Genomic DNA, 114760 nt, shown 5'->3' on the forward strand with positions numbered 1-114760 from the left:
TGTTTGTACTACGTGCTGCCAGTTCCAAAGCGTTGAGTCAGAAGGCAAATTAAATATCGCAGCTGTTTCTAAGATAGACGTCCCATGTTCATTCATATAGTCAAGTACGTCTAGTTTATATTGGACTGGATAATTTGTATATGACTTTAAGAACGCTTTTTCACCGTGATATTGATATTTTCTCACCCAATATTGGAGTACCCTTTTATGCACTCCAATATGATTTGCGATCCCAAGCAAACTCTCGTTGCCGTTTATATAGCGTAAGACCGCGTTGATTTTTTCTTCGTTTTTAAATTTAGCCAAAAGAAAAAGCACCTCCAAATTTTAGACTGTGTCTAAAATTTGGGGTGCACTTCACTATGGAGAGGTTTTATCGATTCATCGCATGGTATTTATAAAAATGCTTTTTCATTTCAGCAAATAGCTCATCAAGCTGAATAAAGCAATGGTATTGGGTCGGCTTTTGAAGAATAAATTCTACTCGTTCCGCCCAATTGATCGGCTTTGCAGGGAATGGTTTCTCCGTCAGTTCTGCCCAATCAAGCGATTTCACCCGCTCACCTGCTGTCCAATGAAGCGAAGCCAGCAAACACACAATGCCCCTCAGCATATCGTTTTGGTCGCATCTCGATTTTCGTGTTTGAAAGACTGGGAGGAGTAATTCTTTAATGTCATCCCACACATTAAATAAAAGCGGAACATACTTGCCACTGTCCTTCCACGGCAAAACGCCTTGAGATTCCGTGCAGAAATCAAAATACACAGGATTGTCCCGTAAGACTTCTTTCATATCCGAGGAGCTCAATTGGCCAAGACTGCGCAAGTATTGCTCATAGGAAGCCAACACTTCTTTCGCTTGCGTCATCGTTTCACCAGTCCTTTTTTATCTCTCTTCTGCCCTTCTCTGCAAAGAGATAGCAACGGGCACTCCGCACAGCGCGGTGACTGGGCCTTACAGTGATATCTGCCGAAGAAAATAAGCCGGTGATGCGTAACGGACCAGTCTTCTTTCGGAACCTTGCGCATCAATGTCTTTTCCACTTCCAGCACCGAGTCCTTCCAACGGCAGATTCCCAAACGCTTGCTGACTCTCTCCACATGGGTATCTACGGCGATGGCCGGCACGCCAAAGGCAACGGATACCACGACGTTGGCAGTCTTTCTTCCGACACCTGGCAGTTTGACAAGCTCATCACGGTCACGCGGCACTTCTCCGCCGTAATCTTCAATAATCATTTTGCTCAGTTTTTGAATGTTTTTCGCTTTATTACGATACAAACCGATTGATTTAATATCCTGCTGAAGCTCTTCCAGCGAAACAGCCAAATAGTCTTCCGGCCGTTTATATTTTTGAAATAATGTTTTGGTCACTCTGTTTACAAGTGCATCTGTACATTGCGCAGATAAAGCGACTGCCACCACTAATTCAAAAGGATTGGAATGAACCAGTTCACACTCTGCGTGGGGAAACATGTCGCCTATCTTGTCTAGACAGAATTCAATTTGTTTTAGATTTAACACGATTGTCACCTTTTCACTTTATTGTTCAAGCCAATTGTAAAAAGGAACCTGCCTTTTATACTCTTTTTGCGGTTCATTCTGTTTTGCTTGTACCTTCCGGAATTTTTGGCTGTGAATTTTAGCCTGCTCTACAGTTTTCAGCCCGTTTTTCTTCCACTCAAACAAAATCCGGTCAATGTAACGGAAGCTGAGTTTTCCTGAGAGTACAGCCTCTTTTAACGCGTGTTTAATCAGCTGTGCGTCGTGCTGATCTTGGTCCTGCCAAATGGCCAGTGTTTCACACTCCAAAGGTGATAAGGGTCTGGCGAACTCTTCCTCAAAAATGGTATAAAGGCTTTTTTGTTCCCCTTCTGCTTTTTTTTCCTGTGTTTGAGTCTGTGCAAGCTGTATATACTCGTACAGCTTGCCCCACAAAGGCTGAAGAGAGTACTTTTCAAATTTGATGCCGTTTTGGTCTTCGCATTCTTCAATAAACAGAAAACCTTTTTGGATGAACATCCGTAATCTGTTTGTGCATTCCTCAACAGAAATTGACATACCTTCCTGCAGCTGATTCGGTGTAGGAAAATAAGAGCCTTTTTCTAAATGCATTTTGATTTTTAACAGCAGGATAAGTTCTGTTTCATTAAGCCCGAGCTGTTTAAAATGCGTGAGCAGAAGATTAGGGATTGTTGACGTTCCCTGCTCCTGCATGTCAATAAATTGATGTTTTTTCATTGTCACACCTCTTACTGTAAAGGATCACGATTTCCCCTTTACTGTAAAAAGTCTCCCTTGCAGGAGACTCTTTTTCTTGTTTCATTTGAATGTATTACGGATACAGACGGTTTAATAGTCTTGGGAACGGAATGGTTTCACGAACGTGAGGCGCTCCGCTGATCCAAGCTACTGTCCGCTCTAATCCAAGGCCGAAGCCGGAATGAGGAACTGATCCATATTTTCTAAGTTCAGCATACCATTTATATGCGTCAGAATCCAGTCCATGTTCTTTAAGACGAGCTTCCAAAAGTTCCATATCGTGAATCCGTTCAGATCCGCCGATAATTTCTCCATAGCCTTCCGGCGCAATCAGATCGGCGCAAAGCACGACATCATCACGGTCAGAAGCAGGCTGCATATAAAACGGTTTTAAGGAAGTCGGGTAGCGGGTGATGAAAACAGGTTTGTCATAGTGTTCGGCTATCGCTGTTTCATGAGGCGCTCCGAAGTCATCTCCCCATTCGATATCATCAAAGCCTTTTTCTTTCAGAAAATCAATCGCTTCGTCATACGTGATTCTTGGGAACGGAGCTTTGATTTGCTCAAGTTTTGACGTGTCTCTTCCTAGTGTGTTTAATTCGATTTTGCAATTCTTAAGAACGGATTGCACGATGAATGAAACGTAATTTTCCTGTACTTGAAGGTTTTCTTCAAATTCTACAAACGCCATTTCCGGTTCGATCATCCAGAATTCGATCAAGTGGCGCTTTGTTTTGGACTTTTCCGCTCTGAATGTCGGTCCGAAGGAGAATACTTTTCCTAAAGCCATTGCCGCAGCTTCCATGTAAAGCTGACCGCTTTGAGACAGGTAAGCATCTTCATCAAAGTACTTTGTCGCAAAGAGCTCTGTTGTTCCTTCAGGCGCGCTTCCAGTCAGAATCGGAGGATCCACTTTTACGAAGCCTTCGTTATTAAAGAATTCATAAGTCGCGCGAATGATTTCATTACGGATTTTCATGATCGCATGCTGGCGTTTTGAACGCAGCCATAAATGTCTGTGATCCATCAAAAATTCCGTGCCGTGTTCTTTTGGCGTAATTGGGTAATCAGTCGCTTCGTGAATGACTTCAATACCTGTCACAGCTAGTTCATAACCAAGCGGGGAACGCTCGTCCTCTTTGATAATCCCTTTTATATAGAGTGACGTTTCCTGCGTCACTGATTTAGCTGTTTGGAAAATGCTTTCTTCCACTTCCGCTTTGACTACGACACCTTGAATAAATCCAGTACCGTCCCGCAGTTGTAAAAACGCGATTTTCCCGCTTGAACGCTTATTAGCGACCCAAGCTCCGATCATTACTTCCTCACCTACGTGCTTGTACACTTGGTTGATTGTTGTTTTCAACATATTTCCCTCCAAAACAAGAAAGACATTCGGAAGCCCAGTGCCCCGAACTCTATTATCATCACTTTATTATACCCGCTCTTAACTAACCGGGTCAATGCAGATAAAAAGCGGCTTTTCTCTCAGCCGCTTTTTAATCTGTTAGCTATGTTTTTCGACAAAACGCTTGATTCTTTCAACCGCTTTTTCAAGAAGCTCTAACGATGTTGCGTAAGACAGACGGACATTATCAGGAGAGCCAAAGCCAGATCCAGGAACAATCGCAACTTTTTCCTCCTCAAGAAGCGCTTTAACAAATTCATCAACATCTTTGAAACCGCAAGATTGGGCTGCTTCTTTTGCATTCGGGAACAAGTAAAAAGCACCTTCTGGCTTCACACAGCTGAACCCAGGGATTTCTACAAGCTGTGCATAGATTGTATTTAATCTATGTTCAAATGCTTCTCTCATTTCCTCCAATGGCTCAGAAGGCCCGTTATAGGCAGCAATCGCTCCGTACTGTGCGATTGATGTCGGATTTGACGTACTGTGGCTTGCAAGGTTCGTCATCGCTTTAATAATGTCTTCAGAACCAGCTGCATAACCGATTCTCCAGCCCGTCATGCTATGTGACTTCGACACGCCATTAATAATAATCGTCTGCTCTTTCAGACTGTCAGACAGCTGTGCAATGGAAACGTGTTTCTTTCCGCCGTATGTAAGTTTTTCATAAATTTCATCAGACACAATCAGGATGTCATGTTCAAGGCACACTTCACCAAGCGCTGCCAATTCTTCTTCCGTATACATGACACCAGTCGGGTTGCTTGGAGAGTTAATGACGATCGCTTTTGTTTTATCTGTGATCGTATTTTTCAGCTGTGCAGGAGAAATCTTGAAATGATTTTCCTCAAGGCCTTCTACATAAACAGGCTTTCCGCCAGCGAGTTTCACCTGCTCCGGATAGCTTACCCAGTAAGGCGTTGGAATAATGACTTCATCTCCTTCATCCAAAATCACTTGGAAAAGGGTATACAGAGCATGTTTGGCACCAGTGCAGACAATAATTTGAGACGGTTTGTATTCAATATTCTGGTCACGTTTAAATTTCTCTGCAATGCTGTTTTTCAGTTCAGCCAGACCACCTGAAGGCGTGTATTTCGTATGGCCTTCGTTCATTGAACGTACAGCGGCATCAATAATGTGCTGCGGTGTATTGAAGTCCGGTTCGCCTGCTCCTAAGCCGATGACATCATGGCCTGCCGCTTTCAGTTCTTTTGCTTTCGCAGTGATTGCCAGTGTGGTAGATGGTGTTAATGCGGATACTCTTTTTGCCAGTTTCAACTTGAACTCCCCCTAATTCGTCTTAAGGCGTGATATTTTTGAGAATCTTTCCAGTTGTAAAGTCCACATAACTTAAACTGTATTGACCTTCTTTGTCTAAGTACGTCACTTCCCAAAGCAGGACATTTCCTTCTCTTGCCGGGTGAACCTCTTTTTGCTTTGAAACCAGCCCTTCATCCTGTATGATTTTTGCCGCTTTGTCTTCCGAGATACCCTCTTTTGCTTCTTTTGAGAGAATTTTTGCTTTTTTATCAGCAGGAACCCAGACATATAATGTGGTGCCTTTTTTGTCCGTTCCCTTTACAACATAATATTTTTCTTTTCCGACAAATGTTTCGACTTGATCAACGTTGGCGAGATCGGTTTCTTTTTTAGCTTCAGCAGCTGCTGCTTCGTGCCCCTCTTCCTTTTGTGCCATGGCTGTTTTATAAATACTTGCCGAGACAAGAAGTACTGCTAAAAAAATAATACCAAAAATGGCGGTAAATATTAACGCTTTTTTTCTCATCTTCTCACCTACGTACGATAAATGGTAAAAACGGCTTGGTTTTTGTTTTCTTCATCCAGCGCAAGGCCGAACATCAGGTTGTCTCTTTTCAGTGTCCGATTCAGTGTGTCTACAATTTTATACAGGTCATCAGAATGCTCTACATTAATTGTTGAAAGTATTTCGATTTTGCTTTCCATATTTTCATCCTCCAGTTTGAACAAATATTGTTAGTCATACTCCATTCCAGGACACGCCATACTAGTATCACAGAGCGGCAAAACCGCTTTTAAATAAAACACCATCCTACTCCCACACCGGAAAGCCGCTTTATGCGGCTTTTATTCATTTTTCCTTGCAACGTAAGCCTTAAGCTCGCTGTCAGTCATTTCTGATACAGAGGTTGTCGGCAGGGCATCAAGAAACAGCCGGCCGTAACCAGCCGTTTTAATCCGTCTATCCAATATGACAATCGTCCCTTTGTCACCGGATGTCCGCAGCAAGCGGCCGATTCCTTGTCTGAAGGTCAGCACAGCTTCCGGAAGTGATACTGTTTGAAACGGATTCCGCCCTTTTTTGCGGGCAAGCTCACATTTGGCAGCATGAAGCGGATGGTCAGGGGACCGGAATGGAAGCCTCACGATCATTACCGTTGTCAGCTCATCTCCAGGGAAATCAACGCCTTCCCAAAAGTGATTCGTACCAAGCAGGATCGCCTGATTGGATGTTTTAAAAGTCTTCATCAGTTTCCCGGGACTTCCGCCTGTAATTCCTTGCGCCAAGAGCTGAATGCCGGAAGCGCTCATCACGTGCTTCAGTTCCTGATGAACCTTTTTCAGCATATCATGGGAAGTTAACAGCACAAGAATTTTAGGCTGTTTTTCCTTTGCCATCAGTTCGATATAACGGGCGGTATCCTGTATAAATTCAGCTTGCCCCGTATCTTGGATTGATTTCATTTCTTTTGGGATCATCACCCGCATGCGCTCATCGTAAGAAAAAGGCGACTCGATTCTCATTGTCCGCGGGAAAAAGTCACCCAGCCCCAGTCGTTCAATCATAAATTGAAAAGAATCTTCGACTGTAAGGGTTGCAGATGTAAGCACCACACTGTGTTTGCGCGCGAAAAACTGATCAGCCAAAAGTTCACCGGGTTCAAGCGGCTGTGCGTAAATGGCCACCGCATTTTTCGCTCCCTTTGCGTCTATTTCAATCCAAACTGCTTCATCATCTTCAGACTCAAAGAACAGCTTCTGCAAATTCTGACAGTACTGCTGCAGGCCTTTCATGCTTCTTTGATATTCATCTGCTAAAAAGACAGATTTGCTCTTCATACTCACCAGATGTTTTTCCATCAGGGCCGACTGTGCCTCGAAAAGCTGCTGTAAATGTGTCAGCATGGAACAAAGCCTCTCCGCTCCATCCGTTAAAATCGGCCAGCTTTTATCTTGGCTTTCTTTGTTCACCCTCAAAACTAGACGGTTTAAGTCTTCTTTAGGTTTTCTTCGTTTGACAAAAGAATGCACTGAGCTGAAGAAAGCATCACTTTCTGCTTGAATGTGCTGAATCCACTCTTCCAATTCGAAGAAGGAATCAACCGGCAGGCTGTTTCGCTGGAATAGCTGTCTCATCTTTTTTAGAAGTCCCTGCTCCTTCAAAGTGCCGATTCTGCTCAATTTAGTATGCAATTCTATGTACGTGGCTCTTTTTCCTAAATGTTCGCTTGCCGCACGTTCAAAATGATGTGCTTCATCGATAATAAATGTGCCGCTTTCAGGGAGCCTTTTTTTCTGGCTGCCTTCATCGGTCAGCAAAAGAGAATGGTTGGTGATCACCAAATCGGAATGGATAGCCATCTGTTTGGCACGCTCATAAAAGCCGGTCACATTCTCATTGCGACTTCTTTTATAGGATTCATCGTCATAAGCCAATCTGTCCCACAGCAATTTTCCGCCTGAAGGCAAATTCAGTTCAGCTACATCTCCTGTGTTAGTCTCTGTCAGCCAAACGAGGAGCTGTGCCTTTGTCAGTACGGCATCATAATTATCATCGTCTTCATGAAGCACCTGCTCGAATTTATACAAGCACAAATAATGCGATTGCCCTTTTAAAATCGCCGCTGTTACCGGAAATGGAAACAGATCTTGGACAATCGGCAAATCCTTTGAGAGAATCTGCTGCTGCAAAAGCGTTGAATACGTACTGATAATGACCGGCTTCTTTGATTTCTTGGCAAAAAGCGCAGCCGGAATAAGATAGCCAATCGTTTTTCCGATTCCAGGAGGAGCTTCAATCAGCGCATGCTCACGATTGGCAAACACTTCAGCTACTTCTTTCATCATCATCATTTGGCCTTCTCTTTTTTCATACCCAGGCATTAACTCTGACAGTGCTTTTTCATTTCCCGCTTCCCAATTTTCGATCTCAAATGAGAAGTTCCCTTCTTCATTGACACGTTCATCGACTGACTGGGGTTCTCTGACAGAAAAAGAGGAAAAGCGCGCAAAGCCCGGTATTTCGGTATGTCTGTTTTCATAAATGAACATATCCAACAAATGCGTCAGATCACTGATAAAATGCTGCGAAAGCCTTCTTAACTGCTTTAATGTCGGATAAGGAAGCTTCCGGAGCTTTTCAAGGATTTCCAAAAGAATAAGCCCTGTCACTTCAGCGTCGCTGTCCGCCCGATGCGGCTGATCATGCCGCAGTTGAAGCTCCTCGCTTAATTCGGTCAGCTTATATCCCTCAAATCCCGGAAAAACAATACGGGAGAGCTCGACAGTATCCAGCACTTCACAATCTGGGAGATGGAAGCCCGCCTTATGTAACTCATACTTGACAAATCCAAGGTCAAAATGGATATTGTGGGCGACAAAATAAGCGCCGTCAAGCAAATGGAACACTTTTTCAGCGACAGCCTCAAACGGCTGTTCATGCTCTACCATTTGATTAGAGATTCCAGTAAGCTGTTCAATAAAAGCAGGAATGGATTTATTTGGATTAATGTATTTTGAAAACCGCTCAGTAATTTGTCCATTTTCGATTACAACCGCTGCGATTTGTATGATTTTATCGCCTTTCTTCGGCGAATTCCCTGTTGTTTCCACATCTATTACAACGAACCGTTGCTTATTCATTAAAATGGACACCTCAATTCTTGCATACGACAAAAGTGTAACACGTTTTGTACAGAAATGGAGCGGAAAAACCGTTTCACTCCCAAAATCTTAAAAGAAAACCCCCGATAAAGGGGGCTTTTCTTCTACAAAATTGTACGAGCTGGTTCATTCCCCAGCATTTGTTCAATTTTGTTTTGATCATTCAAAACAGCCACTTTCGGCTCGTGGCTTGCCGCTTCTTGATCAGACATCATTTTGTAGGAAATAATAATGACCTTATCTCCTTCCTGTACAAGGCGTGCGGCTGCACCGTTTAAGCAGACGACGCCGCTTCCGCGTTTACCAGGAATAATATACGTTTCCAGACGTGCTCCATTATTATTATTCACAATTTGCACTTTTTCATTAGGAAGCATTCCCACCGCTTCAATGAGATCTTCATCAATTGTAATGCTTCCCACATAATTCAGATTTGCTTCCGTAACAGTTGCTCTATGAAGCTTGCCGCTCATCATTGTGCGATACATATTATATTCTCTCCATTTCTCGAATATCAATAATGATATTATCTATTAAACGCGCTTTTGAAAAAGCAACTGCAACAGCCAGAATGATCTTTCCTTCAATTTTGCTCACAGGCTCGAGTTCCGGATAGGAATAAAGCTCCACATAGTCAATGGTGCCGCTTGTCGTATCAATGATTTCTTTCGCAGCTTTTATCACAGCTTCAGGGTCTCTTTCGCCGGCTCTAATCAGCTCCGCACTTGTTTGAAGGGCCCGATACAGCTTAGGCGCTTCTTTTCTTTCTTCAGCTGTTAAATATACATTACGGGAGCTTTTGGCTAAGCCGTCTTCCTCTCTGACCGTATCGACAGCAACCAATTCAATATCCATGAAGAAATCGCTGATTAAGCCATCAACAACTGCTACCTGCTGTGCATCCTTTAAACCGAAATAAGCGCGGGTAGGCTGCACAAGATTGAACAGCTTCGTCAGTACAATTGCAACACCGTCAAAATGTCCTTCTCTTGAGCGTCCGCATAAAACGCCTGTGCGTCTTTTGACCTGAATCGCGACATTCTTTTTACCGGGATACATATCATGGGCATCAGGCGTAAAAAGAATATCGATTCCGGCGTTTTCTGCAAGAGCCGCATCCCGCTCGATATCGCGAGGATATGCCTCAAAATCTTCATTAGGACCAAACTGCGCAGGATTCACAAAAATACTCATAACGACGGCGTCATTTTCTTGTCTTGCTTTGTCTGCCAAGGTTAAATGTCCCTCATGCAGAAATCCCATCGTCGGAACAAATCCAATTGACTTCCCCTCTGACTGATATTGTCTTATGGCTTCTTTCAGCTGTGAAATATCTGTAATCTGTCTCATCTTATTTTCCTCCGTACAAGCCGTCCAGCACTGTCTGATTCATTTTAAAGGAATGCTTTTGTTCAGGGAAAGCACGATGTCTTACATCCTGGACATATCCGCTGATTGCTGTTTCAATTGTTTCGTCAATTCGCGTATATTGTTTTACAAATTTAGGTGTTCTCTCAACACCATGGCCGATAATATCATGATAAACGAGAACTTGCCCGTCTGCTTTCACACCAGCCCCGATCCCGATGACCGGTATGCTCAGCATCCCGGCAATTTTGGCTGTGAGTTCTGCAGGCACACATTCCAGCACAAGCATCATAGCTCCTGCTTCTTCGCATTTTATACTGTCTTCTATTAATTTTTTGGCGCTTTGTTCGTCTTTGCCCTGTACTTTATACCCGCCTAATACGCCGACTGACTGCGGTGTCAGGCCTAAGTGACTGACTACCGGAATGCCCCCAAGCGTCAATGCGCGAATGGATTCAAACACGCCTTCTCCGCCCTCAAGCTTCAGTGCGTCAGCTCCACTTTCCTGAACGATAGCCGCTGCATTTTTTAGCGTATCCTCCTTGGACAGGTGATAGGACATAAACGGCATGTCTGTCACAATAAAAGTATTCGGCGCGCCCCTTTTAACAGCTTTTGTATGATGGATCATGTCCGCAACTGTCACACCGACAGTTGAATCAAGGCCGAGGACGACCATTCCCAGTGAATCACCGACTAAAATCATGTCGACTCCCGCTTGTTCAGCAAGCTTAGCTGCCGGATAATCATAAGCGGTCAGCATCACAATCGGTTCTTCATTCTCCTTCATTTTAAGAAAATCTAGTTTTGTTTTCATGTTTTCTCCTCCTCATGTTTAGAGGAGATGAGCTGCCGTTTTTAATACAAGCCAAAAAACCTTCCGCTTAACGAGAAGGATTCTTCACTTTCTAAAGTTCGGCGAGTTTCATCCCTCTGTCCCAGTCCTTTTTTGGATCAAGGCAGACTGCTGCAATGTCTATCTATTTTTATAATAGGTGCAGTTCGCAGGCGATACTGCCCAATGGAAGTATACCAAAATCAACGGGCTTGTACCAACACATTAACCCAATTCAATATCGGCAGAATAGATTTTTTTAATGCCTTCCTGCGTTTCTAAAAGAAGAACGCCTTCATCATCTATACCTAACGCCTTCCCGTAAAAGGTTCCGTTTAACGTTCTGGCTCTCATATTAGTGCCGATTCCCAGCGCATAGCTTTCCCATAAAAGCTTAATCGGCGTAAAACCGTGTGTCATATAATCCCGGTACCGTTTTTCAAAGCAAAGTAAAATATGCTGGATGACGCCGGCCCGGTCAATTTTTTCTCCGGCGGCTTGGCTGAGGCTTGTCGCGATGTCCTTCAGTTCATCTGGAAAATCACCAGACTGCTGGTTTACGTTAATACCGATCCCGATGATAACTGACCGCACGCGGTCTTCCTCGGCCTGCATTTCGGTTAAGATCCCGACTGTTTTTTTTCCGTTAATCAAAATATCATTAGGCCATTTAATATCCGTTTGGATGCCTGCTGCCGCTTCTATTCCCTGCACAACAGCTACAGCAGCAAGTAATGTGAGCTGCGGTGTTTTTTGGAGCGGAATGTCAGGCCGCAAAATCAGGCTCATCCAAATGCCGTTTCCTTCTTGTGAATGCCAGACCCTAGACATTCGTCCCCTGCCAGCTGTTTGTTTGTCAGCCACCACAAGAGTGCCTTCCGGTGCATTATTATTCGCAAGCTCATGCGCCGTTTTTTGCGTGCTTGAAATAACGTCTTGATAGATAAGATGCTGGCCCATCACTTCCGTTTTCAATCCGAAGCGAATTTCACTTTCACTGAGTTTCCCGGGCTTTTTGATAAGCCGATATCCTTTTCTTCTAACGGCTTCTACTTCATAGCCCTCTTTCCGAAGCTCTTCTATATGCTTCCACACAGCTGTTCTCGAACACCCGAGGGCATCACTGATTTTTTGGCCGGAAATAAATTCACTTCCGGCCTGAGAAAATAATTCAATAAGGTCTTTTCTTAATGTTGACCGCATGTCTTCAGCCACTCCTCTATGTGTTTCTTTTGATTGGAGAGCTTTCCTGTCACAACAGCCTGCTCGATCTGCTGTAATTCCTCCGACACCCATTTACCGGCAGGCCGGTTACGAAGCGCAAGCAAATCCTTACCTGTGAAATCAAGATCCTTAAGGCTTTTGATCGGCAGGCTTTGATACGTGTTTTGAATGTCCTTTAGTTTTTCATCATCCAATTTTTTGTTTTGCCGAAGCTGCGATATTTTGGCCGCTGCAACAATTGATTTTTCCCCAGCTTTGTACATTGACATAGCGTCAAGGCTCTGGCCAAACGTATGGGCTATGTGAATCGCTTCCTTCATCACTTTTCCCGGGAGCTTCCATGCTTTCAGAAAAAGCGGCGCATCTTTCAAATCTATTTCAAGATCAATTAAAAGCGCACCCCAAAGCTCTTCACGGGATGTTAAAGAGTAAAACGGAAACTCACTCGCCACAAGCAGGTTCTCTCGTTGATGATAAAAACCAGGCAGTTCCTCATACAGCCCCGTATGAATGAGCGTTTGAAGCGCCTGGCGGGACGCTCTTCCCTGCAGTAGCTTCTCGAACTCTACTGTTTTTCGTTCGACTGAAACATGGGACAGCAGTGTTTTTTCCTTCGTGATCGCTTCCTCTGTATCCGGTGAAAGTGTGAAGCCAAGCTGGCTCATAAAGCGTACAGCTCTCAGCATACGAAGTGCATCCTCTTGAAATCTGTCCACAGGCTTTCCGACGGTTCGAATCAGTTTCTGATCAATATCTTTCTTGCCGCCGAAATAATCAAGCACCTTCCCATCCGCTGTCATGGCCATTGCATTAATCGTCAAATCTCTGCGTTTTAAATCCTCTTCCAATGACGTGATAAATTGCACGTCTGACGGTCTTCTATAATCTTCATATTCTGATTCAGTCCGGAATGTAGTGACTTCATATGTTTCATCTTCCCAGAGCACAATAATCGTCCCATGCTCTTTGCCTACATCAACCGTCCGCTGAAACAGCCTTTGTACTTGATCCGGTGCCGCATCAGTCGCAATATCGACATCTCCGATCGTTCGTTTCATATAGCTGTCACGAACTGCGCCTCCGACAAAATAAGCCTGGTGGCCTGCTTCGATTAAGGTGCGGAGCACGGGAAGTGCTTTGATAAAAACTTGTTCCATATTATCACTCCGGTTCTGCTAAATCGGCATAGATCTGTTCATATTGGCTGACAATTTTTTGTGAAGAAAACTCATTTTTGAGCATCTCCATTGCAGCCTCTGTAAAACGCTTGCTTAGCTGTTCATCTTCTAAAATACTCATGGCGCGGGCTGTTGCGGCTGCGACATCGCCGACATCCACCAGAAATCCGCTCACATTGTTCTTAATAACCTCCGGAATACCGCCAATGTTTGTTCCGATACAAGGCACTCCACAAGCCATCGCCTCAAGCAGGACAAGGCCGAAGCTTTCTTTTTCAGACAGCAGCAGCTTTAAATCGCTAATGGAATAAAGTTCCTCAACACGGTCTTGATTACCAAGCATTAAAACTTGGTTTTCCAATCCATATTTTCTGACAAGCTCACAGGCTGTTGATTTCTCTGGACCGTCTCCAACTAAAAGCAGCTTTGCTTTCGTTTTGCCCGCGATATTGCGGAACACACGGATGACGTCCTGCACACGTTTGACCTTTCTAAAGTTGGACACATGGATGACAACTTTTTCGTCTGGTAGAATACCATGTTTCTCTTTAATTGCCACAGTGTTTTTCTTCAGATACACGCGCTCGTCTATAAAGTTATAAATTGTTTCAATTTTTTTCTCCGGTTTAATTAAATCGTACGTTTCAGCTGCAAGCGCTGAGGAGACAGCTGTCACCCTGTCTGACGCCTCAATGGCAAAACGGATAAGATCTTTTAGAGACGGGTCATAGCCTAACACCGTGATATCCGTGCCATGCAAAGTTGTCACAATGCCGATTTGGCGTTTCAGCATCTGCTTCGCAAGATAGGCGCAAACCGCATGCGGGAGAGCGTAGTGAGCATGGATAATATCTAAATTTTCCCGTTCTGCCACCTCAGCGATTTTGCTTGCCAATGTCAAATCATACGGAGGATACTTGAAAACAGCGTATTGATTAACCTCAACTTCATGAAAATGAATATTGGGGTGATATGTATTTAGTCTAAACGGAATGCTTGACGTGATAAAATGGATTTCATGTCCCTTTTCAGCAAGCTGCTTCCCCAGTTCTGTCGCAATGATACCTGAGCCTCCGACGCTCGGATAGCATGTGATCCCTATTTTTAGTTTTTTCATTGTTCTCCCCCAAGCACATCATGATCGAGCATCAGCATCCGTTTGGAAAAGAAACCTTCGGCATACTCCACACCCGCTTCTTTACCGTAAAGCTTTTCTCTCGCTTCAACGATTTCGATATAGCCATTCGTCAGAGGAGTTGAAACTGAATCCTTTGACGGTATAAACTGGCTTTTGTAGGCATTGAGGCTTTGTTTTTTGGCCTCTATTGTATCCGAGATATCAATGACAAAATCAGGCTGGTGAAAGCCATTGATCATATAGTAGTAGACCTTGTTTACTTTATGCGCGGGAAGGCTTTTTTCGTCTTTAAATTTGTGAATTCCTGCGGAAAAGATCGCTTCTTCCACCAGTGCGGCTGCATTGCCGTGATCCGGATGGCGATCCTTTTTATACGGCATAAAAACTGCTTTAGGCCGGCAGGTTCTGATGACACTGACAATTGCCCGAATTGCCGAATCACTCTTTATCAGACCGCGGTCTGGAAGTGTCAGCTGAATTCTTTTTTCTGCACCTAACACACGTGCTGCTTCAGCTGCTTCTTCTTTACGTAAACTAACCGTTCCGTTTGAAGAGAGCTCCGCTTGAGTCAAATCGCATATCATTATTTTTTTTCCCTGTTTGACAAGCTTCGCAATTGTGCCGCCCATTCCGATCTCGACATCATCACTGTGGGCGCCAAACGCAAGAACGTCAGCATTATACATTCGGCTCTTCTCCCCGAAGAAGGTCGCGGAATTCGAAAACACCATCATCAAGTGTGCGGACCAAAATCTCCGCAGTACCCATATTTGTAGCGAGCGGAATGGAATACACATCACATAACCGGATTAATGCCGAGACATCCGGTTCATGCGGCTGCGCGGTCAGCGGGTCGCGCAAAAAGATGACAAGATCGAGTGCATTGGCCGCGATCAGTGCACCGATTTGCTGGTCCCCCCCTAAAGGGCCGGATTGAAAACGTTCAATTTGAAGACCTGTCGCCTCTTGAATTTTCAACCCTGTTGTGCCGGTAGCGTATAGATCATGTTGCCTCAAAATATCTCGATAGGCAGTTGTAAATTGAACCATATCCTGTTTTTTCTTGTCATGCGCGATCAAAGCTATTTTCATCATTTATCCCCCTGTCTAATCAATGATATTTTCTAATCCGTACACAAGCTGATCAATCTTCATGACTTGTTCGACTGACAGTTTAACACCTGACATGAAGGAAGCGCGGTTATAGGAATCGTGGCGGATCTGAAGCGTTTGGCCATCCATGCCGAACATGACTTCCTGATGTGCGATCAATCCCGGAAGACGGACACTGTGCAAGCGGATACCGTTTTGCTCCGCTCCTCTTGCTCCAGGGAGAATTTCTTTTTCATCCGGGTGTCCTTGCTGTTTTTCTTGACGGACTTCTGAAATCATTTCCGCTGTTTTCAGCGCCGTTCCGCTTGGTGCGTCAAGCTTCCGGTCATGGTGAAGCTCAATAATCTCAACATCCTCAAAGTAGTTGGCAGCCATTTTCGAAAATTTCATCATCAGCACCGCACCAAGCGCAAAGTTTGGAGCGATGATGGCTCCGATTCCCTTCTCTTCTGTTAAAGACGTAAGCTCTTTTAAATCAGCTTCTGAGAAACCAGTTGTTCCAACAACAGGACGAACGCCGTGCTCTAATGCAATTTTTGTATGTACTTTCCCGATTTCAGGCGTTGTTAAATCAATTAAGACATCCGGCTGTGTCTCCGTAAAGCATGTACGGATATCTGTGTAAATGAGAGCATCTGACTCAACAGACATCACATCAGATAATTTTTGCTGGTCGTATGTATGGTCTATGGCCCCGACAAGGTCAAAATGAGGTGTTCGTTCTGTCAATTTAACAGCTTCCTGCCCCATTCTTCCACGCGGACCTGCAATGACTACTCTAATTGTTTCGTTTGACATCCTGATCTCCTCTACTTTCCTTCTTCTTTTCTGGTCCAGCGATCTTTATCTCTAGTATTAAATTTATGCATGACTCGGTCGTGGGCTTCCTCTAAAGAGATATCAAGGGAGTTGGCTAAACAAACCAATACAAACAGCACATCGCCCATTTCCTCTTCCATGCTTTTATCATCCTCAGACGCTTTTTTTGGTTTTTCTCCATAGCGGTGATTCACTTCTCTGGCAAGCTCGCCAAGTTCTTCGGTCAGCCTCGCCATCATGGCAAGCGGGCTGAAATATCCTTCTTTAAATTGGCCGATGTAACGGTCTACTTCAGCCTGTATGTCTTTCATTGTTTTATCACTCACTAAACGAAACCTCCTATCATCCTCTTACATGTTAGCTAATTCAGATACGTTTGACAAATGTTTAAGCACGTTTGCTGTTTTCTTTTTCATCCACTATAATATAAACGCTATCTAATGGAAGGAAAAGGGGTTTTGTGTGATGCTTGGAGAAATTAGATTAAAAAACATATTTTTTATTTTAATCGGAGCGGCAATTTTTTCATTTGGCTTGGTTCACTTCAATATGCAGAACAATCTGGCTGAGGGCGGTTTTACAGGTATTACACTTTTGCTTTATGCCCTTTTTCACATCAGCCCCTCTATCTCGAACCTGGTTTTGAACATCCCGATCTTTTTTATCGGCTGGCGTTTACTTGGCAGAACAATGTTTGTTTATACCCTTGTCGGCACTGTAGCCTTGTCTTTGTTCCTCAGCATTTTTCAGCGATATGAAATACATATGCCCCTTCAGCACGACTTAGCGCTCGCTTCTTTATTTGCCGGCGTGTTTATCGGAGTCGGATTAGGCATTATTTTCAAGTTTGGCGGTACGACAGGCGGAGTTGATATCATCGCCCGTTTGATTAATAAGTATTTTGGGATTCCAATGGGCAGAACGATGTTTGCTTTCGATGCATGCGTCATCATTTTATCTTTGCTTACGTATCTCTCCTACAAAGAAGCAATGTATACCCTGGTGGCGGTATTTGTCGCTGCAAGATTAATTGATTTTATTCAGGAAGGCGGATACGCTGCTAAAGGGGCTACGATTATCTCTTCGAAAAACGATCTGATCCAGAAAAAGATTCTTGAAGAAATGGAACGAGGCGTCACCATTTTGAAAGGACAGGGTTCCTTTACAAAAGAAGATATAGACGTTCTTTATTGTGTCGTGCCGAAAAACGAATTGGTGATGCTGAAAAGTGTGATTAACTCAGTTGATCCTCATGCCTTTGTGGCGGTAAGCGATGTCCACGACGTGCTCGGAGAAGGATTTACGCTTGACGAAAATAAAAATCCGCTACCGCGCTGACATTTGATAGAAAAAAGGCGGCAACAGCCGCCCTCCATGCTTATTTAGGGTAGTCCCGTTTTTTCAGCTTGTTTTTCTCCGCTTTGTACTTTCTGTAGCCGACATAGGTCAGGGCTGTAATAATGATGCTGCCGGTTGTGATGATCACCCAGAGTAAAGACGGATCGGCATCATCCTCCTCCACCCTGTCAAAAACATTTTTCAGATCATGCTGAAGAAGAGAAAGCCGTTCAAGCTTTGTGCTCTCAGTCATTTGCTGAAATCCCTCTTGCTCAATGACGTCTATATGTTTGCCAACTGTTTCAAGCTGACCCTCTGATACATCGATTGTAAGACTAGGGTAAATCAAATCATATAGACTGATAAATTCATTCCATTTTTCATGAAAGCTCGTACTTTCATTCTTTTGGACATCCTGCTTCAGTTCAGCAAAGGCTTCCATTATCGGTCTTTCCAGTGAGCCCCAAAGCGGATTAGATCGATTGTCAACTGCGTCCATCAGCATTCTGAACTGCGCAGCGGCTCTGAGTTTTTGTGTATCTGAAGTATCAGCCTGCTTTAAACTCCGTACCATATCGTTATAGCCCAGTGTGATTTGACGGATTTGGGCTCCAGTTAGCATGGTGTCTTGCTTTTTTTTCTCAGCGGACTTTAATGCTTTTTCAAAATAAGCAAGGACTTGCAGTGCCTCTTCATATTTTGACTGGCGGGTCATTTGAAAGACCGTATCGGATAAATCGTTCAACTCTTCGAGACTTCCCCGCTCTGCAGCCTTGGCATTTCCATTATAAAAAATAAGAGCAATCAACAAACAGATCGTCAGCTTTCGTTTCATGCAGGTCCCTCCCACTCTCTCTCCTTACAGAATATGAAGAAAGGGACAAGGATAGACCAACATTGTCTTTACATCAGCTCAAGCTTTGTTTGCTTTTTCGAGACCACGAGAAAGTAAGCAAGCCCAATTGAAAAGATGCTCAGCCAAAATGTTCCGTACCCTATATCAGTCATATAATCAGAAAGCATAGAGTATTGCGGCATCATGTCAAACAAGTAATCAATAACATCGTTGTGCAGCGTCCAGACTGCAGCAACTGCAAGATGCCAAAAAGAAAAACGAAAGTACGGACTGTACAACACGCCTTGGACTGCCATGGCAAAGTGCGAGGCAATCAACATATAGCCCTCCCACGGCAAGTCACCTTCTACAGCCAGCACAAGAAAATTCATAGCGACCGCCCATAGACCATACTTTACGAGGGTGACTAGCGCAAGCGCCTCAAAGAGCGGAGCGTTCCGTTTCATGATAAAGGCGAGCAGCACAAACAGAAAGAAAAACGTTGCTGTCGGACTGTCCGGAACAAAAATCAGGAAACGGGCCGGTGTCTCCAGAAGCTGCGGCAAGTACCAATAGTATCCGTAAACCGTTCCCAGAAAATTGATGGCTAAGACAAGAATAAGCATCGGCCGCCGTCCTAATACATATTGAAACCATTTCACATCAAATCAACTCTCAGTCTGTAAAAATAATATGTCCATATAAAAAAGCTGACGCCGGGTCAGCTTTTGATAATAAAAGTATATCCTTCCATTTCACAATTCACAATTCAGAACACGTTATTTTGCGGTTGTTTCAGAAATAAATTTCGCAAGTTCTTCGAGCTGCTTATCATTCCCTTTGAATACGCCCGCCGGCATTTCGCCTTTCCCTTCAACAGCAATTTTTTTGATTTCATCCGGCTTCAGCCCGCTGTCAACCAACGAAGGCCCGGCTGCCCCTCCTTGAAGGTTATCCCCATGGCAAGAAATACAGCCCTGCTCCTTAAAAATCTTATATCCTTCTGCATTGGTGTCAATGTCGGCTTCTTTTGTGATTTTCCCTTGTTCTTCTGCCTTGGCCCAGTCGTGAGTCGCAACTGACTGCCACGTCAAAAATACAGCAGCGGAAATCGCCAAAAGCATCATACCGACAGCAACAGGACGCTTCCATGGCCTTCTCTCTATTCCTCTGTCAAGGAATGGCGCCAAAAGCAGGGCGCCAAAAGCGAGTCCCGGCATAATTATGGCGCCGACCACTGTAAAGCTTCCGGCGGCGTATTCATACTTCAACAGCTGGTATAAGAAAAGAAAATACCAATCCGGCAGCGGAATATAACCTGTATCAGTCGGGTCTGCCATCCGCTCCAACGGCGGCTGATGCACAATCGTCAAAACAAGAAAACCGATCAGAAAGACAGCTCCAACCATCCATTCCTTCAACAAGAAATTCGGCCAGAAAGCCTCTGTTTTACCGGGATACTCCGAATAATCCTTCGGTATATTCGGCTTTTTTTCAGCCGGTATCCTTGAGTCGCCTACAAATTTCATCCCTTTGCCCCGGTGCATGTCATCCCCTCCCTTTTATTCGCAGATCAAGAGTTTTAAAGCGGTCCTGAAATCCCCTGCTTCCGGATCATAATAAAATGTGCAGCCATCAGCCCGAACAATGCGGCAGGAAGAAAGAATACATGGATCGCAAAAAACCTAGTCAGCGTTTGGGCGCCTACAATATCAGGGTGCCCCGCAAGGAGTGTTTTGACTTGCGTCCCGATCAAAGGCGTGGCTTCAGCGATCTGCAGCCCGACTTTTGTTGCAAACAGAGCCTTCATGTCCCAAGGAAGCAAGTAGCCTGTAAAGCCAAGCCCGAGCATGACAAAAAAGATCAGAACACCGACAATCCAGTTCAGCTCGCGCGGCTTTTTATACGCCCCCTGGAAAAAGACCCTTAGCGTATGTAAAAACATCATTACAATGACCAGGCTCGCACCCCAATGGTGCATTCCCCTAACAATTTGGCCAAATGCCACTTCATTTTGCAAATAATATACCGATTCCCAGGCATTTTTGATATCAGGCACATAGTACATCGTTAAAAACATTCCAGATAACACTTGGATAACGGTTACAAAAAACGTCAGTCCCCCAAAGCAATACACGAACGCAGAGAAATGATGGGCGGGATTAACATGTTCCGGCACTTCGTGATCGGCAATATCCCTCCACATCGGTGTAATATCAAGCCGCTCATCTACCCAGTCATAAATTTTGTTCAGCATGTCACCCTTCCCCCTTAGGCTTAGCTTTTCCAAGATACAGGAAGCCGTCTTTTACTTCTTGCTCATAATGATCAAGAGGCGAAAGCGGCGGCGTGCCCGGGACATTGGTGCCGTCCTTTTCATAGAGTCCGTAATGGCATGGACAAAAGAATTTATTCGGATTTTTAGGATCGCTATTCCAGTTCACCGTACACCCTAAATGCTTACAAATTGGCGAAAGCGCTACAATTTCATCCCCGCTTTTGAAGACCCAGGCTGATCTTGACTCTTCTGACTCATACCAGGCATCGACTTGGTTAATTTTGAAATCAAAACGCTGCGGCTCTTTTGTCAGCTCATCTACGCTGACAACCTGAACCATGTCCTGCTTCCCTGTCGATTTTAATACCGGGTCGAGTGCAAAGCGAACCATAGGCATGAGCATACTAGCCGCCATAAAACCCCCTACGCCTGTGAGCGTATAATTCAAAAATTGACGTCTGGATATATCATGTTTTCCGCCCATAACTTCTCCCCCCTCTAGGTCACCCCTGCAAACTGACTAATATAGAAAATATTGCAATAACTCTAGACACCCTCATAATATATGAATCTCTCAGCAAGGTCAATATAGCCAAAATATTGTTTATAAGGAAATGTAAGTGTTTTTATTGGGTGCTCCACAACTGTAACAAAACGTTCAAAATTTCAGCAGTACGTTCATCTAACATTTTTCTTTTTAAGGAGTCATTTAAATGCTCTAACGGAACAGAAGGTGTAATAATGATTTTGCCTAACACTTCCTCACTTTTCCAATTTTCGTCAGACGTGAGCAGCACAACATGCGGAAATTCTGAGATAAGCTCTTCCCGCAAATCCTTAAGTCCTTGAACCGTTATTTCATTTCTATCAACATATGTATATGGGGGCAGTAAATATACCCGTCCCTTTAACTGCCTTTCCAGTTCTTCCGACAGAAGCTGCGTAAATTCTCCTTTCTCCGCCGCCATTTTGAAATGGCCCCCTACCTTTATGTTAATTAATGGAATGACAGCGGTATCAATGTAATCCTTAGCTTGCAGATACTCCTTGGCATCAGTCATTCTCCACCTCATCGTTGGTCCCCCTTTACAACAACAAGCCTTGCAATACAATGCAAGGCTGGTCAAATTATGTGAGCTGTTTCAATTGGCGCGATAATTGTTCAAATGCTTCTTTATCATGACGATCTAGTGCATCGTCAATGTCTTTTAATAATTTCTCTCTTTGGAATGTGGAAATAGCGTGCTCCAAAATTTGTTCAGCCAACCCCTGATCTTTTTTGTTCTCAAACAGATCCTTCGGAATATGAGGGTTGGATTCCAATACTGCAGCATACTCAGGTGAGCTGTAAGCTGAACGGAAATTAAGCTGGATAAACAAATCCTGCTGTTTATTTAATCTAATATCATGAAAAGATTTTTCCGCGTCGGTTGTCATGACATTCTCTTTATAGAACCGAAACGGAACTTCTTCAACACAATGTGTTGACATGATAATGCCTCTCGGGCAAAATTCTGCCTGCTCTACAAAATGAACCTTTTCCATGAGAGAATCATGGCTCATTAAGTAGTTCAAGATCCAAACGCACTCTCGGCGCTTTAACTGATAATGGTTTAAAAACCAACGGATAAAGTCTTTTTTCTCATTGACAGAAACAGGGGTCTGCATGTAATTCCCTCCTCTATCGCTCGTATAATCTATATACTTATATGTTCCACATGAATGGTGAACATTCCTGCTTATCTAGAAAATTCATCCTCGATTCGCAAAATCGTTTCTTCCAGCTCTTCATTGGCCCCGTCAATTTCAAGAACCTTTTTCAAAAGCGGCAACGCTTCTTTTTGCAGGCCTTCTTCTAATAGGAAGCTTGCGTATTCGTATAAGAAATCTCTGTCCTCCCGGTAGTGAAGAAAGGCAGCCTCAAAGGATTGTTTTGCTTTCTCGTACTGCTCTAATTCGGTATATGCGCTTGCAAGGTACCAATTGTATTTCGGATCTTCTTCCCCATAGCCGCGCACCTCTTGAATAAGATCAATGATCTGTTCATAATCCTCTTCTTTATGATATACGGCAAGAAGTGTATGAAGTGCCTCGACGAAGCCCGGATCAAGTGCAAGCGCCTCCTGAAGCAGCTGTTTCCCATCTTCTGACTTCCCGATTTTTAAAGCCATTTTTGCGGCATAGAGGAAAAGCTCTTTGTTGTATTCATCATATCTGATACCCTCTTTTGCCGTTTTTAATGCCTCTTCATACATCCCTTCAGCTTCATAGCTTTTCGAAAGCGGCATATAAAGTGAAGAATAAGATGGATCAAGCTCTTTTAAATCAGACAGCTGCTTAATAGCTGTTTTAACAAACCCCGCCTGCAAGGCTGTAAACCCATAGCCGAAAATCGTATTTGGATCAGGATTCTCATCAACAGCTTTCTCGTACCACGGAATGGCATCCTCAAATTCACCTGAGGCACTTAACGATTCGGCCAGTCTTTGATGGACATTAACGCCTCCGATCTCACTCTGCTCCTCAGCCGTTGTTTTAAAATATTGAACCGCTTTTGCATAAGCTCCCTGAGTAAAGTAAAGTTCACCCAGTGCAAAATCAATAATGGGTTCATTGTCCAGAATGGACTTAGCCTGTAAAAGCTTTTGTTCACTGACTTCGAATAACCCCTGCATCTGGTAAAGATCCGCCATAAGCAGCAAGCTTTCCGGATATGATGGATCTGTTTCCGGAATGGTTTCCAGCACAGCGAGGGCTTTTTCTTCTTCGTCAATATCTATTAAAAGTTCAGCGTAAAAATTCGTCAGTTCTGTTTCATTTGGATATAAATCATGTAAATCACTGATCAGTGAAATCGCTTTTTCTACATTGCCCCACTCGTAATAAAGCTGGGCTGCAATGGCTTTGTCTCCATCATGGAGCTCGTTTTCAGCTTTCGAGAGAGTGTTGAGGCCTTTTTCTGTTTCACCTGCTTCAACTAATTTTATGGCTTCTTGAATCAATGTATTCAAATCGGACCGGTCCTTTCTTTTCCTATAGAACATCAACCATACAAAAAAGCTTTATTGTTCGGGTTAATCTTATCATAATTCAGTCGAAAGCCCCCGGCAAATAAGATGCTTGCTGTACGGCAGGGAATTATTAAGTCTTATTAGTTTACCAAAAGTTTTTGAGATAGAAAATGAAAAAAGGAAGATCGCCCTCTGTACAGTAAAGCAGCCCTCTGACCTGCCGTTTTGTATAAAGCGCATCCCCCCTCTTCGTTTTTTCTTTTCTCTCTATAAGACAAGCTATGTTTTTTTGCCTCGGATTATGACTCACAGACAATTTGCACAAAAAATCCTGAAGGAAAATCTTCAGGATTTGTTTGAAAGCTTATTTAAATGCTCGAAAAAGGTTGGATAAGAAACGTGAATGGCATCTGTCTGCTCAATTTCAATTGGCTCTTCAGTTATACAAGAAGCGATACCAAGCATCATTCCGATTCGATGATCTCCATGGCTGGACACTGTTGCGCCGCCTTTCAGTGTTTGCTTGCCATAAACCTTCATTCCATCTGCTGTCGGTTCAATCTCAGCACCTAGCTTACGAAGCTCAGAAACCACGGTGTCAATGCGGTTTGTTTCTTTTACTTTAAGCTCTGCCGCGTCCTTTATAACGGTAGTTCCTTCCGCCTGGGTCGCAAGAAGCGCAATGATAGGTATTTCATCAATTAAACGCGGAATGATATCCCCACCGATTTCAACCGCTTTTAGAGATGACGTTTCTATGACCAAATCACCATAAGGCTCTGCACTGCTGTCAGCAGATGGTATGATTTCAAGTTTTGCCCCCATGTTTTGAAGGACATCAATGATACCTGTCCGAGTCGGATTTAAACCTACGTTTTTTAATACAATCTTGCTGTTTGGAACCATTGCACCCGCAACAAGGAAAAACGCCGCTGAAGAAATGTCTCCAGGAACAAAAATATCAGCAGCTGTCAACTTCTGGCCACCTGTAATGGAAACGCTCGTTTGATCTTCAGAAAGCATCCGCTCAGTATGGTCCCGAGATTTATGAGGCTCTGTGACGGTAGTTGTGCCCTCAGCCTGTAATCCAGCCAGCAAAACAGCAGATTTAATTTGTGCGCTTGCAACAGGTGATACATAATCAATGCCTTTTAATGAAGCGCCGCTCACTGACAGCGGTGTAAATTCTCCGCCGGCTCTGCCGTCGATTTTAGCCCCCATTTGCTTCAAAGGCTCTGTTACACGTTTCATTGGGCGCTTCGCAATGCTCTCATCTCCGGCTACCGCGCTGTAAAAAGGACGGCCCGCCAAAATACCGAGCATAAGACGGATCGTTGTGCCTGAATTACCGACATCTAAAAGGCTTTCTGGCTCACTCAAGGAATCGATTCCTTTTCCGTGAATCACTACATCGCTGCCGTTTTGCTCAATTTGAACACCCATTTTTCTAAAGCAATCAATCGTGCTCAAACAATCCGCTCCCGGCAGAAAGTTTTTCACAGTTGTTGTGCCCTTCGCCAGCGCACCAAACATGACGGAACGGTGAGAAATGGATTTATCACCAGGAATATGTATTTCTCCGTTTAAGGCCTGCACCTTTTCTCTTTTCATTATTTTCCACCTCAATCAGCATAAAAAGTTTCATATTCCGCCCGGGCTTCAATGCATTGTTCTGCCCGTTTGCGGTCGTCATCAGACTGAAAACTGATCCTTAAAATTCCGTTAATATCTTCTCGTGTTTCAATAATCCGGATATTCGTGATACTGATGCGCTCCGCAGCTAAGATAGCCGTTATCTCGGAAATCACACCGGGATGATCGGGAACATCCACATATAAATCGTAAAATGCAGGTATCGCGCCCTTCTGCCGAAGCGGCAGTCCGTCGCGATAATCCTTGGCCGTTTTAAAATAACAAAATAAATTTTCGGCATCTTCTTGTTCTACGTATGTCCGGATTGTCTCAATTTCACGAATCCACTCATCAAAACGGTCCAAGATTTTATCTTTATTATGTAATAGAATATCCCGCCACATTGCCGGGCTGCTCGATGCTATCCTTGTAATATCCCTGAACCCGCCGGCAGCAAAACGCTTAACAAGCGGATAAAGTTCTTCTGAATGATGAGTTTGATGAACGAGGCTTGCTGCGACAATATGCGGAAAATGGCTGATCACGCTTGTAACGCCATCATGCTCTTCTGGTGACATTTCCACAAAATGGGCATTCGTCCCCTTCAGCAGGTGTTTCAATTGTTCTACTGCTTGTCTGTCCGTTTTCTGGCCTGGCGTTAAAATATAAAATGCATTTTCAAACAGGAATTCCTTCGCAGCGGCCACTCCTGATTTATGTGAACCCGCCATCGGATGCCCTCCGACAAATTGGTAGCGGCCAGGCAGCACTTGCTCAGCGTAATGAACTACTTTTTGCTTTGTGCTTCCTACATCGGTAATCAAAAGCTGATGTTCAATTCCTGAATGAGCCAGTTCATCAAGCATAAGCAGGGTTTGCGCAACAGGTGTGGCAATGATTATTGTAGCTGCCTTTTCTGCACCGCTAATAAACGAATCAGCACGCTCATCTATCACACCTAATTTTAATGCGGCTACTACCTGTTCATCACAGATGTCGACTCCGATAATCCGTTTGCCCGGATGCTCTTTTTTGATCGCTAACGCAATCGAACCGCCTATCAATCCGAGACCGATGAGCAATATTGTATCTCTCAATTGATTCATACGTCATCACCTGGTTTATAGACTAAAGAGGTGATATTTGATCACCTCTTATAAAATTTCAGCTAAGATTGCAAGGATTTCTTCATTTTGCTCTTTTGTTCCGATCGTAATCCGGAGTGATGTCGGGAAACCTAATGCATTTCCTGACCGGACAATATAGCCTTTTTCCAGCAGAGCCTGAAACAGTTCATCGGAAGGGCGGTTAAAATCAATTAACACAAAGTTTGTCTGTGAAGGGTAGCACTTTAAACCATGAGTCTTCGCAAAATCATAATATTGCTGAAGGCCTGATTTATTTTGCTCGACACAGGAAGCAATAAACGCTTGATCATCAAGTGCTGCGATTGCCGCAGCCTGGCCTAGACGGCTCGTGTTAAATGGCTCTCTCGCCGGCTCAATCTGGCGAATTAAGCCCTCGTCAGCAATTCCGTATCCGACTCTGAGCGCAGCCAGACCGTAAGCCTTTGAAAATGTCCGCAATATGATCAGATTGGAATACTTGTTTAATAACGGCACAGTTTCCGGGTAATCCTCAGCTGTTACATATTCATAATATGCTTCGTCAAGAACAACGAGGACATGAGAAGGAACGCGCTCCAGAAATGCGAGTAATTCCCCTTCTGAAGTATAAGTGCCAGTCGGGTTATTCGGACTGCATATCCAAACGACTTGTGTCTGTTCATCAATCGCTTCTAACATGGCATCTAAATCATGAGAGCCGTCAGGACGAAGTGCAATTTCACGAACTTCAGCGCCTTCAATGACTGCATTATGTTTATATTGCGGAAAAGTCGGGGCAGCAGTTATCGTGTTGGTTTTATCGTTTAAAAATGCCCGGCAGATGATTTGAATGATTTCATCTGAGCCGTTTCCGAAAATAAGTGATGTTTCACTGACATTGAGGTGCTCACTGAGCCTTGCCCGCAAAGCCGCGCTATACCCGTCCGGATAAAGCGCAAGCTGTTGAATCTCATGTTGAAGCGCCTCTTTTGCAGCTTCTGAACAGCCGTACGGATTCTCATTTGAAGCAAGCTTCACAACTTTATCCAAGCCATATTCTGATTTCACTGCTTCAATCGGCTTACCTGGCTGATAAGGCTTCAGCTGTTTTAAATGTTCTTTGATACGCAAATCCAGTCACCTCATTTTAAACTATATAAGCCGCCAAACGCCGTTGCGTAATCTTCAAACTCCTGCAGCGCCTGATCTCTCGTTTCAGCGCCGATGAGCCGGTTCTTTAGCTCTTCTATTTTTCTGACGAGCGCACTTCCCACTACGACACCGTCACAAATTTCATTCATCTTCAGGACCTGTTCGCGGTTTGATACACCGAAACCGACAGCAACCGGCACAGTGCTAAGATCCTTCACTGTCCGGATGAACGGGTACACGGATGAATTGAACTCATTGCGGACACCGGTTACACCTAGAGAAGATACACAGTAGACGAAGCCCTCGGCTTGTTCAATAATGGTTTTCAAACGGCTTTCGCTTGTCGGCGCAACCAAAGAAATATACGTCACCTCATGGTTTTTGCATTCCGCTTGAAGGCTGGCGCTTTCTTCTAAAGGCAGGTCCGGAACAAGCAGACCGTCAATGTGATTTTTCCGCAGTAAAGCGAAAAAGTATTCTTTGTTCAATTGTAACACAGGATTATAATACGTAAAGAGGATAATCGGAATATTCACTCCGTTTTTTTTCATTTCCCCGCCTAATTCGATTGCCTTTACGATATTCATTCCCTGATCAAGCGCCCGCTTTGAAGCACGCTGGATCACCGGACCGTCTGCAAGCGGGTCTGAGTATGCAACACCAAGCTCCAGTGCCGTGGCGCCTGCTTTTTGGAGTGACTTCGCCAGTTTAACCGAAACCTCAGGCGATGGATCTCCCGCTGTAATAAACGGGATAAACAATTTTTCTGATGCTTGAAGATCTAATTTAAACATGCGCTTTCACCTCTTCTTCCAATACATTCATTAACGTGTTGACATCCTTATCTCCCCGTCCTGATAAACAGACGAGAATGGTTTGATTGCGATCCATCTCTTTGGCGAGTTTGAATGCTTTCGCTAACGCATGGGCAGATTCGATTGCCGGCAAAATCCCCTCTTTTTCTGACAAGAGTTTTAATGCATCCACCGCTTCTTCATCTGTGATACTGTCATAAGTGACACGGCCGCTCTTATGCAAATATGCGTGCTCCGGACCGATTCCGGGATAGTCGAGCCCTGCTGAAATGGAGTAAGGCTCAATAATTTGCCCGAACTCATCTTGAATCAGATAAGTCAATGAACCGTGAATTACGCCTACGGTTCCTTTTGACATAGTAGCGGCATGAAGAGGAGTGTCAATTCCTTTTCCAGCTGCTTCAGCGCCGATCAGTTCAACATCTTCGTCTAAAAACGCCTGAAACATGCCGATTGCATTGCTTCCTCCGCCTACACACGCCACTACTTTATCAGGCAGAGTGCCTTCAATGTGTTTCAGCTGATTCTTCGCTTCTGCTCCAATCATTTTCTGAAATTCTCGGACCACCTGCGGATAAGGGTGCGGTCCGACAACTGATCCAATCATGTAAAAATGATCCTCGCAATGCTGAACCCAGTACCGAATCGCTTCATTTGTGGCATCCTTCAATGTGCCATTTCCGCTTGTAACAGGCACAACCTCCGCTCCAAGAAGCTTCATGCGGAAAACGTTCAAAGACTGGCGGGCAACATCCTCCTCGCCCATAAACACAGTGCAGGAAAAGCCGAATTTGGCTGCGACTGTTGCCGCGGCCACACCGTGCTGACCGGCACCGGTTTCAGCAATGATTTTCGTTTTTCCCATTTTCTTAGCGAGCAGCGCTTGACCTAACGCATTATTGATTTTATGAGACCCTGTATGGTTCAAATCTTCTCGTTTCAAATAAATTTTTGCGCCGCCTAAATACTCAGTAACTCGATCAGCGAACGTGAGTGCAGTCGGCCTACCGGAATAGTCATTCAACAGCTTGTCATATTCATTACGAAAAGCAGGATCATCCTTGACCTCTCTAAATGCGGTTTCAATTTCTGCTAAAGGCTGCATTAGTGTTTCCGGAACAAACTTTCCGCCAAAATCACCGTATCTGCCTATTTCATTCGGATATGGATACATATCGGTTCATCCTTTCTTCTAAAAGCCTCATTAGATTCTGATCTTTTTGTCCGTTTTTTTCGATTCCGCTGGCAAGGTCAATTCCTGCCGGGTAATATTTCATTAAGTCTGTGATAGTGTCCGGATTCACGCCGCCTGCGATAAAACAGCGTTTGCCTATAGCGGCCTGCTGGTATTCCGGCACACAGCCCCAAGAAAAAGCAACACCAGTGCCCCCTCTTGCCCCATTGACAGATGAATCAATCACAAAGCCGTCAACATCATCTTTAAAACGTGCTATTTCTTGAGTTGTGTTCTCATGATGGTGAAGCGCCTTCCATATTTCACAATCTGTCAGCATGCGAAGCGCATTGGCATCCGCAGGTTCCTCATCACCATGGAGCTGAATAACATTGAGATTCAAGTCGTCGGCAATTCGTAATATTGTCTCTATCGACTCATTAACAAAAACCCCTGCAACCTGTTTTTCGACACAACCTTGACTCAGCCACTTTTTCACATCTTGCGGAAATACTCTTCGTTTGCTTTCAGCAAAAATAAAGCCCAAATAATCAGCCTGCGAGTCTGCTGCAAGCTGCAAATCCTGCAGTGACTGTATGCCGCAATATTTTAATGCCGGCTTCTTCACATCCTCACTCCCCAAACAAAGCATGGATTGCTTTTTGCTGTGACGTTTGTCTCATCAATGATTCACCGATAAGCACAGCTCGTGCTCCATGTTCTTTGACAAATGTTACATGTTCTAAAGAACCGATTCCGCTTTCGCTGACAAGCAATGAGTCTTTCGGGGCAAGAGATGCGATTTGTTCTGTCTGCATAATAGAGGTTTCAAAAGTTTTTAGGTTTCGGTTGTTTATGCCGAGAATATCAGGCGTGAACACTTTCAATATTTGTTCCAGCGTTGTTGCATCATGGACCTCGACTAACACGTCCATCTCCTTTTCACCTGCTTCTAGATATAATTCATGAAGGTGTAAGGGATCCAGCACTTCGCCAATTAATAATATGGCATCCGCGCCGATTCTTCTGGACTCCTCCACTTGAAGAGAATCAATAATAAAATCTTTTCGGAGTACAGGTATCGAAACAGCGCGCTTTACGTCTGATAAATAGCTGTTTTCCCCTTGAAAAAACGGGGTGTCTGTTAAAACGGAAAGCGCATCTGCTTTCGCAGTTTCATAGTCTTTTGCAATCCGTTCAGGGACAAAATTCTCTTTAATAAGCCCTTTTGACGGCGACGCTTTCTTCACTTCAGCAATCAACCCGATAAACCGATTCGGGCTTGCCAGCGCCTCTTTAAATGAACGTTTTTCGAAAGGCTGCTCTTCCGGCAGGACCAGTGTGTTTACTTCTTCTTTCTTTTGTTTCATGATGTTTTCAAGCATAGATCTCTTCCTCTTTCTGCTTTAGTCGTTCAAGCTGCGCGGCAGCGCCTCCGCTTGTAATCGTCTCTAATGCTAGCTCCGTTCCTTCCTTCAGTGAGGCGGTGATCCCCGCCGTGTATATCGCAGCCCCTGCATTAAAAGCAGTAATAGATAGAGCGGAACTGCTGCTTTTATTTTCAAAAATATTCTGAATGAGACAAGCACTCTCTCTTGGTGACTGCACCTGTAAATCTTCAAGTCTGCCCTTTGTGAAACCGAAAGCTTCCGGTGAAACAGTATATTCCCGGCGCTCCCCCTCCTTTAATTCAATCACGTCGGTCGGTGCTGTAATTGAAAGCTCATCTAAACCGTCACGGCTTGATACGAACATAACGTGCTTTGGCTGAAACGTCTCCAGTGCGCTTGCCATCAATCCGGCTTTTTCAGCCGAATAGACCCCGATCACCTGACGCTTCGCCTGCAAGGGATTGCTGAGCGGCCCGAGCAAATTAAATACCGTTCTAAAACCCAGTTCTTTTCTAGTACCCGCTACATGTTTCATAGAGGAATGATAAAGCGGTGCAAAAAGAAATCCCATGTTGTTTGCTTCAATGCTGCTTTTGATCTTTTCGGGAGTGGTTTGAATTGGAACCTCTAACACCTCCAACACATCAGCGCTTCCGCTTTTAGAAGAGACAGAGCGATTGCCGTGCTTAGCGATTTTTGCCCCTGCTGCTGAGGCAACAATTGCTGATGCCGTTGAGATATTAAAAGTGGAAATACCATCTCCTCCGGTTCCGCATGTATCAACAACTTCAGGAAGTCCATCTACTGTAAGAGCGCGTGCCCGCATCGCTTTCACAAAGCCCGTAAGCTCTTCTGGCGTCTCTCCCCGATGAGCCAGAATAGACAATATGCCGCCGATTTCAGAAGGCGCCATTTCCTCTGTTATCATCATATTCATCAGCGCTTCTGCCTCATCGGCAGTAAGTGTTTTTCCGTCAACGCACAATTGTAGAAATTTGTTCATCAGCTTTATCCTCCTTGCTATGGAACATGTCTTCTGCAATATGAATCGTTTTCAGCAGCGCACCGGCTTTATTACAGCTTTCTTCGTATTCGGCTTCCGGATCAGAATCCGCAACAATTCCAGCACCTGCCTGTATCGATGCAACACCGTTCTTTACACTCATGGTGCGAATCGTAATACAAGAGTCGATATTACCGTCAAATCCGATGTAGGCGATACAGCCGCCGTATGTCTCTCTCGGTGTTGGCTCGAGCTCTTGCAACAGCTGCATGGCACGGATTTTGGGAGCACCTGTTAAAGTTCCCGCCGGGAAAGCGGACATCAGTGCATCGACAGGGTGAATCCCTTCTTTCAATCGGCCTGTAACCACCGAAATAATGTGCATGACATGGGAAAAGGAGACAATTTTTGTGAACTCCGGCACAGAAACAGATCCATATTCTGCTACTCTGCCAATATCGTTCCGGGCAAGATCAACGAGCATGTAGTGCTCCGCTTTTTCTTTTTCATCCTTCAGCAGCTCAACTTTGAGTTTTTCATCTTCCTCTTTATCAGCGCCTCGTTTTCTCGTACCGGCAATCGGATGGATTTCCAAGTGCCCGTCCTTAACGTGGATTAAACGTTCAGGAGAGCTGCCGACTATTTCTCTGTCTTGGAGTTTCATATAATACATATACGGAGAAGGATTAACGATCCTAAGCACTCGATATAACTCAAAGGCATCTGATTTTATCGGAATCTCAAATTTTTGTGACAGAACGCCTTGGAAGATATCACCGGCTTTTATATATTCTTTTATTTTTTCTACATCAGCCATAAAAGCTGGTTTTTCATAATTAGAAGAGACTGTCTTAAAGCTGGGTGTCTTATATGAATCAGCAGAGAGAAACAGTTCTTTTATGTTTTTTTGATCCATCATTTTTTCTATGAGAGCTTGAAGCTCTTGATGATTCTGTTGAAATATATCAATTTTTTCGTTTTCTGTTTCCTTTCCATTAAGCCTTGCATATTGGATAAAGTGGACGTTTTTGGTTTCATGGTCATATGCAATTAATGTCCGGCAAACAAACAGCATACACTTTTCCATTCCCGTTTCTTTTGAATGCGGAGGAACAGAAGGCTCAATCAGCGGGATCATATCGTAGCTTAAGTACCCGACAGCTCCACCTACAAAAGGAATGCTTAGCTCGGGCGTTTTGATTTTGTACGTGTTATTCATCCAATTCAGAACTTCTTTAAGTTCATTTCCTGTGTAATGAGATCTGCCGTCCCGATCTGTAGCTGTAAAACGGCTCTGCTCTTCTTTAATCGTGAGAAATGGATTCAGGCCGATAAACGAATATCTTGACCAATTGGATGTATCATCCTTGCTTTCAAGAAAATACGTAATCTCCCTGTCGAGCTTCTCTATCATTTGAATGGGTGTCATCGTATCGACTGTGAAGGTCTCCACAATCGGTATGGTGTGGTGGGACAAGCTGTCCTGTAAAAATGCAGAAATGTTGGATTGGAAATACATTGCTCTCACTCCTTATGGCAAGGAGAATGAGAAGATGGCATGAGAGGATAAAACATTATATAACAAATAAACCCAAAAGAAAGACTTCTTTTGGGTAGAATAAACATACATGTCTCAGCTCAACTACACTCATTCTCTGCTACCCTATTCTCTAACTCAACTCATTCAATCGCTTTATACACACTCTTGTGTATTTCTAAGCTGTTCCTATCGTATTACAATTCAGTATTTTTTGTCAATGATAAATCGGGTCTTAATACAACGGCTTTTTCTAAATATACGTGCCTGATCTGATCCTGAGGAACATCTGTCTGGACGGTCATCAGGACTCTGATGCATTTTTTCAGACCGCCGGTTACGTCCATTTCCTGCATACAGGTTACCGGCACATACTGCCATCCTAAAAGCTCACGGACAGCTTTTGCCGGGAAAACGGAGTGCAAATCAGGTGTCGCCGAAAGAAGCATTTGAACAACATCTTCTGGTTTTGTTTTGTTTTCTTCTATGATTTTCTCTAACAGCTGTTTAGTTTTTTGTAAAATTTCTTCTTCAGTATCTCGTTCAACTGTAGTTGCTCCGCGAATTCCGCGAATCATCATGATGTCTCCTCCAATCGCCATTTGTTCAGCCAGCTCTCAAGTTCATTTCTGGAAAATATGTGATCAGCAACTTTTCCTAATTCGTTGAGCACGATAAACTGAATCTTCCCGCCGCGGGTTTTCTTATCATTCATCATACGGTCCAATAGAACCGAGGTTTCCGTCTCATTTTTAATTTGATTTGGATAGCCCAGGCTTATTAGCCAGCTGACCAAACGTTTCCTGTCCATTTCACAGCCCGCTGTCTTTTCGCTTATATATAAAGCAAACTGCATTCCGAGGGCTACGGCATCACCGTGAGTGATCCGTCCGTATCCATATTCAGCCTCAACGGCATGGCCGAGCGTATGCCCGAAGTTTAAGTAAGCTCTAATCCCCTCTTCTTTTTCATCCTGCTGAACGACAGATGCTTTTATTGAAATCCCTTTAAAAATCATGTCATTCAGCTGATCACTGGTGATATCACGCAGTGAGCGGATATTCAGCAGCTCTTCCAAAAACGCTTTGTCATAGATAAAAGCGTGTTTAATCACTTCTGCCATTCCGGATCGAAGCTCTTTTTCAGGCAAAGAACGCAGGAAGTCTGTATCGTAGAGCACGGCCTTCGGCTGATAAAACGCACCGATTAGATTTTTTCCGAGCGGATGGTTCACGGCTACCTTTCCTCCAACTGCACTGTCATGCGCCAAGAGCGTTGTAGGTATTTGGATGAAATCAATGCCGCGCATAAAAGTGGCAGCCACAAAACCGGCAAGATCTCCTACAACACCGCCACCGAACGCGATGACGCACGAGGAGCGATCCATATGAAAACGAATCGCTTCACTCTGCAGTTTTATGTACATGTCCATGGATTTCGCCTGCTCTCCGCTCGGCACCGTCACTTTTTTCACGGGCCATTTTTCTTGCAGCAAATGAAGCATTTCATCACCATACAGGCGGTCCACCTCTTCATCTGTGACAAGCATAATCCGTGTTAAAGGCCTGTTTAGAGAGTTTAATAGTTCGCAAACCTCTTTTCTGATGCCTTGTCCGATAAAAACAGGATACGACGAGGAAGCGGTTTGAACATGCAGTGTTTTCATTAAAATTCCCTCGACAATTTTCTCATATTCTCTACATTTTCTTTAATGCGGTCGATTTGATCTAAGCCGAATTGTTCAACGACTGCGTTCGCAATTTCCCATGCGACAGCCGCTTCAGCTACTACACTTGCCGCAGGCACTGCACAGCTGTCTGAACGTTCAATGCTGGCAGAAAACGGTTCTTTCGTTTCGATATCTACGCTTTTCAGCGGTTTGTACAAAGTCGGTATCGGCTTCATGACTCCGCGGACAACAATCGGCATTCCTGTCGTCATGCCGCCTTCCAGTCCACCGAGTCTGTTTGTAGCGCGGGTATAACCCTTTTCTTCGTCCCAAATAATCTCGTCATGGACTTCGCTTCCATTCCTTCCGGCTGCATCAAAGCCGATGCCGAATTCCACACCTTTAAATGCGTTAATTGACAGAACAGCAGCAGCAAGCTTGCTGTCCAGTTTGCGGTCATAATGGACGTAGCTGCCCACGCCTACTGGCATTCCCTCGACAATGACTTCTACAATTCCGCCGATGGAATCTCCGTTGGCCTTCGCTTCATCAATGGCAGCCATCATTTTTTTGCCCGCTTCTTCATCGTAGCATCTGACCGGAGACTCCTCTGTTACACGCTGCAGGTCATCAATTGACGTATATTCTGTTTTTTCCGCTTTAACTGCGCCAATTTGCAATACGTGACCTGCCACCTTAATGCCGAGCTCAGAAAGAATCTTTTTAGCGACAGCTCCTGCCGCCACTCGGACAGTTGTTTCCCTCGCTGAAGAGCGCTCAAGCACATTTCTCATATCACGGTGATTATATTTAATCGCACCGTTTAAGTCAGCGTGTCCAGGTCTCGGTCTGGAAATTTGGCGCTTCATTTCCTTTTCTTCATCCTCTGTAATTGGAGCCGCGCCCATGATTTTTGTCCAATGCTTCCAATCATTATTTTCAACGACGAGAGCAATTGGTGAACCGAGTGTTCGTGCATGACGCACCCCGCTCATAATTTTGGCCTGGTCTTTTTCGATCTGCATGCGGCGGCCGCGGCCGTGGCCTTTTTGGCGTCTGGCAAGCTCAAAATTGATATCTTCCTCCGTTATATAAAGCCCGGCAGGCACTCCTTCAATAATGGTTGTCAGTTGGGGGCCGTGTGATTCTCCGGCTGTTAAATATCTCATGACTTCTTCTCCCTTCATCACATTAACGCTTTTAAGTAAAACTACTATAACATATTTTTCAGCAAAAAGTCAGTCTATCTTTTTTGATAAAAGAAAGTATCGGCTGGAGCCAGGCCGAATTTTTCCGGATTGAAGATTTGCTCGGTGCTGCCGACAAATAGGACTCCATTCTTTTTTAAGCTATGTGCCATTTTTAAATAAAGCTCTTCCTTCGCGCTTTCTGTAAAATAAATAAATACATTTCGGCACACAATTAAGTCAAAGTCTTGTTCATAACGATCAGCCAGTAGATTGTGCTTTTTGAATGTAATATTCTTTTTGACTTCCGCTTTTACTTCATAACTCCTATTTGCGTTTTGAGTAAAATAACGATTTTTTACAGATGAAGGCACTTCCTGTAAAGACCGCTCTTGATAGACGCCTTTCTTCGCTTTATCCAATGCTTTTTCATCAATATCAGTCGCCAAAATATGAAAGCCGGGAAGATCTTTCTGCTGATCCAAAAGCATGGCAAGCGTATAAGGCTCCTCTCCTGTCGAACATGCGGCACTCCATATCTTTAAAGGCTTAGAGTGCTTGATTAACGGAAGAATAGCAGTCTCAAGAACTTCCCATCTTTTATAATTACGATAAAATTCTGAAACATTGATCGTCATCCTGTCCAATGTTTCATTTAAGAGGGCATGATCCTTTTCCAAGGCCGCCGCAAAGTCCTTGAAGCTTTGAAACCCCTTTTTCTCATAAAGCGACGTCAGCCTTCTCTTCATTTGTGCTTCTTTATATAATGTCAAATCGACTCCAGTCAATTGTTTCCACTTCGTTGTAAATACGCTGTATGTATCCATCTCTACTCTCCCAGTCTCGCGGTCTTTTCGTCCTAGTATAGCTTGTTTTATCAGGAAATTGTATTCTTTCAATAAAAAAATCAGCTTTGCAGCTGATTTTAGATCGTTAGAAAAGGCAGGAGTCTGATACACCCTGCCATTAAACCCTTTATTCACTTTAATGTAAACCTTTACAAAATAAATCGAAAACCGGCGGTATGACATGGTGCCGGCTCTGTTACTTATTTTCATAATGATTAATAGATCCAGCCTGCCATAAGCTGTTGATATGATACTAATTCTTCATTCTTAAAGAAAATGTTAATCTCGCGTTCTGCACTTTCGAGAGAATCAGAGCCGTGGATGATGTTTTTTCCGACAAACATGCCATAATCTCCCCGAATCGTACCAGGCAAAGCTTCTTTAGGATTTGTCTTTCCGATCAGCTGTCTCGTCACTTCAATGACATTTTCGCCTTCCCAAACCATTGCGAATACAGGTCCTGAAGTTATAAACTCAACGAGCTCTCCGAAGAAAGGCTTCCCTTGATGTTCGGCGTAGTGTTTCTCAGCCATTGGTTCAGTCACTCTCATTAACTTGGCACCAGCTAACTGTAAGCCCTTACGTTCAAATCTGGATAAAATATCCCCAATGAGCTGACGTTGGACACCGTCTGGTTTCACCATGATAAAAGTCTTTTCCATCACATTCTCCACCCCATCATTATGTATGTATAGGCTTTCACACTGCACACCGAAATCGTAACATCTTTCTGATAATTAATCAATCCGGGGTGGAGAAATTTCTTAATATCTACAAAAATTAAAATTTTCTTTTACCGATATATTTTGCGATGGCCGCAAGAGACGAACGTGCACGCCCTCTCGGTAGCGTATTTAACTTCTGGAAAGCTTTTTGCAAATACATTTCGCTTACTGCCATAGATGCTTCAATCGCATCCGTTTTTTTGATTTCCTCAATAATTGGTTCAAGCTGTTCCTGCGTTGTCTCGCTGTTAATCAATTTCAGCTGATTCTTTAATGCTGGATTTTTCAGAGCATACAGCACTGGCAATGTGACATTTCCTTGAAGCAAATCTCCTCCAACGGGTTTGCCCAGCTCTTCCTCAGTCGAGGTAAAGTCAAGGATATCATCAATGATTTGATAAGACATGCCAACGTAATACCCAAACCAGTACAGCGCCTTATGGATCTTTTCATCAGCCCCGGACGCAATGGCCCCAAGCTGGCAGCTGACCGCGATCAGGAGCGCCGTTTTTCTTTTGATACGGCGGAGATATGTTCTGAGATTTTGTTCCATGTTGTATTTGTCTTTGATCTGCTCGATTTCCCCTAGACAAACTTCAACAATGGTCTGTGACAAAATCCTATGGGCTTTCGGTTCGTTAATTCTTGTCATCATTTCAAGAGATCCCGCAAGCATATAATCTCCTGTGTACATCGCAATGCGATTATCCCACTTTGCCTTGATTGTCGGCTTCCCTCTCCGAAGCTCCGCATCATCAATGACATCATCATGAACCAAAGATGCCATGTGAATCATTTCCAAAGTGACGGCGACATATTTAATTTTATTAATATCGTAATCGCCAAACATGCCGGAAAGCAGCACGAAGACAGGCCGAATACGCTTTCCACCTGCCTGCAGCAGGTGAAGACCTGCCTCGCTTAAAAGCGGATAATCGGAACGTACGGTTTGTTCAAGTTCTCTTTCGATCACATCTATATCGTCATTTAAAAAAGAGTAGGCCATTTTAAATTTCATATCATTCACCCAAACATCTGTGTTTTCATTTCCATCCGATATGCGTGGCAGCGACTCCGCCAGTAAACGAATGATATTGGACATTTTTCAAGCCCGCCTCTTCAAACAGGCCTGCCAGTTCCTTCATTCCAGGGAACTCTCTGGCTGATTCTTGAAGCCATGAATATTCTTTATAGCTTTTTGCAAACAGCTTCCCGAAAAACGGCATAATATACTTAAAGTACATAAAGTAGGCCTGTCTGAATCCGAACATTTCCGGCTGGGAGGTTTCAAGGCAAACCACCTGCCCGCCCGGCTTCACCACACGTCTCATCTCTTTCAGTACAGTCAAGTAATCAGGGACATTGCGGAGTCCGAAGCCAATCGTGACATGATCAAACGTATCATCTTCAAAAGGAAGCTCCATCGCATTTCCATGCAGCAGTTCAATTTGGCTGAATCCGCCGTTTTTTACTTTCTGCTGTCCGACGCTCAGCATATTTTCACTGAAATCCAAGCCCTTAATCACGCCGCTTTTTCCGGCTGCTTTTGCAAGAGCGATCGTCCAGTCAGCCGTTCCGCAGCAGACATCAAGCGCTTTGGCGCCTTCTTTCACATCCATAATGCGCATCGTTTTATCGCGCCATTTTTTATGCTGCTGAAAACTGATGACAGAGTTCATTTGGTCGTAGTTTTTTGATATTTTTTCAAATACTCCATGTACGCGCTGTTCTTTTGATTCCTGCATAATGGTTTACCCTTCTTCCACTTTCTGATGATAGGTTTGATCTTGGCTGATTGTCTTTAGACGGTTTAATAAAATGTGCTGAACAGGTGAATTTAGAGGCAAAAGTGACTCAATGCTGTTTTTTGCTTTTTTAAAACAATCTTCTAATATCTCTTCTTTTGTTTTTCCCAGCTGTATAAAACTGCCGATCACATCCAGAAATGTATCATTTCCGTTCATAAGCCGCTTACATACAAAAAAATCGCTCGACAGCTTTTTCCATCGCGGGAGGTTGAAGTGCTCTGCAACCCGATGGAATAAAGCTGATTCAACGATGCCGACACTTTCCAAAAAATCTTGTTCGTCCTTGAAAGAACGGTCATATAGACGAATTTTATGTTCATTGATTTCTTTGATGGCTGTAGCAAGCGTCCGAATCATGTAGATATCCTTCATTTCAGATAGTAGAGAGTAGTACAGCCCGCTGAAATAATCGCCTGCGAGAACAGTCAATTGGCGGTTTTTGTTTTCGTCTCGTTTTATGACTCTGGCTGTCGTCACTTCATCATGGGTATCAAGGGCGCTTTGTACAAGCATCGCTGTTACAATATAATTTTCTCTGTCGTTGTTTTTTTTGTCAGCTTCTTCAAATAAAGCATGAAAAAGAAGAAGCTTATCCTCATCAATTTTTGGCGCAGAAATATGCTTCGCTAAATAAGGATGAGACAGCTTTTGTTTTAATTTCGTGTTCAGATTGGCTAAAGTTCCGTAGATGTCTTGCAAAAATATCACCCTTGTCCCCAAATTCACATTTATTCTTAATCTATGTATAAGTCTTATCTTTTCATTCACTTACGCAGGTATCATTATAGCATAAAAAAAAGAAATTGGCTGTATTCTCCCGCTGTTTGCGAACATTTGCTTTTAACAGCGGGGACAGCCAGCTTATTTTTTTTCGCTTTTCATTTCTCCGTATGCGGTTTGAATGAGTGCCTCTCCTCTGACTTTAATGGCTGAAGTATGCTCTGTGAACTGAGCGATGATTACTTCTCCCTTGTCGAGTTTTTCGGAATGGTGAAACTTTGTGTCTGTTCCTCTTGTCAGGCCGATCACATTCACTCCGTCCTCAACCGCTTTAATAACGACAAAATCACTTGAATGCTTTTCGTTCATTTATAGCACCCTCTATCTTTATTAGTCCTGGCGTTTAATATGTTCCAATACTTCAGCGCGGGCAGCTGCGTCATCTTTAAAAATGCCTCTGACCGCTGAAGTGACAGTTTTTGCACCTGGTTTTCTGACACCGCGCATCGTCATGCACATGTGTTCTGCTTCCACCACTACCATTACACCATACGGGTCAAGCGTTTCTACGATGCTTTCGGCAATTGTAGAAGTGATGCGTTCCTGAAGCTGCGGTCGCTTTGCAACGGCTTCAACGGCACGTGCCAGCTTGCTGAGCCCTGTGACCTTTCCGCCTCGCGGTATATATGCAACGTGTGCTTTTCCATAAAAGGGAACAAGGTGATGCTCACACATAGAATGAAACGCGATATCTTTTACAAGAACAAGCTCCTCATGGTTTTCACCGAAGATAGTTTGGAAATGTTCTTTTGGATCTTCATTTAAGCCGGAGAATACTTCGGCGTACATCTTTGCGACTCGTTTCGGAGTATCAAGAAGCCCTTCTCTATTCGGGTCTTCTCCGATCGCTTCTAAAATTTGACGAACAGCTTGTTCGATTTGCTCTTTATTAACTTCTTTCATGTTCTGTGTCCTCCACCAATGAATACATTTAATTTCGATTCTAGCACACATGCCCCGCTAAAAGCAAAGTGAATGCCCTATCAGGAAGCCCCTGCTCTTGAAATATGAAAAGCCCCTTAGAAAGGGGCTTTTCTGTGAAGAAATAAAGTGTATGTAAGCTAGATGCATACACGATCTATATTCACAATTATTTTCCGGCAACTGCGTCTTTAAGCGCTTTACCTGGTTTGAAAGCAGGTACTTTGCTTGCTGGAATTTCGATTTCTTCACCTGTTTGAGGGTTGCGTCCTTTACGTGCAGAACGTTCACGCACCTCGAAGTTACCAAAACCGATCAGTTGGATTTTATCACCGTTTTTAAGTGCATCTAAGATCGTATCAAAAACAGAGTCAACTGCTTTTGTAGCGTCTTTTTTAGACAATTCGCTTGCTTCTGCAACCGCATTGATAAGTTCTGTTTTGTTCATGCCTTTCACCTCCTCCCAAAAGGAATAGATTCAGTTCGTTTATTATCATTTCTTCACAGTTCAGTCTGATTCTAAACCTGTCTCAGAAAAAAATCAGAGCAGGCAAGAAAGACAATGAAACGGCTTTTTATGAAAAACTGCACTCTGAGGAATGTTTGTCCAACAAAGTGAAGAATTTCTGTATGTAGAGTAACACATATAAAAAGCCATATCAAGCATTTTAAAGCGTCAATCCCTTGCTCGTCAAGGATTTAACGTGATTTATCGAACAAATATTCCTTTTTTTCCTTTTTTCATCCTATTCCTTGATCCTTTTCCATTATTAAGAGCAAAGAAAAAAGACCTCCCATTCTATAAAGAGGTCTTTCGGTATTACAGGATGATGGCGATTAAGCCGCCTGAACCTTCATTAATGATTCTTTCTAACGTTTCTTTTAGTTTATACCGTGCGTTTTCAGGCATTAATGACAGCTTTGCCTGAATCCCTTCTCTCACAATTGAGCTCAGTGATCTTCCGAAGATATCGGAGTTCCAGATGGAGAGCGGATCATCCTCAAAGTCCTGCATTAAATAGCGTACAAGCTCTTCGCTTTGTTTTTCTGTCCCGATAATCGGCGCGAATTCGCTTTCGACGTCTACTTTGATCATATGGATCGACGGAGCGACAGCCTTCAGCCTCACACCAAATCGGGAGCCCTGCCGTATAATTTCCGGCTCATCGAGACTCATATCAGTTAAAGCAGGCGCCGCAATGCCGTATCCCGTCTGTTTGACCATTTTCAAGGCATCGGATACTTGATCATATTCTGTTTTCGCATGAGCAAAGTCCTGCATGAGCTCAAGCAGATGATCTCTCCCTCGAATTTCAACGCCAACCACTTCTTTCAGGATTTGATCATATAATTGGTCCGGCGCATATAAGTCAATTTCAGCCACCCCCTGGCCAAGCTCGATTCCGGCTAACCCGGCACTTTCAATGAACTCAAACTCGCTGAATTGGCCGACAACCCTGTCTACGTCCCGAAGACGCTTAATATCCTTAACCGTTTCCTTTACGGATTCCTGATAGCTTTCACGCAGCCAATGGTTTTCTTTCAGCACCATTACCCAGCTTGGGAGATTAACATTCACTTCAAGCACCGGAAACTCGTAGAGAGCCTCTCTGAGCACACTCAGCACATCTGATTCCCGCATGCTTTCCACGCTCATTGCCAATACCGGAATATCATATTTTTCGCTTAAATCCTGACGCATGGCTTCTGTTTCCGGGTGATACGGCCTGACTGAATTGATGACCATAATAAAAGGTTTGCCTACCTCTTTCAGCTCTTCAATGACTCTTTCTTCAGCCTCTATATAGTCACTTCTGGCGATATCTCCAATGGTGCCGTCTGTTGTAATGACAACTCCGATGGTCGAGTGTTCTTGAATGACTTTTCGTGTGCCGATTTCAGCAGCCTCATGAAATGGGATCGGTTCTTCGTACCAAGGCGTGTTGATCATCCGCGGCCCATTTTCATCTTCATATCCTTTTGCGCCGGGCACTGTGTAACCTACACAGTCTACTAATCTTATATTGACATCGAGTCCGTCAGACACATGAACAGACATCGCCTGATTCGGTACAAATTTAGGCTCTGTAGTCATAATCGTCTTGCCGGCTGCGCTCTGCGGCAGTTCATCCTGCGCACGGGCCCGGTCTGCTTCGTTACTGATATTCGGGAGCACCACAAGCTCCATAAATTTTTTAATAAACGTGGATTTTCCTGTACGGACAGCACCTACGACTCCTAAGTATATATCGCCTCCTGTTCGTTCAGCGATATCCTTGAAAATATCGACCTTTTCCAAGTGATCCCCTCCCGGACTTCCTATCCTTATCAATTTTATTAAACTCTTTCATTCAAACACAGGACACTATATGTGTATGACGTTGTCCTATTTCAATATGACATCTTTAGAAAATTTCTCATCCTCAATCTATTAAAGTATAAAAAAACCTTTCTCCCTATTTGTATGCACGGGTGAAAGGTTCATTCCTATTTCATATCATTTTCTAAAAAAACAGGTTCCTGTTTGTCATTTACCGTATATTTCACAGAAAACGCAGGTACAAAGGGGGTTTCTTGCCAAATCATATCCTGAATTTCAGACCCGGGTTTAAACGTTTTTTTGCTTTTTTTGAGGAAAGAAGCCAGCTCAGTCCGGTAATCGGCATATATTTCTCCATCTCCATCAATCATAAGTGCCAAGGAATTCCCTGAAATAGGGCTTGTCACTGTAAGAGAGCTTTCATCTCCAAGCTTCTTCTCATCGAGTGTAAATAAATCACGTGACAGCACATCCTTATAGGGCGGATATTGATGCGCCTGGCGGTACATTTGAACACGCAATTTTACGTCGCGGATTTTTTCAGCCATCTTTAGATCAATTAATTTAACAGTCGGATCGTTCTCTACGTCAACAAGCACATATTGATAGTCTCCCCCGCTTTCATATGCCGTGCTTGGGGGTTCAGCCATATATCTCGGCGCTAAACGGTTAAAGTCTATCGGATACTTTTGATATAGCGGTGTCGACATATCTTTTGTTTGAATGGGAAGCAGCCCTCCATTTGCCTTTTGGAATTCATCAACAGCAGATTGGACCTGTTTTAACTGATCCTGATAAGGAATGGCATGTACACTGCTTTTCCGCTCATTTGGATATAAACAGCCTGATAAAAACACGACTGCCGCAAAAATCATAGCGCACTTCAGTTTACCCATACAGCACTTCCTTTTACAGCTTTATTCATTGACAGGGCCGCTGAATACGACGACAAACACAATAATTCCAGATATGAGCATACACATGAAAGCGAATGACGAAACCGCAATCTTCAAAAAACGGTTTTGACACTTAAAGCGGCTTAAATAGATGGAAGCTACAGCCAGAAACATCAGACCCATGGACCCTAGTGCAAACCACATTTTCATCAATGCCAGACTCAATGACCTGCGCCTCCCCGATATGTATGATGTAAGCGTTATATTTTTAATTTTAATATACAGCCCCGGAAAAGATCAACCAGATTTTCCATCCTTTGATAGAACAAAAAAACTGAAGCAAAGAGGGGGACCTTCGCTTCAGTCAACTTGACTATATTCACCTGCACGTTTAAGAAACACTCTCTTGGACTTCGATGCTATAGTATGCGACTTGGCATACAGATGCATCCTCTATTGCCTAAATCGGCAAAATGTTTCAGAAGATCCCAAGGCTTGGGTGTCCTTCTGTTTCTTGGGCTTTCGTTCAATTAAGATATGCGATCACCCATATGATTAATACATTTACCTCACTTGATTTTCAAACGTATTGACAAGATCCTCCATCTCGTGGGTTTTCCCTCTCGCCATTAAAGATTCAACAGCAGTTTCCACTTTTTGTCCGTTAAATAAGACTTCTTGAAGTGCTTCTGTAATCGGCATTTTCACATCATATTTCTTTGAAAGCTGGTAAGCCGCTTTTGTTGTGCGGACACCTTCGACTACCATTCCCATCTCTTCAAGAACGTCTTCAAGCTTGTACCCTTTTCCAAGTAAATTGCCGGCACGCCAGTTTCTGGAATGAACACTTGTGCACGTCACAATCAGATCGCCTACTCCTGTCAATCCGGAAAACGTCAGGGGATTCCCGCCCATTTTCGTTCCGAGTCTCGCGATTTCGGCAAGCCCGCGTGTAATCAAAGCAGCTTTGGCATTGTCCCCATACCCTAAACCGTCTGTAATTCCTGCAGCAAGGGCAATGATATTTTTTAAAGCCCCGCCGATTTCAACACCGATAATGTCAGGGTTTGTATACACCCGGAAATTGTGATTAATAAATAAATCCTGCACCTCTTCTGCTGCCTTCATGCTCTTTGAAGCTGAAGTAACGGTCGTTGGATGCCGCAGCCCCACTTCTTCCGCATGGCTCGGACCGGAAAGAACAACAATATCTCTTCTGACATCGCTCGGGAGCTCAATTTCCATAATCTCAGAAATGCGCAGGAGTGAATCCGGCTCTATGCCCTTACTGACATGAACAAAGACTGCCTTTTTTGTTATAAAAGGCACAGCCTGCCTCAGCACTTCCCGAATTGCTTTTGTCGGAACCGCTACGATAATGAAATCTGCGTCTGAAACAGCTTTCCCGATATCCGTTGTTGCCTCTATTGATTCTGGAAGCTTGACGTTCCGCAAATAATCCTTATTTTCATGCTGATCATTGATTTGATGAATCAGATCTGCACGGTGCCCCCACATGGTTACATCGTGATGATTATCGGCTAACACTAAAGCCAATGCCGTCCCCCAGCTTCCCGCTCCGAGCATAGTGACTCTTTTCATATTTGCTTCACACCTTTTTATTTTCTAGCTCTTGCAAATATTTTAATTGGTGTCCCCTCAAAACCGAAAGCATCTCTGATTCGGTTTTCTAAGAAGCGTTCGTACGAAAAATGCATCAATTCCGGATCGTTTACAAACACAACGAAACTAGGCGGCTTCACCGACACTTGAGTCGCGTAATAAATCTTCAAGCGAGAACCGTTATGAGTCGGCGTCGGGTTCATTGCCACAGCATCCATGATGACATCATTTAAGACATTCGTTTGAACTCGAAGTGAATGGTTTTCGCTCGCTTTGATAATCGCAGGCATTAGCGTATGAATCCGCTTTGTCGTTAAGGCTGACATGAATAGGATTGGGGCATAATCAAGAAATTGAAAATGGTCACGGATATTTTCTTCAAATTCTTTCATCGTGCTTTCATCTTTATCAACAGCATCCCATTTGTTTACGACGATCACGACGGCCTTACCCGCTTCGTGTGCATAACCGGCGATACGCTTGTCCTGCTCAATAATGCCTTCTTCGCCATCCAGCACAACCGCAACGACTTCTGAGCGGTCGATTGCTTTCAGTGCGCGCAGCACACTGTACTTTTCGGTCGTTTCATATACTTTCCCTTTTTTTCGCATACCAGCAGTATCGACAATGACAAACTCCTGCTGGTTGTACGTAAATGCCGTATCAACAGCATCTCTTGTCGTTCCTGCCACGTTGCTGACAATGACGCGCTCTTCGCCGAGCATCGCATTCACAAGTGAGGACTTTCCGACATTCGGGCGTCCGATTAAGCAAAATTGAACAACTTCTTCATCATATTTCGTTTCAGGAATGTTTTTAAAATGCTCTGCAACGGCATCAAGTAAATCTCCTAATCCGAGTCCGTGTGTTCCCGAAATTGGATACGGCTCGCCAAAGCCAAGCGAATAAAAATCATAGATATTCGCTCTCATTTCTGTGTTATCCAGTTTATTAACTGCCAAAACAACAGGTTTTTTCGTGCGGTACAAAATTTTTGCTACTTCTTCATCAGCAGCCGTTACACCTTCACGGCCGTTCACCATAAAAATAATGACGTCCGCTTCATCCATGGCGATTTCAGCCTGCTGACGAATCTGAGCTAAGAACGGCTCATCACCGATATCAATACCGCCAGTATCAATCAAATTAAAATCATAATTTAGCCATTCAGCCGAGCTGTATATCCGATCCCTTGTCACACCAGGGGTATCTTCTACTATTGAAATTCTTTCTCCCGCAATCCGGTTAAAGATTGTGGATTTGCCTACATTTGGTCTCCCGACAATGGCTACGACAGGTTTACCCATAGTACCCTTCCTTTCGATCCAGCCGCTTTCATTTTTACATAAATTTTCAACCGGTTATTAAAATCATTTCATTCACTTTTATGAAAAGAAACCCTTCAGAGGAAGGGCTTAACTCATTTATTATATCAGTTTTTACTGGGATCACAACTATTCTTAGAAATGTTTCACGATCAAATACACGTCATCTCCAATTCTATGCGCTATTCCATCAAGAATCGCCTCTAGATTTTTAGCGAAAAGCTCCATCTCCTTTTGGTCATTGCAAAAAAAGACAGGCGCTCCCCCTGCAGCCCGGTTTCGGTTGGTCGTGATCACAGACAAAATCACTTTCGTGAGAGATTCGCTCATTCTATCACCTTATCCTGGTTCTTGATAAATTCTGTCGGCATTCTAATCGCGTTTTCCAAGGTTGGAACATTGCTGATGATCTGAACGGCCGTTTCAGGGTGGTTAATTTGCGGCAGAACAAAGACTGCCACTCTCCCGTCATTTAAATCACGTTTTGCAATGGGTGTCAGAGACGGCTCGCCTGAATCCCGATAAACCCCCAGCACATTGGAAACATCAAATAAAATCGCCTGGCGCTGCCCTAAGTTGGCAATGGTTGCTGCTGAATTAAAGTTTTTCGGCGTTAAAATAAAGCCCATACCATGCTTTAAAATCAAATCTTGTTTCTCCGGAAGCCCGATATTCATCATATAAATATTATCAACAAATAATCCCGGACCGTCAAAGTGAGGCTTTATGTACTCAATGTCGACAATATCCTTCAACACACTGCCTGACATAAATTTCATTGCCAGCAAAAAACAAATAACAGCCGCTATGACTGCAGCCCAAATGGATAAAAACACATACGCAGAGGTTGTTAAAAGCGCTGTAAAGATTACGATATAATTTCTGCTTTCAAACGCAATGGCAATCCCCTCAATATATGTGCTTCCCCTTGAGACAAGTTCATATGAATCCATTTGCGTCAGCGTGTTCCGCTCCATGTTTCGGACATCTCTAAATTGCGTCGCTGCCAACGTTAAAAATGTGATGGCCGTAAATTCTTCCTGCAAAAGCGCCGGCATAATGATTGCCCCTAAACCAGCCGCTATCAGCCCTAATGCAATGTGAATCACTTTCCCATGAACATAGGTCGGATACTGACGGTAATCTGTTTTGAGCATATAAAGCCTTGTCGCGACTCCCGCAATAACCCCCGCAATAATCGGATAGATGTAATCACTCATGACATTTTGGTAGCTCCTTTGTTAGATCTTTTGCTTTTTTGACCAATCTGGCTTGCGAGCTGTTCGTATTTAGATATGCCAAACAGCAATATCATTCCCGCAGAACAGGCATTCAGCCATTGAAAGCCGCCGACAGCCAAAGTCCCCGCTAACTTTTGAATCACAAATGAATACACTAGTTCACCTTGGCACATCCCTAAGACAAATAAGGCAAGCTGCTTCTTGAAATCCCTTTCAACCGAAGCTGCCAAAAGCACTATTAATAAAACGGCAGCCCACTCTGGTTTTATGATGAACCAAACCGGATCATATAATGCAAAAAGATAAACAAACGCATACCCGGCAACAAGCGTCAAATAGACCATGAGATATCGAAAACGATACATTCCCAAATACCCGGCATAGACACACCCGCAGACGAAAAACATCATATAAGCAGCATTCAGGGGAAAATATAACGTGATGTTATGTATGCTTAAAATAATATTAGTCAAAATAAAGACAGAGACGGCAAATCGCCTTTTCGTCTTTTCAAAAATAAAGGTTGTCAGGACCCACAGAAACCACATTGACCAATAGTAATAAAATTGTTCCATTTTGCTTCCTCCATAATTCCAGTATGGAGCCCAAGCGCATTTTTTAAACAATCCATCTCACATTAAGGAGCATGATCATGGGAAAAGACAGACAGGAGAAAAAACTCAAAGCTTCGGGCAGAGTCGAATCAGACCGCGACCAGTCCATTCACTATGACGGAGCGACAAGCCTTGAACAAAACGGAAGGTTTAAAAAGCATAAATCATAATACAAAAAGCCCAAAACTCATTAGGTTTTGGGCTTTTATCAATTATCTCATACTATAGCTGGATGTATCGATCCCTCTCTCTGTAAGCCAGTGATGGGTTTCACCTTTGATTACAAGAGGCGCCTTTTGCAAATCAGCAATCGTTCTGGCGCCCAGCACGGTCATAATCATTTTTAATTCCTCAAGAATCAGCTGAATCTCCTCAAGCAGGCCTTCCTCACCGCTCTCAGTCAGCGTTTTTAAAAAGTGTCCTGCCATACCGGTGCAAGAGGCCCCCAGTGCAATTGCCTTTGCCACGTCAAGCGCACCTTGCAGACCGCCGGAGGCAATCATTGTGCCTGTGGGAAACGCAGAGCGGATTTCCGCCAAACTTGCAGCTGTCGAAATGCCCCATGAGTTAAAAAAGGTGATTTGCCGCTGTCTTCGGAGATTTTCGATTTTCGAAAAATTTGTACCTCCATAGCCGCTAATATCAACAGCTGCCACACCAGCTTCATACAGCTTCCCAGCTGACTCTTTACTCATACCAAAGCCAACTTCTTTCACAATGACTGGTACACTGACCTGACTGCACATTTGCTCTATGCGGTCCAGGGCGCCGCTAAAACTTCTATCCCCTTCAGGCATCACAATTTCCTGAATCACATTCAAGTGAATCTGCAGGGCATCTGCTTCAATCATATCAACTGCTTCCTTCGCCTGATCAGCTGTCGCCTCGCTTCCCAGGTTGGCAAAAATCAATCCGTTTGGGTTAACCTTTCGAACGATTTCATACGAAACACGCTCTGAGGGATCTTTTAACGCTGACATTTGCGATCCGACAGCAAGAGGTATCCCAGCTTGATGAGCTGCTCGTGCAAGAGATTTATTAATTTCATATGTAAGTTGTCCGCCGCCGCCAGTCATTGCATTGATAAAAATCGGCGAACTGCTTGAAAGTTCGCCGATTTTTGTGGAAATATCTACTTGTTCTAATGCAAGTTCGGGCAGACTGACATGAACAAACGTAATATCATCTAGACCTGTTTCCCGCTTTTGACCGGTGGACAGGGCATGATTGATGTGTTGTCTTTTCCGTTCTGCTCGAGTCACGTTTATCACCAATTATTTTAGTTTATTCAGCTTATCACCAATCAAGTCTCCAAGCTGGAAGCCAGTGCTTGTTTCTTCCTTCGCCTGATATTGACGGTAATCCTCTTGATCGGCTTTAGGTGTTTCTTCAAGTTCCCGCATGCTCAATGAAATGCGTTCCTCATTTTCATTCACATCAAGAACCTTCACTTTTACAGTCTGTCCTTCTTCAAGGACTTCATGCGGCGTGCCGATGTGTTTATTGGAAATTTGAGAAATATGAACAAGACCTTCAACACCTGGAAGGATTTCAACAAAGGCACCGAAGCTGACAAGACGCTGCACAGTTCCTTCAAGCACATCGCCAGGCTTCACTTTTTCGCCGATTTGGCTCCATGGTCCAGGCAGTGTATCTTTGATGGATAAGGAAATACGTTCATTATCACGGTCTACGGATAATACTTTCACTTTTACTTCCTGTCCCTCTTCAACAACATCAGACGGTTTTTCTACATGGGAGTGGGAAAGCTGTGAAATGTGTACAAGCCCATCGATACCGCCGATATCAACAAATGCGCCAAAATCAGTCAGGCGCTGCACTTTGCCATCAAGTACACTTCCAACTTCAAGAGACTGAAGAAGTTCTTGTTTTTTATTCGCTTGTTCACTTTCAACAACAGCACGGTGTGAAAGGATGACGCGGTTTTTGTCACGGTCAAGCTCTACAACGAGCAGAGACAGTGTTTTCCCTTTATAGTCAGTGAAATCTTCAACGAAATGCGCTTCAACAAGTGATGCCGGAATAAAACCGCGAACGCCGATATCAACGACCAGGCCGCCTTTCACGACATCTTTAACTTCAGCTTCAAACACTTCTTTTGTTTCAAATTTTTTCTCAAGGTCTTCCCAAGCGCGGTCTGCATCAACAGCACGTTTAGATAAAATCAAAGCATCGTCTTCCACTTTTGTTACTTTCAGGTCAAGCTCGTCGTCTACTTTAACAACATCCGATGCTTTCTCTACATGAAGACTTGATAATTCACTGATTGGAATAATACCGGACTGTTTGACATTGATAATTTCAACATCCACATGTTTGTCCTCTACCTTTGTCACAATCCCTTTAACTACATCTCCAACCTCTGGCACTTGAACATCAATTTGATTCATTTCCTCTGTCATTTGAATAACCTCCTTGGTCCAAACCTACACAGCTTAATTAAAACGGTTTGAAAGCTGAACATATAAACATGCCCGCTTTTTAGCCGAATATGTATTAAAGAATCATCCAAAAAAGTTTTTTGAATGATCAATAAAAAGTTTTATTAGTATTAACTTCTAATAAAAGGACAGGTTTGTCAAGCAATAACATTCTTTCTTCGTTGAAAAATTCAAAAAAAGTGGCATTTGCCGTAATCAGCGGGACTTTTGTTCCACCACCTCGAGGATTTTATCAGCTACCGCTTGAATAGAAAGGGATGTCGTGTCTATTTCTAGAGCGTCTTCTGCTTTGCGCAACGGAGATACTTCGCGCTCTGAATCAAGCTTATCTCTTCTTGCAATTTCCTCTATCAATGTTTCATAGTTGACATCGTACCCTTTTTTCACATTTTCTTCATAACGGCGTTTCGCTCTCTCTTCAACAGATGCCAAAAGAAAAATTTTCACTTCTGCATTCGGCAGCACGTGAGTTCCGATATCACGCCCATCCATAACGACGCCGCCTTTTTCCCCAAGCTGCTGCTGGCGTTTCACCATTTCTTCTCTGACACTTCTGTGTTTGGCCGCAATTGAAACCTGGTTGCTGACTTCGTCTGTTCTGATCGCCTCAGTTACATCGGTGCCGTTAACGAGCACTTTTTGTCCTTCTTTTGCTGTAATCAGTTCAATATCTGTCCGCTTTAGCAGCTCAGCCAATTTTTCTTCATTTGTCAGATCAACATTTTCTTGTAAAGCCGCGTACGTTATCGCCCGATACATCGCTCCTGTATCAATATATATGTACGATTTTTTCTCAGCCACAATTTTGGCAACGGTGCTTTTCCCCGCAGCTGCCGGGCCATCAATTGCAATCGATAATTTCTTTTCCATAATTCCTCTCCTTGCTCTTTTCTCCTCTATGGATTGTATCACGAACTTTATGAAAAAGGGTGAAAAATTGACGAATAATTAATATTTGAAGGTTTCAATCCTATTGTTCTCCTCCATTTTATCCACCCCTTCATATTGAATCACTTTTGATACGTAAGGTTCAATATGCTGATAGTGAAAAAGAATCTGGACACCAAGTAAAATGATGGCCTGTATGAACAATAATTTAATCAGCAGCCGTTCAAATGTTTTCAATCGGAGCACCTCCATTACAAATAGTATGGAAGTGTTTGACGATGTTTATTCCACCCTTGCCTTTCTTCTCTTATTTAACTGGCGCCGGATGCAATATTGAAGCAGAAACTACCGGTCGCTTGCTGCGATTCCAGTATACTCAAGGGTCATTTTACGTTTCCCTGATTTTAGGTCGTCAAAGATTCGTCTGACAACGGCTTCTGTTTCTATTTGACGTGTGTTCTCCTCTTCAGAAAGACTGATGATAAGCCGCAGTGATTCCCCGGATTGAAAAGAACGGCCATCAGCTAAAATTAAGGCAATGCCGCCTCCGTGATGTTATAGGAAAGTGTGCGAAACTCTTCTTTATTTGTCGGCTGAATTTGCACATCCAATACCGCATCAGTTCTTACAAACTGGCGGCGCTGGATATGTTTCTTTTTTTCACAGGGAGGCACTTCAAGACACAATTGAAGTTTTTCCTTCACTTCACCTTTTATTCGGCTTGTAAAACGGTAAGGAACTTCATCTTTGCCCACAAACTCTATCGTTACTTCCATATCAATATGTAAAATCAGTTCGCCCTGTAACTACATCAACCGGATATGCAATCAAAAGCTCATTGTTTTCGATGCCGACCGCCTTGCTCTTTGCTTTTTTTAATTCATTTCCTTCCATATATTCTAAAAATACATTTTCTCCAATCTCTATCATTGACTTCACTCTTTCGCATTCAATATACTCGCTTTTACATTAAATCACGTAATGAAAAAAAAGGAAAAGACAATTAGTCCTTTCCTCCCTTTTTATAGGTCTTTATATATAGGTTCTGCATTTTTTAGTTTTTCAACCTTTTCTTCTGACCCGTCCTTTGCATTAATATACATTCTGAATGTGTCATTTTCTATTGTTCCGAGCATTTCATAGCATAATACTTCTTGGCCAAGTTCATTTGTAATCAAAGCGAGCCTTGTTTCTCTCACTTGTACATTTTTATTTAATTTAGATTTTGCCTCTGCTTCACTAATAGCCGGCTTGGGTATATCTCTTTTTCTATGGGCTGTTAGGAAGTCTCTTGCTGAAAACCCAACAACCTCACCGTCATCCAAGGCCACTTTCATACGGATTGCTTCCGGGTACATCCGGACTTTATTTTCAACAGGAACATATGAGAATACGCCGATTTTATCATATTGGGCACTTTCATCAATTTCCAAATCATCTGTCTCATATCCGTTTTTCTTTAAAAAAGCGAGTGCACGGTTCGATCCGTCATTCAAACTGATTTTCTGATCTTTCACTTCTCTATTTTGAATCAAATATACCGGATGCCCGCCTTTTTTCGTAATGTCCATATAAATCGCTGCTTTATGGTCTGGGTCTTTCATGCTGATGCTATAAACGTCGCGATTTGTTTTTTTTCCGCTCTTTACTACTTTAATGGAATAATTGTCATCCGGGGCAAAGCGCTCAGCAATTTGTTTTGCTTCCTGTTCGGAAATTTGTTTTCCCTTCAGATGGTCGAAGCCTTTCTCTTCTTTTTTTGTGCTGGTGAAACTCGGGCCAAGATCTGTTCCCGTGGAGAATGCACCAACATTCTTCTCGACAGTTTTAAAGCTGTTGATAATCGTATTATCACTTTGTTTTTCGTCAGAAGCCAGCGCCATCTCCACGTCCATCCAGCGAAGGTTTTTGCTCATGACAAGGTGCTGTACATGACGCAGTTCATTTTGTATATCTATGGACTGCTGATATAGCTTATTCAGTGATGTATACTCATTTTTATCAAGCGGCTTTTGATCTAAATCTCTGACTGCCGTTTTATAACTGAAATCCCCGATTTTTGATAATAGCTCTTCTGTTTTGTTAAACGGCATTAATGTAAGCGGCAGCTGGCTGACGCTGTTATGAGCTTCAGAGGTAATCCTCCACACATCTATCAATGCAGGTGACAGTGATTTTTGGCTGTTCATGGCAAGTGTTGTTCCGATTTTATCATGAAGCTGATCCATCTGATAGGTCAGTTCATGAAACGCCCGCTGATAGTTATTTTCAGCATGAAGAAGAACTGCGTCTTTTTCCTGGTGCTCCTTGTATCCCCAGTAGCTTGTACCAACTATTGCAATACCGAGCACGGCGATTAAAATTCCTCTGATCATTTATCACACCTCTTTTTATGCTTTCTCATGTCTGCTATTCACAGAAAATGTGTTTACCGATTCTTTTAATCTGCGGACGTCCCCAAATCCAGGCACTTGTAGCTGTATCCGGATTAAAATAGTACAGCGCTTCCTCTGATGGGTCCCATCCATTGATAGCATCCAGCACTGCTTCTCTGGCCGTTTCATTCGGCTGCATGTAGATTTGCCCGTCGGCTACTGCTGTGAAGGCTAGCGGCTCAAAAACAACCCCCGCTACAGAATTCGGAAATAATGGGCTGTTCAACCGGTTTAAAATAACTGCTGCAATGGCAACCTGTCCCTCGTACGGCTCGCCCCGGGCTTCACCGTAAACTGCCTGAGAAAGGAGCCTGATATCATTGTTGGAAAATCCGCCAGGCATGTTAGCTGCGACCGCATCCTGTTTTCTTGCTTTTGCAGGTGTATTGTTTTGCTGTTTATTTGCTTTAGGCTGCTGTGTAGTTTTTTCAGCAGGCTGTTTTTGCCGCGCCTCTGCTTGCTGTCTTGCTTTTTGCGTTGCTGCTTTTGAAGGTTTCGTCTGGTATTTCAGCGGAACTTTTCCGTAATGCGTGAAGGTATTCCCTTTATTCAGCTGTTCTATGACATATTCACGATAGTATTTAGATTTAGATTCTAAAGTTTGCTTTGTTTTAGCTCCGACAAGGCCGTCAACCTCTTTTAACCCGAATTGATCCTGAAAGTTTCGAACTGCCCAGTACGTACCCCATCCATAAACACCGTCAATTTTTCCGTTGTAGTATCCGTTGTACTGAAGGCGCGCCTGGAGTTCGACCACATCGTCCCCAGTTGCGCCTCTTTGAATGACCTGATTCGAAAAGGCAGAGATGGTTTCAGTATTGATAAACGTCGTTATTGTAAAGGAAAAAAGGATGAGACATGCCATAATCGATCCTTTGGACTTCATCTTTTCAAGCCTCCTACAGCAAATTTTTAAGTGTAATCGTATTTTCTGTAACAAGGTTATTTTTATACACTCTTTCCTTGTTATCCCTCAGAACATAAAACCTGTATTGATAAATCGACACACAAAAAAGCCGCACGGTAGCTGTGCGGCTTCTATACTTGCATCATATTGACGGAACGGGCTTTTTTCGCTTTTCGCAAACCAAACCACCATAAAAATAACATAAATGGAAACATATAATAAATCCAATTACTGAGTGCTGTCAGGATAAAATCATACGATCCATGCAAAAGTGACGGGAGAGCTAAAGAAAGAATAAGCCACTTCACACGCGCCTTATTAGTGGAAAAACGAGCTTTCCCAAGATAAAATCCCATAATAACGCCTATTAAGGCATGGCATGAAACAGGCAGGAGCGCCCTGACGAACGCATGCTCCACACCGTGGCCAATTAAATAAAGAATATTTTCGAGGGTTGCAAAACCGAGCGATACACTTGCCCCGTATACAATCCCGTCATAATGCTCATCAAACTGGGCGTGCGGGTAAACACTGACCATCAGAATAAACCATTTTAATGATTCCTCCAAAAACCCTGAAGATAAAAAAGAAACGAAAAAGCTTCCGCCTCCTACATTCTCTTTTTCAAGCACGTACTGGATAAACATTGTGGGAAATACAAGAACAACCCCTAGAAAAAACGACCGAAGCACCATATGTACAGGTTCATTATCATACTGATCTTTTAAATAAAAATAACTTAACAGCGCGATGCCGGGAGCAATTCCTGCAGAGATGATTGCAAACATCAGGCAACCTCTTTCCTTTATATTCCTATGTCTATCCTACCATGTTGTTTATCTTTTTACATCTGTCTGAACGTAAAAAAACAAAAAGAGCATACGAACCATCATATGCTCCCCTTCTTTAATGATTTTCTCTTTTTGCGATTTCCGCTGCGATATGTCCTCCGTGAAATCTGCCGTTTTCAATAAATATTTCATTTGCATTGTTCCCTGCAGCAATGACCCCGGCAATAAAAATACCCTTAACGTTCGTCTCCATCGTTTCTTCATTGAAAAACGGGCGTCCTGTTTCTTTATCAATTTCAACACCTATTTTTTCAAGAAATTGATGGTCAGGATGATAGCCTGTCATAGCGAATACGAAATCATTTTTAATGGTGATAAGTTCCTTTTCACCGGAGCGGAATACAACTTCACCCTCGGTGATTTTTTCGACACTAGCGCCAAATTCCATACGGATTGTTCCGTTTCTGACAAGCGATTCAAATTCAGGCAGAATCCATGGCTTAATGCTTGGCGAATACTCCTTGCCCCTGTATAAAACTGTGACACGCGCTCCAGATTTCACGAGTTCAAGGGCAGCGTCTACGCTTGAATTTTTCCCGCCGATGACGACAACATCTTTATCAAAGTATGGGTGGCCTTCTTTAAAATAATGAAATACTTTTGGCAAATCCTCACCAGGTACATTCATATAGTTTGGATGATCATAGTAGCCTGTTGCAATGATACAATATGGGGTCGTATAAGTCCCTTTTGATGTCTCTATAAGGAAAGTATTGTTTTCCGCTTTCGTCACTTTATGCACCATCTCAAACGCATTTACACGGATGTTTTTCCTTTTGACAACCTCCCGGTAATACGACAAAGCTTGAATTCTGACAGGCTTTCTGTTTTCCGTAATAAATGCCACGTCTCCGATTTCAAGTTTTTCACTTGAGCTGAAAAAGGTTTGATGCGTCGGATAATTGTAAATACTGTTAACGACATTTCCTTTTTCGATGACGAGAGCATCAATGCCAATTTGTTTTAGGTGAATGGCAGCAGATAGTCCACAAGGTCCTCCGCCTATAATTATTGCTTTTTCTTGAATCATTTCCGTCAACTCCTGCGATTGGCAATTCATTTCATAATTTTTCTATTTCCGAATAAAAAAATCTCCTATTTTATCATAGGAGATTTTTTATTTTTATGCAAATCACGAACTTATATCCAGCCTCTAAAACGCGAAGCTTCAGCCATTTTGCGAACGCCGACCATATAAGCAGCGAGTCTCATGTCAATTCTTCGATTTTTAGCCATTTCATAAATATTGTTAAATGATTTGACCATCATTTTTTCTAATTTTTCTTCTACCTCTTCTTCGCTCCAGTAGAAGCCTTGATTATTCTGAACCCATTCAAAATAAGAAACTGTTACGCCCCCCGCACTTGCCAGCACGTCCGGTACAAGCAGAATGTCCCGGTCTGAAAGAATTTTTGTTCCTTCAAGCGTTGTTGGCCCGTTTGCCGCTTCAACCACAATTTCAGCCTGGATATTATGGGCGTTTTCTTCTGTAATTTGATTTTCAATCGCAGCGGGAACAAGGATATCACAATCCAGCTCCAACAGTTCTTGGTTCGTAATGGTATCGTTGAAAAGCTTTGTTACGGTACCGAAGCTGTCGCGGCGGTCGAGTAAGTAATCGATATCGAGGCCTTCAGGATCATAAAGTCCGCCATACGCATCTGAAATGCCGACAACCTTTGCCCCTGCATCATGCATAAATTTCGCCAAATAGCTTCCTGCGTTTCCGAAGCCTTGGACAACAACACGCGCACCTTTAATATCGATGCCTTTTTTCTTAGCCGCTTCCTTAATACAGATGGTTACACCTTTTGCTGTCGCAGATTCTCTCCCATGAGATCCGCCAAGCACAAGCGGCTTGCCTGTAATAAATCCAGGCGAATTAAATTCATCAATTCTTGAATACTCATCCATCATCCAAGCCATGATTTGTGAGTTTGTAAATACATCCGGCGCCGGCACGTCTTTCGTCGGGCCGACAATTTGGCTGATTGCTCTGACATACCCTCTGCTCAGACGCTCCAGCTCTCTAAACGACATATCCCTTGGATCACAAACAATTCCGCCTTTACCACCGCCATATGGAAGATCAATTATGCCGCATTTTAAACTCATCCAAATAGAAAGCGCCTTCACCTCTTTTTCTGTTACGTTCGGGTGAAAACGTATCCCGCCTTTCGTCGGACCGACAGAGTCATTGTGCTGCGCACGATAACCTGTAAAAATCTTTACTGAACCGTCGTCCATACGAACAGGTATTTTTACCGTTAATAACCTCATCGGCTCCTTTAACAGTTCGTATACTTCTTCGGGATATCCCAATTTTTCCAGAGCCTTATGTATTACGGTTTGGGTTGATTTTAATACATCAAGTTTGTCCTCTTCTGTATGACCGGTGTATCGATCGGCTGCCATTTGAGTTAACCTCCTAGAATCTTCTGTTTCTCACATGCTCCCTTTCAGAGAATAGTATACACCTTCATATGATCCGTGCATAGAATAAACGTTATGTTTTTCCATGTTTTTTAACGAAAAAAACTGCTGTGAAATCAGCAGTTTTCCGTTGCATTCTTATGAAAAATGAGTCTGTATCGTCTCAACGGCATTACCGTCCATTATGAGCTTACCATACTCTTGCAAGCGATAAATCGTTAAAGTTGTCGGATTGCCGTATTCCGCCAGAACCGCCACAACCCCCTCAGCCGTATGTGACCCTAGGTCTTCAAGGCTTAAAAAGTACTGTCCGTTATAGTGGTAGACAGTTCCCCCATTGATACCGATTCGCTGTAAGCTTTCTGATAGCTGAATGATATCTTCAAAGGAATGGAATTGATAAATGATGTCCGCACTTTCATCAAGCTTGACTTGCATTTCGATGTAATCATCATCATACTCATCGTCTTCTGAATCGGCGTCTTGGTTCTTTGTTACGATCACAACCATCCCTTGTGCTTGGAGAGAATACACTTCCACTGCAATCGGTCCATTCGCTTCAAAGCCGAGCTCTGTATTAGCTTCATTCATCATATCTTTAAATAACTGGTGGACTTTAAACGAGTCCTTCCAGAGGTCTTCTTTTGTCAATCCCCGGTCTGTCAAATCATCGAGGGTCAAAAAGATTTTGATCTTATTATAATTCAGACGCTCAAGCCGCATAACGTTCCCTCCTGCCTCTACTTGCACACAAATCATATAACACATTATATGAGATGATGAGTCATAGGTTCTTAATTGTTATCAGTTTACACTGAGTTCACTAGTAAGACAAGCACAATGCAGTTTTTATTGCCTTATGGATTTTTTGCTTTTAAGAAGTTATTCAGGCTCACAAAGCGTCACAATGTGTGTTTCCGGTTCAGCACCTAAACGAAGAGGCACTTTTGTTGTTCCATATCCGTTGCTGATGAGATACGCTGCATTTTTAACAATGCCTGTTTTCCCAAGTTCATACGGACCAAATTTTCCAAATCTAATCTGACCGCCGTGGGTATGTCCGCTGAATATCGCATCAATCCCGTCAGCTTCATTGATTTGTTCATGAATCTCAGGGTTATGACATATCAGAATATTCAGCTTGCTTTTGTCGAGTTCTTTAATGGCTTCCTCATAATGAGCCATCTCCATCCTGATATCATCAACTCCAGCAATCGCAATCGTATGGCCGTTGTACGTAAACGGAACTGACTCATTCCTCAGAGTGATGACACCATGCGCTTTGAATATGGAATATAGCTTATGCTGCCTGACTTCATAATCGTTATTCCCCCACACAAACACGACAGGGACCCCGAAAGCCGCAAGCCTTTTGATGTTTTCTTCGATTCTAGTACTAGGCACCCCGCCCTCGGCTAAATCACCGCCGATGATAACCAGGTGAGGGGTATGACTTCGCGCTTTTTCTAAAAGGTCTTGATCGATGAGACGTTTGTGAATGTCCGAAATAAAAAAGATTGTAAGAGGCGGCTTGCCCTTCATTTTTGCTAAAGGAAACGTATGTGTTTTCAAATGGTTTCCTTTTGCTGTCGAGTACATCTTTGCCGTCATTGCCGCTGCCGCCACAGATAGCACACCGGCAATTTTCACTGATAGCTTCATAAAAACTCTCCATTCTTTTAAAACTTATCAATAAGACGGACAATAAAAAAAAGACGTTTCTATCGTTTGAGAAAACGCCCGATTTTATTTACTTTCAAAATATAGATTAATGTCATATTTGTGCTTCATCATTTGAAAAACAGATTCTCTTGCCTTCCATTTATCCGGCTGAGGCCAAAGATCAGTGCTTTTCTGAATAATTTCGCATCTCAGTTTATGAAAATCGCCCTCCGCTTTTTCTTCCTTTTTCTTAAAATAATATGAAGTGCAGTATGCAAAAGCGGTTGCCATCATCCAAAATAAATAAAAGGTATGGCTAAGCATTTCTTGAAGAACGAGCTGAGGCGCCGGGCTTTTGATCATGATCATAATACATAATAGACCTAAGCAAATGAGTGAAGCCCATCGCCATCTGCGGCATTGTGTTGCATAATTTTCAAATTTTTGTTTTCGTTTCACCAGTGCTTGGAGCATCTGTTTGGTCGGCGCGTCTGTAAACTGATCTATCTGATTCCATAAGGATTCCATACGCTTCACACCTTGTCCATTTTCATTGCTACAATATATGAGCGTAAAATAAAAAAAATGCCCTATTCATCCATTAAGGGGATGTCTAAAACTTGTCCGGTGTAAACATCATTTCCATTCAGATGATTATAGTCACGGATTTTTTCTTCTCCCGACCGGCTTTTATAATACTTCATAGAAATGCGGTACAGCGTTTCTTTCTTTTGGACAGTGTGCTTGACAACGCGTTTTGGCTCAGATAGAACTGGTTCAGCCGGCTGCTGCTCTTGCGGTGCCGCTTCTTGTTGAGAAGAGGAAGCAGCCGCGGCGGTTGCTTCCTCCTTATTTGCTGAGTCTTCATTTTCTGCTACAGCAGGCTGTTTCTTACCAGTTGTTGTTTTTGCAGGGTCTTTTGCCTTTGTATCCTCAGACTTTTTTTTTGACTCTTGCTGCAATGCGGTCTCATTCGTTTCTTTGGTCTCTTTGGTATCTGCGGTGTTATTTTTATCCTCTGATTTTAGCACAACCTCATATTTGCTTTGACTGCTGTCGATAAAAACATCTTCATAATCGTCATGATTATCCGGGTGGTTTTTTAGATAAAATAAGCTGACTAACACGATAACCGGCACAAATACAAATAATACAGCGAGTACAGTGAATAATGGCGTTTTTGTTTTGCCTTGCTTTTTTTTCTGTTCTCTTTGATTTTTTATAGATTGTCTTGTCGGAAGGCTTTCTCCATCATCATCGACATAATCGTCCGCCAATGCGGCGTTTTGATCTTCATAAAGATTCTGGGCTTTTCTTCTCTCTACTCTCGACATGTTCGTCATGTTTATCCCTCCTCACATGTTCAAAACGAATCTGACAGGCAAACACAGCATCAATGATAAAATGCGCCGTCACCGGCACAAATAAGTTACCGGTCCATTCATACATCAGACCGAGTAAAAAGCTGATTGCTGTTACCATGATAAATAACAGCCATTTTGACAAATACCGAACGTGTAAAACGGCAAATATAAGGCTGGCCGCCCATAGACCGATATGAGTCTGCAGCACTCCTCTGAATAACATTTCTTCCGCGAAAGCAATCAGAAGCGTTAAAAATATAATATGAGGGATTGACCTCTTACTGAATATTTTTTTATTGATTCCGCCGTCATCATATAAATGAGGCGGACACCATTTCATCACTGCCATATCGGCAAAAATAACAATAACCGAAATAGAAACGCCATACCATATGATTCGCATATCGCCAATATCCCAAAGCATTAGTAGATCTTTTACATCCTCAAAAAAGAATAATCCCGCTAAGGCTGCTGTGATAATGATCAAAAGCTGCGTCAGATATAACTGCTTGAGCATGTCACGATCAGAGATATGCCGAATGAAATCCTTTTGCTGTTTCAGGTCTGCTCACCTACAGTCTGCAAGCTGAATATTCGGTGCAATTCCGAACTCCAGCTGTCTAATGGCGCCATTTTACTTCGTTCTCCTTTTTGTTCATACAAGGATAGATCAAAACCGCAATGTGAACAACACGGCAGATGTCCATCATCAGGCTCGTATGATTCATCAAAATAGGTTAACAGTGATTGCCTTAAACAGCCTTCACGCTGAAGCAGAAAAGATACGCGGCGCATTTTTTCCAGCTTCAACTCCATGCGATATGAAATTTCCTGTTTCATCAGTTCAATTGATGTTTTCCCCTGCATAAAGAGATGTATCATCATACGGGCTTGTGTTTCTCCGACACCATACTGCATTAATACGTCACGCAACTTTCTCTCATCCTGCTCATCCGTCTTTTCAAGCACACGGATTACATCGGCGATTTCTGCCGCTGTGACACTCTCCATTTGGATAATCTGCTCCTGCAATTCAAAATCACCTGGCGCCCGCAGTAAAATGCTGACACTCGGTTTTCCGTCACGACCCGCTCTGCCGATTTCCTGCATAAAAGCTTCAGCCGTCTGCGGGATGTGGAAATGAATTACATATCTGATATCAGGTTTATCGACACCCATTCCAAACGCATTCGTACAACATATCACATCGAGCTGATTATGGATAAACTGCTGCTGTATTAAAATCCTGTCGCCAGACTCCATACCGCCATGGTAAAAGTCGGCTCTGCTGCTCGTCTTGCTTTTAATTTCCCCCGCTAATTCTTCAGCCCATTTCCTTGTCGGACAATAAACAATTCCAGGTCCTTGCAGATTTTCAACCAGCTGAATGACCCTATCTATTTTTTCGGCAGTATCCGCGGCATGTTCCACCCGGAATGCAATATTTGGGCGGTTGACTGAGTTGAGATGCCGTTCGGCATGCTGCAGCTCCAGCAGATTCGTGACATCTTGCAACGTATCCTTTGTAGCTGTAGCAGTCAATGCCAGAATCGGAGGATGCCCAAGTTTTTTTCTCAGCTGCCCGAGCTTTGAATAGTCAGGCCTAAAGTCATGCCCCCATTCAGATATGCAATGTGCTTCATCAATAACGAAAAGGCTGATCTGAACGTTTTTCAATTTTTCCAATACATATGGCGACTGGAAAGCCTCAGGAGACAAGTACAAAAATTTATAACGGTGAATATATTCCAAAACGAATTGTCTTTCCTGCCTGCTAAGCAAGCTATTCAAAGCGGCCGCACGTTTTTCCCCCCGTGCTTTTAGCTGCTGTACCTGATCCTCCATTAAAGAAAGCAATGGAGAAACGATTAATACCATACCGTCAAGCATGTAGCCAGGCAGCTGGTAGCAAAGCGATTTTCCTCCCCCAGTCGGAAGCATTGCAATGGTGTCCTTCCCGCTAAGTATGCTTCTAATAATGTCCTCCTGTCCTTTTTTAAAGGAAGTAAAACCAAAAAACTGATGTAATGTTTGCTGTAATTTAGTCATATTGCTGCACCTGCTTTGTCAATGCCAGTCTGATTTGAAAGTAGCTGAACCGCTGCTCCAGCCCGTCTCGAATTTGTTTGATTTTGTTCGTCCGCATCCGTTTGGCAAACTCTGCAATTTGGAGCTGGTCCTCCGATGATACATAGTCATCAATCATAAACGCAGGCTCGTGAAGAGAAATCTCGACAATATGGTCTTCAATCGTCGCTGTTTTCAGCTTTCTGATTTCAGCAATTCGATGTATGGGGATTCCTTGTTTAACCATCTGCCATGTTTTCCTCGTTGACTCTGTCAGGGCATTATCTACATGCACATCAAAGAGGAGATCCTTTAACAAAGTATCTTCACACTCCGGGAGAGACTGAATAAAATAATGTACCGAAGCCCAAAACATGATATAAACGTACCATTCATCTTCTTTCAGCGTGTCAGCAAGCTGCCTGCTCGTATAACCGATCCTATCGTGCGAGGTTAAGGAGTAGACAAAAATTTGCGCCGCTTTGTCATCAACCTTATGCAAATGCGCATTCAGCATGGCAAAAAGACTGCTTGCCATCTCTATATGATCCGTATGCCGGGACAGGTATTTCTTGACCCAATGAAGTGTCTTATAATCCTTTGTGACAGGGATATACTGCCTGCTCCCTTGCAGTTTATGAGATAAGACCTGCACAAGCAGCGAAAGCCTCTTCCAAAGCACGCCGGCAGCCTGCTGATAATAAGCGCCGTGGCAATAAACTGGCCAAGGCCGCTCACTAAGGGCGTGTCTTAATGCTGCTGCGCCGCTGGCTGTCACTTTGTATGTATCTGTTTCAGACATTGATTCGAGATATGAATGCTGTCTAAGCTTGGTGAGTGACGCTGAAATATCGCTTCTCGAACATTGCGCCGCCATTCCAAAGTATTTTGCAGTATGAAATAAGCCGGCATCTTGAATGGTTTGTGACGATCTTTTGCCTTTGAATAGGTGAAAAACAGCGCTTCCCGACCGTTCTCCGTTTATTTTAAAAAGGCAATCGAGAACCATAATATCGAAGTAATTTAATGACAACTTATCCACCCACATTCTTCCTGACAAAAATCGTTGATTTGCTCTCTTTATTTTAACAGATTTTAAACAGAAATCGACGTTTAAAGTCATCATTAAGGGGGATGTTATGTAGATAACCCCTTATGTGATAAGCATTCTCAATCATTTTTCTGTTGAAATGTGGCATCAACATCATTACAATAAGTAAGAGGAATAGGTGTTAAATTGATTAAATATAAAGATTGATCCATTTGTTCCACCAAGAACAATCTGGGAGGTTTTATTCATGGCAAAGTACACAATTGTAGACAAAGATACATGCATTGCATGCGGCGCTTGCGGAGCTGCTGCACCAGACATTTACGATTACGATGATGAAGGCATCGCGTTCGTAACGCTTGATGAAAACAAAGGCGTTGTCGAAGTTCCTGAGGTACTGGAAGAAGATATGATTGATGCATTTGAAGGATGTCCTACTGATTCCATCAAAGTGGCGGATGAGCCATTTGAAGGCGACCCGCTTAAATTTGAATAGAAGAAACAAAAAAAGCTCCCGCAGGGGAGCTTTTTTATTTAATGGATATGTGCACGCTGCTGTTCAATCCACGGCTTGAGCTTTAAGAAAATAAGTGAGAATACGATCGTAATCACAATTCCTTTTATGATGTTAAAAGGAAGAATACCAGCGACAACAGCTGTTTTCAGCGCGCTGTCGGATAATGCCGGCGAATGTAAAAACCACGTGTATGCCGGGAGAATCAGAACATAATTTAAAATGCTCATCAAAATGGTCATTGCCGCGGTGCCTAGAAGCAGGCTGAAGGCCAAGCCCTTTGCTGAGTTCAGCTTTTTAAATAAGTAAGCAGTCGGCAATATAAAGAGTGTTCCTGCAATAAAATTCGCAATTTGTCCGACAGGAACTCCGGCCATGCTGCCCTGAATGATATATTGAAGAACGTTTTTTATTGCTTCTACGGCAATACCCGCCAAAGGTCCGTAAATTAGAATGGCAATAATAGCGGGCACGTCGCTAAAATCAATTTTTAAATAATCCGGAAGACCCGGAAACGGGAAATTCAACAGCATCAAAACAAATGCAATGCTGCTCAGCATACTGATCACAACTAATTTTTTTACTTTCACTTCACTCTCTCCTTTTCGATCACATCTTACTCGAAAACGGAAAGGTTCTTTTCCAGCCAATAAAAAAACCGCTTCATGTATAAAAGCGGGGTTTCAAAAATTAGGCTAGGCAAAGAAACGTTTGAAAATCAAATTTCAAAACGCTTATGAACCTCCATCTTCTCCCATCCAGACTGTACTGTCGGCTCCGGAATCTCACCGAATCCTGCTGTAAAAACAGCTCGCGGGCTTAGAGCCATTGGCTCATCACCGCCGGTAGGGAATTTCACCCTGCCCCGAAGATTGATCATATAAATTTAGCTCTATTATAAACGATAACTGGTTGGCTGTATAGAGAATTGCTTCAAATTATATATAATACTTGAAAGCCATAAAAACATTGATTTTTAAGCTTTCCTTTTATCCTTTACTGCGTCAATACACGTTGACACTCTATTGAGAATATGTTAAATTATCAGATATTTAGTTTGTCAATTTAGGAGGAAATCTAACGATGTTTCGAGTATTGGTCTCAGACAAAATGAGCAACGACGGCTTACAGCCACTTATTGAATCAGACTTTATTGAAATTGTTCAAAAAAACGTAGCAGATGCAGAAGATGAATTACATACTTTTGATGCTCTTTTGGTGCGAAGTGCGACAAAGGTAACAGAGGACCTTTTCAAAAAAATGATTTCTTTAAAAATTGTCGGAAGAGCGGGTGTGGGTGTAGATAATATCGATATTGACGAGGCGACTAAACACGGGGTCATCGTGATTAACGCTCCTAACGGCAACACCATTTCGACAGCTGAGCATACATTTGCGATGATCTCTTCTTTAATGAGACACATTCCTCAGGCTAATATTTCAGTAAAATCTAAAGAGTGGAACCGCACAGCTTACGTCGGTTCAGAGCTTTATGGAAAAACGCTTGGGATTGTAGGATTAGGCCGAATCGGAAGTGAAATAGCACAGCGTGCGAGAGCGTTTGGTATGACCGTTCACGTTTTTGATCCTTTCTTAACTGAAGAAAGAGCGAAAAAGATCGGCGTAAATAGCCGTTCATTTGAAGAAGTGCTTGAAAGCGCGGATATTATTACCGTTCACACACCTTTAACAAAAGAAACAAAAGGCTTATTGAATAAAGAAACGATTGCAAAAACGAAAAAAGGTGTTCGCTTAATTAACTGTGCGCGAGGCGGTATTATCGATGAAGCAGCACTTCTAGAAGCTTTGGAAAGCGGACATGTTGCCGGAGCAGCACTGGACGTTTTTGAAGTTGAACCGCCAGTAGACAATAAACTCGTTGATCATCCATTAGTCATTGCCACTCCTCACTTGGGCGCATCGACGAAAGAAGCTCAGCTGAATGTCGCGGCTCAAGTGTCAGAAGAAGTTCTGCAGTTCGCAAAAGGTCTACCTGTCATGTCAGCTATCAATCTCCCTGCCATGACAAAAGATGAATTTGCTAAAATTAAGCCTTACCATCAAATCGCAGGAAAAATTGGCAGCCTAGTATCCCAATGCATGAAAGAGCCCGTACAGGATGTTGCCATTCAATACGAAGGAACCATTGCCAAACTTGAAACATCGTTCATTACAAAAAGCCTTCTGTCAGGCTTCTTAAAACCGCGCGTTGATTCAACTGTTAACGAAGTCAATGCCGGAGGTGTCGCAAAAGAACGCGGCATCAGCTTTAGTGAAAAAATTTCCTCTTCTGAATCAGGATACGATAACTGCATCAGTGTAAAAGTAACAGGAGACCGCAGCACCTTTACTGTAACGGCTACGTATATTCCTCATTTCGGAGAACGTATCGTCGAGATCAACGGATTTAATATCGATTTTTACCCGACGGGTCACCTGGTATATATCCAGCATCAGGATACAACAGGTGTCATCGGCCGAGTCGGACGTATTCTCGGAGATAACGATATTAATATTGCAACCATGCAGGTTGGCCGTAAAGAAAAAGGCGGAGAAGCCATCATGATGCTTTCCTTTGACAGACACCTTGAAGATAAAATTGTGAAAGAACTAACAGATGTTACTGATATTGTGTCAGTGAAGCTCATTGATCTTCCATAATCCAAAAAAACTCAAGCTTTATAAGCTTGAGTTTTTATAGCTCTATTTTTGTATGTTTTTGTGCAAAACTTCTAAGACATTCCTCAGCTCAGAAACAGGTATTTGACCAGGTGCCGATGCCTCTTCTCCCGCACCAAAAGTGCAAGCTGATCCAAAAACCTCACCGCTCAGCCTGCTGATCAGCCCTGTTTCAGCCATTGACATTGTAATAATCGGACGGTCTGCATATTCTGTTTTCATTGTATACGTCGCATCAAGCAGCGTTAAGAGATCACCTGTACCCTTCGGCATGACAGCTATTTTTGGAATATGCGCTCCTAAATTCTGCATTTTCCGAAGTCTCGAAAGAATCTCATCTTTCGAGGGCGTTTTCTCAAAATCATGATTTGACATTACCACATAGACATTGTTCTCTTTTGCCAGCGATACTAACGCTTTGACATTATCATCTCCTGAAAATAATTCAAAGTCAATTAGATCGATGTCTTTTGTTTGGACTGCCGCTTCCAGCAAAGCAATATAGGAGCTTTCATCCATTTCCATGCTCCCGCCTTCTTTATGGGTTCTGAATGTAAATAGAAACAGCTTGTCCGCTAAAGACTTCCGAAGTTTAGAAATCATTTTTGTGACGGCTTCTCTGTCTTTTGCATTTTCAAACACGTCGACACGCCACTCCACAATGTCCGGATTGAGTAATTTTACAGCTTCTGCTTCACTCAAAATTTGTTTTTCCGTTTTTCCCATCAGCGGAACGATGATTTTCGGCATCCCTTTCCCGATGGAAACTCCTTTGATTGTTAACACGTTCACTCGCCTCAAATCCTTTCAATTGTTACCTTGTTTTATTATACACGCCCAACTATTTTTTTGAAATTTCTATTATATGAATTGCAACTAAAAAAGAGCCTGCAAGGGCCCTTTTTTAATTGAGGGAAATCGGATTTGGAGCAGCTGGTACCGGAATTGCGTCTGTTACGTCATATCTACCGATTTTTTTTGTTCTGGTTTCCGTAAAGGTCACTTCTGAAAAACCAAACTCTTTTGCTGTTAAAAGTAGTCCCTCAATCATTAAGATACCAGCAAGGGAATCCTCAACTTCTGAGCCTTTTGAGAAGTGAATATATAAGTGTTTTTGTTTCTTCGTTACAGATTGGACAGCCCCCGTTTGAATTAGAGGAATTGTATCTGCATCATTGTTCGATTCCATATCCTTAATGGCTTCTTTTACCGTATCGAATGTTTTTTCTGACGGTACGAGAAAGTTCCCTTGTTCATTTTGATACAAGTAATAAGCTCTTTTTGACTGTTTGGGAATCGTAATTTCTGTAAAGGTGCCATATGAGCCTATACGGACTCCACTTTCGTTTTGATATGATGAAAATTTAATTTTTTCATATGGACTCCATTTTAAAGATTCTTTCAGCAATTTTTTTAACAGTTTATCATCCTTTACAGAAAAAGCCTGAATAGGCTGATGGACTCGTATACTTAATTCCTTCTGGTTTGGTTTTTCTATTACCTCAAGTTCATTTATGAAGGACAGAATCGTAATAGCATGATCAAGGATATCCAATTCACTGCTTACAGACAGCATGTCCTGGATCGTTTGCTCTGCGTTTGTTTTTTTAATGCTGATGGGTATGATGGCGGATGTATCGGCATCAGCAACCGCTACAGTGATGTAGTTTTTCTGTTCCTTTTCAGGAACAACAAACGATGTCTGATCCAAGGATGATACAGCTTTTGGGCTGTCTGCTGTCTCAGTTTTCGTTACAGCGTTCTCTTGGGACGCTTCTTTTTGTTGAGGCTGTGCCTGGTCAAAGAAATGAGGAGAAATAATGAAGGCGATAAAAACCGCAATTGTAGCGGCACACGCGGGGCCAATCCACCTAACAGCGGGCTTTTTTTTGCTTTTTGCCATCGTCAGCCGCTTGTAAATATCCTGAGGCGAACGATGGTCTTTAACTGCCGGAAGTTGACTTAACAACTCCTTTATTTGTTCTTCGTTCCATTCTGACTTCATCATCCATTAGCTCCTCCCTCAAAAGCTCCATATGTTTCCGAAGTACTTTGAGCCCTCTGTGTTGGGTCGTTTTGACTTTGCTTTCCGAGAAGCGCAGAGCATTGGCTGTTTCCTGAATTGAATATCCCTGAATAAACCGCAAGATGATCACAGCTCTTTGATCGATCGTGCATTGATCAAGCGCAGCATAAATTTCCCGGACATTTTCATGTTGAACAGCAAGTTCGTCCGGAAGCAATTGCTGATCTCTGACATCCTGTGTATCCCAATCAAATGTGCCGAGTATACGCTGTCTGATCGTCTGCTGTTTACGGAACCAGTCTATCGCAACATGGCGTGCGATCGACAAAAGCCATGTCTTTTCACTGCTTCTTCCTTCAAACGTATGATAAGAATGTAATACGCGGATATAAACCTCCTGAAGAAGATCTTCTGCCTGGCTTTTATCCTTTACCATATAAAATAAAAATTGGTACAAATCTTGATGATATGTGTCATATAATAATTGAAAGGTTTCTTCCATTTGAAACCCCTCCGTTCACTTTTTTGTCGTATTAATAGCTTGAAAAGTTACATTACAACTATATTACGAGAAACTGGAATTTGGAAGGGAATTTATATTAACATATCCTTAAATTTTATTAATATTGGCCTTTAAAAAAACACCCGCTCGATTAGCGGGTGTTTCTTATGGAACAAGATTCTTCGGCAAATTCAGACCCGATTTTATGGTTTTGTCGGAATATAAAATGTAAATGTCGTTCCTTTATCCATTCGGCTGTGCACCGTAATCGATCCGTTGTGGGCTTCCACGATATTTTTAACGATAGCCAACCCAAGACCGGTTCCTGCTCTGCCTCTTGTCCGCGCTTTATCTGCTTTATAGAACCGCTCAAAGATAAATGGCAGATCTTCTTCCGGAATGCCAGATCCAGAGTCTTTGATATCAATTTTCAATCCATCTTTCACAGAATGGGCTGCAATGAAAACACTGCCGCCCGATGAAGTATGCCGCAGCGCGTTATCAATCAAGTTGGTAAATACCTGCTCCATCTTGTCTTCATCAAACATACATTCTTCTTCAGTGAGAGAAATGTCTTGATGTAAAGTAATATTTTTTTCTTTAGCAACACCGGAAAATTTTCGAATGATTTTCTCTAAAAATTCATTGACATTGATTTTTTCATAATGCAAGCCTGTATGGCCTGATTCCATTCGGGCTAGATCAAGCAAATCATTGACTAGACGGCCCATTCGCAACGATTCATCATATATGATTTGAGCTATTTCTTTCCGGTCTTCTTCAGAGCTTGCAATGTCATCAACAATTGCTTCACTGTACCCCTGAAGCATAGAGATCGGTGTTCTCAACTCATGGCTGACATTTGCGATAAAGTCCTCCCGCAGCTTATCAAGACGGCGTTCTTCAGTCATGTCGCGCAGCACGGCAACTGCTCCTCTGACATGCGATTCCGCATAAAGCGGCGACATCAAGAGCACCCATGATCTGCCTTGCAGCGTCATCTCAACCATTTGCTCTTTTTCAGTGCTGACAGCATTTTGGAACAGCTCTTTTGCTTCAGGCGGAAGGTTATCGCCTTCTTTAATATTCATATTCTGCTCATAATACCAAGCCTGTAGAAAACGTTCGGCCGGAGGGTTTGTCACAAGAATTGTACCGTCGATATTAATGGTAATGACCCCGTCAGCCATACTGCTCAAAATGTTAGAAAGCTGCTCTTTTTCTTGATTGAGCGCATTAATATGGAAGTTAAGCTGCCGGCCCATTTGATTAAAAGCGGTTGCCAGTTCACCGATTTCATCCTGAGTTAAAATCGGGATTTTTGTATCGAACTTGCCCTTAGCCAAATCCTGTGCGCCTTCTCTCATTTTTCGGAGCGGATACGTGACCCTGCTTGATAAGAAGAAAGCAAAAAATGTGGTCAGTACAATTGCAATTCCCGCGGCCAGGAAAATATAGCGGGTCGTGTGCTTTGTTGTATCTTTAACGGCAAGCAAAGACTGAGATAAAAAGACCATGCCTTTCTTTCCGTCTTTTTCATACGGGACACCTACAATCAGACGTTCATTATCCGTGTCTGTATTGCTCAGCTCCGTTCTTTTGCTTACTTTTTTATGGTCTTGGAGAGCTTTATTCAAGTCTTTGTCATGCTGTATTTGCTCAACCGTAATGGACGACAGCCGATTTTTATCGTTCGGGGAATACCAGTGCTTTTTCTCATCCTGAATAATGGCAATGCTTGTTAAGTTATCAGCGAGCTCCCAAGTGATTGATCTTGCCAGTGCCTGGTCCTCGTGATTTTCTAGGATGACAGCAACTTTATTCGCAAGCTGTGTTAAATCATTCTCGGCTTCTTCCACATGATAATTCTCAATAAATTCCAGCAAAAGAACCGTTAAAATGAACAATACGATCAACACAAGCGAAAGGATCGTAAACCACAGCTTGCCTACTACGCTTTTCCAAAATTTCATTCAGCGCCTACCTCAAATTTATAGCCTACACCCCATACGGTGACAATTTTTTTCGCAGCTTCCGGAGATACCTTGTTCAGCTTCTCTCTCAGGCGTTTGACGTGAGTGTCTACTGTCCGCAGATCACCAAAAAACTCATATTGCCACACTTCTTTCAGAAGCTTTTCCCGATCATACACTTTGTCAGGTGTTTTCGCTAAGAAGTATAAAAGTTCATACTCTTTCGGCGTCAGGCTTACTTCTGTTCCATCAGCCATTACGCGATGGGCATCATGGTCAATGGACAGATGTGAAAACACGAGTACATTTTTCGTCGGTGTATTGGCATTCAAATAAGAGGTTTGGGATGCTCTTCTCAAAAGGGCTTTTACCCGCAGCACGACTTCTCTCGGGCTGAACGGCTTGACAATATAATCATCTGTTCCCGCTTCAAATCCCTGCACCCGGTTTGCTTCTTCTCCTTTTGCAGTCAGCATGATGATAGGTGTCGCTTTTTTCTCCCGAACTTGCCGGCACACTTCAATTCCGTCAGTCCCCGGCATCATCAGATCAAGCAAAATTAAGTCATAATTGGCTTCAAGCCCTTTGGCAATGGCTTCATCACCATTTTCCGCTTCGTCTATGACATAATTTTCACGTTCAAGGTACATTCTTAAAAGGCGGCGAATTCTGGCTTCGTCATCAACTACTAATATTTTGGTTTCGTTCGTTTGGTCCATCGTCTTCCCCCTGCTTTCCTTCTGTTACTTTCATTTTATCAAATCATGAGAAAGTTTGAGAACTGTGTCGCTTTCTAAGGACTATGCATAAGAATGAAGTCCGGCAAGCACTAGATTTACGAATATTAAATTAAACATAATAATAGCAAAACCGATTACGGCCAGCCATGCTGACTTCTCACCGTGCCAGCCTCTTGACAGTCTTAAGTGCAAGTAAGCGGCATAGAACAAAAACGTGATCAGCGCCCATACTTCCTTCGGGTCCCAGCCCCAAAATCTGGTCCACGCGAGCTGAGCCCAAATCATCGCAAAGATCAGCGCGCCGAGCGTAAAGATTGGAAACCCGATGGAAACGGCCCTGTACCCAACCTCATCCACCAGATCAAGATTGACGTTTTTTACAAGCGGATGTAACAGAGCGCTGATTCTTTTTCTGATGATCAGACGAAGCGCGCCATACAAAACAAGCCCTGCTCCAAATGACCAAATCACTGTGTTTACCTTTCTCCCTGAGAAAAGGGCAGGAAGCTCAGTAAGCGGCTCCATTCTCCCCTCGGTCAAAAGCTCCCCCTGATGCGGGCCGACAAGCGCAGGCATTTCGTACACCATCACGCTTTTTTCTTTACTTTTATCCACCCAGTTAAACTCCGCTTCATAGCCTGCGATACGAAAAGCTGATGTGATCGCAATAAAGGCGACAGTTGTGACCAGGATAAACATAATCGCTTCAAGCCAGAACGTTTTTTTGCTTGGTTTTGTCTGGTCTACGTGCTTCAATAAAAAGATGACACCTGCGACGAAGCTGATGGCAAGTATAGCTTGCCCAAGCGCGGCTGTTGTTACGTGAATATACAGCCAATTGCTCTGCAGTGACGGAATTAAGGGTGAGATATCCGTCGGAAACATGCTTGCATACGCGATCAGCAATAAAGCGATTGACAGCGTAAACAGGCCCAACGAAGGCAATCTATAGATAAAATATAAAATAATAAACGCCAAAACAAGCATCATGCCAAAGGCAGTGGTGAATTCAAACATATTGCTGACAGGCGCATGGCCGCTGGCAGCCCACCTTGTGATGAAATATCCCAAGTGGCAGAGAAAACCAATAATAGAAAGGGTCATTCCTATGTTGGCCCATCGGTTTGGCTTGCCCTTTTTATCTTTATTTCCGCGTATGGCCCCGCCGAAAATCGGGACAGCAATTAAATACACAAGAAAGGCCGCATAAAGAAAATTTCCGCTCAGCTCTGCCATGACATCACTCCCTTTTCGCCTATTTCTGTGTTTTGATTAATTCTTTTTGGTCCTCCGGTTCAGTCAATCCCGAATCAGCCAATACAAAGACTAAATCCTTCTTCAGGCCATACCAGTTTTTATTCGTATGCCCCGCCACCATGACTGTGCCATCCTGCGAGTGCAGCCAGATTCTTCGGTGCTGCCAGTACATACCTTGAATGACACCGATCATAAAAATGGCTCCGCCGACGGCAAGCACCCAGAGCGTCAAATCCTTTCTGACTGTGAGTCCGGTAATGTTTTTCGTCTCGACATGGTCAAATTTCAGCTTGTATTTATTGCTGCCTGAGCCTTCGATTGTTTCTTGGATGGCAACAAAGCTTTTTTCACCCTTCGGTTTGTCCGGCGTTATGATATTAAAAACAAAAGCCGGGTTGTTAGGGATTTTTGTTTTTGTACTCGGCTCACCATCCTGATTAAAATAGAAATCTGGCAGATAGCTGGCAACTTCAACTTTGTAACCGTTACCAAGATCATAAACCGAATCTGGATCCAGAAGGTTGATCTTCAAGCTCCCAAAGGATTTTTTGGTTTTTTTATCTATTAGTTGGAACACCATCTGATCAAGCTGATTCTCTTTATAATCCACCTGGTAAACGGAAAAGGAATCAAAACGCAGTGGCTGATTGACACGAATGTCCTTTTCTGTTACTTTTTTCAGCTTTGGTTTCTCGCCATAAACAATTTTTCCTTCTCTCTTGTAGAGTACGGCATCTGTTTGGAAGTTCTTTGCAACTCTGCCGTCCCCGACTCTGTCAATGGCATCTGCGAATACCTTTTTTTCTGTTTTGCTGTTATAGGTCTCTACGCTGAATTGATTGTTTTTCAAATAATATTTTCCTTCTGTTCCCGGAATTGCTGCAGTTTCGCCTTCTCTGACCCAAAGCGTTTCATCGACGTACATGCCAGGAACAAATCTCAGCATCGCACCTATCAGAAAGATAATCAATCCAATGTGGTTGACATACGGGCCCCAGCGTGAAAAACGCCCTTTTTCGGCAAGAAGACTGCCCTCTTTTTCTCTGATCCTATAATGCTTTTTCTTTAAGAGAGCAGCAATCTTTTCTTTTGCTTCCCCGTCCAGTACAGTATCCGTTTCACTGAACAAGCGCTGCCTTCTTAAAAAAGCAGGACTCCTTCTGACACCTTGGTTTTTTAACGCTCTATACAATGGAATGACCCGGTCAAGGCTGCAAATCACAAGTGAAATGCCGATCGATGCAATGAGCAGCAAATACCACCAAGATCCATATAAATGGTGAAACCCGAGCAAATAATAAAGCTGGCCGAACGTACCGTACTGCTCTTTGTAATAAGTATCAGCCTGTGCGCCCGGAGGCAAATAAGCTTCTTGGGGAAAAATGGTGCCGAACGCTGATGCGGCAAGGGTTATGACGATAAGCCAAATTCCCACCTTAACCGAAGAAAAGAAATTCCAAATTTTATCGATGATCGTTTTGTTATAGGTTTGTGAACGTCTTGCACTTCCGTCATATCTCATATCAGCAAGCGGAGGCTGAGTTTCTTGGAGAGCTCTGCCGCACGATTCACATAGAACGGTTCCGACCGGGTTTACATGTCCGCATTCACATTTGACTTGTTTCATCCCGAAGTCTCTCCGGGTTTTATTAGATTCATATAGTCATGTATCATGCTTTCTGTCATAGTGCCGGTCACCACCTTGACAACTTTTCCTTCCGGATTGATTAAAAAGGTTGTCGGAAGCGGAGATACGTCATAGGCATCAAGCACTTGGCGATCTGTATCCAGAACAACCGGGAAATTGACTCCGTAGGATTTCATAAAATTATGTACTGCTATCTTTGACTCCCCAACATTTACCGCGACAATTTCAACACCTTGATCTTTAAAATGCTTATATTGGTTCGCCATATAAGGGAATTCTTTTTTGCACGGTTCACACCATGTACCCCAGAAGTTCAAAAAAACACCTTTTCCTTTTAAGTCACTCAGCTTGATACGTTCCCCATTCGTATCTTCAAGGACAAAATTAGGTGCATCGGACCCTTCGGATATACTCTCTTTACCGGCAAATACAGCGTTGTAAATGGTATAGCCAAGTGCACAGATTAAAACGAGAAGGATGCCGGTCCGAATGAATAAACGCCTTTTTTTCTTCATTGTCCACTGCCCCCTTCCCCTATTGCAGATCCATTCAATTATATCATTGCACGTTCATTTCACATTTCTTACTTTTTGAAGGTTATGTGAAATTTAGAAAGCGTTTTTACCATGATCCGCCAGCGCTCTGAGCCTTTTGACTTCATGCGGTGTTAGCTCTCTGGCATCTCCCGTGTGCAAGCCTCGCAGGTTTAAAAACGCGTATTCTTCACGCTTCAGCTTGATTACCTCATGCCCGATCGCTTCGAACATCCGGCGCACCTGTCTGTTGCGTCCTTCATGAATCGTCAGCTGAATAATGCTTGTTTGCTTCTTCTTATCCAAAGACAGCAGCTTCGCTTTCGCAGGCGCCGTTTTGCCTTCTTCAAGCCTGATGCCGCGCTCCAGCTTTCTGAGCAGCTCTTTAGGCGGGATCCCTTTCACCTTCGCCACGTATGTTTTGTTGATTTCATACTTAGGGTGCATCAGCTTATTGGCAAACTCGCCGTCATTGGTTAAAAGCAAAAGACCGCTCGTATCATAATCCAGACGCCCAATCGGGTAAATGCGCTGCGGGACTTCTTTAAAAAAGTCCGTCACGACTTTGCGCCCTTTGTCATCTTGGGCTGCAGAGATAACGCCTCTTGGTTTATATAAGAGAAAGTAAACCGGCTCTTCACGTTCAACCTTTAACCCGTTTACCTCAATCTGATCAGAACCGGTAACTTTTACACCAAGCTCTGTTACTACTTTGCCATTCACCTTTACTTTTCCTTCTTTAATCAGCTCTTCTGCCTTTCTGCGCGATGCAACTCCGGCATGAGCAATCACTTTTTGCAGTCTTTCCATGTCTTTCACCTCAAGTATTATCTTACTTTTTTCAACCCTAACAAACAAGCTTTTTCAAATTCCTATGCCAAATCTAAAAAAAACGCCGTTTTCAGGCGCTCCCAAATAATAACGTAACGATGATGATAGATGCAACTACGCCGATTAAATCTGCAAGAAGTCCCACCTTTAATGCATCACCCATTTTTTTAATGCCGACCGCTCCGAAATACACAGTCAGTACGTAAAGCGTTGTATCTGTTGACCCCTGCATGACCGAAGCCAGCCTGCCGATAAAGGAATCAGGTCCGTATACTGCAATTAAGTCTGTCGTCATGCCAAGTGCAGCCGTACCGGAGATCGGACGGATCAGCGCAAGCGGCACTACCTCAGCGGGGATGCCGATAGCAGAGAAAACTGGTTTTAAAAGGTCCATTATAAAATCAAGCGCGCCTGATGATCTGAAAACAGTTATGGCGACAAGCATTCCGACTAAGTAGGGGATAATGGAAAAAGCGATTTCTATCCCTTCTTTTCCGCCTTCGACGAACGATTCATATGTGGGAACCTTTTTAATAGTTCCATAAAGAAGAATTCCGGCAATTATGATCGGAATCATGGCTAAAGACAGCCAGTTGATGATTTCCATCCGCTCACCTTCCCTTCTTTTTGCGGCGGTAATAAAAATACCGGTCAATGATAATGGCGCCGATTCCGGAAATAAGTGTCGCTAAAATACTAGGTCCGACGATATCCGTCGGCGTTTTGGAGGAATAAGCCATTCGAACAGCGATTACGGTTGTCGGAATGAGGGTGATGCAGGACGTATTCACCGCTAAAAAAGTAATCATCGACCGGCTTGCTTCCGTTCGGTTCCCATTTAGCTTTTTCATTTGCTCCATTGCTTTAATGCCAAGCGGAGTTGCTGCATTCCCGAGACCGAAGAAGTTCGCCATGAGATTAGATAAAATGTAGCCCATTGCCGGGTGATCCGGCGGTATATCAGGGAACAGCTTAGATATAAAAGGCCTGCACATCCGGCTGAAAATATCCAAAAGCCCTGACTGCTCGGCTATTTTCATTAAACCGAGCCAGAAAACAAGTACGCTCATCAGTCCGAATGAAATTGTAACGGCTTCCTTTGCACCCTTAAATACGGCTTCATTTACATCTTGCAGAGTTCCGTTGCACATCGCAAAAACAAGTCCGATCACAGTTAAGCTGACCCAAATTATATTGACCATTTTGCCCCGCCAGCCGCATTCAAAAAGATTGATTTAAACGTTTCAAAAAATCGTTTCTTCGGTTTTTGATGTCGTTCATTTTCATAGTAGATCGGCACTTTTGCGATGGTTTCATCGTTGAACATGATCTTCATATGCCCTACGATGTCGGGAATTTTTGAGGCGTCTTTTTCCCATGTTTTCTTCGGCTTAAGGAGCGTGGTTTGAATGTTGACATCTTCTTTTTCCTCTTCGGTTAGCAAATAGGTGATGTCACGTTTGATAAATGCCTTCGATTCATAAAATGTGCCTTTCAGCTTTGGAATGTCCCCTTTTTTCGCAATTAAATAGGTTTGATAATGATCAAATACATAGTTAAACATCTTCATATGATCATCCCAATCGTTAGGGTCATTTATGGTGACAGCTATCAGATCTATGCCGTCCTTTGAAGCCGTTGAGACCAGTGTCCGTTTTGCAAGTTTTGTATAGCCTGTTTTTCCTCCTGTACTGTATCGATAAAGCATAGTCAGCAGTTTATTTTTGTTTTTCCAGACGCTTTCCATCGATTCTGCTTTGTATATTTTCGTGCCGGAAATCTTTTGATAGTCTTTCAGCTTCATAGCGTATTTGGTTAATATGGCCATGTCATAAGCTGTTGAGTAATGATTTTCATGGTCGTCCAATCCATGCGGGTTTTGAAAACGGGTATTCTCCATGCCAAGCTGCTCGGCTTTTTGATTCATCATATAAACAAATCCATCGAGGCTTCCACCGACATGTTCAGCAATTGCGACAGCGGCGTCGTTTCCTGATCTCAGCATGAGGCCATACACAAGATCTTTTAATTTCACTTTTTGACCTTCTGTTAAATAAATGGCAGAGCCTTCTGTTCTGACAGCATTTGACGAAACCGTCACCGTTTCATCCATTTTGCCTGATTCGATGGCGAGAACGGCCGTCATGATTTTTGTGATGCTTGCAATCCGCCTTTTCTGATGCTCATCTTTGGCAAATAACACTCTGCCTGACGCTCCGTCAATAACGATCGCGCTTTTTGCACTGACATCTATAGCAGCATGTGCTGTGTTCACATTTACATTTGCAATCAGAAATAAAATCATGACCATAAATACTGTTTTTTTGAAAATGCGCATGTTTGCTCTCACGTCCTTGTGGTGGTTTGTACAAGTTTATGCGCATGTCCACCAGTTATGAATAACAAATATGGATCTGCAGGCAAACATAAAAAAACTCTCCCTGAAAAAGGGAGAGTAAAAATTATCTGATTGGCGCCATGCTTGATCCGGACGCCTCGTAATGAGCCAGCTCTTCCCTCATCTTCAGAAAGGCTGCGCTCAGCGGCAATAATAATTGCTCAAGGGATGCAGGAACAGCATGGTAAAACTCAATTGCGCTGACCCCGGTATAAGATGCCCGGCTATTTTCACACCACGTGTCTTTTTTCGGCATAAAGAACTCTTCAATGCATTGGTGATATACATTATAAAGTGTTTTTTCCGCCCTGGCTTCCTGAAAAGGCTCCTGCATCAGGAGACGGCGGCACGCTTCTGCGCCTCCTTCACAAAATACTGTCATTCTTCTCAGAGTGCTCAGCACATCACAGCAATACCCTTTCTCAGTAGGCAATTCAGCCTGTAAGGACTCCAGCGTCGTTTGATTTAGGTAATCGTTAACGGTATTGACAACCATTGATAAGAATTCGCCTGTTTTTTGAGTCTGCGCTCGCACAATCGAATGTCCCATTTCGTTTGGTATCTTCCCCTCATGTCTTTGTCTCTCACATTTTGCTTCTTTCATGATAGCTTCTTCCTTATATCTTATGATGATGAAAAAGCGCGATTCATTAAACTTCTATTTTATATCTTCGAAGGTTTGGTTAAAGTTTTCAAAAAATAAATCTGCTTCTTCTTGAGGAACGTCTTCTTCCGCATTTTCAGGCAGCGGCGGAAGCTCGTCCAGCGTTTTCAGACCAAATTGTTCAAGAAAAGTCGGCGTTGTGCCGTATAAAATAGCCCGTCCAGGGCCGTCAGCCCGTCCGACCTCACACAATAGCGCCTTCGCGACAAGGCTGTGTAAAATACGCTCTGATTTCACACCTCTGATTTCTTCAATTTCTGCTCTCGTAATCGGCTGTTTATATGAAACAATAGCCAACACTTCCAAAGATGCTTGAGACAGGCCCTTTGATGGCACTTCAATCAGTTTTTTCAAGTATGGCGCAAAATCTTTTTTGGTAGAGAGCATGTACGTATCTGCATATTCAATAAGTTCAATGCCTCTTGTATCCCCGCGGTATTCGTCCGCTACATCCGCCATGATGGTATTCAGTTCTGGCTCTTCGATTTCAAGCACTGTTAACAGCTGCTTTTTTGTGAGCCCTTCATCGCCAGCCGCATAAAGAAGGGCCTCCACTATAGCTTTCCAATTCACGATATCAAGCCCCATGAATGGATTCACTCCCCACAATGTAAATATCTGAAAAATTACGCTCCTGTTCAATGAGCACCAGCTGATTTTTCATCAGCTCGAGAACAGCTAGAAAAGTCACAACTAAATGGTCTTTTTGCTCATACGGAAACAGGTCCATAAAGTTAATTCTCGTTCCTCTTGATTTCAGGCTGTGCACGATTTCGTTCATTCTGTCTTCAATTGGTATTTCTTGTCTGGTAATTGTTGTTGCCATCGGCCTAGTTATTTTTTGGCGCTTCAGCACTTTTTGAAAAGCCCCGATCATATCATAGACCGTGACAGAGAGCTTTTGCTCAGACTGTTTTACTTCTTTTGCATATTCGCTCAAATCACTCGGCGGTTTTGTGAACGATTTTTGTCTTTCTTCTTCCCGTTCTTTTAAATCCTTCGCCGCATCTTTATATTTTCTATACTCGATCAGCTTTTCAATCAATTCTTCCCGTGGATCTTCTTCTTCAAGTAATTCATCTTCAAAAAGCTCCTCCTCTTGCTTCGGGAGCAGCATTCTGCTTTTAATGCTGAGCAGCGTGGCAGCCATGACCAAATACTCGCTAGCAATATCGAGCTCAAGCACACGCATCGTATGTACATATAATAAATATTGTTCAGTGATCTTCGCCACAGGTATATCATATATGTCAATTTCAAGACGATTGATTAAATGAAGCAGCAGGTCCAATGGGCCCTCAAACGTATCAATTTTTACTTGATATTCTTCCATCATCTCACCATTTTCAAGTATCACTCTCATTGCCGGATAAACTGGCTACCCTTTAGTATAAGCCACCAAAAAGCTCTCGTCCAATACTATTTCATTTCGTGTTTTAAAGCATTTGTACAGAATATTCAAAACAAAAAAAGAGTTCGCTCTGACTATAACAAAGGAGGCGGGAGAAAAAAGTCTTAGCGGCAGTTCCCCTTTCAAAACCGGACTAAGCGTTCTTTTTTCCTTTGCTCCTTCCTGTGTTACACTAAAGGCAGATTAAAGGAGGAAGCATCTTGTATCCAAAAGCTTATATCGATTATCTCGTTGAATTTCACGCGACACGGGATTACTTTGAATGCCATGAAATATTAGAAGAATATTGGAAGGAAGATCCGCCAAATAATCGAAAAGTTTATTGGGTCGGTTTTATACAGCTCGCGGTTGCTTTGTATCATCACAGAAGGCAGAATACAGCCGGGGCAAAAAGACTGATGGCGAACAGCATCCGGATTCTTCGAGCGGAAAAACAAGCGGTCGAAGGCTTGGGGCTTGATCATAGCCGCTTACTCGAACTTATACAGTCGGTTTACGAACAAATCGAAACAGGCGCTTCCTATAAAAGCATTATGCTGCCGATCAAAGATGAGAAGCTGGAGGAAGCATGCCGAACTGAATGCAAGAAAAAAAAGTACACATGGGGGCAGCCCAGCACACTCACCGATACGTTTCTTATCGACAAGCACCGTTTGCGGGATCGGACTGACGTCATCCTTGAACGTGAAAAAGAAATAGAACGGAGAAAAAAAAGCAGAGGCTGATTTCAGCCTCTGCTTAATTATTGTATGAAATGTCTTGATCCTGCTGACCTTGACAACGTTCGAAAAAGCTCTGCGTTAATTCATTTGGAACCAGTACCTGCGTTTTAAATAAATGCTTTAAAGCATCCATCATCTGTTTTCCGATTCCTTGATGGCGATGAGAAGGATTCACACTGATATGCCGGATCTCTACCTTAGAATCCTTTTTTTCAACTCCGATTGCTCCGACAATATCCTCGTCCTCTTTCCAAAGAAAGAGCTGGCGGTCTGTATCCGTTTCGTAGTCCTTAATTGTCTGCTGAAGCTGCTTAAGATCTTTTTCATTCGGCATGAACGAAAGAAGTCCCATCGCAATCTTTTCAAACGATTTTTTATAACGAATTAACATAAAAACCCCTCTATATCCAAAATGTCCAGTCTGCTATTAACGGATACGAATAGGTGATCCGTTTTCTCACATTATATCATTTTCGCCATATTTTTAAACTGTTTTCAGCAAATTATTCAAATGAACGGTTTAAATTTGCCATTTCTATGGCAGAAACAGCACAATCTACACCTTTATTGCCCGCTTTTGTGCCGGCACGCTCGATCGCCTGTTCGATGTTTTCAGTTGTCACAATTCCAAAGATAACAGGTACACCCGTAGTGTTTGCTGCTTGCGCGATGCCCTTTGCAGCTTCATTGCAGACATAATCGTAATGTGTCGTCGCGCCTCTGATGACAGTACCCAGTGTGATAATAGCGTCATATTTTTTTGATTCCGCCATTTTTTTCGCAGCAAACGGTATTTCAAATGCGCCTGGCACCCAAGCCACATCGATATCATTTGTGTCTACGCCGTGTCTGAGCAACGCATCTTCCGCACCGCTCAGCAGCTTGCTTGTAATAAAATCATTAAATCTTCCTACTACGATTCCAATTTTAAGACCTGTACCAACTAAATTTCCTTGTATGATATTCATATGATTCCCATCCTTTTTTGTGATATTTGTGATTAGAAATGAAGTAAATGACCCAGCTTGTTCATTTTGGTTTGTAAATATTTTTTATTGTGCTCTTTTGCCTCCATTTGAAGAGGCACTCTTTCTGAAATGCTGAGGCCATAACCTTCAAGGCCGGCAATTTTTCGCGGGTTATTCGTCAAAAGCTTCATATTCTGCACACCGAGGTCGCGTAACATTTGAGCACCGATGCCATAGTTGCGAAGGTCAGGCAAGAATCCAAGCTCCTCATTGGCTTCTACGGTGTCATAGCCTTGTTCCTGAAGCTTATAAGCTTTTAATTTATTGATTAAACCGATGCCTCGGCCTTCTTGGCGCAAATACAAGAGCACTCCCCGGCCTTCTTCGGCAATTTGCGTCAGCGCGGCGTGCAGCTGCGGGCCGCAGTCACAGCGATGAGATCCAAACACGTCACCTGTGAGACATTCTGAATGCACCCGGACCAACACCGGTTCTTCACCGAACGGCACATCTCCCATCACAAATGCGACATGCTCTTTTCCGTCTACCTCATTTGTATATCCGTAAACCTTGAATGTGCCAAAATCAGTAGGCAGCGTAATGTCGACTTCACGCTCGACAAGTGTTGTTAGATTGTAACGGTATTGAATCAAATCTTTAATGGTGATCATTTTTAATTGATGCTTTTTCGCAATTTCAATGAGCTCAGGCACTCTTGCCATCGTTCCGTCTTCATTCATAATTTCACAAATGACGCCCGCTCCTTGAGATCCGCAGGCTTCGGCAAGATCAACAGCAGCTTCTGTATGACCCGCTCTTTTCAGGACACCTCCTTTTTTCGCAATCAGCGGAAAAATGTGTCCGGGACGCTGAAAATCAGACGGCACAGATTTGCTGTCCAGCAATGCTTGAACGGTAAAGGATCTTTCTTGAGCGCTGATGCCCGTTCTCGTTTTACGGTGGTCAATGCTTACCGTAAATGCAGTATGGTGAGAATCTGTATTATGCTCAACCATAGGGTGAAGATCAAGCTTGTCTGCGATTTCCTCACTGAGCGGCGTGCAGATCAGCCCTCTTCCGTGTGTCGCCATAAAGTTAATCACTTCTGGAGTTGCATGCTCGGCAAGAGCCACGAAGTCTCCTTCATTTTCTCTGTCTTCATCATCTACAACTATGATGACTTCGCCTTTTTTTAAAGCGTCTAGTGCTTCTTCTATCGGATGAAACATGCATATCTTCCTCTCTAAAAGCCGTTTTCACTTAAGAAGGCTTTTGTTATGGATTGTTGGGTCTTATTTTCATTGGCTTTATGCAAAAATCGATACATATATTTTCCGATCATATCGCATTCGATATTCACTTTAGAGCCAATCTTTTTTTCTGAAAAAGTCGTTTCGCTGATCGTATGCGGTATTAAAGAAATTGTCACTGTGTCTTCTGTCAGCCCGAATATGGTTAAGCTCACGCCGTCCACGGTAATTGATCCCTTTAAAACCAGTGTTTTTGTTAAAGACGGGTCCATCTTTACATCATAGTAAACAGCGTTGCTTTTCTCTTCAATTCGTGTGATTTCAGCAGTTCCGTCGACATGGCCTGAGACGAAATGGCCTCCGAAACGGCCGTTTGCCGCCATCGCTCTTTCCAGATTTACTTTGCTCCCTTTTGATAATTCATTTAGTGACGTAGCTTTGACTGTTTCGGGCATAACATCCACTGTGAATTGATTGTTTGTAAAATCAGTGACAGTTAGACAAATGCCGTTCACTGCAATGCTATCTCCCAGATGAACATCCACTAAAATCTTTGAGCATTTGATTGTTAAGGCCATTGAATGCCCTGCTTTTTTCATGGATTCGATTGTGCCTGTTTCTTCAATAATTCCTGTAAACATGGTCACCATCCTACTCGTTTATCGGTTTTGCCGTTAGTTTGATATCACGGCCAATTTGGGTTATATCAGTGAATTGTAATAAGGGGACATCTTTCATAGATTGAAAACCTTCACCGGAGATTAAGCTGGGAGAATGCGTTCCTCCGATTAGTTTAGGGGCAAAATAGAAGATGATTTCTTGAAAACAGCCTTCTTTGACAAAGCTTCCGTGAACAGCTGAACCGCCTTCCACGTACACCGACATAATGCCTTCTTCCGCAAGGATTTTCAAAACATCGGAAACTTGAATGCGCTCAGTTTCAAGTGTAAATATGTTCACACCGAAAGCTGAAAGCCGTTTTTTCTTTTCTTCGTCTGCACGCGCTGTTGTAATAATCCATGTCGGCGCTGCTTGATCGCAAATCACTTGAGTGTCCTCAGGGATCGAGAGTGCGGTATCAAGTATCACCCGAACCGGCTGTTTTGTCACACCCGGCAGCCTGCAAGTTAAACTCGGATTGTCAGCTATTACAGTGCCAACTCCGACTAAAATGCTCTGGTGTGTTTTCCTGTATTGCTGAGCATCCTGTCTTGCAGCCTCTGACGTGATCCATTTGCTGTCGCCCGTGCTGGTAGCTGTCTTTCCGTCAAGGCTCGCGGCAGCTTTTAGTGTGACGTAAGGGAGGCCTGTCCTCATGAAGTGCAGAAATTTTTCATTCAGCTTCTCCGCCTGGTCAGCTAGGATACCTACCTTTACTTCAATACCGGCTTTTTCAATCATGCTGATCCCTCTTCCAGCCACAAGCGGGTTAGGATCTCTCATCGCCACGAACACTCTTTTGATGCCAGAGTTGATAATGAGTTCTGCACATGGCGGTGTTTTTCCATAATGGCTGCACGGTTCGAGTGTAACGTAAATATCTGCACCCTTTGTATGGAATCCGGCCATATGAATGGCATGAACTTCTGCATGTGCTTCGCCATATTTTAAATGGGCGCCCATTCCGACAATTTGTCCGTCTTTAACCACAACAGCGCCGACGAGCGGATTAGATTCGGTCTGCCCTTCGCCCTGCTGCGCAAGATCTAATGCCAGCTTCATATAATACTCTTCCATTTGTTTCCCTCCCCTCTTTTGTTATTTACCGTCAAAAAAGGCCCCGAATTTTAAAAAAACCGGGGCTTTAGGTATTTTACGCAATAGGAAATAACACTATGCATTTTTGATACAATTGCATAGCGGCACATCATCCTTCTCCCATCCAGACTTTCACTGTCGGCTTCAGCTTAAACTGAATCCACCGCACGCTTATGCACACGGGTCACGGGCTCTAAAGCGAATTCGCTTTACTACCGCCGGTCGGGATTTCCACCCTGCCCCGAAGGATACAATCTTTATTCATTTGTCCTTATTGGCTATTATAGCGATCCTTCTTAAAGTACGCAATGAAATAAACTTACAATTTGAGAAAAACAAAACATCCCCCTTCAATCCGAAAGGTGATGTTTTGTTAATCATTTACTTTGGCAACCTTGATTAAACCATCGATCCGCTTTGATTTGCTGAAGTATGCCTTTATCTTGTCGCCTTCTTTTATATCGGACAAATCCTGATTTAATTTTTTTCCGTTGAAGATGATTTTTGTGCCGTTTTCTGCTTCTCCATGATACTCTGAGCCGTCAATTTCCGTCACTTTATATTCCTGGATGGTGTATTCCTCTTCTTCCGAGGACAAGGTTTGTCCAATTGCTGTCGGAACATCCTTCAGTTCAACATCTTTTATGTACATATAACCGCCTGCAAGTAAAAGCAAAAGCACTAACAGAATGGTAATCTTGGTTTTTATTCTTCCCATTTTTAAACCTCCAGCCAATATGAATCTATTCATTCATATGAGTTATTCCTTTTTTTCATGAATAAAAAACCGTAAATTCTCGTAAATTATCAATATAACGATGCATAACGGGAATATGTTTCACATTTCTGCAAAAAATTCTTTTCTATAGTTATACGAATTTATGTTCTGGTTTTGGGGGATGAACGAAAAAAGAAATAAAAAAAGCAGCCTCCTGTTCAGGAAACTGCTAGATCCTAATTTGTTTTGCGCATTTCATTAAACGGGTAGAAAACAAACTTAGACTTGCCCGCAATTTGTTTTTTCGTGAAGAGGCCTAGCCCGTTTCGGCTGTCCATTGAGTTCCGCCGGTTGTCACCCATCACAAAATACTTGTCATCAGGCACTTTAACCGGGCCGAAATCATCGGTCAAATGGTCATAACCGTCCTGCTTCGCCCTCTTTTTATTGGGTGCCAAATAAGGCTCGGCCACCTTTTTCCCGTTAATATAAAGCTGGTCGTTCTTCATTTCAACCCTATCTCCAGGCAGGCCGATAATCCGTTTGACATAGTGGACATCCTCCCCGTTTAATACAACGATGTCTCCTCTATCAAACTCGCCGATGTATTTGACTGTCATATTGACAAAAACCCTTTCACGGTCATGAAGTGTAGGATACATAGAGTCTCCATCAACGACATACGGCGCAAAAATAAAATGGCGGATGAGCAAAGCGAGAACGACAGCAATTACAATTGCTTTTGCCCATTCTAATATTGTTTTTTTCTTTGAAACATTTTCTGATTTCAACTGATTTCCTCCAATAATCAACGATCTTCCATTTATGTTATCACGAATCACAAAGAAATCCCATCAGGATCATTGACATGATTTTACACGCTCTATTAATCTTCATCTTCTACTCAAATCATGCCTATCTTTTTCTTGTCAACCACAACCAGTCCTGCATCAAATGCCGCTCGGGAAATTGGTACACAGGGGAGTCCGAAAAGTATTGCATAATTCAGAAGCGATAGGTTTAGAAGAAAGAGAGTATTCGTATGCTAAATCTTTAGATCATATATCTATCATGAGGTTTACGGGCAGCCTGCTGAAGTTACTGGAATGTTGGCGGCAGCCAATTCCAATGTGCAAATCTGGCATCCCGTTTTCCTCCATCATATTTTTAAAATCATTGAAGCCATTAGCCTCCAAAAAACAAATCCAATATGTTGCCGGCTGTTGAGGATTCTTTGTTATACAACTCTGAATATCCGCAATTCTTACAGTACACCACGAGAAAACGATTATGCTGCACGTCAAACAATTTCGATAATCCCGTGCCGGTTGTGGCGATTTCTTTTTGTCCCGCTTCAGTACTTCCGCATTTTATACAGCCTTTATTGTTCATAACGCCGAGCTCCTTTTCATAACATCACATTTGTTTTGATTATTTTACTACAAAATCCCATTTTCAATGAACCATTTAACTTTAAAGTTTTCTTAATTCTACATATGAAATCGACATAATAAGCTGATTTTTCCAGTTTGAATTTGAACGAATACCCCATGACTGGCTAAAAAATGCAAAGCTTAAAGAATCAAAGATAAATGTTTTTACAAATCAGTTTGCGTGCTTATCGACTCTGACTCTATATATAAAAAAATAGAATAATATGCATGGTGTGATTGATTATTCTATAACAGCACAGTGCAGGGGGCAGTTTTATGATTCAGGCCATTAACTGTGTCTGTGGTTTGGTTCCGGCGGCTTGAATACGGGACATCTTCATCTCATTTTATCATCAAGCGAAAAGACGAGGAAACACCCGCCACAAAGTCTCACTTTAATCTAATACATGCCTGTTTATTAACCGCCTTCAGCACTAGGGGGGTTTTTATGGGTATATTTTTTAAAATAAAAAAGCTTCCCCGATACGAGGAAGCTTTTCGTCTGCCGATTAGCCTTCTACACGAACTTCTTTCATGACGTCGCCGTTAGACATGTTTTTCGCGAATTCTAGTCCGCTTGTTACTTTTCCGAATACAGTGTGAACACCGTTCAAATGAGGCTGCGGCTCATGAACGATGAAAAATTGGCTGCCGCCAGTGTCTTTTCCGGCGTGTGCCATAGAAAGTGCGCCCGCTTCATGTGTATGCGGATTTCCTTCTGTTTCACATTTGATTGTGTATCCCGGACCGCCTGTGCCAGTTCCGTGAGGGCAGCCGCCTTGGCTCACGAAGCCTGGAATCACTCGGTGGAATGTAAGCCCGTCATAAAAGCCCTCGTTCGCAAGCTTTTCAAAGTTTGCGACAGTACCCGGTGCAGCTTCAGGATATAGTTCAAATTCAATTTTGTTACCATCTTCTAATAAAAAGTAACCTGTTTTCAATTGTATGCCTACTTTCTTTATTTTAATTTTCAAAGGAGATTATGTATGATAGGTTATAGCCTGTCTCTCCTTGTCGCGGCTATTATACCACACCTTTCTGGGGAAAACGAATCTCCCGGCTTTACAAAAAATAAAAATGAAACCTGGATCTCTTTTATTCCGTCTAACCTAACGGAACTGTATTTTCATCATGATTCAGGTCCTCGCAAAGCAGCTCTATTCAGCTGCTTGTGAAATTGAAGGAGGTCAAACTGCTTTGAAAAAAATATGGATTGGAATGCTGGCAGCGGCCGTTTTGCTGCTGATGGTTCCGAAGGTCAGTCTCGCGGATGCCGCAGTTGGAGATGTCATTGTAACACTTGGTGCTGATTTGTCAGAATCAGACAAACAAAAAGTGCTTGATGAAATGAATGTCCCTGATAATGCCACAACGGTAACTGTGACCAATAAGGAAGAACATGAATATTTAGGTAAATATATATCAAGCGCTCAAATCGGATCAAGAGCGATTTCTTCATCATCGATAACCATTGCCAAAAAAGGCTCTGGTCTGAATGTTGAAACACATAATATCAGCGGCATTACAGATGAAATGTATTTAAATGCCCTGATGACAGCCGGTGTGAAAGATGCGCAGGTGTATGTTACAGCACCGTTTGAAGTATCCGGGACTGCGGCTTTAACTGGATTGATTAAGGCGTATGAAGTTTCCTCTGATGAAGCGATTTCGGAGGATGTTAAGCAAGTAGCCAACCAAGAGCTTGTTACGACATCAGAGTTTGGAGACAAAATCGGTAACGAAAATGCGGCTGCGCTCATTGCAAAAATCAAAGAAGAGTTTGCTAAAAATGGTGTGCCTGACAATAAAGCTGACATTGAGAAACAAGTGGATAATGCAGCTTCTGATTTAAATGTTACACTTACAGACAGCCAAAAGGATCAGCTTGTCTCCCTATTCAATAAAATGAAAAATGTTGACATCAACTGGGGACAGGTCGGTGACCAGCTTGATAAAGCGAAAGATAAGATTACGAAATTCATAGAATCAGATGAGGGCAAAAACTTCATCCAGAAAGTCATTGATTTCTTCGTATCTATCTGGAATGCGATTGTTTCTATATTCAAATAATAAAAAGCGCCGAGAAATGAAGTGACCCCCTAAAGTTAGACACGGGTTTTCATTAGGCAGTTCTTGAGGCATGAGTTCGGTATTGTACCGGACTCATGCCTTTTAGTTTTGCCTTTATTCGTTTTTGATTGTAGTAGTCAATATATCGTTCAAGTTCTTGCTTTAAGTGTTCGATACTTTCAAATTCTTTTAGGTACAGAAATTCAGACTTTAGGATGCCGAAGAAATTCTCGATCACTGCGTTATCGTAACAGTTGCCTTTTCGGGACATGCTTTGTGTAATCCCGCGTTCTTTTAAGGCTTGCCTATAATGCTTCATTTGGTAATGCCAGCCTTGGTCGGAATGCATAATGGGCTTGTCCCCATCTTTCAAATGCTTGAATGCCTGATCAAGCATCACCGAAACAAGAGAATAAACAGGCCTTAAACCAATCGTATAGGTAATGATCTCACCATTAAACAGATCTAATACGGGCGATACGTACAGCTTCTGCCCAAATAATTTGAACTCCGTCATGTCCGTGACCCATTTTTCATTTGGCTTTTCAGCTTTAAAGTTGCGCGCTAGAATGTTAGGCGCCACTTTGCCGATTGTTCCTTTATATGAACGATATTTCTTCTTTCGAATCATACATTTTAGTCCGAGGGCTTTCATGATGCGCTGCACCTTCTTGTGATTGACCTAGTTCATCACGAATACGGCGGTATCCATACCGGCCTTGATGTTCTTTAAAAATAAGTTGAACCATCTTTTTTATGTCGGCATCTCGATCAGGGCGATCAAAATGCTTTACGCAGTAATAGTAGGTGCTGCGTGGGATACCTGCGAGCCTGAGAAGTGCTTTCACCGGATACTTATGCCTTAAATCATAGACTACTTGCGCTTTGTCTTGTTTGGTGATTGTTCCTTGTTTTGAACTAAGGCATTCAACTTTTTTAAATACTCATTCTCCATACGCAACCGTTCGTTTTCCGCCTGTAATGCTTCTATTGATCCTATAGCTGGTGCTTGCTTTCCTGTTTTCTTTTTCATGGACGGACGCCCCTTTTTCTTTGTTTTGAGGGCGTCTGCTCCTTGTGTTTGTACTACGTGCTGCCAGTTCCAAAGCGTTGAGTCAGAAGGCAAATTAAATATCGCAGCTGTTTCTAAGATAGACGTCCCATGTTCATTCATATAGTCAAGTACGTCTAGTTTATATTGGACTGGATAATTTGTATATGACTTTAAGAACGCTTTTTCACCGTGATATTGATATTTTCTCACCCAATATTGGAGTACCCTTTTATGCACTCCAATATGATTTGCGATCCCAAGCAAACTCTCGTTGCCGTTTATATAGCGTAAGACCGCGTTGATTTTTTCTTCGTTTTTAAATTTAGCCAAAAGAAAAAGCACCTCCAAATTTTAGACTGTGTCTAAAATTTGGGGTGCACTTCAGAAATCGGCGCCTTTTTATTGCTTTACACTCGTTTTAAAGGGCAGGTCAAGTTTCACAATATCCTCGTATGTTTCTCGCTTCACGACTAAGTGATCCTCTCCATTTTCTACAAATACAACGGCAGGTCTCGGAATTCGATTGTAATTGTTGGCCATGCTGTACCCGTAAGCGCCTGTACAAAAGACGGCAAGAAGATCGCCTTCTTTTACTTCCGGCAGGTCAATATCCCAAATCAGCATATCGCCGCTTTCACAGCACTTTCCGGCAATTGAAACCGTTTTGTCATGCGCTTCTCCGATACGGTTGGCTGTCGCAGCTTCATACTTAGCCTGATAAAGGGCAGGACGAATATTGTCGTTCATGCCTCCGTCTACAGCCACATACTGGCGGACGCCCGGCACTTCTTTTTGAGAGCCAACCGTATAAAGGGTTGTACCCGCGTCTCCCACAAGAGAACGTCCCGGTTCGATCCAAATTTCCGGAATGTTAAAACCGTAACGGGCTGCATTTTCCTTCACAGCTTCGATAATTTTTTCAACGTATTCTGTTGCATGAAGCGGTTCATCGTCTTCCGTATAACGGATGCCAAAACCTCCTCCAAGATTCAACACCTTGGATACAAACGAATATGATTCTCTCCACTCGTCCAGTTTTTTGAATATTTTTTCTGCGGCTAACACAAACCCGGCCGTATCAAAAATTTGCGAACCGATATGGCAATGGACACCGAGTAGCTGAATATGTTGTGAGTGTAATACTTGCTCAATCGCCCGTTCAGTTTGTCCGTTATGAAGGTCGAAACCGAACTTTGAATCTTCTTGACCAGTTGTAATGTAGTCATGCGTATGCGCTTCTACTCCGGGCGTAATCCGAAGAAGAACATCAATTGAGTGTCCCGTTTCTTCACATAGGTCTTCCAAAAGCGAAATCTCATAGAAATTATCCACCACAATGCAGCCGATGCGATGCTCAAGTGCCATCCGCAGTTCTTCTCTGCCCTTGTTATTCCCATGAAAGTGAATGCGTTCTGCCGGAAAGCCTGCAGCAACAGCTGTATAAAGCTCTCCCCCGGACACGACATCTAAAGAAAGTCCCTCTTCCTCAGCGAGCTGAATCATTGCAACTGATGAGAACGCCTTGCTCGCATATGCCACCTGTGCTTTCAGCCCTGCAGTAATAAATGCCTGCTTAAAGCTTTTAGCACGCTCACGTATTAAAGCCACATCATATACGTAAAGAGGTGTGCCATATTTTTCAGCTAAATAAAGAGCGTCCACACCTCCGATTTCTAAATGCCCATGTTGATTTTGTCTGCTTGTGCCATGTAAGAACAATGTCATTCCCTCTTTCTCCGCTTATGGGTGAAAAGGACAGTTTTATGGACTGTCCCTACATAATTAAGACATACATTATCATACTCTTCAGGCAGTTTCAATGCGATTATGAATTGGTAGGCTGTCTTAAGCGATTTCTTGGGTGAACGATACTTGGTCTTACTTTTGCGCCAGGTTTTGCTGTACGGATCAGCACCTGCCACAGCGCCTTGCCGTTAAAGGGAATCAGCGGCCACAAGTACGGTGTCTGGAGAGATTTGATGCTGGCCATGGCAATAATTAACACTGTAAATCCGATAACGAGCCCTTTTACATGAAATAAAGCAACGAGTATCATGAGAGTGAGACGGCCCATTTTGTTTGCCAAACTTAATTCATAACTAGGTGTGGCAAAGGTTCCAATCGCTGCAAGTGAAACGTAAAGAATAACCTCTGGAGAAAACAGGCCAACCTCAATGGCAATTTGTCCGATCAGCACAGCGGCAATGATACCCATCGCCGTGGATAAAGCTGTCGGGGTATGAATGGCAGCCATTCTGAGAAACTCGATCCCTAAATCAGCTAAGAATATTTGCAGAATGATCGGGATATGTGTATTCTTATTCAAGCCAATAAAATCCATATTCTCAGGAAGCAGGTCCGGCTGCAGGACAAAGAGAAACCAGATCGGAAGAAATATAGTGGATGCAATGATACCGAAGAATCTTACCCATCTTAAAAAGGTGCCGACTGCAGGCGCCTGCCTGTATTCTTCAGCATGCTGAACATGGTGGAACAAGGTTGTCGGGGTGATAATCACACTCGGTGATGTATCAACCATAATAATGACATGGCCTTCAAGTACATGATTAGCCGCTACATCCGGCCTTTCTGTATAGCGGACGAGCGGATACGGATTGTAGCTTTGTTTAATGATAAATTCTTCTACTGTTTTGTCTGCCATTGTTAACCCGTCCACATCGATGGCAGCAATTTCTTTTTCCACGATGTCAACTAGATCTGGATCTGCAATATCTTCAATATAACAGATACTAAGATCCGTTTTTGATCGCTCGCCGACCTTTGTCATCTTGATGCGAAGACGTTCGTCCCTGATCCGCCTTCTGAGAAGAGCCGTATTGACGACGATATTTTCAACAAATCCGTCTCTGGCTCCCCTTACCACCTTCTCTGTATCAGGTTCCTCCGGATTTCTGCCCGGATAGCTTCTGACATCAATAATAAATGCGAAGCCTGCGCCTTCAACAATGACTGCAACTAATCCGGACAGCACTTGGTCAGTTGTTTCATCCAGCGTTTTTACTTTTTCAACCTGGGCATTAAGAAGCCTGTTTTCGACAATATCTACCAGTTGATCTGCATCTTCATCCCGATTGTTAATGAAAACAAGTTCTCTCATTAAATGAATAATATAAGCGGTGTCGGATAATCCATTCAGATAGTAAAGCTGTATTTCCTTATCTAAGATATTAAGCTTGCGAACCCCTACATCATAGCTGGTTCCCATTCCGACCCGATTTTTAAAATACGCTTCATTTTTGGCTGGATCTCGATAAACCCGAATTTTCTCTTCCTTGTGATCCGGCATGATACCCGCTCCTTTCTAAAATAAACTCGACCGCTTTCATGGTGATTGGCGACCCTATTGAGATATCGTCTTTTCTGCCCATTTTGCCGATATCCCCGATACCGACAATAAGCGGGAGATCAAGTTTATCAAGACAATAGACTGTATCTCCGCTCATTCTGTGTTCATCAAATTCCCTCTCTCCGACTTTATCCACGCCGTATTCAGTTATTTCTCCATTGCGGTCAATGCTTACGTCAACCCTGGTCCATTCAGCCTGATGGGTTTTTGACGCGACCGCAATCACTCCGAGCACTTCAATTGACGGATGGGTGGCAACATAGATCAGAGCGGATTCTCCCGGACCCTCTCCTTGAAGGCCGGAGTCGTCAAACATGACAAAAACAGGATCATACGGTGCAGAGGTGATCAGCTTGACAAGCTCCGCGCCGCTTCGGGTGGAAGGGTTGCCTTTTGATTGTGAAATACATCGCCCTCCCACTTGGCTTGCAGCGTATTCAATTGTTTTAGAGGCATACACATCTCCGTCTGTTACCAGTATGACCTTGCGTTTTATCGTCATGTCAGCATTATCCTTTCGGTTTGAAAATAACAGCTACTAGAAAGGCGAAGAGAATGGCGGCTGAGATACCGGCAGAAGTCAGCTCAAATATCCCCATTCCAATTCCGATAAATCCGTGTAAATGCGCCTGGTGCATGGCACCGTGCAGAAGACTGTGGCCGAAGCTGACAATCGGAACGGTGGCCCCGCCTCCGGCAAATTCAATAAATTTATCGTAAATGCCGAAACCATCTAAGATCGCGCCGATCACAACAAATGATGTCATGACGTGGGCTGGCGTCAATTTGAAAATATCCAAGAGCAGCTGGCCGACTATACAAATGGCACCGCCGCATACAAAAGCCAAAAGGTAGTCCATGTTAAGATGCACCTCCTGCACGCTCAAATACAACCCCATGGGCGATGGTTGGGATGGATTCTTTTTGCTGAATCATCGTCGGGCTTAACAGCGCCCCGGTCGCCACGACAAATACACGGTTTAATTTTCCTTCTCTCAGCTGCTTAAAAATGTGAGAGTAGGTGACAACCGCTGAACAAGCGCAGCCGCTTCCTCCGGCAAAGACCTGCTGATCCGGAGTGTAAATCAGAAGCCCGCAATCATCATGCTTTGTGCCGACCGGATAGCCATCTTCTTTTAAGATGTCTTTTACGATGGGAGACCCGACGCCTGATAGGTCACCTGTCAGGATGAGATCATAGTCATCTGCAGTTCTGTTGAGATCTTTAAAGTGCTGCTTAATCGTATCAGCTGCAGCCGGAGCCATGGCCGATCCCATATCAAACGGATCTGTAATTCCTAAGTCAGAAACCTTTCCGACAGTTGCGCTTGTGATTTGGATATCACTCGGTGTCTGACTGATGACAACTGCTCCGCTTCCGGTGACAGTAGAGGTGGCAGTGTCCGGTTTTTGGCCTCCGTATTCCGTCGGATAACGAAACTGTCTTTCTGCTGTGGCATTATGACTGCTTGTGGCAGCGAGCGCCCTCTTGGCAAACCCGCCGTCAACTAAGGCAGACGCGACAGCCACAGTTTCCATTGATGTTGAACAGGCGCCAAACATACAAAGAAACGGAATGTTCAAGTGTCTTGCCACATAGTTGGCCGTCACGTTTTGGTTCAGCAAGTCGCCTGCCAGCAATAGATCAATATCACCTATTGTGAGGTTATTTTTTTGAAGCGCTGAACGAATAGCATCTTCCATCAGCTGGCGTTCAGCCATTTCCCAGCTTTTTTGATTACAGTGCATCTTATCATAGGTTTTATCAAATAAAGAGCCGAGCGGCCCGTCTTTTTCCTTTGGTCCGGTTGCTGTTCCCGCCGAGTTGACAAATAAAGGATGTTCAAATACCCAGGTTTGCTTTCCTGTTAATTTCATTTTCTTCTCCTCCTATGACATCAGTTTCTCAAAAGCAAACCGAATCATTCCGACGATGTAAGCAGCCACAACTCCGAAAACAATGACATTTCCCGCAAGTTTAAACATGTTTGTCGCTACTCCAAGAACTAACCCTTCACTTTTATATTCAAGAGCCGCGCTTGCCATACTGTTGGCAAAACCTGTAACCGGCACGGCTGAACCCGCGCCTGCAAACTGTCCGATTCTGTCATAGATGCCGAACCCGGTCAGCAGTGCTGAAATTAATATCAGTGTTGCCGCTGTTGGATTACCTGCTGTTTTTTCATTAAAATTAAAAAAATGGATATAAAAATTCTGCAGACCTTGCCCGATCGCACAGATCAGGCCGCCTACCAAAAAGGCTTTTACACAGTTCCAGACGTAAGGCGGCTTAGGCTGATAGGTTTTCACTTTTGATTTGTAGTTTTCTTTTATGTTTGTCATCTTGAAACCTCCTTATGAATGATCAATAAAATACAGCCAGTGAAATAAAGATCCTGCGATTTTCCCCATCACGATGGCCATTAAGAGAATAATGATTTTACTTCTGAGTCCGATTCGTTTTGCTAGAATCGGCAAGACATTTAAAACCTCTGTAAGTGCAGCTGCAAGCATCCCGACAAACACACCAGCCAGCAGCCCGACCGGCACAGCAAGCCATTTTGTTAAAAAAAGATGGTTCATATGAAGCGTCTCCCATCCCCCGCATACCGCGCCAAGAATAACAGCTGCTTCATAGGCCTGAACAAATCTCATCGTTTTGGTGAGCTGCATCAGCCGCGGAATAATTCCCATTACGGTTAAAAAAGCAACGAAGCCAGCCCCTACCGTGATGCCTCCGCCGAGCCCGACAAAAATAATGAACAATACACTAACGATCATGCAAGTCCTTTATTGTTTCTCGATTCTCATGCATGGCCACATATTGGTCGAGATCAAGCTGGTAGTTAAACATCTCAACCTCCAGCGGGCTGGGCTCTTCATTAAGGCGCTTCTTAAATATGTGGTTAAAAAACACGATCATCCCCAGTCCCAAACCGATGCTGTATGGGATTTGAAGCAAGTATGGATAGTCATTTCTCTCTCCGGTTATGATTTCATATAGTGCGATATGAACATCTCTCATGCTTACATCTTCATGAAAGTTCATGATGGCAAGACACGATCCGATAAACAGTAGCAGCCAGACACCGATAAACAGTACCGTTGATAATTGCCGTTTCCGATACTGAATTTCAACAATGGTTTCTGCTCCGCCTACCGTCTGAACATCGAGTGTCGGATCTTGTAAATGAATGGCTTTGAGGACTTGTATGATATCCAGAATTACAATATTTTTATCTTTTTCGCTCACCTGATAAAGCGGCATTGCCGACAGTTTCTTTTTCAGCTGAAGCTGTCCTTCAATTTGCGCGGCATCTCCAACCGTGATGATATCTCCCGGATGGGCCAGCACCCTGTGGCGAAGTCGGATAAATATACGTCGTTCCATCATTGATCACCATCTTTCGGTGGTTATATATGTAGTATGTGGTTCGATTTTGTTCTCATTCATCCGCTCGAAAAGACCATAAATTACCACGCTTTTGCACACAAAAAAGCTAGCCTGCATGGCAGACTAGCTTTCCGTATGATCCATTTGAACCTTAATCTGTTTTAATATTTTCTTTTCAAGCCTGGAAACCTGAACTTGAGAAATCCCAAGCCGCTCAGCCACCTCGGACTGCGTCTGGTCTTTATAATATCTGAGATAGACGATTAGTTTTTCCCTTTCCTCCAAATCGCTGATCGCTTCTTTCAGGGCAATCTTTTCAAACCATTTTTCTTCTGAGTTGTCAGCGATTTGATCAAGCAGGGTTATTGGATCTCCGTCATTCTCATAAACGGTTTCGTGAATCGAAGACGGCGCCCTTACCGCCTCTTGGGCGAGTACGACATCTTCTGCTTCAATTTCCAAATGGTCGGCGATCTCTTGCACCGTCGGCACTCTGCCTAGTGTTTTTGAAAGCTCATCCTTCGCGCGCCGGATTTTGTTTCCGAGCTCTTTTAAAGACCTAGACACCTTCACGGTTCCATCATCACGAATAAAGCGCTGGATTTCACCGATAATCATTGGCACTGCATACGTTGAAAAACGCACATCATAGGTTAAATCAAATTTGTCCACAGATTTCAACAGCCCGATGCAGCCGATCTGAAAGAGATCGTCAGGCTCGTATCCTCTGTTTAAAAACCGCTGTACCACAGACCAAACAAGACGCATGTTTTTTTCTATGAGGAGGTCTCTTGCCTGCTGGTCGCCATTTTGGCTTTGTTTGATTAATTCCTTTACTTCATGATCCTTCAGCTGAGCGTTTTTGCCGTTTTTCTTAACCTCCACATCCATAACAAATCTCCTTAATTACAAAGCGCTTTGCTTTTTGATAAGTGCTTTGTTAAGCGAATCGTTGTGCCCATCTCAGGTGATGAATCAATACTGACATCATCCATGAAATTTTCCATAATAGTAAAGCCCATTCCAGAGCGCTCAAGCTCAGGTTTAGTCGTGAATAAAGGCTGGCGGGCCTCTTCAAGATCTGTAATGCCCCTGCCTTCATCACGAATGGTCATATATACGACATGATCTTCCAGCGTCACTGAAATGTAGACTTTTCCGTCACAGTCCTCTTCATATCCATGGATAATAGCATTCGTTACGGCCTCTGACACGACTGTTTTGATCTCGGTCAGTTCATCCATTGTCGGGTCAAGCTGGGCAATAAACGAAGCAACTGTGACACGGGCGAACGATTCATTCTGGCTGAGGGCAGAAAATTCAAGATGCATTTCGTTTTTCATGATGCCACCCCCAGCGTTAGCAGCGCCTGCTGCTCAGATTGTTCAAAACGGATAATTTTAAACAGACCCGACATATCAAACAGCCGCTTTACCGCAGGAGAGATAGCGCAAACGACCATTTCCCCGCCAATTTGCTTAATTTGCTTGTATCGTCCTAAAATGACGCCAAGCCCCGAGCTGTCCATAAAGGAAAGGTCCTCTAGGTTCAGCACGATATGGCGAATATCATCCTTCTCCAATGATTGAGTTACTTTTTGTTTCAGGGCTTCAGCCGTATGGTGATCGAGTTCGCCTGTTAATCGAATACAAAGCACAGATTCTTTGACATGCATGTCAATTCCAAGGCTCATGCTCATTCCTCCTTGATATGATCGGATAATGAGTGTTTCGATTTCGACGGAATAAATTCCTTCACCGTGACAAAACTAGTGGCCATTCGGCATAATTACTTAAATTTTGTCCAGTCTCCCATCGTCCGCTTCAAGAATGTTAAGAACCCGGCTTTCTTCATATCTTCTTTAGCAGCAACAGGACTTTCAGCGAGCACTTCTCCATCCTTTTTCAGAACGAGTGTGCCAAGCTCTTGGCCTTTTTGCACAGGAGCACTTACATTGTCATTCAATTTGATTTCTTTTTTCACATTTTTCATATCCTCGCCTTTTTTCGTCAATATTGAAATCGGCTCAGAAGTAGAGAGTTCGATAAATTTTTGTTTGCCTTTTTTGACCTTTACTTTTGCTACGATTTCATTTCTCTTATATAAAGGATGTGTTTCATATTGACTAAAAGCGAAATCAAGCATCTTTGTCACTTGCGCGTTTCTATCTTTAGGTGTGCTCGCTCCGAACACAACCGCAATGGCCCGCATGTTTCCTTTTTTAGCCGAAGCTGTCAGACAATATTTCGCTTCACCTGTATAGCCTGTTTTTACACCGTCTACGCCAGGATAAAACTTGATCAGCCGATTCGTATTAACAAGCCAAAACTTTTTATCTGTATTTTCCCGCAAATAGTCTTCATACGTGCCGGTAAACTTCGTTATTGATTCGTATTTCAATAATTCCTTAGCCATGATTGCCATGTCATACGCAGAGCTGTAGTGTTCATCCTCGGTCAGTCCGGTCGGGTTTTTGAAGGATGTATTTTTCAAGCCCAGCTCTTTTGCTTTTTTATTCATTTTCTTCACAAATTCTTCTTCAGAGCCGGAAATGAATTCAGCCATCGCTACGGAGGCGTCATTCCCCGATGCGATTGCGATGCCTTTCAGCATTTCTTTGACTGTCATTTCCTCACCGGGTTCAAGGAAAATTTGTGAACCGCCCATTGAAGCCGCGTGCTCGCTCGTACGGACCTTATCACTCATTTTGATTTTGCCTTCATCTAAAGCTTCCATAATTAAAAGCATCGTCATAATTTTCGTCATGCTTGCAGGCGCCAGTCTCTCATTACTGTTCTTGTTGTAAAGCACTTTTCCCGTGTCACGTTCTATCAGCACCGCAGACTTCGCTTCATGAGCAAGCTCCGATGAACCTTTTCCGTCTTGTTTTGCAAATGCAGACGGCGCAAATGTAAGCAGCATTATACCAATCAACAAAGTGGATAAAAGACGTTTCATCTCAAAAGCCCTCCATTTCATAATCCTTTTTATTTTTTCCAAGCGGAATGGTTTTATACGCCACTGATGGAAAATGTTTCGTATCTTTTTTCGGCATAAAAAAAGACAGCTGCGTCATGTCAGACACAGCTGTCTTTTGAACTTGCTATCACTTCATTTTTATTCGTACTGAGCGACGACTGCTTTTACAAGCTGTAAAAATCCTGCTTTTACTTTTTCCGTCACTTCCATTACTTCATCGTGACTTAAAGGCTGATCCAGAATGCCGGCTGCCGCGTTAGAGATACAAGAGATGCCTAGGACACGCATTCCTGCATGATTCGCCACAATGACTTCCGGAACAGTAGACATGCCGACTGCGTCAGAGCCCATTGTTCTTAAGAAGCGGACTTCTGCCGGTGTTTCGTAAGATGGTCCTGTCACAGCGGTATACACGCCTTTTTGAATTGGAATGTTAAGGTCTTTCGCAATGTTTTCAGCCAAGCTGGAAAGGTCTTTGTCATAGGCTGAAGACATATCTGGAAATCTGGCGCCGAAATCGGCTTCATTTGGCCCGATCAGCGGGTTTGTTCCCATAAAGTTGATATGGTCAGTAATAATCATTAAGTCTCCCGCACGGAATTCTGTGTTGACACCGCCTGCAGCATTTGTCACGATTAACGCTTCCACGCCGAGCGCTTTCATCACGCGTACAGGGAAGGTGACTTTCTCCATTGAATAGCCTTCATAAAAGTGAAAACGGCCCTGCATTGCTATAACGGACACTCCTTCAAGGGTGCCAAGCACAAGCTGGCCGGCATGTCCCTCAACAGTGGATACCGGGAATTCAGGTATGTCTTCATATTTCAACTTGACCGGATTTTCAATTTCATCCGCCAAAATACCAAGACCTGAGCCTAAAATAAGGCCAATCTTCGGAGATTCCGGCAGGTTTTGCTTAATAAAATCGGCTGCGCGTTCAATTCTGTCTTTCAAGAAACAGTCCCCCTATTGTAATAAAGATAAAAAGCTTTTCCCGTATTTCGGTTTATTCGTTTGGAAATTATCAGCGATCGTAGCGCCGATATCAGCAAATGTATCTGCAAGCGGCAGCATTTGCGCTTTCTGATGTTTTTTGCTGTAAGCGAGAATCGGCACGTACTCGCGTGTATGGTCGGTTCCGTGATGAATCGGATCATTACCGTGGTCAGCTGTAATGATTAACAGATCGTCTTCTTTCATTTTCTCAAATACTTCCGGAAGACGTGCATCAAATTCTTCAAGCGCGCGTCCGTAGCCTTCTGGGTCACGGCGATGTCCGAATAAAGCGTCAAAATCAACAAGGTTTGCAAAGCTCAGACCAGTAAAGTCTTCTCCCAGCGTATTGATCACCTTGTCCATTCCGTCCATATTGGAAACTGTTCTCCGTGACGAGGTAATGCCTTCTCCGTCATAAATATCAGAGATTTTTCCGATTGAGATCACATCTAAACCGCTGTCTTTCAATTCATTCATAACAGTGCGGTCAAACGGCTTAAGCGCATAGTCATGACGGTTTGGTGTCCGTTTAAATTGTCCCGGCTCTCCGACGAACGGCCGTGCGATAATACGGCCTACCATATACTTCGGATCAAGCGTCAGCTCTCTCGCCGTTTCACAAATGCGGTACAGCTCTTCAAGCGGCACAACCTCTTCGTGAGCGGCAATTTGCAGAACAGAGTCAGCAGATGTGTATACAATTAAAGCCCCTGTCTCCATGTGCTCCTGGCCAAGTTCATCCAAAATCGCTGTGCCGGAAGCCGGCTTGTTTCCGATAATTTTGCGTCCAGATTTCTTTTCCAGCTCCTGAAGCAGTTCATCAGGGAAGCCTTCCGGGAATACTTTAAACGGTTTATCAATATACAAGCCCATGATCTCCCAATGGCCGGTCATGGTATCTTTACCGTTAGACGCTTCTTGCATTTTTCCATAATACGCAAGCGGATGTTCTGTTTTTTCTACACCTTTGATGTCTCCGATGAGACCTAGGCCGAGCTTTGCCATATTCGGCATATGTAATCCATTCATATGCTCACCAATATGCCCGAGCGTATTGGCGCCTTCGTCATTAAAGTCAGCGGCATCCGGCGCTTCGCCGATTCCGACTGAGTCCATCACAATTAAAAACACACGATTATATTTGTATGCAGGCATCTCATGAAAGCCTCCTTTTTTTCTATACGTCTATTGTATCGCTAAGAGGTCAGACAACTCAAGTATAAACCGTTTTCATTCCCGTTGACAATGCATTCAGAAATAATGAGAAACTTCAATATTTTCTGTCGCCCTAAACAAAAAAGCCGCAGCCACCTGCGGCTAGGCGCGCGGATGAAACTGCTTGTACACATCCTTCAGCCTTGTTTTCGTCACATGCGTATAAATTTGCGTCGTCGATATATCCGCATGGCCGAGCATTTCCTGCACCGCTCTAAGATCAGCCCCGTTCTCAAGCAGATGGGTCGCAAAGGAATGCCTGAGGGTATGCGGGGTCAGCTCTTTTTTAATCCCCGCTTCCAGTGCGATTTTCTTCAGGTTTTTCCAAAATCCCTGGCGGCTGATCTGTTTGCCGTGATGATTTAAAAAGAGAGCGTCAGACACATTGTTCTTCAGCAGTTTCCCCCTGGCTTTGGTTATATATTCCTCAATGGCGGAAGCGGCCGCTTCACCGATTGGCACAATTCGTTCTTTTCTTCCTTTCCCGAAGCAGCGGACAAAACCCATGGATAAATGAACATCTGCCGTTTTCAATTCAATCATCTCACTGACTCGTATGCCTGTCGCATAAAGCAGCTCCAGCATTGCTTTATCCCGATAGCCGAAAGGACTCGTCAGTTTAGGCGTGTCCAATAATCGTTCGACCTCATTGAGCGCGAGCACCTTCGGAAGCGCCCGTTCGGTCTTTTGTGTTTCGATATGAACGGAAGGATCCTTGTCCGTCACCTTTTCCCTGAACAGAAATTGGTGAAAAGAGCGAATCGATGCCAAATGACGCGCCGATGTCTTGCCGGATTTCCCCGAGTCCTTCAAGTGCTTTAGATATTGGATAATATGTATACGGGTTACGTGATTCCAATCCGTAACATGAAGGGTTTCTGTTAAATAGTGAGAATAGCTTTTCAAGTCACGTTCATAGGATACCACTGTGTTTTGGGAAAGCCCTCTCTCTACCGTGACGTAGTGGATGAAATCCTTTATTTGATCTTTCACTCTATCTACTCCCCGTTTTGGTAAAAAAAGATCAACCGGTCGAACCATCCGCCCTTTTCATCCTGATCCATTTCAACAACTTTTACAGCGGAGCCTTCCGGTTTATCGTACCGATGATAGTTTTCATACTCTTGATTCACCCATATCATAGCATAATAGAACAGAGCGGTAAAACCGGTAAACAGGATGAAAACTTTCAATGCATCGAGAGCTGTTTTTAGGAATCTTCCCATGTCCTAATCGATCCTTTCCCTATGGTTCCAGTTATTTAAACCATATGCCAAATCAGAAAGGTTTTATACATAGAAACAGCAAAAAACCCTTTCCCTATGAGAAAAGGTTCGCGCTCGGCACCATCTATTCAGTTTCTTTTCCGTTACAGCGGTGGCATATGCCGTGAAACGTCAATCTATGATCTTTAATCTTAAATTTCCAATCACGTTCAATGATTTCTTCCACGTCTTCAAGCAAATCTTCTTCAATTTCATCAACGGCTCCGCACTCCATGCACACCAAGTGGTGATGAAAGTGAGCTGCACCCTCTTTACGAAGGTCATAACGGGACACGCCGTCTCCAAAGTTAATTTTATCAACGACTTTTAATTCAGTTAATAATTCAAGCGTACGGTATACTGTTGCGAGACCGATCTCAGGAGATTTCTCTTTTACGAGGAGGTATACATCTTCTGCGCTTAAATGGTCTTCTTCATTTTCAAGCAGCACTCTTACTGTCGCTTCACGCTGAGGCGTAAGTTTGTAGCTGGATGAGTGCAGTTGTTTCTTAATTCGATCAATACGGTTTTCCATGTCTTTCCCTCCTACGCCGCATTCCATGACTCATTATAACAAAATACGCGCGGAGTTCCAACTATAATTATTATAAACTGATAAATAAAACGATTTTCTTTTAATAATAATTTTAAAAAAGTTTTGATGTAAGCTTTTCCATTAAAACTGGAGATAAATATGCTTCAAAGAAAGATGAAATGAGCGCTAAAAACAGTATGACCAGAAGCACAAAGGCATACCGACCGAACCACTGAATCGGCGCGTCATGAAGGCTTCGTTTCACAAACAGCTGCCTGATTAACTTTAAAGAAAACGCAATCGCACACGTGCCCATTATGAGATAAGCCGGAATCAGCAGCACATTTTGGGGCAAAACGGAGACAAAGGATAAGAAAAAACCGCTGACTCCCATCTGATTGACAAGGAACCCGACAGTAAAGCCGACAACGATGCCTTTCAGAAAGATCATGATAAAAATAATCGGCATCCCAATGACAGAAATTCCCAATATCCACATCAATCCTAAATACTTTGCATTATGAAAGATACTTTGCCCAAACATATCAGATGAACTTGCCTGTTTTCCATCCGAAAGCTGTCCGAAAAATTGGCTTAAATAGTAGTATAAATCTTCTTTCTGGCTGATGGTCATGCTGTTGACAATAATCGCGCCAAAGATGACACCCATGAAAAATAGCACTGAGACAAATATATAAAGAGAGAGATGATCTTTAACATGTCGGAGAAACATGTCCTTATAAGAGATTTTTCGCATACCGTTTCCTCCCGCCCGCTCTAGTGATTTGATTTAATAGATTGTATGAAAGAATCGGAAAAACATGCCCATTTTCAAAAAAGAAATGATAGAGAAGAATGCAAGGCATCTTTTTGAGGCAAAAAAATCCTTCTCACCAACTGCCGTATGATGAGAAGGATTCTTATGCTTCCGTTTATTCAACATCTATTTTTTACTTATTACCATTCTTTCATATGTACTGAACGATGGTGTGCTGCCTCTTGATAATAAGAAGGTCGCGTCCGCCATTTCTAAGCAGATGCTCCCGCTTCTTTTTTGCTCGGCTTTTTGCCATGCTGATTACACCCTTTTTTATTTTCACAGCAATTACAGCAGGCAAATCATCATATGATGAGAAAAACAACACCTGTTTATGCCAGGTGCTGTTTGACTTCTTTATTTGACTGCTGTTAGAGCTGCATGCTCGACCGCAGCTGCTACTTCATGATGGACTTTTGAATCAAGCGGCTGAGGGACTACATCGCCTTGTTTTGTGCAGGCTGCGATGGCCTCTGCTGCGGCAACAAGCATATCATGATTAATCTCCTTGCTTTTCGCATTGAGCGCTCCCCTAAAAATACCCGGGAAACCGAGCACATTATTAACAGAACGTCCGTCCGCTGCATATGCGGCGCCAGCTTGCAGCGCGGCCTCCGGCTCAATTTCCGGCTTCGGATTCGATAAAGCCAATATCACTTGACCAGAACGTACAAATGCTGGTTTAATTAAACCCGGAACGCCCGTTGTAGCGATGACAATGTCACAGGTTTCCATGAGCTCCTCAATGCTGGCAACTGCCTGTCCGCCGTATTGTTCGAGACGGTTCATTGCAGCCTCCGATTTGTCTGTTCCGTACACAGCTTTCACGCCGTAGGCCATAAACATCCGGCAAATGGCAACGCCTGCTGCACCCAGGCCAATTTGCCCCACTTTCGCTTCTTTCAGGTCAACCCCCGCACTCCTGCATGCCGAAATGGCAGCTGCCAGCGTGACAACAGCTGTACCATGCTGATCATCGTGCATAACAGGGATGTTCAGCTCCTCTTTTAGGCGGTCCTCAATTTCGAAGCAATGCGGCGAGCCGATATCTTCAAGCAGAATGCCGTTAAAACCCGGAGAAATATGCTTTACCGTTTTGATGATTTCTTCAGGATCACTCGTATCAAGCAATATCGGAATGCCACTAATACCCGCCAGCTGATCAAACAGAGCAGCCTTTCCTTCCATAACAGGCATGCCTGCCACAGAGCCAATATTTCCAAGACCGAGAATTGCTGTTCCATCCGTTACAATCGCTACAGAATTACTGATCGTTGTATAAATAGACGCTTTTTCAGGTTCTTTTTCAATCAGCCTGCACACGTCTGCAACACCTGGTGTATAGACACGTCCGAGCTCTGCCAGTGAGCGGATTGGCATTTTGCTTTTCATTTGGATTTTTCCGCCTTCATGGGCGGAGAGGACCTCATCAGACACGGTGTGAAGCCTGATCCCTTCTCCCAAGGCCTGTACAGCCGCGATCACTTCCTGAAGCTGTTCTTCATTTTCCACTTGAACGGTAATATTCCGCATTGTGTAGTTGGGACCGACCTTTACCGTCTCCACTTCACCAATATCTCCGCCCAGAAGGCCAATTGCCGTAGCTACCCTTCCAAGATTTCCGGGAACCGAAGGCGTTTCGATCATCAGTGTCCGAATCATGTGTTTCGCTATCATTCAGTGATCCTCCCCTATTAGCCTAGTTTTTCGGCTTTACCTGTATTGTTTTTCGTATACCATATAAATTTTCCTGTATAACCATAGATAATAGCAAGACCTATTGCAACAAAACTGAGCCACATAAACGGCAGATAAGAGAAGGTAGAAACTCCTAGTATCCCCGCCATGTAAATACCGTTATCAGACCAAGGAACCATACCTGAAGTCAATGTTCCCCCGACCTCTGAGTTACGGGAAAGCACTCTTCTGTCGATATTTAATCGATCATAGCTGTTTTCCATGATCTTCGGTGTCAAGATAAGAGATACATACATCGCACAGCCGAAGATGTTCGCTAAAAACGCTACAATCAGCGTAGATAAAGTGACGTTGCCAGGTGAAGTTAATTTCTTTTCAAACATAGAGACGATCACTTTTAAGACGCCAAGCTTTTCAAGCAGTCCGCCAAATCCGAGACCAAAGATAATGACGACTAGGGAACCGAGCATTCCGACGATGCCTCCGCGATTTAACAGGCCGTTCAAGAATTCAACATCTGTTTTAATCGAGAATCCGTTGTAGGCAGTTGCAACCGCATCCGCCGGGTTCATGCCTTGGAAAACAACAGCCCAGATAGCCCCAAGCAAAGCGCCAATTACGATAACCGGCATCGACGGCTTTTTCATCGACAATAAGACAATGACAACAACAGCCGGAATCAGCATCCAAATATGAATGTCAAATGTATTTTGCAAAGAAGATTTCAAAAATTCAACTTTATCAAGATCAATATTTTTCCCGCCGTACATAAAACCAGTAACTGTAAAGAGAATTGCTGTAATCACATACGCTGGCACAGATAAAAAGAGCATAGCCCTAACATGGTCTAAAACATCCACTTTCGATAGAGAAGATGCAAGAACTGTGCTGTCTGAAAGTGGAGAAAGCTTGTCCCCGAAATAAGCGCCTGAAAGAATAGCGCCGGCTACAAGTGGAAGCGGAAGGCCTAATCCTTCTCCAATTGCGATCATGGCAATGCCGGCAGTTCCGACTGTTCCCCATGATGTTCCGGTTGCTACAGACATAATGGAACAAATAATTAACGTTGCTAGTAAAAAGATACTAGGGTGAATAAATTCTAAACCATAGTAAATCAGAGTCGGGACGATCCCTCCGGCTATCCATGTTCCAATAAGCGCTCCTACTGAAACAAGAATCAGAACGGCTTCAAGACCGTTTGATATACCATACAGAATAGCATTCTGCATATCTTTATAAGAATAACCGAGTCTGATTCCGAGAATCATAGCGATAAACCAGGAAATGAAAAGCGCGAGCTGTATCGGCATATCTAAAAAGACAGTAAATGACATGACAAGTGCTAAAAATGATCCTAGTACAATAATGATTTCGAATAATGTTGGCAGTCTTACATCCTTCAAAAGAAGTCCCCCTCCATGTAAAAAGCTAAAACGCTTTCAATAAATAGTGCAACACGTATACTATACTTCCTCATCCCTATGTTGTAAACAGCTTATTCATCCGGGCTATACGTGGATGAATAAGCTGTATTTTGTATAAATTTTATTTTTCTAATAGTTCTTTCCCTGCAATACCTGGTTTTGTCATCTCAAATGGGTTTAGAATAAGATCTAACTCTTCTTCTGTCAGCACATCATGCTGCAGGCATAGATCACGGACTGATTGACCTGTCATTATTGCTTCACGGGCAATTCGGGCTGCTGCTTCATACCCTAGGTGGGGATTGACTGCAGTAATCACTCCTGCGCTTTTTTCCACGTATTGTTTCAAACGTTTTTCGTTGGCTTCGATGCCTTTTAAGCAATTGTCAGTGAACGAACGGAAGCCGTTGTTCATAATGCTGATGGATTGAAGCAAGTTAAAGACAAGCACTGGCTCCATGACGTTCAATTCAAGCTGGCCGGCTTCTGAAGCAAGGCAGATTGTATTATCGTTTCCGATGACCTGGAACGCAATTTGGTTGATTAGCTCGGCCATAACCGGATTGACTTTCCCCGGCATAATGGATGAACCCGGCTGACGTGCTGGCAGAGAAATTTCCGCAAGGCCGGCGCGCGGTCCTGATGCCATCAAGCGGAGGTCGTTTGCGATTTTAGACATGTTCATCATGCAGACCTTTAAGGAAGCCGATACCTCTGTATAGGCATCTGTATTTTGTGTCGCATCAACGAGATGATCAGCTCCGACAAGGGGAAGACCGCTGATATCAGCAAGGTGCTTTACAACCTGTTTGATATATTCAGGATCGGCGTTCAAGCCTGTACCCACAGCAGTTGCGCCCATGTTGACTTCATACAGGTGCTGGCGTGATTGCTTGATCCGTTTAATATCACGCTCCAGAACACGGCTGTACGCTTCGAATTCCTGGCCAAGACGAATCGGGACAGCATCTTGAAGGTGTGTCCGGCCCATTTTAATAACAGAATCAAATTCCTGAGCTTTTTGTTTGAACACACTATGCATATCTTCCATTGTTATCAGCAGTTTTTCCAACAGCTTCAATGTGGAAATATGAATAGCGGTCGGGAACACATCATTTGTAGACTGTGACATATTCACATGTGTGTTCGGGCTTAAATGGATATAATCTCCCTTTTGATGTCCCATGATTTCAAGCGCCCGGTTTCCGATCACCTCATTCGCATTCATGTTCATAGAAGTACCGGCACCGCCCTGAATCGGATCGACGATAAACTGATCGTGCCATTTGCCTTCCAGAATCTCATCAGCGGCTTGTACGATAGCTTGGCCAATTCCTTCATACAGCCGTTTCACGTCCATGTTGGCAAGAGCTGCAGCTTTTTTTACAATCGCCAGCGCGTTAATCATTTCTTCATGGATCTTGTATCCCGTAATAGGGAAGTTTTCAGAAGCACGAAGCGTCTGGATTCCGTAGTAAACATCAGCTTCAATTTGTTTTTCTCCAAGAAAATCTTTTTCCACGCGGTATTCTTTTTGGCCGTTTAACATAATCTTTAACCTACTTTCTCTCTTTGTTGGTCATAGTTTCTGACAGTTTACAGAACAACGTCATCAGCAATTGGCGTTTCCATAATTCTCTTGACGACTGGAAGATCTGAAGACTGGCCGAGTGCCCACATCAATTTTGGCACAATTGCTTCTGTGTTCATATTTCTGGATCGGATAATTAAGTCTTGGTTGACTCTGCGGCCGACCTCGTAAATACTCATATCTTCGCCTTCTTCGAGACATTGAGTTGTGATTACGACGACAATGCCGCTTTCGATTAGCTCATTCACTTTTGACAAAATGTCTCTGCCTTCAAACGGCACGCCCCCGCTGCCATAACTCTCTATAACAATTCCTCTGTATATGCTTTTCAGGGCATCAAACATTTCAGGCTTTAAGCCTGGATGAAGCTTGAGCAGACATACATCAGTACATAGTGAAGTATCAACTGTGAAGGTGTCGTTCTCAGGTTCCGTTACTTGTTTGTTGTATTCGATCCCGTCTTCATTGATAAAAGCGATATATGGGTAATTGATGCTTTCAAATGCGTCGTAGCTTTTCGTTCTTAATTTGATCGCGCGCGTTCCTTGAATGACTCTGCCGTCAAACACAACATAAACGCCGCCCACGCCTTCACAGGCAAAGCGAATCGCGTCTGTAATATTTTTTTTGGCATCGGTTTTTTGGAACGTGATCGGGATCTGCGAACCGGTGATGACAATCGGCTTTTTGGCATGCTGCAGCATATATGATAGTGCGGCAGATGTATAGGCCATTGTATCTGTGCCGTGTGTAATAACAAACCCGTCATAGGCATCATAATTATCCTTAACGGCTTCCGCTATTTCCACCCAGTATTCAGGTTGCATATTGGTGCTGTCTATATTCATAAGCGACTGAGTTTCCATCGTGTAATCGTTATCAAGTTTTGATACGTAACTTAATAATTCATCAGCCTTGACTCCGGGAGCCAGCCCATTTTCTCCTTCAACTGAAGCAATCGTTCCCCCAGTTGTCAACATCAATAATTTTTTCATACCATGCACCTCTTCACTGTCTCTAAAGATGGGTTGCGAGAAGGCATTCGCTTATCGCATACTTTTAATGCAATTATAGACACGGAAAATAAAATACGCAAGACATTATTATTCAATTCGCGTACACTTCCTAATACCTATATGATATAATCAGCTCAAGGTGAAAAAGGAGCGAAAGTTCATGAATCTAGATCGTTTAACTGAATTGAGAAAAAAGAAAAATTGGTCGCTTCAATATACAGCTGACCTTCTGGGTATCGCAAAAAGCACATATGCCGGCTACGAGTCAGGCTACCGGCGGCCTTCGCTTGAGGCACTTGCCATGCTGGCTGACCTCTTTGACACAACCTGCGATGAACTTTTAGGCCGCGAGAAACAAAAGCAGACTGCTCCTCAGACCATTGAATTGACCACGTGGAGCAGCCTTAACTTTAACATTTCTGTTGACGGCAAGCCGCTGAGTGAAGACGAAATCATCCAGTTGATCACCTTTATCCGGACAAAAAGAAAAGTGCAGGAGGAACTTGGTTAGTCTTTAACTCACCGTTTAATTTTCCCGTAGGTTCCTCCTCCTCCGGCTTTCAATTCCAGCTTTCCGGATCTCGCTTTTACAATAAGAGCCGCGGTTTTCGGCGGGACAACGCGAGCCAAATCTTCTTCTGCAGCCTCATGAAGAACAGCCATTTCTGTTCCGAAGGCTCTTTTTAGTTTGTCCAGCGTTTTCGGACCAACACCAGGAACAAATTGCAGCGGGATCTGATGCACATATCGCGGACGCGAGACGCGATCTTCAGGCTGATCAATCAATTCACGCAATCTTTCGCTTACTCCCTTAGTAAATTTGGCATTTCCGCAATTCGCGCACACCGTTTCCCCGCTCACAGCAGGTTCTCCGCACGCTTCGCAGGCCGTCAGATAATATTTCCCCAATAATGGGTCCAAGCCGTAATTTGCGGTAATTGTTCTTTCACCCTGTCCCCTTAATGCAAGAGCAAATTCAGTAAAATTAGCTGACTGTACATATAGTTCGTTATATTCTCTGCCGATTTTGGCTAACGAATGCGCATCAGAATTTGTTAAAAACGTATACTGATTCAACTCAGATACGTGTGAAGCCATGTCTGTATCACAGCTTAACCCAAGCTCCACCGCATCTATCATAGAGGGATCAAAAACCTCAGTTAAGCTTGATTTAACGCCTTTCCCATATAAGCTTTTATGCGGTGTAAAGATATGGGCGGGGATAAACAGTCCGCCCATTTCCTTCACTTTTTTTTGCAAATTCAAGCCCGTTTCATAAATCCGTTGTGAGCTTAAGTGAATATTTTTCAGCCGCGCTGACAGCCAGTTTGAAAACAGCTTCATATCAGCCAGCGTCGGCATAAAGACGAGCACATGGATCGGTCCGCTGCTGGCTTCATCATAAATCTCCAGTTCGCTTCCCAATAAAAGAGTCGTACTGCGATAACGAATCCCCCCGCCGTCAAGCTCGTGATATCTTCCAGATGAAATGCCTTCCTCAAGCTCTAAGATGACTTCCGGAGAATGACAGTCGATAATGCCAAGAAGGTCAATTCCTTTATGTTCACTGGCTTCAACTAAAATTCGGTCCAGTGTTAGCGTTTTGGCGCCTGTTATTTTGACAGCCCTTCCTGTAAAGGTCCGGCCGATATGAATGTGCAAATCCGCGTAAATCTTTTTCATTTTTGTGCTTG

General features: G+C 43.3%; 127 protein-coding genes, 3 pseudogenes and 2 riboswitches (1 of these 132 cut by a window edge). Of the genes and pseudogenes, 7 read left to right on the forward strand and 123 right to left on the reverse strand.

All coding sequences use genetic code 11. The features are described from left to right. The 19 genes from Q3W56_RS12040 to Q3W56_RS12130 form a co-directional block, all read right to left on the reverse strand. Nucleotides 1–306, reverse strand: a 306-nt coding sequence (locus Q3W56_RS12040) for a transposase (RefSeq protein WP_302895635.1), incomplete at its 3' end; no start/stop codon positions are given. Nucleotides 307–373: 67 nt separating this feature from the next. Further along, on the reverse strand, nt 374–868 hold the full coding sequence (locus Q3W56_RS12045; protein ID WP_302895636.1) for a YpoC family protein: 495 nt from the start codon (nt 866–868) through the stop codon (nt 374–376). After that, complete coding sequence (gene nth, locus Q3W56_RS12050) at nt 865–1524, reverse strand: endonuclease III (protein WP_003225594.1); 660 nt, start codon at nt 1522–1524, stop codon at nt 865–867. The genes Q3W56_RS12045 and nth overlap by 4 nt, the downstream gene beginning before the upstream one ends. 18 nt (nt 1525–1542) lie before the next feature. Then, nucleotides 1543–2241 (reverse strand): DNA replication protein DnaD, encoded by a 699-nt coding sequence (gene dnaD, locus Q3W56_RS12055; protein WP_302895637.1) that lies wholly within the window; start codon nt 2239–2241, stop codon nt 1543–1545. 94 nt (nt 2242–2335) lie between these two features. Continuing rightward, on the reverse strand, nt 2336–3628 hold the full coding sequence (gene asnS / locus Q3W56_RS12060; RefSeq protein WP_302895638.1) for an asparagine--tRNA ligase: 1293 nt from the start codon (nt 3626–3628) through the stop codon (nt 2336–2338). Between the two features lie 141 nt (nt 3629–3769). Further along, entirely contained in the window at nt 3770–4951 is a 1182-nt protein-coding gene (aspB, locus tag Q3W56_RS12065; protein WP_302895639.1) for an aspartate transaminase AspB, read from the reverse strand. Between the two features lie 22 nt (nt 4952–4973). After that, nucleotides 4974–5459: a cell wall elongation/penicillin-binding protein regulator TseB gene (gene tseB, locus Q3W56_RS12070; RefSeq protein ID WP_302895640.1), complete on the reverse strand. Its 486-nt coding sequence runs from the start codon at nt 5457–5459 to the stop codon at nt 4974–4976. A gap of 8 nt (nt 5460–5467) precedes the next feature. Next, nucleotides 5468–5638, reverse strand: a complete 171-nt coding sequence (locus Q3W56_RS12075; RefSeq protein WP_003225588.1) for a YpmA family protein — start codon at nt 5636–5638, stop codon at nt 5468–5470. Nucleotides 5639–5779: 141 nt separating this feature from the next. Further along, complete coding sequence (dinG, locus tag Q3W56_RS12080; RefSeq protein WP_302895641.1) at nt 5780–8575, reverse strand: ATP-dependent DNA helicase DinG; 2796 nt, start codon at nt 8573–8575, stop codon at nt 5780–5782. 125 nt (nt 8576–8700) lie between these two features. After that, nucleotides 8701–9084 (reverse strand): aspartate 1-decarboxylase, encoded by a 384-nt coding sequence (gene panD, locus Q3W56_RS12085; protein ID WP_019714754.1) that lies wholly within the window; start codon nt 9082–9084, stop codon nt 8701–8703. A gap of 1 nt (nt 9085) precedes the next feature. Further along, complete coding sequence (gene panC / locus Q3W56_RS12090) at nt 9086–9946, reverse strand: pantoate--beta-alanine ligase (RefSeq protein ID WP_268400679.1); 861 nt, start codon at nt 9944–9946, stop codon at nt 9086–9088. Between the two features lies 1 nt (nt 9947). Next, nucleotides 9948–10781 carry a 3-methyl-2-oxobutanoate hydroxymethyltransferase gene (gene panB / locus Q3W56_RS12095; RefSeq protein ID WP_268400678.1) on the reverse strand — a complete coding sequence of 278 codons (834 nt, stop codon included), beginning with the start codon at nt 10779–10781 and terminating at the stop codon, nt 9948–9950. A 243-nt stretch (nt 10782–11024) separates the two neighbouring features. Then, a complete protein-coding gene (locus tag Q3W56_RS12100) occupies nt 11025–12002 on the reverse strand; it encodes a biotin--[acetyl-CoA-carboxylase] ligase (RefSeq protein ID WP_268400677.1) in 978 nt (325 codons plus the stop codon). Then, the gene (locus Q3W56_RS12105; RefSeq protein WP_302895642.1) at nt 11987–13180 is read right to left on the reverse strand and encodes a CCA tRNA nucleotidyltransferase; all 1194 of its coding nucleotides are present in this window, start codon (nt 13178–13180) and stop codon (nt 11987–11989) included. The genes Q3W56_RS12100 and Q3W56_RS12105 overlap by 16 nt, the downstream gene beginning before the upstream one ends. Before the next feature lie 4 nt (nt 13181–13184). Next, nucleotides 13185–14318 (reverse strand): N-acetyl-alpha-D-glucosaminyl L-malate synthase BshA, encoded by a 1134-nt coding sequence (gene bshA, locus Q3W56_RS12110; protein ID WP_302895644.1) that lies wholly within the window; start codon nt 14316–14318, stop codon nt 13185–13187. Then, nucleotides 14315–15025, reverse strand: a complete 711-nt coding sequence (bshB1, locus tag Q3W56_RS12115; RefSeq protein WP_302895645.1) for a bacillithiol biosynthesis deacetylase BshB1 — start codon at nt 15023–15025, stop codon at nt 14315–14317. Before bshB1 ends, bshA begins: the two co-directional genes overlap by 4 nt. Then, nucleotides 15018–15431: a methylglyoxal synthase gene (mgsA, locus tag Q3W56_RS12120; protein WP_302895646.1), complete on the reverse strand. Its 414-nt coding sequence runs from the start codon at nt 15429–15431 to the stop codon at nt 15018–15020. Before mgsA ends, bshB1 begins: the two co-directional genes overlap by 8 nt. A 15-nt stretch (nt 15432–15446) precedes the next feature. Further along, nucleotides 15447–16250, reverse strand: coding sequence for a 4-hydroxy-tetrahydrodipicolinate reductase (gene dapB / locus Q3W56_RS12125; protein WP_019714762.1), 804 nt, complete (start codon nt 16248–16250; stop codon nt 15447–15449). Between the two features lie 11 nt (nt 16251–16261). Then, entirely contained in the window at nt 16262–16597 is a 336-nt protein-coding gene (locus Q3W56_RS12130; protein WP_003225569.1) for a nucleotide pyrophosphohydrolase, read from the reverse strand. 139 nt (nt 16598–16736) lie between these two features. Here Q3W56_RS12130 and Q3W56_RS12135 point away from each other — a divergent pair, with 139 nt between their 5' ends. Continuing rightward, entirely contained in the window at nt 16737–17609 is an 873-nt protein-coding gene (locus tag Q3W56_RS12135) for a YitT family protein (protein ID WP_302895647.1), read from the forward strand. 40 nt (nt 17610–17649) lie between these two features. On the opposite strand, the gene ypjB is transcribed toward Q3W56_RS12135, so the two are convergent. The 36 genes from ypjB to Q3W56_RS12315 all read right to left on the reverse strand — a co-directional run bounded on the left by ypjB (nt 17650) and on the right by Q3W56_RS12315 (nt 49461). Beyond that, nucleotides 17650–18444 carry a sporulation protein YpjB gene (gene ypjB, locus Q3W56_RS12140; protein ID WP_302895648.1) on the reverse strand — a complete coding sequence of 265 codons (795 nt, stop codon included), beginning with the start codon at nt 18442–18444 and terminating at the stop codon, nt 17650–17652. Nucleotides 18445–18512: 68 nt separating this feature from the next. Beyond that, nucleotides 18513–19106 carry a lipoprotein heptaprenylglyceryl N-acetyltransferase LhaT gene (gene lhaT / locus Q3W56_RS12145; protein ID WP_019714765.1) on the reverse strand — a complete coding sequence of 198 codons (594 nt, stop codon included), beginning with the start codon at nt 19104–19106 and terminating at the stop codon, nt 18513–18515. 117 nt (nt 19107–19223) lie between these two features. After that, on the reverse strand, nt 19224–19991 hold the full coding sequence (locus tag Q3W56_RS12150) for a menaquinol-cytochrome c reductase cytochrome b/c subunit (protein WP_302895649.1): 768 nt from the start codon (nt 19989–19991) through the stop codon (nt 19224–19226). Between the two features lie 35 nt (nt 19992–20026). Next, entirely contained in the window at nt 20027–20701 is a 675-nt protein-coding gene (gene qcrB, locus Q3W56_RS12155) for a menaquinol-cytochrome c reductase cytochrome b subunit (protein ID WP_003225560.1), read from the reverse strand. A 1-nt stretch (nt 20702) separates the two neighbouring features. Beyond that, a complete protein-coding gene (locus Q3W56_RS12160) occupies nt 20703–21206 on the reverse strand; it encodes a Rieske (2Fe-2S) protein (protein ID WP_003225556.1) in 504 nt (167 codons plus the stop codon). Nucleotides 21207–21348: 142 nt separating this feature from the next. Then, nucleotides 21349–21795 carry a YpiF family protein gene (locus Q3W56_RS12165; protein ID WP_302895650.1) on the reverse strand — a complete coding sequence of 149 codons (447 nt, stop codon included), beginning with the start codon at nt 21793–21795 and terminating at the stop codon, nt 21349–21351. 55 nt (nt 21796–21850) lie between these two features. Beyond that, nucleotides 21851–22390, reverse strand: a complete 540-nt coding sequence (locus tag Q3W56_RS12170) for a ReoY family proteolytic degradation factor (protein ID WP_019714768.1) — start codon at nt 22388–22390, stop codon at nt 21851–21853. A 71-nt stretch (nt 22391–22461) separates the two neighbouring features. Then, the gene (locus tag Q3W56_RS12175; RefSeq protein WP_302895651.1) at nt 22462–23733 is read right to left on the reverse strand and encodes a tetratricopeptide repeat protein; all 1272 of its coding nucleotides are present in this window, start codon (nt 23731–23733) and stop codon (nt 22462–22464) included. A 345-nt stretch (nt 23734–24078) separates the two neighbouring features. After that, the gene (gene aroA / locus Q3W56_RS12180; RefSeq protein WP_302895652.1) at nt 24079–25344 is read right to left on the reverse strand and encodes a 3-phosphoshikimate 1-carboxyvinyltransferase; all 1266 of its coding nucleotides are present in this window, start codon (nt 25342–25344) and stop codon (nt 24079–24081) included. A gap of 11 nt (nt 25345–25355) precedes the next feature. Further along, nucleotides 25356–26471 (reverse strand): prephenate dehydrogenase, encoded by a 1116-nt coding sequence (locus tag Q3W56_RS12185; protein WP_302895653.1) that lies wholly within the window; start codon nt 26469–26471, stop codon nt 25356–25358. A gap of 48 nt (nt 26472–26519) precedes the next feature. Beyond that, nucleotides 26520–27602, reverse strand: a complete 1083-nt coding sequence (hisC, locus tag Q3W56_RS12190; protein ID WP_302895654.1) for a histidinol-phosphate transaminase — start codon at nt 27600–27602, stop codon at nt 26520–26522. A gap of 11 nt (nt 27603–27613) precedes the next feature. Beyond that, nucleotides 27614–28417 (reverse strand): tryptophan synthase subunit alpha, encoded by an 804-nt coding sequence (gene trpA / locus Q3W56_RS12195; protein ID WP_302895655.1) that lies wholly within the window; start codon nt 28415–28417, stop codon nt 27614–27616. Beyond that, nucleotides 28410–29612, reverse strand: a complete 1203-nt coding sequence (trpB, locus tag Q3W56_RS12200) for a tryptophan synthase subunit beta (protein ID WP_302895656.1) — start codon at nt 29610–29612, stop codon at nt 28410–28412. The genes trpA and trpB overlap by 8 nt, the downstream gene beginning before the upstream one ends. After that, complete coding sequence (locus tag Q3W56_RS12205; protein ID WP_302895657.1) at nt 29593–30240, reverse strand: phosphoribosylanthranilate isomerase; 648 nt, start codon at nt 30238–30240, stop codon at nt 29593–29595. The genes trpB and Q3W56_RS12205 overlap by 20 nt, the downstream gene beginning before the upstream one ends. Before the next feature lie 4 nt (nt 30241–30244). Then, nucleotides 30245–30997 (reverse strand): indole-3-glycerol phosphate synthase TrpC, encoded by a 753-nt coding sequence (gene trpC / locus Q3W56_RS12210; RefSeq protein ID WP_019714776.1) that lies wholly within the window; start codon nt 30995–30997, stop codon nt 30245–30247. Continuing rightward, nucleotides 30990–32006: an anthranilate phosphoribosyltransferase gene (gene trpD / locus Q3W56_RS12215; protein WP_302895659.1), complete on the reverse strand. Its 1017-nt coding sequence runs from the start codon at nt 32004–32006 to the stop codon at nt 30990–30992. The genes trpC and trpD overlap by 8 nt, the downstream gene beginning before the upstream one ends. Beyond that, nucleotides 31978–33525, reverse strand: a complete 1548-nt coding sequence (gene trpE, locus Q3W56_RS12220) for an anthranilate synthase component I (RefSeq protein WP_302895660.1) — start codon at nt 33523–33525, stop codon at nt 31978–31980. The genes trpD and trpE overlap by 29 nt, the downstream gene beginning before the upstream one ends. A 215-nt stretch (nt 33526–33740) precedes the next feature. Continuing rightward, nucleotides 33741–34124: a chorismate mutase gene (gene aroH, locus Q3W56_RS12225; protein ID WP_019714779.1), complete on the reverse strand. Its 384-nt coding sequence runs from the start codon at nt 34122–34124 to the stop codon at nt 33741–33743. Further along, the gene (gene aroB / locus Q3W56_RS12230) at nt 34121–35209 is read right to left on the reverse strand and encodes a 3-dehydroquinate synthase (RefSeq protein WP_302895661.1); all 1089 of its coding nucleotides are present in this window, start codon (nt 35207–35209) and stop codon (nt 34121–34123) included. The genes aroH and aroB overlap by 4 nt, the downstream gene beginning before the upstream one ends. Continuing rightward, a complete protein-coding gene (gene aroC, locus Q3W56_RS12235; RefSeq protein ID WP_302895662.1) occupies nt 35209–36381 on the reverse strand; it encodes a chorismate synthase in 1173 nt (390 codons plus the stop codon). Before aroC ends, aroB begins: the two co-directional genes overlap by 1 nt. A gap of 74 nt (nt 36382–36455) precedes the next feature. Then, on the reverse strand, nt 36456–37226 hold the full coding sequence (gene cheR / locus Q3W56_RS12240; protein ID WP_029317061.1) for a protein-glutamate O-methyltransferase CheR: 771 nt from the start codon (nt 37224–37226) through the stop codon (nt 36456–36458). Nucleotides 37227–37462: 236 nt separating this feature from the next. Continuing rightward, on the reverse strand, nt 37463–37912 hold the full coding sequence (gene ndk, locus Q3W56_RS12245) for a nucleoside-diphosphate kinase (protein WP_079287909.1): 450 nt from the start codon (nt 37910–37912) through the stop codon (nt 37463–37465). A gap of 115 nt (nt 37913–38027) precedes the next feature. Then, nucleotides 38028–38990 carry a heptaprenyl diphosphate synthase component II gene (hepT, locus tag Q3W56_RS12250; protein ID WP_003246013.1) on the reverse strand — a complete coding sequence of 321 codons (963 nt, stop codon included), beginning with the start codon at nt 38988–38990 and terminating at the stop codon, nt 38028–38030. 25 nt (nt 38991–39015) lie between these two features. Then, complete coding sequence (gene menG, locus Q3W56_RS12255; protein WP_268400659.1) at nt 39016–39717, reverse strand: demethylmenaquinone methyltransferase; 702 nt, start codon at nt 39715–39717, stop codon at nt 39016–39018. 6 nt (nt 39718–39723) lie between these two features. Continuing rightward, nucleotides 39724–40479 carry a heptaprenyl diphosphate synthase component 1 gene (gene hepS / locus Q3W56_RS12260; protein ID WP_302895664.1) on the reverse strand — a complete coding sequence of 252 codons (756 nt, stop codon included), beginning with the start codon at nt 40477–40479 and terminating at the stop codon, nt 39724–39726. A gap of 162 nt (nt 40480–40641) precedes the next feature. Beyond that, nucleotides 40642–40869 carry a trp RNA-binding attenuation protein MtrB gene (mtrB, locus tag Q3W56_RS12265; protein WP_003225517.1) on the reverse strand — a complete coding sequence of 76 codons (228 nt, stop codon included), beginning with the start codon at nt 40867–40869 and terminating at the stop codon, nt 40642–40644. Between the two features lie 21 nt (nt 40870–40890). Beyond that, complete coding sequence (folE, locus tag Q3W56_RS12270; RefSeq protein ID WP_087990545.1) at nt 40891–41463, reverse strand: GTP cyclohydrolase I FolE; 573 nt, start codon at nt 41461–41463, stop codon at nt 40891–40893. A 187-nt stretch (nt 41464–41650) separates the two neighbouring features. Then, nucleotides 41651–41929: a non-specific DNA-binding protein Hbs gene (gene hbs / locus Q3W56_RS12275; protein WP_003153447.1), complete on the reverse strand. Its 279-nt coding sequence runs from the start codon at nt 41927–41929 to the stop codon at nt 41651–41653. Nucleotides 41930–42301: 372 nt separating this feature from the next. Further along, nucleotides 42302–43780 (reverse strand): stage IV sporulation protein A, encoded by a 1479-nt coding sequence (gene spoIVA / locus Q3W56_RS12280; protein WP_019714787.1) that lies wholly within the window; start codon nt 43778–43780, stop codon nt 42302–42304. A 188-nt stretch (nt 43781–43968) separates the two neighbouring features. Next, nucleotides 43969–44697 (reverse strand): hypothetical protein, encoded by a 729-nt coding sequence (locus Q3W56_RS12285; RefSeq protein WP_302895665.1) that lies wholly within the window; start codon nt 44695–44697, stop codon nt 43969–43971. Between the two features lie 21 nt (nt 44698–44718). After that, complete coding sequence (locus Q3W56_RS12290) at nt 44719–44922, reverse strand: DUF2768 domain-containing protein (protein WP_003225508.1); 204 nt, start codon at nt 44920–44922, stop codon at nt 44719–44721. A 339-nt stretch (nt 44923–45261) separates the two neighbouring features. Then, complete coding sequence (locus Q3W56_RS12295) at nt 45262–46299, reverse strand: NAD(P)H-dependent glycerol-3-phosphate dehydrogenase (protein ID WP_302895666.1); 1038 nt, start codon at nt 46297–46299, stop codon at nt 45262–45264. Between the two features lie 17 nt (nt 46300–46316). Continuing rightward, nucleotides 46317–47627: a ribosome biogenesis GTPase Der gene (gene der / locus Q3W56_RS12300; RefSeq protein ID WP_003225506.1), complete on the reverse strand. Its 1311-nt coding sequence runs from the start codon at nt 47625–47627 to the stop codon at nt 46317–46319. 153 nt (nt 47628–47780) lie between these two features. Further along, nucleotides 47781–47975: a capping complex subunit for YIEGIA gene (locus tag Q3W56_RS12305; protein WP_004398137.1), complete on the reverse strand. Its 195-nt coding sequence runs from the start codon at nt 47973–47975 to the stop codon at nt 47781–47783. Then, nucleotides 47972–48865: a YIEGIA family protein gene (locus tag Q3W56_RS12310; RefSeq protein WP_302895667.1), complete on the reverse strand. Its 894-nt coding sequence runs from the start codon at nt 48863–48865 to the stop codon at nt 47972–47974. The genes Q3W56_RS12305 and Q3W56_RS12310 overlap by 4 nt, the downstream gene beginning before the upstream one ends. Then, complete coding sequence (locus tag Q3W56_RS12315; protein ID WP_019714791.1) at nt 48862–49461, reverse strand: YphA family membrane protein; 600 nt, start codon at nt 49459–49461, stop codon at nt 48862–48864. The genes Q3W56_RS12310 and Q3W56_RS12315 overlap by 4 nt, the downstream gene beginning before the upstream one ends. 77 nt (nt 49462–49538) lie before the next feature. On the opposite strand from Q3W56_RS12315, the gene Q3W56_RS12320 reads away from it, so the two are divergent. Beyond that, a complete protein-coding gene (locus Q3W56_RS12320) occupies nt 49539–49670 on the forward strand; it encodes a YpzI family protein (RefSeq protein WP_302895668.1) in 132 nt (43 codons plus the stop codon). A gap of 42 nt (nt 49671–49712) precedes the next feature. Here Q3W56_RS12320 and fni read toward each other — a convergent pair whose 3' ends face one another. The 17 genes and pseudogenes from fni to Q3W56_RS12405 form a co-directional block, all read right to left on the reverse strand. After that, nucleotides 49713–50762, reverse strand: coding sequence for a type 2 isopentenyl-diphosphate Delta-isomerase (fni, locus tag Q3W56_RS12325; protein ID WP_302895669.1), 1050 nt, complete (start codon nt 50760–50762; stop codon nt 49713–49715). A 12-nt stretch (nt 50763–50774) separates the two neighbouring features. After that, nucleotides 50775–51923: a 30S ribosomal protein S1 gene (gene rpsA / locus Q3W56_RS12330; protein WP_014477197.1), complete on the reverse strand. Its 1149-nt coding sequence runs from the start codon at nt 51921–51923 to the stop codon at nt 50775–50777. A 234-nt stretch (nt 51924–52157) separates the two neighbouring features. Next, nucleotides 52158–52832 (reverse strand): (d)CMP kinase, encoded by a 675-nt coding sequence (cmk, locus tag Q3W56_RS12335; RefSeq protein ID WP_302895670.1) that lies wholly within the window; start codon nt 52830–52832, stop codon nt 52158–52160. Nucleotides 52833–52910: 78 nt separating this feature from the next. Beyond that, nucleotides 52911–53087, reverse strand: coding sequence for a YpfB family protein (locus Q3W56_RS12340; protein WP_302895671.1), 177 nt, complete (start codon nt 53085–53087; stop codon nt 52911–52913). Between the two features lie 45 nt (nt 53088–53132). Further along, nucleotides 53133–53780, reverse strand: a pseudogene (locus Q3W56_RS12345) (flagellar brake protein). Nucleotides 53781–53872: 92 nt separating this feature from the next. Further along, nucleotides 53873–55225, reverse strand: a complete 1353-nt coding sequence (gene ypeB / locus Q3W56_RS12350) for a germination protein YpeB (RefSeq protein ID WP_302895672.1) — start codon at nt 55223–55225, stop codon at nt 53873–53875. A gap of 34 nt (nt 55226–55259) precedes the next feature. Next, the gene (gene sleB, locus Q3W56_RS12355; protein ID WP_019714798.1) at nt 55260–56171 is read right to left on the reverse strand and encodes a spore cortex-lytic enzyme; all 912 of its coding nucleotides are present in this window, start codon (nt 56169–56171) and stop codon (nt 55260–55262) included. A 152-nt stretch (nt 56172–56323) separates the two neighbouring features. Next, complete coding sequence (gene prsW, locus Q3W56_RS12360) at nt 56324–56980, reverse strand: glutamic-type intramembrane protease PrsW (protein ID WP_019714799.1); 657 nt, start codon at nt 56978–56980, stop codon at nt 56324–56326. A gap of 118 nt (nt 56981–57098) precedes the next feature. Continuing rightward, nucleotides 57099–58073, reverse strand: a complete 975-nt coding sequence (locus Q3W56_RS12365) for a YpdA family putative bacillithiol disulfide reductase (RefSeq protein ID WP_302895673.1) — start codon at nt 58071–58073, stop codon at nt 57099–57101. A gap of 110 nt (nt 58074–58183) precedes the next feature. Continuing rightward, nucleotides 58184–59458 (reverse strand): NAD-specific glutamate dehydrogenase, encoded by a 1275-nt coding sequence (gene gudB / locus Q3W56_RS12370; protein WP_019714801.1) that lies wholly within the window; start codon nt 59456–59458, stop codon nt 58184–58186. A gap of 156 nt (nt 59459–59614) precedes the next feature. After that, nucleotides 59615–60199, reverse strand: coding sequence for a genetic competence negative regulator (locus tag Q3W56_RS12375; RefSeq protein ID WP_268400647.1), 585 nt, complete (start codon nt 60197–60199; stop codon nt 59615–59617). A 159-nt stretch (nt 60200–60358) separates the two neighbouring features. After that, nucleotides 60359–61138: a metallophosphoesterase gene (locus Q3W56_RS12380; protein WP_302895674.1), complete on the reverse strand. Its 780-nt coding sequence runs from the start codon at nt 61136–61138 to the stop codon at nt 60359–60361. 84 nt (nt 61139–61222) lie between these two features. Then, on the reverse strand, nt 61223–61666 hold the full coding sequence (locus Q3W56_RS12385) for a YpbF family protein (protein WP_019714804.1): 444 nt from the start codon (nt 61664–61666) through the stop codon (nt 61223–61225). Nucleotides 61667–61728: 62 nt separating this feature from the next. Beyond that, nucleotides 61729–62481: a LysM peptidoglycan-binding domain-containing protein gene (locus Q3W56_RS12390; protein ID WP_302895676.1), complete on the reverse strand. Its 753-nt coding sequence runs from the start codon at nt 62479–62481 to the stop codon at nt 61729–61731. Further along, the gene (locus tag Q3W56_RS12395; RefSeq protein WP_302895677.1) at nt 62432–63019 is read right to left on the reverse strand and encodes a CPBP family intramembrane glutamic endopeptidase; all 588 of its coding nucleotides are present in this window, start codon (nt 63017–63019) and stop codon (nt 62432–62434) included. The genes Q3W56_RS12390 and Q3W56_RS12395 overlap by 50 nt, the downstream gene beginning before the upstream one ends. Nucleotides 63020–63060: 41 nt before the next feature. Continuing rightward, complete coding sequence (locus Q3W56_RS12400; RefSeq protein WP_302895678.1) at nt 63061–64551, reverse strand: RecQ family ATP-dependent DNA helicase; 1491 nt, start codon at nt 64549–64551, stop codon at nt 63061–63063. Continuing rightward, the gene (locus Q3W56_RS12405; RefSeq protein ID WP_302895744.1) at nt 64544–65602 is read right to left on the reverse strand and encodes a YpbB family protein; all 1059 of its coding nucleotides are present in this window, start codon (nt 65600–65602) and stop codon (nt 64544–64546) included. Before Q3W56_RS12405 ends, Q3W56_RS12400 begins: the two co-directional genes overlap by 8 nt. A gap of 265 nt (nt 65603–65867) precedes the next feature. On the opposite strand from Q3W56_RS12405, the gene Q3W56_RS12410 reads away from it, so the two are divergent. Continuing rightward, nucleotides 65868–66116, forward strand: a complete 249-nt coding sequence (locus Q3W56_RS12410; protein WP_003225461.1) for a ferredoxin — start codon at nt 65868–65870, stop codon at nt 66114–66116. Between the two features lie 38 nt (nt 66117–66154). Here Q3W56_RS12410 and fmnP read toward each other — a convergent pair whose 3' ends face one another. Beyond that, nucleotides 66155–66724 carry a riboflavin transporter FmnP gene (gene fmnP / locus Q3W56_RS12415; RefSeq protein ID WP_302895679.1) on the reverse strand — a complete coding sequence of 190 codons (570 nt, stop codon included), beginning with the start codon at nt 66722–66724 and terminating at the stop codon, nt 66155–66157. 152 nt (nt 66725–66876) lie between these two features. Next, nucleotides 66877–67011, reverse strand: a riboswitch (FMN riboswitch). A gap of 206 nt (nt 67012–67217) precedes the next feature. On the opposite strand from fmnP, the gene serA reads away from it, so the two are divergent. Then, nucleotides 67218–68795: a phosphoglycerate dehydrogenase gene (gene serA, locus Q3W56_RS12420; protein ID WP_302895681.1), complete on the forward strand. Its 1578-nt coding sequence runs from the start codon at nt 67218–67220 to the stop codon at nt 68793–68795. 42 nt (nt 68796–68837) lie between these two features. Here the strand turns inward: serA and aroD are convergent, their stop codons facing one another. From aroD to scpA, 15 genes are all read right to left on the reverse strand, one after another. Continuing rightward, nucleotides 68838–69605 carry a type I 3-dehydroquinate dehydratase gene (gene aroD, locus Q3W56_RS12425; RefSeq protein WP_302895682.1) on the reverse strand — a complete coding sequence of 256 codons (768 nt, stop codon included), beginning with the start codon at nt 69603–69605 and terminating at the stop codon, nt 68838–68840. 112 nt (nt 69606–69717) lie between these two features. Then, nucleotides 69718–70821 carry a sigma-X negative effector gene (locus Q3W56_RS12430; RefSeq protein WP_302895683.1) on the reverse strand — a complete coding sequence of 368 codons (1104 nt, stop codon included), beginning with the start codon at nt 70819–70821 and terminating at the stop codon, nt 69718–69720. After that, nucleotides 70757–71341 (reverse strand): RNA polymerase sigma factor SigX, encoded by a 585-nt coding sequence (gene sigX / locus Q3W56_RS12435; RefSeq protein WP_019714813.1) that lies wholly within the window; start codon nt 71339–71341, stop codon nt 70757–70759. Before sigX ends, Q3W56_RS12430 begins: the two co-directional genes overlap by 65 nt. A gap of 203 nt (nt 71342–71544) precedes the next feature. After that, entirely contained in the window at nt 71545–73314 is a 1770-nt protein-coding gene (gene resE / locus Q3W56_RS12440) for a sensor histidine kinase ResE (RefSeq protein ID WP_302895684.1), read from the reverse strand. Beyond that, nucleotides 73311–74033 carry a DNA-binding response regulator ResD gene (resD, locus tag Q3W56_RS12445; RefSeq protein WP_019714815.1) on the reverse strand — a complete coding sequence of 241 codons (723 nt, stop codon included), beginning with the start codon at nt 74031–74033 and terminating at the stop codon, nt 73311–73313. The genes resE and resD overlap by 4 nt, the downstream gene beginning before the upstream one ends. Before the next feature lie 81 nt (nt 74034–74114). Then, nucleotides 74115–75290, reverse strand: coding sequence for a cytochrome c biogenesis protein ResC (gene resC, locus Q3W56_RS12450; protein ID WP_302895685.1), 1176 nt, complete (start codon nt 75288–75290; stop codon nt 74115–74117). A gap of 19 nt (nt 75291–75309) precedes the next feature. Further along, a complete protein-coding gene (gene resB, locus Q3W56_RS12455; RefSeq protein ID WP_302895686.1) occupies nt 75310–76938 on the reverse strand; it encodes a cytochrome c biogenesis protein ResB in 1629 nt (542 codons plus the stop codon). Beyond that, complete coding sequence (gene resA / locus Q3W56_RS12460; protein WP_019714818.1) at nt 76935–77474, reverse strand: thiol-disulfide oxidoreductase ResA; 540 nt, start codon at nt 77472–77474, stop codon at nt 76935–76937. Before resA ends, resB begins: the two co-directional genes overlap by 4 nt. Before the next feature lie 93 nt (nt 77475–77567). Continuing rightward, complete coding sequence (gene rluB / locus Q3W56_RS12465) at nt 77568–78302, reverse strand: 23S rRNA pseudouridine(2605) synthase RluB (protein ID WP_019714819.1); 735 nt, start codon at nt 78300–78302, stop codon at nt 77568–77570. Nucleotides 78303–78393: 91 nt separating this feature from the next. Beyond that, complete coding sequence (gene spmB, locus Q3W56_RS12470) at nt 78394–78930, reverse strand: spore maturation protein SpmB (protein ID WP_003223896.1); 537 nt, start codon at nt 78928–78930, stop codon at nt 78394–78396. Between the two features lie 4 nt (nt 78931–78934). Next, entirely contained in the window at nt 78935–79525 is a 591-nt protein-coding gene (spmA, locus tag Q3W56_RS12475) for a spore maturation protein SpmA (protein WP_014114249.1), read from the reverse strand. After that, nucleotides 79513–80661, reverse strand: a complete 1149-nt coding sequence (gene dacB, locus Q3W56_RS12480) for a D-alanyl-D-alanine carboxypeptidase DacB (protein ID WP_019714820.1) — start codon at nt 80659–80661, stop codon at nt 79513–79515. The genes spmA and dacB overlap by 13 nt, the downstream gene beginning before the upstream one ends. Before the next feature lie 124 nt (nt 80662–80785). Beyond that, nucleotides 80786–81325 carry a YpuI family protein gene (locus tag Q3W56_RS12485; protein ID WP_302895687.1) on the reverse strand — a complete coding sequence of 180 codons (540 nt, stop codon included), beginning with the start codon at nt 81323–81325 and terminating at the stop codon, nt 80786–80788. Between the two features lie 54 nt (nt 81326–81379). Continuing rightward, entirely contained in the window at nt 81380–81973 is a 594-nt protein-coding gene (scpB, locus tag Q3W56_RS12490) for an SMC-Scp complex subunit ScpB (RefSeq protein WP_019714822.1), read from the reverse strand. Next, nucleotides 81963–82718 carry a segregation/condensation protein A gene (gene scpA, locus Q3W56_RS12495; RefSeq protein ID WP_302895688.1) on the reverse strand — a complete coding sequence of 252 codons (756 nt, stop codon included), beginning with the start codon at nt 82716–82718 and terminating at the stop codon, nt 81963–81965. The genes scpB and scpA overlap by 11 nt, the downstream gene beginning before the upstream one ends. 278 nt (nt 82719–82996) lie before the next feature. Between scpA and Q3W56_RS12500 the strand changes: the two genes are divergently transcribed. Then, nucleotides 82997–83521: a DUF309 domain-containing protein gene (locus Q3W56_RS12500; RefSeq protein WP_302895689.1), complete on the forward strand. Its 525-nt coding sequence runs from the start codon at nt 82997–82999 to the stop codon at nt 83519–83521. A gap of 13 nt (nt 83522–83534) precedes the next feature. Here the strand turns inward: Q3W56_RS12500 and ribT are convergent, their stop codons facing one another. The 9 genes from ribT to Q3W56_RS12545 form a co-directional block, all read right to left on the reverse strand. Then, nucleotides 83535–83909, reverse strand: a complete 375-nt coding sequence (ribT, locus tag Q3W56_RS12505; protein ID WP_019714825.1) for a GNAT family N-acetyltransferase RibT — start codon at nt 83907–83909, stop codon at nt 83535–83537. Between the two features lie 112 nt (nt 83910–84021). After that, a complete protein-coding gene (gene ribH / locus Q3W56_RS12510; RefSeq protein ID WP_019714826.1) occupies nt 84022–84486 on the reverse strand; it encodes a 6,7-dimethyl-8-ribityllumazine synthase in 465 nt (154 codons plus the stop codon). Between the two features lie 32 nt (nt 84487–84518). After that, nucleotides 84519–85715 (reverse strand): bifunctional 3,4-dihydroxy-2-butanone-4-phosphate synthase/GTP cyclohydrolase II, encoded by a 1197-nt coding sequence (locus Q3W56_RS12515; RefSeq protein WP_302895690.1) that lies wholly within the window; start codon nt 85713–85715, stop codon nt 84519–84521. A 14-nt stretch (nt 85716–85729) separates the two neighbouring features. Further along, nucleotides 85730–86377, reverse strand: coding sequence for a riboflavin synthase subunit alpha (ribE, locus tag Q3W56_RS12520; protein ID WP_302895691.1), 648 nt, complete (start codon nt 86375–86377; stop codon nt 85730–85732). A gap of 10 nt (nt 86378–86387) precedes the next feature. Next, nucleotides 86388–87473, reverse strand: a complete 1086-nt coding sequence (gene ribD / locus Q3W56_RS12525) for a bifunctional diaminohydroxyphosphoribosylaminopyrimidine deaminase/5-amino-6-(5-phosphoribosylamino)uracil reductase RibD (protein ID WP_302895692.1) — start codon at nt 87471–87473, stop codon at nt 86388–86390. A 129-nt stretch (nt 87474–87602) separates the two neighbouring features. Next, nucleotides 87603–87747: riboswitch (FMN riboswitch) on the reverse strand. Nucleotides 87748–87867: 120 nt separating this feature from the next. Then, nucleotides 87868–88212, reverse strand: a complete 345-nt coding sequence (locus Q3W56_RS12530; protein WP_019714830.1) for a hypothetical protein — start codon at nt 88210–88212, stop codon at nt 87868–87870. Nucleotides 88213–88448: 236 nt separating this feature from the next. After that, nucleotides 88449–89003: a signal peptidase I sipS gene (gene sipS / locus Q3W56_RS12535; RefSeq protein ID WP_268400635.1), complete on the reverse strand. Its 555-nt coding sequence runs from the start codon at nt 89001–89003 to the stop codon at nt 88449–88451. Nucleotides 89004–89397: 394 nt separating this feature from the next. Continuing rightward, nucleotides 89398–89604 (reverse strand): zinc ribbon domain-containing protein, encoded by a 207-nt coding sequence (locus tag Q3W56_RS12540; protein ID WP_268400634.1) that lies wholly within the window; start codon nt 89602–89604, stop codon nt 89398–89400. Between the two features lie 550 nt (nt 89605–90154). Next, on the reverse strand, nt 90155–90586 hold the full coding sequence (locus Q3W56_RS12545; protein ID WP_003223931.1) for a peptidylprolyl isomerase: 432 nt from the start codon (nt 90584–90586) through the stop codon (nt 90155–90157). 256 nt (nt 90587–90842) lie between these two features. On the opposite strand from Q3W56_RS12545, the gene Q3W56_RS12550 reads away from it, so the two are divergent. After that, entirely contained in the window at nt 90843–91715 is an 873-nt protein-coding gene (locus Q3W56_RS12550) for a DUF1002 domain-containing protein (protein WP_302895695.1), read from the forward strand. A gap of 52 nt (nt 91716–91767) precedes the next feature. Here Q3W56_RS12550 and Q3W56_RS12555 read toward each other — a convergent pair. The 24 genes and pseudogenes from Q3W56_RS12555 to ansA form a co-directional block, all read right to left on the reverse strand. Beyond that, nucleotides 91768–93099, reverse strand: a pseudogene (locus Q3W56_RS12555) (IS3 family transposase). A gap of 69 nt (nt 93100–93168) precedes the next feature. Further along, nucleotides 93169–94488, reverse strand: coding sequence for a diaminopimelate decarboxylase (lysA, locus tag Q3W56_RS12560; RefSeq protein WP_302895745.1), 1320 nt, complete (start codon nt 94486–94488; stop codon nt 93169–93171). A gap of 106 nt (nt 94489–94594) precedes the next feature. Next, complete coding sequence (gene spoVAF / locus Q3W56_RS12565) at nt 94595–96076, reverse strand: spore germination protein SpoVAF (RefSeq protein WP_302895696.1); 1482 nt, start codon at nt 96074–96076, stop codon at nt 94595–94597. Then, nucleotides 96021–96638: a stage V sporulation protein SpoVABEA gene (gene spoVAEA / locus Q3W56_RS12570; RefSeq protein ID WP_019714838.1), complete on the reverse strand. Its 618-nt coding sequence runs from the start codon at nt 96636–96638 to the stop codon at nt 96021–96023. The genes spoVAF and spoVAEA overlap by 56 nt, the downstream gene beginning before the upstream one ends. Nucleotides 96639–96645: 7 nt before the next feature. Then, the gene (gene spoVAE, locus Q3W56_RS12575) at nt 96646–96996 is read right to left on the reverse strand and encodes a stage V sporulation protein AE (RefSeq protein ID WP_019714839.1); all 351 of its coding nucleotides are present in this window, start codon (nt 96994–96996) and stop codon (nt 96646–96648) included. Between the two features lies 1 nt (nt 96997). After that, a complete protein-coding gene (gene spoVAD / locus Q3W56_RS12580; RefSeq protein ID WP_302895697.1) occupies nt 96998–98014 on the reverse strand; it encodes a stage V sporulation protein AD in 1017 nt (338 codons plus the stop codon). Between the two features lie 12 nt (nt 98015–98026). Further along, a complete protein-coding gene (gene spoVAC / locus Q3W56_RS12585; protein WP_019714841.1) occupies nt 98027–98479 on the reverse strand; it encodes a stage V sporulation protein AC in 453 nt (150 codons plus the stop codon). A 12-nt stretch (nt 98480–98491) separates the two neighbouring features. Continuing rightward, nucleotides 98492–98917 carry a stage V sporulation protein SpoVAB gene (gene spoVAB / locus Q3W56_RS12590; RefSeq protein WP_019714842.1) on the reverse strand — a complete coding sequence of 142 codons (426 nt, stop codon included), beginning with the start codon at nt 98915–98917 and terminating at the stop codon, nt 98492–98494. Continuing rightward, the gene (gene spoVAA / locus Q3W56_RS12595; RefSeq protein WP_029317068.1) at nt 98907–99527 is read right to left on the reverse strand and encodes a stage V sporulation protein SpoVAA; all 621 of its coding nucleotides are present in this window, start codon (nt 99525–99527) and stop codon (nt 98907–98909) included. Before spoVAA ends, spoVAB begins: the two co-directional genes overlap by 11 nt. Nucleotides 99528–99653: 126 nt before the next feature. Next, nucleotides 99654–100421 (reverse strand): RNA polymerase sporulation sigma factor SigF, encoded by a 768-nt coding sequence (gene sigF / locus Q3W56_RS12600; RefSeq protein ID WP_019714844.1) that lies wholly within the window; start codon nt 100419–100421, stop codon nt 99654–99656. An 11-nt stretch (nt 100422–100432) separates the two neighbouring features. Continuing rightward, nucleotides 100433–100873: an anti-sigma F factor gene (gene spoIIAB / locus Q3W56_RS12605; protein WP_019714845.1), complete on the reverse strand. Its 441-nt coding sequence runs from the start codon at nt 100871–100873 to the stop codon at nt 100433–100435. Then, nucleotides 100870–101223, reverse strand: coding sequence for an anti-sigma F factor antagonist (spoIIAA, locus tag Q3W56_RS12610; protein ID WP_019714846.1), 354 nt, complete (start codon nt 101221–101223; stop codon nt 100870–100872). The genes spoIIAB and spoIIAA overlap by 4 nt, the downstream gene beginning before the upstream one ends. 95 nt (nt 101224–101318) lie before the next feature. Next, nucleotides 101319–102488 carry a D-alanyl-D-alanine carboxypeptidase DacF gene (dacF, locus tag Q3W56_RS12615; RefSeq protein WP_019714847.1) on the reverse strand — a complete coding sequence of 390 codons (1170 nt, stop codon included), beginning with the start codon at nt 102486–102488 and terminating at the stop codon, nt 101319–101321. Nucleotides 102489–102647: 159 nt separating this feature from the next. Next, nucleotides 102648–103463: a purine nucleoside phosphorylase I, inosine and guanosine-specific gene (locus tag Q3W56_RS12620; protein WP_019714849.1), complete on the reverse strand. Its 816-nt coding sequence runs from the start codon at nt 103461–103463 to the stop codon at nt 102648–102650. Between the two features lie 12 nt (nt 103464–103475). Then, a complete protein-coding gene (gene deoB, locus Q3W56_RS12625) occupies nt 103476–104660 on the reverse strand; it encodes a phosphopentomutase (RefSeq protein ID WP_302895699.1) in 1185 nt (394 codons plus the stop codon). A gap of 162 nt (nt 104661–104822) precedes the next feature. Continuing rightward, nucleotides 104823–105713, reverse strand: coding sequence for a site-specific tyrosine recombinase XerD (gene xerD / locus Q3W56_RS12630; protein ID WP_302895700.1), 891 nt, complete (start codon nt 105711–105713; stop codon nt 104823–104825). Nucleotides 105714–105718: 5 nt separating this feature from the next. Next, nucleotides 105719–105946, reverse strand: coding sequence for a YqzK family protein (locus tag Q3W56_RS12635; RefSeq protein ID WP_003223970.1), 228 nt, complete (start codon nt 105944–105946; stop codon nt 105719–105721). 124 nt (nt 105947–106070) lie between these two features. Continuing rightward, the gene (gene fur, locus Q3W56_RS12640; protein WP_003223972.1) at nt 106071–106520 is read right to left on the reverse strand and encodes a ferric iron uptake transcriptional regulator; all 450 of its coding nucleotides are present in this window, start codon (nt 106518–106520) and stop codon (nt 106071–106073) included. A 112-nt stretch (nt 106521–106632) separates the two neighbouring features. Further along, the gene (gene spoIIM / locus Q3W56_RS12645) at nt 106633–107277 is read right to left on the reverse strand and encodes a stage II sporulation protein M (protein ID WP_302895702.1); all 645 of its coding nucleotides are present in this window, start codon (nt 107275–107277) and stop codon (nt 106633–106635) included. A gap of 108 nt (nt 107278–107385) precedes the next feature. After that, a pseudogene (locus Q3W56_RS12650) lies at nt 107386–107593 on the reverse strand (hypothetical protein); the annotation flags it as partial. A gap of 101 nt (nt 107594–107694) precedes the next feature. Next, the gene (locus Q3W56_RS12655) at nt 107695–109014 is read right to left on the reverse strand and encodes an NAD-dependent malic enzyme (RefSeq protein WP_302895703.1); all 1320 of its coding nucleotides are present in this window, start codon (nt 109012–109014) and stop codon (nt 107695–107697) included. Between the two features lie 17 nt (nt 109015–109031). Then, nucleotides 109032–110438 carry a malate-H+/Na+-lactate antiporter MleN gene (mleN, locus tag Q3W56_RS12660; protein WP_302895704.1) on the reverse strand — a complete coding sequence of 469 codons (1407 nt, stop codon included), beginning with the start codon at nt 110436–110438 and terminating at the stop codon, nt 109032–109034. Nucleotides 110439–110580: 142 nt separating this feature from the next. After that, the gene (aspA, locus tag Q3W56_RS12665; protein ID WP_019714855.1) at nt 110581–112008 is read right to left on the reverse strand and encodes an aspartate ammonia-lyase; all 1428 of its coding nucleotides are present in this window, start codon (nt 112006–112008) and stop codon (nt 110581–110583) included. Nucleotides 112009–112055: 47 nt separating this feature from the next. After that, nucleotides 112056–113045: an asparaginase gene (gene ansA, locus Q3W56_RS12670; RefSeq protein ID WP_302895705.1), complete on the reverse strand. Its 990-nt coding sequence runs from the start codon at nt 113043–113045 to the stop codon at nt 112056–112058. Nucleotides 113046–113226: 181 nt separating this feature from the next. On the opposite strand from ansA, the gene ansR reads away from it, so the two are divergent. After that, a complete protein-coding gene (ansR, locus tag Q3W56_RS12675) occupies nt 113227–113577 on the forward strand; it encodes an HTH-type transcriptional regulator AnsR (protein WP_302895706.1) in 351 nt (116 codons plus the stop codon). An 8-nt stretch (nt 113578–113585) separates the two neighbouring features. On the opposite strand, the gene Q3W56_RS12680 is transcribed toward ansR, so the two are convergent. Then, entirely contained in the window at nt 113586–114749 is a 1164-nt protein-coding gene (locus Q3W56_RS12680; RefSeq protein WP_302895707.1) for a TIGR00375 family protein, read from the reverse strand. Beyond that, nucleotides 114746–114760: the final stretch of an ADP-ribose pyrophosphatase gene (gene nudF / locus Q3W56_RS12685; RefSeq protein ID WP_302895708.1), read on the reverse strand. 543 nt of this gene lie beyond the right edge of the window; the window shows 15 of its 558 coding nt (coding positions 544–558); the start codon falls outside the window, past its right edge; its stop codon occupies nt 114746–114748. The genes Q3W56_RS12680 and nudF overlap by 4 nt, the downstream gene beginning before the upstream one ends.

The organism is Bacillus sp. C28GYM-DRY-1 (assembly GCF_030519405.1).
Taxonomy (GTDB): Bacteria; Bacillota; Bacilli; order Bacillales; family Bacillaceae; genus Bacillus; species Bacillus spizizenii_A.

What these genes read in the sequence shown, in the direction of transcription:
- Q3W56_RS12655 (WP_302895703.1), bottom strand. Translation starts at nt 109,014, where the DNA reads ATGATAGCGAAACACATGATTCGGACACTGATGATCGAAACGCCTTCG.
- ansR (WP_302895706.1), top strand. Translation starts at nt 113,227, where the DNA reads ATGAATCTAGATCGTTTAACTGAATTGAGAAAAAAGAAAAATTGGTCG.
- fur (WP_003223972.1), bottom strand. Translation starts at nt 106,520, where the DNA reads ATGGAAAACCGTATTGATCGAATTAAGAAACAACTGCACTCATCCAGC.
- Q3W56_RS12385 (WP_019714804.1), bottom strand. Translation starts at nt 61,666, where the DNA reads ATGGAATCCTTATGGAATCAGATAGATCAGTTTACAGACGCGCCGACC.
- Q3W56_RS12320 (WP_302895668.1), top strand. Translation starts at nt 49,539, where the DNA reads ATGGGAAAAGACAGACAGGAGAAAAAACTCAAAGCTTCGGGCAGAGTC.
- mtrB (WP_003225517.1), bottom strand. Translation starts at nt 40,869, where the DNA reads ATGAACGAAAAGCATTCAAGTGATTTTGTCGTTATTAAAGCGGTTGAG.
- Q3W56_RS12365 (WP_302895673.1), bottom strand. Translation starts at nt 58,073, where the DNA reads ATGATTCAAGAAAAAGCAATAATTATAGGCGGAGGACCTTGTGGACTA.
- mgsA (WP_302895646.1), bottom strand. Translation starts at nt 15,431, where the DNA reads ATGAAAATAGCTTTGATCGCGCATGACAAGAAAAAACAGGATATGGTT.
- trpE (WP_302895660.1), bottom strand. Translation starts at nt 33,525, where the DNA reads ATGTATTTCCAATCCAACATTTCTGCATTTTTACAGGACAGCTTGTCC.
- rluB (WP_019714819.1), bottom strand. Translation starts at nt 78,302, where the DNA reads ATGGAAAGACTGCAAAAAGTGATTGCTCATGCCGGAGTTGCATCGCGC.
- Q3W56_RS12170 (WP_019714768.1), bottom strand. Translation starts at nt 22,390, where the DNA reads ATGCAGACCCCTGTTTCTGTCAATGAGAAAAAAGACTTTATCCGTTGG.
- dacB (WP_019714820.1), bottom strand. Translation starts at nt 80,661, where the DNA reads ATGCGCATTTTCAAAAAAACAGTATTTATGGTCATGATTTTATTTCTG.
- Q3W56_RS12530 (WP_019714830.1), bottom strand. Translation starts at nt 88,212, where the DNA reads ATGGGAAGAATAAAAACCAAGATTACCATTCTGTTAGTGCTTTTGCTT.
- ansA (WP_302895705.1), bottom strand. Translation starts at nt 113,045, where the DNA reads ATGAAAAAATTATTGATGTTGACAACTGGGGGAACGATTGCTTCAGTT.
- scpA (WP_302895688.1), bottom strand. Translation starts at nt 82,718, where the DNA reads ATGGAAGAATATCAAGTAAAAATTGATACGTTTGAGGGCCCATTGGAC.
- spoIIAA (WP_019714846.1), bottom strand. Translation starts at nt 101,223, where the DNA reads ATGAGCCTTGGAATTGACATGCATGTCAAAGAATCTGTGCTTTGTATT.
- Q3W56_RS12185 (WP_302895653.1), bottom strand. Translation starts at nt 26,471, where the DNA reads ATGAATCAATTGAGAGATACAATATTGCTCATCGGTCTCGGATTGATA.
- folE (WP_087990545.1), bottom strand. Translation starts at nt 41,463, where the DNA reads ATGAAAGAAGTTAATAAAGAGCAAATCGAACAAGCTGTTCGTCAAATT.
- aspA (WP_019714855.1), bottom strand. Translation starts at nt 112,008, where the DNA reads ATGTTAAACGGCCAAAAAGAATACCGCGTGGAAAAAGATTTTCTTGGA.
- spoIIM (WP_302895702.1), bottom strand. Translation starts at nt 107,277, where the DNA reads ATGCGAAAAATCTCTTATAAGGACATGTTTCTCCGACATGTTAAAGAT.
- Q3W56_RS12295 (WP_302895666.1), bottom strand. Translation starts at nt 46,299, where the DNA reads ATGAAAAGAGTCACTATGCTCGGAGCGGGAAGCTGGGGGACGGCATTG.
- panD (WP_019714754.1), bottom strand. Translation starts at nt 9,084, where the DNA reads ATGTATCGCACAATGATGAGCGGCAAGCTTCATAGAGCAACTGTTACG.
- Q3W56_RS12310 (WP_302895667.1), bottom strand. Translation starts at nt 48,865, where the DNA reads ATGAGTGATTACATCTATCCGATTATTGCGGGGGTTATTGCGGGAGTC.
- menG (WP_268400659.1), bottom strand. Translation starts at nt 39,717, where the DNA reads ATGCAGGAATCAAAAGAACAGCGCGTACATGGAGTATTTGAAAAAATA.
- ypjB (WP_302895648.1), bottom strand. Translation starts at nt 18,444, where the DNA reads ATGAAACGAAAGCTGACGATCTGTTTGTTGATTGCTCTTATTTTTTAT.
- Q3W56_RS12305 (WP_004398137.1), bottom strand. Translation starts at nt 47,975, where the DNA reads ATGAGCGAATCTCTCACGAAAGTGATTTTGTCTGTGATCACGACCAAC.
- rpsA (WP_014477197.1), bottom strand. Translation starts at nt 51,923, where the DNA reads ATGACAGAGGAAATGAATCAAATTGATGTTCAAGTGCCAGAGGTTGGA.
- Q3W56_RS12635 (WP_003223970.1), bottom strand. Translation starts at nt 105,946, where the DNA reads ATGGGAAGATTCCTAAAAACAGCTCTCGATGCATTGAAAGTTTTCATC.
- sigX (WP_019714813.1), bottom strand. Translation starts at nt 71,341, where the DNA reads ATGGAAGAAACCTTTCAATTATTATATGACACATATCATCAAGATTTG.
- ribD (WP_302895692.1), bottom strand. Translation starts at nt 87,473, where the DNA reads ATGGAAGAGTATTATATGAAGCTGGCATTAGATCTTGCGCAGCAGGGC.
- Q3W56_RS12100 (WP_268400677.1), bottom strand. Translation starts at nt 12,002, where the DNA reads ATGCGGTCAACATTAAGAAAAGACCTTATTGAATTATTTTCTCAGGCC.
- der (WP_003225506.1), bottom strand. Translation starts at nt 47,627, where the DNA reads ATGGGTAAACCTGTCGTAGCCATTGTCGGGAGACCAAATGTAGGCAAA.
- resC (WP_302895685.1), bottom strand. Translation starts at nt 75,290, where the DNA reads ATGGCAGAGCTGAGCGGAAATTTTCTTTATGCGGCCTTTCTTGTGTAT.
- Q3W56_RS12680 (WP_302895707.1), bottom strand. Translation starts at nt 114,749, where the DNA reads ATGAAAAAGATTTACGCGGATTTGCACATTCATATCGGCCGGACCTTT.
- Q3W56_RS12375 (WP_268400647.1), bottom strand. Translation starts at nt 60,199, where the DNA reads ATGCGGCTTGAGCGTCTGAATTATAATAAGATCAAAATCTTTTTGACC.
- spmB (WP_003223896.1), bottom strand. Translation starts at nt 78,930, where the DNA reads ATGGAAATCATCAACTGGCTGTCTTTAGCCATGATTCCGATCATAATT.
- aroC (WP_302895662.1), bottom strand. Translation starts at nt 36,381, where the DNA reads ATGAGATATTTAACAGCCGGAGAATCACACGGCCCCCAACTGACAACC.
- Q3W56_RS12075 (WP_003225588.1), bottom strand. Translation starts at nt 5,638, where the DNA reads ATGGAAAGCAAAATCGAAATACTTTCAACAATTAATGTAGAGCATTCT.
- sigF (WP_019714844.1), bottom strand. Translation starts at nt 100,421, where the DNA reads ATGGATGTGGAGGTTAAGAAAAACGGCAAAAACGCTCAGCTGAAGGAT.
- spoVAA (WP_029317068.1), bottom strand. Translation starts at nt 99,527, where the DNA reads ATGGAACGACGTATATTTATCCGACTTCGCCACAGGGTGCTGGCCCAT.
- ribH (WP_019714826.1), bottom strand. Translation starts at nt 84,486, where the DNA reads ATGAATATCATACAAGGAAATTTAGTTGGTACAGGTCTTAAAATTGGA.
- spmA (WP_014114249.1), bottom strand. Translation starts at nt 79,525, where the DNA reads ATGGTCAATATAATTTGGGTCAGCTTAACTGTGATCGGACTTGTTTTT.
- panB (WP_268400678.1), bottom strand. Translation starts at nt 10,781, where the DNA reads ATGAAAACAAAACTAGATTTTCTTAAAATGAAGGAGAATGAAGAACCG.
- dnaD (WP_302895637.1), bottom strand. Translation starts at nt 2,241, where the DNA reads ATGAAAAAACATCAATTTATTGACATGCAGGAGCAGGGAACGTCAACA.
- resB (WP_302895686.1), bottom strand. Translation starts at nt 76,938, where the DNA reads ATGAAACAAGTCAAATGTGAATGCGGACATGTAAACCCGGTCGGAACC.
- Q3W56_RS12540 (WP_268400634.1), bottom strand. Translation starts at nt 89,604, where the DNA reads ATGAACAATAAAGGCTGTATAAAATGCGGAAGTACTGAAGCGGGACAA.
- trpA (WP_302895655.1), bottom strand. Translation starts at nt 28,417, where the DNA reads ATGTTTAAATTAGATCTTCAAGCATCAGAAAAATTGTTTATCCCGTTT.
- cmk (WP_302895670.1), bottom strand. Translation starts at nt 52,832, where the DNA reads ATGGAAAAGAAATTATCGATTGCAATTGATGGCCCGGCAGCTGCGGGG.
- resE (WP_302895684.1), bottom strand. Translation starts at nt 73,314, where the DNA reads ATGAAATTTTGGAAAAGCGTAGTAGGCAAGCTGTGGTTTACGATCCTT.
- spoVAC (WP_019714841.1), bottom strand. Translation starts at nt 98,479, where the DNA reads ATGACAAACATAAAAGAAAACTACAAATCAAAAGTGAAAACCTATCAG.
- Q3W56_RS12285 (WP_302895665.1), bottom strand. Translation starts at nt 44,697, where the DNA reads ATGGGTAAACTGAAGTGCGCTATGATTTTTGCGGCAGTCGTGTTTTTA.
- dinG (WP_302895641.1), bottom strand. Translation starts at nt 8,575, where the DNA reads ATGAATAAGCAACGGTTCGTTGTAATAGATGTGGAAACAACAGGGAAT.
- bshA (WP_302895644.1), bottom strand. Translation starts at nt 14,318, where the DNA reads ATGAAAAAACTAAAAATAGGGATCACATGCTATCCGAGCGTCGGAGGC.
- tseB (WP_302895640.1), bottom strand. Translation starts at nt 5,459, where the DNA reads ATGAGAAAAAAAGCGTTAATATTTACCGCCATTTTTGGTATTATTTTT.
- Q3W56_RS12105 (WP_302895642.1), bottom strand. Translation starts at nt 13,180, where the DNA reads ATGGAACAAGTTTTTATCAAAGCACTTCCCGTGCTCCGCACCTTAATC.
- prsW (WP_019714799.1), bottom strand. Translation starts at nt 56,980, where the DNA reads ATGTTTGCAATCATCTCTGCAGGAATTGCTCCCGGCATCGCGCTGTTA.
- spoVAB (WP_019714842.1), bottom strand. Translation starts at nt 98,917, where the DNA reads ATGATCGTTAGTGTATTGTTCATTATTTTTGTCGGGCTCGGCGGAGGC.
- aroB (WP_302895661.1), bottom strand. Translation starts at nt 35,209, where the DNA reads ATGAAAACACTGCATGTTCAAACCGCTTCCTCGTCGTATCCTGTTTTT.
- Q3W56_RS12410 (WP_003225461.1), top strand. Translation starts at nt 65,868, where the DNA reads ATGGCAAAGTACACAATTGTAGACAAAGATACATGCATTGCATGCGGC.
- ypeB (WP_302895672.1), bottom strand. Translation starts at nt 55,225, where the DNA reads ATGATCAGAGGAATTTTAATCGCCGTGCTCGGTATTGCAATAGTTGGT.
- deoB (WP_302895699.1), bottom strand. Translation starts at nt 104,660, where the DNA reads ATGCCTGCATACAAATATAATCGTGTGTTTTTAATTGTGATGGACTCA.
- dapB (WP_019714762.1), bottom strand. Translation starts at nt 16,250, where the DNA reads ATGTCAAACGAAACAATTAGAGTAGTCATTGCAGGTCCGCGTGGAAGA.
- aroH (WP_019714779.1), bottom strand. Translation starts at nt 34,124, where the DNA reads ATGATGATTCGCGGAATTCGCGGAGCAACTACAGTTGAACGAGATACT.
- spoIIAB (WP_019714845.1), bottom strand. Translation starts at nt 100,873, where the DNA reads ATGAAAAACGAAATGCATCTTGAATTTTCTGCCCTCAGCCAGAATGAA.
- Q3W56_RS12390 (WP_302895676.1), bottom strand. Translation starts at nt 62,481, where the DNA reads ATGACGAACATGTCGAGAGTAGAGAGAAGAAAAGCCCAGAATCTTTAT.
- serA (WP_302895681.1), top strand. Translation starts at nt 67,218, where the DNA reads ATGTTTCGAGTATTGGTCTCAGACAAAATGAGCAACGACGGCTTACAG.
- Q3W56_RS12135 (WP_302895647.1), top strand. Translation starts at nt 16,737, where the DNA reads ATGCTTGGAGAAATTAGATTAAAAAACATATTTTTTATTTTAATCGGA.
- trpC (WP_019714776.1), bottom strand. Translation starts at nt 30,997, where the DNA reads ATGCTTGAAAACATCATGAAACAAAAGAAAGAAGAAGTAAACACACTG.
- spoVAE (WP_019714839.1), bottom strand. Translation starts at nt 96,996, where the DNA reads ATGGACTACCTTTTGGCTTTTGTATGCGGCGGTGCCATTTGTATAGTC.
- resD (WP_019714815.1), bottom strand. Translation starts at nt 74,033, where the DNA reads ATGGACCAAACGAACGAAACCAAAATATTAGTAGTTGATGACGAAGCC.
- dacF (WP_019714847.1), bottom strand. Translation starts at nt 102,488, where the DNA reads ATGAAACGTCTTTTATCCACTTTGTTGATTGGTATAATGCTGCTTACA.
- spoVAD (WP_302895697.1), bottom strand. Translation starts at nt 98,014, where the DNA reads ATGAAATTAACAGGAAAGCAAACCTGGGTATTTGAACATCCTTTATTT.
- spoVAEA (WP_019714838.1), bottom strand. Translation starts at nt 96,638, where the DNA reads ATGACGATAAAACGCAAGGTCATACTGGTAACAGACGGAGATGTGTAT.
- bshB1 (WP_302895645.1), bottom strand. Translation starts at nt 15,025, where the DNA reads ATGTATAATGCTGACGTTCTTGCGTTTGGCGCCCACAGTGATGATGTC.
- gudB (WP_019714801.1), bottom strand. Translation starts at nt 59,458, where the DNA reads ATGGCAGCCGATCGATACACCGGTCATACAGAAGAGGACAAACTTGAT.
- sleB (WP_019714798.1), bottom strand. Translation starts at nt 56,171, where the DNA reads ATGAAGTCCAAAGGATCGATTATGGCATGTCTCATCCTTTTTTCCTTT.
- Q3W56_RS12380 (WP_302895674.1), bottom strand. Translation starts at nt 61,138, where the DNA reads ATGAAGCTATCAGTGAAAATTGCCGGTGTGCTATCTGTGGCGGCAGCG.
- resA (WP_019714818.1), bottom strand. Translation starts at nt 77,474, where the DNA reads ATGAAGAAAAAAAGGCGTTTATTCATTCGGACCGGCATCCTTCTCGTT.
- Q3W56_RS12395 (WP_302895677.1), bottom strand. Translation starts at nt 63,019, where the DNA reads ATGCTCAAGCAGTTATATCTGACGCAGCTTTTGATCATTATCACAGCA.
- spoVAF (WP_302895696.1), bottom strand. Translation starts at nt 96,076, where the DNA reads ATGCCGGATCACAAGGAAGAGAAAATTCGGGTTTATCGAGATCCAGCC.
- hepT (WP_003246013.1), bottom strand. Translation starts at nt 38,990, where the DNA reads ATGAAATTTAAAATGGCCTACTCTTTTTTAAATGACGATATAGATGTG.
- scpB (WP_019714822.1), bottom strand. Translation starts at nt 81,973, where the DNA reads ATGGGGCTTGATATCGTGAATTGGAAAGCTATAGTGGAGGCCCTTCTT.
- Q3W56_RS12430 (WP_302895683.1), bottom strand. Translation starts at nt 70,821, where the DNA reads ATGATGAAGTCAGAATGGAACGAAGAACAAATAAAGGAGTTGTTAAGT.
- panC (WP_268400679.1), bottom strand. Translation starts at nt 9,946, where the DNA reads ATGAGACAGATTACAGATATTTCACAGCTGAAAGAAGCCATAAGACAA.
- Q3W56_RS12400 (WP_302895678.1), bottom strand. Translation starts at nt 64,551, where the DNA reads ATGACTAAATTACAGCAAACATTACATCAGTTTTTTGGTTTTACTTCC.
- trpD (WP_302895659.1), bottom strand. Translation starts at nt 32,006, where the DNA reads ATGAACAAATTTCTACAATTGTGCGTTGACGGAAAAACACTTACTGCC.
- ribE (WP_302895691.1), bottom strand. Translation starts at nt 86,377, where the DNA reads ATGTTTACAGGAATTATTGAAGAAACAGGCACAATCGAATCCATGAAA.
- Q3W56_RS12315 (WP_019714791.1), bottom strand. Translation starts at nt 49,461, where the DNA reads ATGGAACAATTTTATTACTATTGGTCAATGTGGTTTCTGTGGGTCCTG.
- Q3W56_RS12150 (WP_302895649.1), bottom strand. Translation starts at nt 19,991, where the DNA reads ATGCACCGGGGCAAAGGGATGAAATTTGTAGGCGACTCAAGGATACCG.
- aroA (WP_302895652.1), bottom strand. Translation starts at nt 25,344, where the DNA reads ATGAAAAGAGAAAAGGTGCAGGCCTTAAACGGAGAAATACATATTCCT.
- Q3W56_RS12165 (WP_302895650.1), bottom strand. Translation starts at nt 21,795, where the DNA reads ATGAGGTGGAGAATGACTGATGCCAAGGAGTATCTGCAAGCTAAGGAT.
- Q3W56_RS12515 (WP_302895690.1), bottom strand. Translation starts at nt 85,715, where the DNA reads ATGTTTCATCCGATAGAAGAAGCACTAGACGCTTTAAAAAAAGGCGAA.
- Q3W56_RS12160 (WP_003225556.1), bottom strand. Translation starts at nt 21,206, where the DNA reads ATGGGCGGAAAACATGATATATCCAGACGTCAATTTTTGAATTATACG.
- cheR (WP_029317061.1), bottom strand. Translation starts at nt 37,226, where the DNA reads ATGGATACATACAGCGTATTTACAACGAAGTGGAAACAATTGACTGGA.
- qcrB (WP_003225560.1), bottom strand. Translation starts at nt 20,701, where the DNA reads ATGCTGAACAAAATTTATGACTGGGTAGATGAGCGGCTTGATATTACA.
- Q3W56_RS12045 (WP_302895636.1), bottom strand. Translation starts at nt 868, where the DNA reads ATGACGCAAGCGAAAGAAGTGTTGGCTTCCTATGAGCAATACTTGCGC.
- Q3W56_RS12485 (WP_302895687.1), bottom strand. Translation starts at nt 81,325, where the DNA reads ATGAAAGAAGCAAAATGTGAGAGACAAAGACATGAGGGGAAGATACCA.
- hbs (WP_003153447.1), bottom strand. Translation starts at nt 41,929, where the DNA reads ATGAACAAAACAGAACTTATCAATGCGGTTGCAGAAGCAAGCGAATTG.
- ribT (WP_019714825.1), bottom strand. Translation starts at nt 83,909, where the DNA reads ATGTTAATTCGTTATAAAAAATCGTTTGAAAAGATTGCGATGGGACTT.
- trpB (WP_302895656.1), bottom strand. Translation starts at nt 29,612, where the DNA reads ATGTATCCATATCCGAATGAAATAGGCAGATACGGTGATTTTGGCGGA.